Genomic DNA, 115,343 nt, shown 5'->3' on the forward strand with positions numbered 1-115,343 from the left:
TATGTAACGTAATCTTTATTCGTTACTTCGGTACAATTGGAGCTGTTTTAGCAACAGCTGTCGGTTTCTTAGTTTCCGTTTGGTATACGAATAAACAGATTCGAAAACATGCACACTATTCATTCGGTGTCGTATATAAGAGAACTTTCCAAATTGCAGTATTAACGCTTGTGATGGTAGTTGTAGTAAAACTATCACAAGGACTACTATCCTTTGTAATTTCGCCTGATGGTCGTTTTGGCGCACTCATTACAGTTGCGGTTTGTGCAGGGATTGGCGGCCTTACTTACGGAATTTTAGCAATTCGCACAGGTGTACTTGAAAGAGTATTTGGCGGAGAAGCTGTAGAGAAGATTCAGCGTAAGCTTGGTAGTAAGCTGAAAATAAAGATAAAATCAAAAGGGGCGTAATAGACGTCCCCTTTTCTATGATAAATACAAGAAGGTGAAAGAATGAGATTAGATAAATTATTAGCAAATATGGGATACGGAAGTAGAAAAGAAGTAAAGAAATTATTAAAGGACGGCGTTGTGAAAATTGATGGGGCGCCAGTCAAAGATGCAAAGTTTCATGTGAATGTAGAAGAACAAGAGGTTACGATTCACGGTGAAATTGTTGAATATAAGGAATTTGTATATTTAATGATGCATAAACCACAAGGTGTCATTTCGGCAACAGAAGATGATAATCATGAAACAGTTGTTGATTTATTAGAATTAGAAGATGCGATTTTCGATCCGTTTCCAGTTGGAAGACTAGATATTGATACGGAAGGGTTCCTATTGTTAACAAATGACGGGAAGCTTGCTCATCAGCTATTATCTCCGAAAAAACACGTGCCGAAAAAATATTATGCACACGTAGCTGGAGTTGTAACAGAAAAAGATGTAGAAGAATTTGCAAAAGGTGTAATTTTAGATGATGGCTATGAAACGAAGCCAGGTGAACTTACAATTTTGAAAAGCGACGATGTGTCTGAAATTGAGCTTGTCATTACAGAAGGAAAATTCCATCAAGTAAAGCGCATGTTTGAAGCGGTAGGGAAAAAAGTTGTTTACTTAAAGAGAACAGAGATGGGACCTTTAGTATTAGATGCAGAATTAGAACTTGGTCAGTACCGCGAATTAACAGATGAAGAAGTAGACATGTTAAAAACATATCAAGTTCAAACAGAGAATCAAGATTGAGACCGATTCCAAAAAATAGAAAGAACCCCTTTCTGATTTCACAGAAAGGGGTATGTATTATATTTTAGATACAATTGTTTTCGTTATGAGGTCATTCTCACTTTCTTTCCTGTTGTTGTCCACTTGCCGCGGCAAGGGCTATACACGAGCTCATTAAACTGCAACACATTCAGATCACGTTGTATTGTTCGCGGTGTGATCCCGAACTCATCTACAAGGTCTTTCGTCGTTACCGTACCATTCTCATTGATGTACATATAAATTGATTTAATGCGTGTTAGCATACGAGTAGTTGTAGGTTTCAAGAGAAAACCACTCCTCTACTAGTTTTTTTGACCCCATTCAGGAAAGAAGGTCTTTACTACCATTGTACTCCACATGACAAATTTCATGCTTTAACCTAGTTAAATTTTACAAAAGTTTAACAAATAATAAAATAGAAAAATATTGGTAGTTGACATTCTATGTCTCTTCTATCAACTACCACATAAATTTCTACGTAAACCGTCAAATTCCTGCAAATTTTTTTAGAAAAACAAAAGAAAAACTAATATGAAATGTCTGAAATATTGAAATTGTTCGTTACTTGGTGTTCTCCTGTTGGCATATCGGATTTTCGTTTGCTATGATAAAAGAGAGAACATAGAAGAGGTGAATGAGTTATGTCAGCAATTAATTGGACAGAAGAAGTTGAGAAAAGAAAAGAAGAATTAATTCATGACGCGCAACAATTTCTGCAAATTAAAAGCGTATGGGAAGAAGAAACAGCAGAAGAAGGGGCACCGTTTGGAGAAGGTGTAGCGAAAGCACTTTCGTTCATGCTACATAAAGGGGAAGTAGAAGGATTTACTTCTAAAAATTTAGAAGGGTATGCAGGGCATCTTGAAATGGGACAAGGAGAAGAATTAGTGGGTATTCTTTGTCACGTTGACGTTGTACCAGAAGGAGATGGCTGGACAACACCTGCATACAGCGCTGATATTCGTGATGGAAAGATTTTTGCACGTGGTGCAATTGATGATAAAGGGCCGACAATGGCAGCTTATTATGCGATGAAAATTGTAAAAGAATTAGGATTACCACTTTCAAAACGCGTACGTATGATTTTAGGAACGGATGAAGAAAGTAACTGGAAATGTGTTGATCACTATTTTAAGAATGAAGAAATGCCAACAATGGGGTTTGCGCCAGATGCTGATTTTCCTATTATTAATGCGGAAAAAGGGATCTCTGATATACAAGTTGTGCAAAAGAGTAGTGAAACAAAAAGCGGAGAATATGAGCTTGTTTCATTTTCTTCAGGTCGCCGTTTAAATATGGTTCCTGATTTCGCAGAAGCAGTGGTTACGACTGAAAAAGCAGCGACGATTAAAGATACTTACGAACAATACTTAAAAGATGAGAAGAAAACAGGGACAGCAAATGTAGAAGGGAATACTGTGACGTTACAAGTAGAGGGAGTTTCTGCTCACGGTTCTACTCCTGAAAAAGGTGAAAATGCTGGTCTCTTGTTAGCGAACTTTTTAACAACAATTGCTCTTGACTGTAAAGGTGCTTCATTTGCGGCATTTGTTGCAGAAACATTTACGAACGATACGCTTGGAGAAAAAGCAGGGATCGCTTATAAAGATGAAATTAGCGGACCGTTAACAGTGAATGTGGGTCGCCTTTCTTATACGAAAGAAGAAGGCGGAAACTTAGGATTAAATGTACGCTACCCAGTAACAACAAATTTTGAAGAAACAGTGCAGAAACTAAAAGACTATGCCAGCAAGAACGACTTCCAAGTAGCCGATTACTCTAACTCACGTCCACATCATGTTAATAAAGATCATGTTTTAATTCGTACATTGCAACGTGTATATGAAGAACAAACAGGAGAAAAAGCAGAGTTATTAGCAATCGGCGGTGGTACATATGCTCGTTCATTAAAAGCTGGTGTCGCATTCGGACCGCTATTCCCTGGTAAAGAAGAGCTTGCCCATCAAAAGGATGAGTATATTGAAATAGAAGATTTACTAAAAGCGACAGCAATTTATGCACAAGCAATTTATGAATTAGCGAAATAGGTTGATTGTATGCTGAAATATGACCGCTCTCTATTTGGAGGGCGGGTTTCTTTATATTGTTGGAATGAGATGCAAAAGAAAAGCAACAATAATAAAAAGGAGAAGATATAAATGGTACCACATTATTTTTTAGCAGTTACCCTGCCAAATCATATAAAAGAAAGGCTTGCGAGTTATAAAGAGGAAATGAAAGACAAGTTACCATTTCGCTCATGGGTACATAAAGAAGACTATCATATTACACTCGCCTTTTTAGGGAGTGCAACGCAGGAACAACTGCAAGGAATAGAGAAAGGATTACAACTCCTTGTGAATACACCAGAGTTAAATCTCACGCTGCAAAACTTTTCTACATTCGGCCTAGTAGAGAGCCCGCGTATATTTTGGGCTGGATTGCAAGAAAATCAAGCGTTATTTGATTTGCAAAAACAGGTGCATGCGATTTGTGAGAGAAATGGTTTTTCACTTGAAACACGTCCGTATCATCCGCATATTACTGTTGCCCGTAAGTGGATGGGAGAAGAAAAATTTAATCCTACAACCCTGAAACCAATGGATGCGGTATTGTTTCAGGCTAACACCATTACATTGTACGAGTCTCACGTCCATCAAACTCCGAAGTATAGATCAATTTGTGAAATAAAGTTACAGAACTTTAAAGTGTAAAAAACGTTTCTTATGAATGTGAATATACTATAGAAAATGGTAAGTTTGTGTGTAGCGTGCGATTCATCTTTAGGAGTACCTATTTGTAAAAGGGAGTTTCATTTTAATTTCGAGAATGATGGTGATTTTTTATGCTGAAAGTAAAGCGTCCATTTGAAGCCTATTTAGATGAAATGAATAAAATTACAATCTTGCTCCCGCATACGTATGGAACAAGCCGGACATTTTTTATACAGGAAGGAAATCATGTATGGGAGCTTAAGATTGCTCAAATCATATCTCTTCCAGATGTAACAAAGTATGAATGTTATATAGAATATCCACTCGATGTGGGAAAGTATTATACAGTGCGAGATGAGCGAAATGAAGAAACAGATTTACAAATTGGAGCGGTTATTCGAACAGCTGTATTTGATGAAAAATATTATTATGATGGTAGCGATTTAGGAGTTTGTTATGGAAAGGAAAAAACAACTTTTAAGATGTGGGCACCAACTGCAAGACTTGCGAAAGTAAGAATTTATAAAAACGATAAAGAGTATATGGATTATGAGATGAAAAGAGAAGAGAATGGTGTTTGGTCCCATGTTTTACAAGGAGATTTTGAGGGGGCGCAGTACACATTTCTCGTTTGTATTAATTTGATATGGAATGAAGCTGTAGATCCATATGCAAAATCCGTATCAGTTAATGGTAAGTATGGAATTGTGGTTGATCTTGAGAAGACATATATAAAGAAGCAAAATGCGTTGCCGAAACTAGATTCTTTTACCGATGCAATTCTTTATGAAGTCCATATTCGTGATGCTACTATGCATCCAAATAGTGGTGTGGCAAAAAAGGGGACGTATGTGGGATTAACAGAAGAGAATACGAAGGGGAAACTTGGGACAGAGACGGCCTTTTCTTATATAAAAGGATTAGGGGTTACACATGTTGAAATTTTACCTCTTCATCATTTTGCTGGAGTAGATGAAATGCGTCCTTTTGCAGCGTATAACTGGGGCTATAACCCATTATATTACAACGTCCCAACAGGTGTGTATGCAAGTGATCCTACCGATCCTTATAATCGAATCAAGGATTGTAAACAACTTATTGAGAAGTTTCATGAACGTGGACTCCGCGTGATTTTGGATGTTGTATACAACCATGTATATGAAAGAGAAACGTCATCTTTTGAAAAGCTTGTACCAGGATATTATTTCAGACATGATGAAAATGGCATGCCATCAAATGGAACGGGAGTTGGGAATGATATAGCATCAGAACGAAAAATGATGCGGAAATTTATTATTGATTCTGTTCTATATTGGCTTACTGAATATAACGTTGATGGTTTTCGCTTTGATTTAATGGGAGTTTTAGATGTGGAAACGATGAATGAATTAGAAAAGGAAGTCAGGAAAATAAAAAAGGATACACTGTTGTTGGGGGAAGGATGGGAGCTGCAAACACCGCTTCCACTAGAGGAGAAAGCGACGCTTAACAATGCAAACAAAATGCCACGAATTGCACAGTTCAACGATCAATTCCGTGATGCGATAAAAGGTAGTACGTTTGATGTAAGTAAGCGTGGTTTTGCGTTTGGAGGAAGTGTAGACCCCGCTCATTTACAATATGTGCTAACAGGAAGTCTTGTAAATGAAAAAGGAGACGGGTTATTTTTAGAGCCCATTCAAAGTGTTAACTATGTGGAATGTCATGACAATATGACGATGTGGGATAAACTCGTGCGTAGCAATCAGGAAACGGAAGAAGTACAAAAAAGGCGCCATCGTTTAGCGACAGCGATGACATTGCTCTCACAAGGAATCCCGTTTTTACATGCAGGACAAGAGTTTTATCGTTCTAAGAAAGGAAATGAAAATAGTTATAATGCGCTTGATGAAATTAATCAGCTTGATTGGGATCAAAAAGAGAAGGAAATGGAAACAACTTCTTATATAGAAGGTTTGATTGCGATTCGTAAGGCGCATAGAGCGTTTCGCTTGCCGGCGGCTCATCTTATAAAGAAGCATATGACATTTTTACAAGCGCCTCCTACTGTTGTTGCGTATCATTTACAAAATGTAGGAGAGTTCGGTCCATGGAAAGAAATCGTTGTTTTATTTCATAATGGTGTGCAATTAGAAACGATTTCGTTGCCAAAACATGACATGTGGTACGTATTAGCCGATGATACAAAAGCAAAAATACAGCCAATTTCTTCATTTCAAGGAAGTGAATTTCAAGTGGCCCCGATTAGCTCGTATATATTGGCGATAATGTGACAAATCGCTACTTGACGATGAGAATGTAATAAATGTAGAATTGACAAAGGTGACGATTTTGATAAAATGTCATTCTAATATTGGTTTTGTACAATAAAGTAAAAGGATGGGCGGTTCGTTTGTCCTCATCTCTTGGCTTATGCCAAGTTTTCTTTCATTTAATTACAGTAAAAAAATATATGAATCCACAACATGTTCAAAAGGTGTTGCGGTTTTTCTTTTCATAACTATAAAAGATAAGGATTTGTTAACGGGTAATGAATATGGAATGGTTGGAACAATTATTAGGAGAAGAGTGGAGTCTTATACCAGCTGGTGGGGCAACAGGCGATGCGTATATTGCGCAAAATGGACAACAAAAGCTATTTTTAAAGCGGAATACATCGCCTTTTTTAGCGGTATTGTCGGCAGAAGGAATTGTTCCAAAATTACTTTGGACAAGAAGAGTGACAAACGGCGATGTAATTTCGGCTCAAAAGTGGCTTCCAGGGAAAAAGTTAGAGCCAGAGGATATGAAACTAGAGCGTGTTGCGAAGCTTTTAAAAAAAATACATTCATCTAAAGCACTTGTGCAAATGATACAAAGGCTTGGAAAGCAGCCGCTGCATGCACAGGAGTTATTAGAACAATTGTATTTTATTTTAAGAGGAGACATAAGAACGGATGAAACAATTCAGACAGGGCTGGAGTATTTAAAAGCTACACTGAAGGATATTGAATATGATGAATTTGTTGTATGTCACTGTGACGTGAATCATAACAATTGGTTATTATCGAATGAAGATGAATTATTTTTAATTGATTGGGACGGAGCTGTTATTGCAGATCCTGCCCTCGATCTTGGCATGTTATTACATTGGTATGTTCCGCGGCACGAATGGGACGAGTGGTTAGCGTATTATGGAATTGAAATGAATGAATCATTGATTCGTCGTATGAAGTGGTATGTAGTAGCACAAACTATTTTATCTGTTCAATGGCATACAACAAAAAAACAGCAAGCAGAAGCTGAATATTGGCATCAATATTTACAGCAACTACTTGCTTCAGAGTAAAGAATTAAGAGAAATTGTCCATTCCAGAAATCCATTGCGTGAGTTGCTCTTGATTACTAGAAATATGATTGTCTAAATCAGGAGAATATTTACCCGATTGACTATAGTAATATACATCGTTTAGCATTGCTTTTACGTCGCTGTTCACGTTATCGTTTGCAAGCAATGATTGTATGAGCCGTTCTAATTGTTCGCACTCAGAAACCGTTCCACAGCAATCACTTTGGTGATTGATTAAAATATCTTTTAAAACTTCTAATTGATGTTGTTGATTAATCGGCATGACTGGATCATCCTTTCGATTGTTGTTCAATGTGAACAAGTAAGAGAAATTTTCTGTTTCGTCATGGAGTAGCTAATCAGTGGCTAACGAAACCTTTCTACAGAAATGAAAGTTTCGTTCTATGCTCTTTGTAGTTTGTATCAAAATGGTACACCTTATACTTGAAAGAAACGGACCGAGTGCTCGTACGTACTTGGTTTTTTGTTTGATAGATTGATTAAAAAGAAAGAAGGAATGAACCTTCAAAAAATAGTTTGGTAAAGAGAGGGAGACATATATGCGTTTAAGACATAAACCATATGCAATGGATCGAATCAATGAGTACTCACAGTTTGTAATTGGAAATCCAGAGGAGCGTCGTGGCAATTGGCAAGAAGTGTTTGGAAATGACAATCCAATTCATATTGAAGTAGGAACAGGTCGTGGCCGTTTCGTTTATGAGATGGCAAAAGCAAACCCACATATTAATTATATCGGAATTGAAAAATTCACAAGTGTTATCGTAGATGCGCTTGATAAGTTAATTGAAGAAGAAGTACCAAATTTAAAATTAATGAATAAAGATGCTGAAGATTTAACAGTGTTCTTTGCAAAAGGAGAAATTGACCGTGTGTATTTAAATTTCTCAGATCCATGGCCAAAAAACCGTCACGCAAAGCGTCGTTTAACGTATAAAACGTTTTTACGTAATTATGAAGAAGTGTTAGCAACGGGCGGAGAAATTCATTTTAAAACGGATAACCAAGGTTTATTTGAATACTCTCTTATGAGTATGGCTGAATATGGTATGCTACTCACATTCCTTAGCTTAGATCTTCATAATAGTGATTTTAAAGGTAACATTATGACGGAATACGAAGAGAAGTTTTCTAGTAAAGGACATCGTATTTATCGTGTTGAAGCGAAATATCGTACAGAACCTGCGCAGTAATGCACAGGTTTTTTTATGTGGAAAAATAATCTGAATTTTATGTTAAAATTGAAGTGAAAAAGGGGGAATATGGAATGGAATCTTTAAACATTGGAGAAATCAAAGTCACATGGCTCTGCGGTGGGAATACTCACTTAGATGGGGGAGCAATGTTTGGAGTTGTACCGAAAGTTTTATGGTCACGCAAATATAAACATAATGATACAAATCATATTTATTTACGGACAGACCCATTGCTTGTGCAAACAAAAGATGGGAACATGCTTATCGATTCAGGCATTGGTAATGATAAAATGAATGAAAAGATGAAGAGAAATCAAGGTGTGACGGCAGAATCGTCAGTTGAAATTTCTCTAGCGGAGCGTGGTTTAAAGCCGGAAGATATTCATTACGTATTAATGACGCACCTTCATTTTGATCATGCATCAGGATTAACGAAATGGGAAGGAAGTAAGCTTGTTCCAACGTTTCCAAATGCAAAAGTATATGTGTCAGAAACAGAATGGAATGAAATGAGAAATCCTAATATTCGGTCTCGTAATACATACTTGAAAGAAAATTGGGAGCCAATTGTAGAGCAAATTGTTACCTTCAAAGAAGAAATACAAATTTCAGATGAAGTAAGAATGGTGCATACAGGCGGACATAGCGATGGTCATGCTGTGATTGTTCTTGAAAGCAAGGGGGAAACGATGCTGCATTTGGCAGATTTATTACCAACGCATGCACATCAAAATGTATTATGGGTTATGGCTTATGATGATTACCCAATGACATCTATTGAACATAAGCAGAAGTGGATGAAGTACGGAGTGGAGAAAAAGGCATGGTTTACATTTTACCATGATGCGTATTACCGCGCTGTGAAGTGGGATGAGGAAGGGAATATGATAGAGAGAGTAGAACGAAAAAAGACAAATGTACCAAGTGAAGTGTAAGAAAGTTAGAAGAGTTGTGAAGTGGAGGGGTGACCCTCCACTAAAAAAGTAAGATTTTTATGTTCTCCTTTAATTGTAAGTCAATTAGTTGTCAGGATTTGTCGAAAGAATAAACTTTAAAATATTCTGAAAATTGCTATAATATCTCTGAGTTACTACATTATTACACGCTCTATATGAGAAGCGTTTTATCCCGCATTAACGGGCAGTAAGCCCCTCACCTCAAGATTCAGAGGGAAACGGGGAAGATAGGTGGGGGGTGAAGAAAACCCCCACTGATTAAAGTTTCACTTTATTCGAAAAGGGGGAAATATATTGTATATAACGATTGGAAAATTGCTTGAGTTGACTACTGAAAGTTATCCAAATAAAGAAGCGATTGTTGAGCCGAAGAAAAATATTCGCTGGACGTATACAGAATGGAATGAACAGGTAAATAAGCTAGCTCACGCTCTTCAAAAAAGTGGTATACAAAAAGGTGACCGCGTTTCGACATTTCTCTTTAATAGTAGTGAACTAGCAACTACATGTTTTGCTTGTGCAAAAATTGGCGCCGTGTTTAACCCAATTAATTTTAGATTAAAACCACAAGAACTCAGTTATATATTAGAAGATGCCTCTCCAAAAATCGTACTTTTTGAACAGCAATTATCCTCTCAAGTACAAAGCATTCATAAACAATTTCCTCATATTCAGTTCTGGTACATTGATCAAAATCATCCGTCGTTTTCTATTTCATATGAAGAAAAACTATCCAATGCATTACCACAATTTGAAGCAGTAGAAGTAAAAGAAGATGATATTTGTTCCATTATGTATACAAGTGGAACAACCGGTTATCCAAAGGGAGTGCTTCACCGTCACCGAGAAATTATTGATCAAAGTTTGCTGGGAATCGCATATTTACATTACACCGAAGATAGTCGTGGCCTTGTAACAGCGCCGATGTTTCATTGTGCAGAGCTGCATTGTTGCTTCATTCCAAGGGTACATAGCGGTGGTGCGAATATTATTCTACACCATTTCGATACAAAGAATGTTCTTGAAACAATTGAAAAAGAGAAGGTTACTGTTATGTTTGCGGCACCTACAATGTGGAATATGATGTTGCAGGAAGATTTAATGCAGTATGATTTATCTTCTCTTCGGTACGGTTTATATGGAGCAGCTTCAATGGCACCGGCACTTGTAAAAGCTTGTGATGAAAAATTGAATGTTTCATTAGTACAAGCTTATGGTATGACGGAAATGGGACCGGCAGTTACTTTTTTACGAGAGAATGAGCAACTTACAAAAGTAGGTTCTGCAGGAAAAGCTGCCTATAATCATGAAATTCGTATTGTCCGTCCAAATGAAGAAGGCCCATCTGAGCCAAATGATATAGTAAGGCCGTATGAAATCGGAGAAATTATTATGCGGGGTTCTTGTTTGATGAAAGGGTATTACAACAATGAGAAGGCAACTGCAAAAGCGCTATATAAAGGGTGGTACCATTCAGGGGATTTAGGCTATGTAGATGCAGATGGTTATTTGTATGTTGCAGATCGCGTTGACGATATGGTTGTTAGTGGCGGAGAAAACATTTATCCACGTGAAGTCGAGGATTTTTTGTATACACATGAAAGCATTTTAGATGTTGCGGTGCTTGGAGAGAAAGATGAGCTTTGGGGGGAAAGTGTTCTAGCGTACATCGTTTCAAAAGATCAGTCTCTCACCGCAGAAATATTAGATGAGTACTGTAAAGGAAGTGAGAAGCTTGCGGATTACAAACGTCCGCGTCGCTATGTGTTTGTTGAGCAATTGCCAAGAAATGCGAGCGGTAAAATTCAAAAATTTATTTTACGTAGCCAAGTGACAGAAGAGGAATCTAAGGGGAGGATATGATGAAGCATAAATATTTACAGGAGGAGCATCACATTTTTCGTGATGCTTTTCATAAATTTTTAGAAAAGGAAGCATATCCATACTATGACGAATGGGAAAAAAACAGGATGATTCCTCGTTCATTTTGGACAAGTATGGGAAATAAAGGTTTCCTTTGTCCGATGGTAGAGGAGCAGTATGGCGGAGCAGGTGCTGATTTTGGATATTCGGTTGTCATGAATGAGGAACTTGAGAAGGTTGGATCAAGTTTAATTGGAATCGGTTTGCATAATGATATTGTTGTTCCATACTTTACGCAGTACGGAACAGAAGAACAAAAGAAACGCTGGTTACCAAAATGCGTAAGCGGTGAATATATAACGGCAATTGCGATGACGGAGCCAGGAGCAGGTTCTGACTTGGCAAGTATTCGAACAACAGCAAGGAAAGAAGGTGATTATTATGTAGTGAATGGTGAAAAAACATTGATTACAAATGGTATTCATGCGGATTTAGTCATCGTTGTTTGTAAGACAGACACAAATGTTAAACCAGCTCATAAAGGAATGAGCCTGATCGTTTTAGAAAGAGGAATGGAAGGATTTAAGCGAGGAAAAAAACTTGAAAAAATTGGTTTACATAGTCAAGATACAGCAGAGCTTATTTTTGAAGATGTAAAAGTTCCTGCTTCGAATTTATTAGGGGAAGAAGGGAAAGGCTTTTATTATCTCATGGAAAAGTTGCAGCAAGAACGTCTCATCGTTGCAATTGCTGCTAAAACAGCAGCGGAAGTGATGCTACATTTAACGAAAAACTATGTCCAAGAGCGAAAAGCATTCGGAAAAAGTATAAGTGATTTTCAAACAGTACAGTTTCGATTAGCAGAGATGTATACGGAAATTGAAATCGGTAAAACATTTGTAGATGACTGTATTACCGCTCATATGAACGGTGAGAATATCGTAACAAAAGTATCGATGGCGAAGTGGTGGTTAACAGATCTTGCAAAAAAAGTGTCAACAGAGTGCATACAGTTGCACGGCGGGTATGGCTATATGGAAGAATACGAGATTGCGCGCCGTTATCGCGATATTCCGGTAAGTTCGATTTATGCTGGGACGAATGAAATTATGAAAAATATAATTGCAAAAAGCATGGACTTATGATGCTGTAAGGAATAACAGTTATTGATGTCTCTCATTCTATTATCCAATAATATTCAAAACTACTTTGAAACAAATGCTTTGTTTGAATGCATTACATAGAAAAAATGAAAAGTAATGATAGGAGGAATATGATGATTCAAAATATCGCAGTAATTGGTGTAGGAATTATGGGAAATGGAATTGTCCAAGCGTTAGCGATGGGTGGAAAACATGTGAAAATGTATGACGTATCAGAAGACAGTTTACAAAAAGCTTATGGAACAATCACCAAAAGCTTGAGTCGTTTTGTTAGTGCAGGACGTATGACGGATGAGGAGAAAAATGGAATCTTATCCAATATAACTTCTACAGTTATATTGCAAGAGGCTTGCCAAAATGTAGAGCTTGTTATTGAAGCTGTGCCGGAAATATTACAGTTGAAGAAGGAGATTTTTCAAAAGCTAGATTTGTATACAGCGCAATCTACTATTCTAGCAACAAATGCCTCTGAATTAAGTATAACTGCGATCGCAAGTGCAACGAGTCGTCCCGAAAAAATAGTGGGAATGCATTGGTTTAACCCTGCTCCTGTTATGAAACTCGTTGAAATTGTCCGAGGAGTGGTTACGGCAGAAAGCACAATACAAGCGGTAAGAACAGTATCAGAAGAACTTGGAAAAGAAACGGTAGTTGTGAAAGATATGCAAGGATTTGTGACCACGCGGGCAATTGCTATTCATATGTTAGAGTGCATGCGTATGTATGAGGAAGGCATTACAAGTAAAGAAGAAATTGATAAAGCGATTAAGCTTGGTTTGAACTATCCAATGGGACCATTTGAATTAGCAGATTATGTGGGACTAGATACAATGCTATTTGCGAGCAAAGGACTAACAGAAGCATTTGGTGATAGGTTTAGAGCACCGCAAATACTTGTGAAACTTGTAGAGGCGGGGCATCTTGGAAGAAAGACTGGGAAAGGTTTTTATGATTATTCAAAAGGGAAAGTAGGAGAGAAAATATGAAGCGAGATGTTGTCATTGTTGAGGCTGTACGTACACCAGTTGGTAAAAGAAATGGAGCGTTCCGTTTACTTCATCCAGTACAACTTGCGGCAGTTGCACTAGATGAAGTAACAAAACGGGGAAATATAGAGAAAGGCCTTATAGAAGATATTGTTATGGGCTGTGTAACGCCAATTAACGAACAAGGTTTTAATATTGGAAGACTTTCGGCACTGGAAGCAGGTTTTCCTATAACAGTTCCAGCAGTAACGATTAATCGTCTTTGTGGCTCTGGACAACAGGCTATTCACTTTGCCGCGCAAGAAATTAAATCAGGAGATATGGACATTACAATTGCAGCTGGTGTAGAACATATGACAAAAGTTCCTATTTTAAGTGATGGGAATGAACAGACTATCCCAAGTAGTCTTCATGAAAAGTATCAAATTGTACATCAAGGTGTATCTGCTGAGATGATTGCAGAAAAATACGGTATTACCCGTGAACAGTTAGATACTTATGCACTAGAAAGTCATAGACGAGCACTTCAAGCTATTGAATCTGGACACTTTCAGCGAGAGATTGTACCACTGCGCGGTGTAGATAAAGAAGGAAATGAAATAGTAGTTGAAAATGATGAAGGACCGAGAAGGGATACTTCTTATGAAGCGTTATCCAATTTAAAAACGGTTTTTAAAGAAAATGGAGTAATTACAGCAGGGAATGCAAGCCAAATTAGTGATGGTGCTGCAGCAATCTTGCTGATGGATAGCGAAAAGGCGAAAGAACTAGGGTGTAAAGCACGTGCTCGTATTGTGAATCAAGTGGTTGTTGGTTCTGATCCGACGACAATGCTTGATGGTGTTATCCCTGCAACGAAAAAAGTGTTGCAAAAATCAAATTTAACAATCCAGGATATGGATGTTATAGAGATTAATGAAGCATTTGCATCGGTTGTTTTAGCATGGCAAAAGGAAATGGAAGCAGATTTACAAAAGGTCAATGTTAACGGTGGCGCAATTGCCTTAGGTCATCCGCTTGGGGCAACTGGTGCAAAATTAATGACTTCTCTTCTTCATGAATTAGAAAGAAGGCAAGGAAGGTACGGCCTGTTAACGATTTGTATTGGACATGGGATGTCGACAGCGACGATAATTGAAAGAATGTAAAAAATGCGTGCAGAAATTCATCTGCACGCTGTTATTTCGCTACTGTCTATAAAATTTCACTTTATTTAAACGTATGTTTTCGGATTTTCAGAGTTCCTTTAGGCAGCGTTTACTTCTAAAACTGTACCTGTTTTTGCATCTACTAAAAATTCGAATCGTTCTTGTATATCATTTAAAATCGTTGTAAGACCGCCGCGGTATACTTCGTATGCGACATCATATTTTTCAAATGTCTCTGGAACCATATGTACCCAAGAGCCAGTAACTTCGCCTTTATGACTTAATGCTTGCTTCACCATTTTCAATGCTTTTTCTGAAGAAATATGGGATTGTTCTTGAACTTTGTTTGCAACAAGATAACCAGCTGCAAAACCAACGCCAACACCAGCTAGTAAACCTTTCCAGCTCATATATTCACCTCACTTCTATAAAATAGTGTATCGATAACAATTATAATGCAATTTTAATGAAAAAAGAAGAAACTAGAAACATTTCGAAAATTTCGTTACAATAAAAAGAGGTATTCTACTAAGGTTTGAAAGAAGGGGACTTCGTGAATAAAGAGACATTAGAATTATTTCGCACGTTAACAGAATTACAAGGTACATCAGGATTTGAGCATGATGTGCGCCGTTTTATGAAACAAGAGCTAAGTAAATATGCAGACGAAATCGTCCAAGACGGTTTAGGTAGCGTGTTCGGTCTTAAAAAAGGGGATGAAAGTGGCCCACGTGTACTTGTAGCTGGTCATATGGATGAAGTTGGCTTTATGGTTACGCAAATTACGAAAAACGGTATGATTCGTTTTCAAACGCTAGGGGGCTGGTGGAGTCAAGTACTACTAGCACAACGTGTACAAATTATGACGAAAAACGGACCGGTTGTTGGGATTGTTGGTTCCATTCCACCTCATTTATTAAGTGATGCGCAACGTGCAAAACCAATGGATGTAAAAAATATGTTAATTGATATCGGTGCAGATAGTTATGAAGATGCGCTTGAAATTGGTGTGAAACCAGGACAACAAATTGTTCCAATTTGTCCGTTTACACCGATGGCAAATGAAAAGAAAATCATGGCAAAAGCTTGGGATAACCGTTATGGCTGTGGGCTTGCGATCGAATTATTAAAAGAACTAAAAGATGAAACATTACCAAATACATTATATTCTGGTGCGACTGTACAAGAAGAAGTAGGACTTCGCGGAGCACAAACAGCTGCGAATATGATTCAGCCAGATATTTTCTATGCGCTTGATGCAAGTCCAGCAAATGATGCATCTGGGGATAAAACGCAGTTCGGCCAATTAGGAAAAGGAGCGCTTCTTCGTATTTATGACCGTACAATGGTAACACATAGAGGAATGCGTGAATTTATTTTAGATACAGCAGAAACACATAATATTCCGTACCAATACTTTATTTCACAAGGTGGTACAGATGCTGGTCGTGTACATACAAGTAACTCTGGTATTCCATCAGCAGTAATTGGTGTCTGCGCTCGTTACATTCATACACATGCATCTATTTTACATGTTGATGATTATGCAGCAGCGAAAGAGTTAATTACGAAGCTTGTAAGAGCGACAGATAAAACGACATTGGAAACAATTAAAAATAACGCTTAAAAGGAAGGGCTAAAAACCCTTTCTTTTTTTAGATTGGAGAGAGGACCCAGCCAGGTGTAGAAGCGGTCAGTGCCTATTTTCGTCTTTGGAGTATGAATTTATATAGAGGTGAACGATATGAGAGTTGCAGTTGGATCGAAAAACCAAACAAAAGTAGGAGCCGTACAAGAAGTGTGGAAAGAGGCGAATATTACTTCTGTTTCAGTCCCTTCAGGAGTAGCAGCGCAACCATTTTCTGATGAAGAAACGATGCAAGGCGCAATCAATAGGGCAAAGCGAGCACTAGAAGCAGAGCAAGTTGACATCGGATTTGGATTAGAAGGAGGCGTTATGAAAACAGAGCGCGGCTTGTTTATGTGTAACTGGGGTGCTTTAGCAACAAGTACAGGTAAAATATTTGTTGCAGGCGGGGCGCGTATTAAGTTGCCAGATGATTTTCTTGCTCCTCTTGAAAGTGGGAAAGAGTTAAGTGAAGTTATGGAGGAATTTGTAAAACGGAAAGATATTCGTAGTCATGAAGGGGCAATTGGAATCTTCACAGATCATTATGTGGATCGTACAGAGTTATTTGTACATGTTGTAAAGCTATTAATTGGGCAATATAAGTATGATGAAAAGCAAGCATAAACCTTGCACCGTGCGCGATGTATGGTAGTATAAAAGAAAGATTACACATGAAAAGATACACTTCGTTAGAGGAGGAAATATAGATGAAATCATTAGAAAGCATGGAGCAATTCCAAACGTTAAAAAATGAAGAGAAAGTGATTTTTATGTTCTCGGCAGAATGGTGCCCAGATTGCCGTTTTGTTGATCCGTTTATGCCGGAAGTAGAAGAGAAATATAGTGATTTCTCATTTTATTATGTAGATCGTGATGAGTTTATTGATCTGTGTGTAAAATTAGATGTATTTGGCATTCCTAGCTTTGTAGCGTACAATAAAGGTGAAGAAACTGGACGCTATGTAAACAAAGATCGTAAAACACAAGAACAAATTGAAGAGTTTATTGAAGGGTTAAAGTAAGGCGAGTAGCCAATTAAATTGTAAAAACAACCTCTACCTTCGCGGGGGAGGTTATTTTTTTGGAAGGGAGGCACACGAAATGAAAATGACAAATAAAAAAATGAAAGAAGAGCTAATGAGTAGATTAGCTCGTCCAGAATGGGAATTTCATTATGATAGTGAAAAAGATGTACTTCGCATTGAGCAAAAGGATACGAAAAAAGGTATTAGTGTTTCGCTCCCAGGAGTTGTAGCAAAATGGGAAGTGAAAAAAGAAGCGGCAATTGAAGATGTTGTCTATTACGTGCAAGAGGCACTCCTGGCGATGCATAAAGAAGAAAGCAGTGCAGCAAAAATTCTGCCGGTTATTCGCTCGACTTCTTTCCCGAGACAAGCGGGGGAAGGTAATCCGTTTTTAATGACGGATCACACAGCAGAAACACGTATTTATTATGCATTAGATTCCAATAAAACATATCGATTAATTGATGAACGTTTGTTACAAAAGTTAGGGCTTACAGAGCAGCAAGTACGTGAAATGGCATTGTTTAATGTGCGCTCATTAAGTCATACATTTAAACAAGATGAAGTAGCGGGAAATACATTTTATTTCTTAAACACAAATGATGGATATGATGCAAGTCGTATTTTGAATGAATCGCTATTACAATCAATGCGTGAAAAGATTTCAGGCGATATGGTTGTGGCTGTTCCGCACCAAGATGTTTTAATTATTGCTGATATCGTGAACGAAATCGGTTATGATATTATTGCACAAATGACAATGAAGTTTTTTGCTGAAGGTCATGTTCCGATTACATCACTTTCATTTGTATATGAAGATGGGAACTTTGAGCCGATCTTTATTTTAGCAAAAAATCGGAAGAAGACAGATGAAAAAGAGAAAGGATGAACATAGTGAACGTTTTTTATAACCTTGAAGGAATTGGCGACACATTAATCGTTGCCTTACAAGATATCACATTAGAAAACCGTACATTTGACCGCAAAGGAGATGTTGCTCGCGTTTATGATCGTGAAAGCAATGTAACAGGGGGATTTAACATCTTTAATGCGTCATCGTATGTAGAAGTAAAGGAAACTGGAAACATTACTTTAACAAAAGAGCTTGTTGAAAAAATCAATGAAATTTTAGCGGAGAATGGCTTCGAGGAAAAAGTAGAAGCAGACTTCACGCCAAAATTTGTTGTTGGCTACGTAGCTGAAAAAGAAAAACATCCAAATGCTGATAAATTGAGCATTTGTAAAGTAGAAATTGGTACAGAGACATTGCAAATCGTATGTGGCGCACCAAACGTTGATGCAGGGCAAAAAGTTGTTGTCGCAAAAATCGGTGCTGTAATGCCAAGTGGTATGCTAATTAAACCAGCTGAGCTTCGCGGTACGCCATCTTCTGGTATGCTTTGTTCTGCACGTGAATTAGAGCTTCCAGATGCTCCGCAAGAAAAAGGTATTCTTGTATTAGAAGATAGCTATGAAGTTGGACAAGAATTTAAATTTTAATTCATATGGAAACGTAGCCTCATTATAAAATGAGGCTATTTTTTTTTGCGGAAATGTCCCTAGATTGTAACGTTTTGCTGAAAAAACTATATTGTATTTCAGAAACAAATTAGTTAAAATTTAGAAAAAATAGAAGGGGATAGGAACGTATGAAACAGCACCCAAAAGCAAAAGAGCTTCTAGAGCTTATCGAAGCTTCGAAGAAACATGATATTGAATTACAGTCATTTGAAATATATTTATTTCATGAAAATGAATTGGAAAAGGGACAAATTGGATATCGATATGATAAAAACAAAAATTCACTCATTAGTGGGAAAAAGGGAGACTGGCAAGAGAGCTGGATTGTGATTGGATATGATACTGATATGGGTGATCCTGTCTTTGTTGATATAGAGGATCCGCTTTATCCGATATACACAGTAGAAAAAGGAGCAGGAATATGGGAGCCGGTTTGTATCGCACGTAGTATTGATGAGATTATGAAACAATTTTAAATATAGAAATACAAAGTGAAACGCCTGATAGAAAACCTTTCTCTTAAGGGGGAAGAGAGTGTCGATCCAAGCATAGAAGCGTACCCTATGCGGAATGAAAACAAAGAGAGAGAATAAGAGTTTTCTTCATAGCCGCGATTTATATGCGAAAACCTAAATGAAAATTGAAAACCGGCATGAAATCTTTCTTTTTAGATGGGAGAGAAACAATGAAGTATATAAAAATGATGTGTGTATTTGCATTACTTGGAATATATATGGGCGCATGCTCGAAGGAACAAGAAAAAGAAGCACTATATACTGTTCAAGAAGAGAGTAAAAAGGTTGTAGAAAACACGAAAGAAGCCCCGCCAGAGAAGCAAGAGAAGAAAGTAGAAACTGAAGTACCGGTGGAACAAAGTGGAGAACAAGAGAAAAAAACTGAACAAGAGCCCTCAGCGGAGCAAGATGAAAAACAAGAGCCAAAGGTAGAACAAGTACCACCGGCTGAAGAATCGGTGAAAACCCCTGAAGTAAAAGTGGATGCTGAGCAAAAACAAGGGAAGTTTCTTGTTGTGATTGATCCAGGGCATCAAGAGAAAGCAAATTTAAATTTAGAACCAATTGGCCCGGGTGCAGCTGAGCAGAAATATAAAGTGACTGATGGAACGACTGGGGTTGTGACGAAAAAACGAGAATCTGTTCTCGTATTAGAAGCTGCGATTATGTTAAAAGAGAAGCTCGAAGCAAAAGGTATACAAGTACTTATGACAAGAACGACACATAATGTCGATATAAGTAACAAAGAGAGGGCGACGTTCGCAAATGATCATCAAGCAGATTTGTTTTTACGCCTTCATGCCGATGGCTCAGAAAATCGAGCACAAAAAGGTTTTGCCGTGTTGACGCCAGCAGAAGGAAATACATATACAAAAGGAATTTATGCAGAAAGCTTACAAGTTTCTCAAATAATCGTAAAGAAAATGAAAGAAAACAGCCAAGTAAAAGTAAATGGGATTAAGTTTCGAGATGATCTTTCCGGATTCAATTGGTCAAAGGTTCCAGGCGTTTTACTGGAACTTGGATTTATGTCGAATCCTGAAGAAGATCAGAAACTATCAGACACACAATATTTAGGATCTTTACTGCAAAGTGTGGCGGAGAGCGTAGAAGAATATCGGAGGATTAAGCTCTAAGTGGCAGCCTTATATATGAGGCTGCTTTTTTATATGTAAACAAAAAACAGAAAGTGAAAAAACGATATAAACCCTTTTTTTAGGTGGGAGAGAGGGTCCGTCCATGGATAGAAGCGGTCAGTGCCTTTTTTAGCTCCATGCCAAGTGAAACCAAAAAGAGAAAACGAGTGTAGTTCTCCTTTTATTTTCATAGCCGGAACTTAGGAGTCAGTAAATTAAAACGGATTTACAAAGTGGAAAACTGATAGAAACTCTTTTTTTAAGGCGGGAGAGAGGGTCTTCACATGGATGGATGCTGTCAAATTATCTTCCTGCTTTATACCAAGTAAAACCAAAGAATGAACACGAGAAAAGGTCATCTTTTGTTTTTATGGCACCGATTTATATGTTGGAAAATCAAAATAGATTTGTATGATACTTACTGAAAATTTGAATATGGTGTACAAAATACAAGAACGTAATTTTACCTGCACTTTTTGCCGAATGCTGATACAATAAAGGATGTTACTATTTAGTAGAAAGAGTGGTAAACATGTTAGATTGGATGAAAAAGCTGTTTAACAAAGAGGAACATCAGGAAGAAAAAACAGCGATGAATAAAGAAGTACCGAAGAACACTGAAAGTAAGCCGAAAATTCCTCGTGTAAACCACTACACTGCAGCAAGAGAAGCGCAAATGGCTAGTCGGAATTCAGGTGTGAAATGCCGATTTCCGTTAGTGCCTGATGATGGATTCGATGAGGAGAATGTGGAAGAATCAACACATGTTGAAAAGCAGCCACTGCCGAGAGTAACAAACATGGAGAGGCGCGGACCGAGATATGTAGAAGAACCTATTCATACATTTGTCCCTCAACAAGCTGAACGAGAAATTGAGCCAGAGCCGTTCATACAAAAAAAATCTGTACCAACACAAGAAGGAAATCGAAGACCATTTCGCCCAACCGAAATGATTTCACCGATCTTTGGATATAAACGTCCGTCTATGGAGAAAGAAGAAGTGAAGACGGAAGAAAAAAAGCAGGAAGATCTTGAAATATCGGTTGAAGGAAAATCAGTTGTCGATGCATGGCTAGAGAAAAAAGGATACTCACTTGCCGATTTCTCAGACGAATCCTTTGTTCCTTCTAAGAAGCAGGATGAAAATCTAAATCATCAACAACAAGAAAGTAAAAAAGAGGAAAAATCCGTTGTTGATCAGTGGTTAGAGAAAAACGGTTACGATTCTGAACGTTCACTTACTTCGTTAGAAGAGCAAGACAAGGTAGATATCGCTGCAGACTTGCGTCCATTTGCAACTGATGGCTTGTTACATAAATCAGTTGGACAGGGTAATGAAAAAGAAGAACATAATGCTCAAAACGTACAGGTATTTGGACAAGAGCCGGATGTAGTGGTGTTATCACAAGATGATAACGAAGGAAATGAAGAATCTCTACAAGGTCAATTACGAGACTCTACTGTAGAGAACATCAATACAACGTCAACGGAAGAAATTGAATATAAGAAAGAAACAGAAGAATGTTCAGTAGAGAACATTGTATTGAAAGAAAGTGTTATTGAAGAAGAACTTGAAACAACGCCGAAAGTAGAAGCAGTAGAAGAATCTGAAACAATGCCGGAAGTAGAAGAAGTGGAAGAACCTGAAACAGTGCTGGAAGTTGAAGCAGTAGAAGAACCTGAAACAGCGCCGGAAGTAGAAGAAGTGGAAGAGCCTGAAACAGCACTGGAAGTAGAAGAAGCGGAAGAATCTGAAAGAACGCTGGAAGTAGAAGAAGTGGAAGAATCTGAAACAATGCCGGAAGTAGAAGAAGTGGAAGAATTTGAAACGGCGCCGGAAGTAGAAGAAGCGGAAGAATCTGAAAGAACGCTGGAAGTAGAAGAAGTGGAAGAATCTGAAACAATGCCGGAAGTAGAAGAAGCGGAAGGATCTGAAAGAACGCTGGAAGTAGAAGAAGCGGAAGAATCTGAAACAATGCCGGAAGTAGAAGAAGTGGAAGAAGCTGAAACAATGCCGGAAGTAGAAGAAGTGGAAGAAGCTAAAACAGCACCGGAAGATGAAGTGGTAGAAGAACCTGAAGAAGTATGGGGTGTTAAAGCAGAAGAGACTACTCAAGTAGTAGTGGAAGAAGCTGCTGAACAAGAGAAATTTGTTTCTAAAGTAGAAAACGATAGTTCTGAAATAGCTTTAGCGACGGATGAGCATACGAAAGAAGCGGTTCAAAACTTTGCAAATGTACTAATTGAAGAGACAGAAGGAAAGCAAGAAGTTACTTCGGAGCAGATTATTGCTAAACAAAAAGAAGAGCCGAAGCGCGAGAAAAAGCGCCATGTACCGTTTAATGTTGTGATGTTAAAGCAAGACAGAAGAAAGTTGATGGAGAGACATGCGGTTAGAACGCAAGCACCACAGACTCCTGTAAAACAAGCTGAAGAAACTTCGAAAGTGAACATGCAACCTGTACAACGAGTTGAAGTAGAAGAGAAACCAGTAGAGCAGGTTGTAGTGGAAACTCGAGTAGAAGAGAAACCAGTAGAGCAAGTTGTAGTGGAAACTCGAGTAGAAGAGAAACCAGTGGAGCAAGTTGTAGTGGAAACTCGAGTAGAAGAGAAACCAGTAGAGCAAGTTGTAGTGGAAACTCGAATAGAAGAGAAACCAGTAGAGCAAGCTGCAGTGGAAACTCGAGTAGAAGAGAAACCAGAACAGCAAATGAAAGTAATGGCACCTGTTGCAAATGAAGGAGTACAAGAAAAAGCATACGTTGTAGCAAAAAGAGAGAATGATATGCGTAATGTACTGCAAACACCACCGGAATATACAATGCCACCATTAACATTATTGACGATTCCGGCGCAAGCGGCGTTAGATAATACAGAATGGTTAGACGAACAGAAAGAACTATTAGATACGACGTTTAATAACTTCCATGTTGGGGCTCATGTTATCAATGTTTCACAAGGACCGGCTGTAACCCGCTTTGAAGTACAACCTGATCCAGGTGTGAAAGTAAATAAAATTACAAACTTAAGCGATGATATTAAGCTGAGTTTAGCTGCAAAAGATATTCGAATTGAAGCACCGATTCCAGGGAAAAGCGCAATCGGAATTGAGGTTCCGAATAAAGAGAGTAAGCCGGTATTTCTAAGGGAAATCTTGAGAAGCCCCGTGTTTACGAAGAGTGAATCCCCGCTTACAGTTGCACTTGGACTTGATATTTCTGGAGAACCAATTGTAACGGATATTAGGAAAATGCCACATGGACTGATTGCTGGTGCGACTGGTTCAGGGAAAAGTGTATGCATTAACGCGATTTTAACGAGCATTTTATATAAAGCAAAACCACATGAAGTGAAGCTGATGTTGATTGACCCGAAAATGGTTGAGCTTGCACCATATAATTCTGTTCCACATCTTGTAGCACCTGTTATTACCGATGTAAAAGCAGCTACAGCAGCGTTAAAATGGGCTGTAGAAGAGATGGAACGCCGTTATGAATTGTTTGCGCATGCTGGCGCGCGTGATTTAAATCGTTATAATACAATTGTGAGCGAGCAGGAAGTTCCAGGTGAGACATTACCATATATCGTCATTGTGATTGATGAGTTAGCTGATTTAATGATGGTTGCTCCTGGCGATGTTGAGGAAGCAATTTGTCGTATCGCTCAAAAAGCACGTGCTTGTGGTATTCACTTATTAGTTGCAACGCAGCGTCCATCTGTAGATGTTATTACCGGATTAATTAAATCAAATATTCCAACGCGTATTGCGTTTACAGTATCCTCTCAAGTTGATTCACGTACAATCATTGATATTGGAGGCGCGGAAAAATTACTGGGCCGCGGTGATATGCTATTTTTAGGAAACGGTACGTCAAAACCTGTTCGTGTGCAAGGTGTATACGTATCGGATGATGAGATTGAAAAAACAGTTGACCACGTGAAAAAACAAATGAAGCCAAATTATTTATTTAAGCAAGAGGATTTATTGGCAAAATCAGAGCAGCATGAAGCTGAAGATGAACTGTTTTTTGATGCATGTCAATTTGTTGTAGAACAAGGGGGAGCGTCCACATCTTCTGTACAGAGAAAATTCCGCATCGGTTATAATCGCGCGGCACGTCTTATTGAAGAGATGGAAGCACAAGGGATTATTTCTGAAGCACGGGGAACAAAACCGAGGGATGTCCTTATTTCAGAGGATGAGTTTGCTGCGATGCAGGAAACGAATGTATAGGAAGCGGTTTTGCTGTATACTAAGAGAAAATGTTGGATAGTAAGGTAGGGAGTAAACGACATGAAAGAAATTGAATTAAAATTAAAAGGTGAAATCAATCGACTAACAAATAAAACGTTTAAATTTGATGAACGAGTTGGGGAAGGCTGGTTCTCTGCCGTTTACTTTTTAAAAACTCGTGACATTATTCAAGAATTTCGCCCGAAAAGTGTTGTGACAATGCAATTTTTCCAAAAAGAGCATGCGGTACTTTGCGGAACAGATGAAGTATTAGCATTGTTACAAACATTTGCTGCACATCCTGAAGAACTTGAAATTCATTCTTTAAAGGATGGGGACAATATTAATCCATTTGAAACGGTTTTAACAATTACAGGGCCTTATGAATATTTCGGGTTTTTAGAAGGTGTAATTGATGGGATTTTAGCTCGTCGTACATCTGTTGCAACAAATGTATATAACGTTGTACAAGCTGCTCGTAGCGGTGAAAAAGAAAAACCTGTTATTTTCATGGGAGACCGTGATGATCATTATACACAGCAAGCTGGTGACGGATATGCTGCTTATATTGGTGGCATGAGTGCACAGGCAACGCATGCTATGAATGAATGGTGGGGCAAAAGTGGAATGGGGACGATGCCTCACGCATTAATTCAAATGTTTAATGGAGATGTTGTAGAAGCTGCGAAAGCATATCACAAAAAGTTTCCAGAGGACGATCTCGTTGTACTGATTGACTATAACAATGATGTTATTACAGATGGGCTTCGTGTTGCACGCGAATTCGGTTCAGAATTAAAAGGTGTCCGCATTGATACATCACGTACAATGATTGATCAATATTTCATTCGTCATCCAGAAGTGCTTGGAACATTTGACCCACGTGGCGTCAATCCATCACTTGTTTTTGCTCTTCGTAAAGCGCTTGATGAAGAAGGATTCCAACACGTAGATATTGTTGTAACTGGTGGATTCGATGAAAAACGTATTCGTGAATTTGAAGCACAAAATGTTCCTGTAGATCTATATGGAGTAGGAAGCAGTTTATTAAAGATGAACATTGGTTTTACAGGTGATAATGTAGAATTAAATGGAAAACCAGAAGCGAAGGCTGGACGTAAATATCGTCCAAATCCACGTTTAGAGCGTGTTCAATTAGAAAAAAGAGAAGAGATGTAAAAACTTGAAAAACTGATAGGTGATTGACCCTATCAGTTTTTCTGTTATCATAGTATAACGGATTGTTTTTTGCTATAATAGGTTTGTTATGGACATGAAAGAAGTACGTATGTGTTTATCTCGACTGGTGATAACAGATTAAAGTTTCACCGTATCGGGAAATGTATGATGATTACCAAAATAAGAAAAGATTCATATACTGTCTTATAGATAGGCCGTTATATTAGTTCGAAATGTTGGAGGTTCTTTAAGATGACAGTTTACCATTTTGTAGGAATTAAAGGAACAGGAATGAGTTCATTAGCACAAATTCTTCATGACATGAAGCATACTGTTCAAGGTTCTGATTTTGAAAAGCGTTTCTTTACACAAACAGCATTGGAAAAGCGTGGTATCACCATCCTTTCTTTTGATAAAAACAATGTAAAAGAAGGACAAGTGATTATCGCCGGAAATGCATTCCCTGATACGCATGAAGAAATTGTAGCGGCGAAAGAGTTAAATCTCCCAGTACACCGTTACCATCACTTTTTAGGGGACCTTATGAGTAAGTATACAAGTGTTGCTATAACAGGTGCACACGGAAAAACATCAACAACTGGTTTGTTAGCCCATGTAATGCAAGGTGCACACCCAACATCTTACCTTATTGGAGATGGAACAGGGCATGGGGTAGAAAATAGTAAGTATTTTGTGTTTGAGGCATGTGAGTATCGTCGTCATTTCTTGTCTTACTATCCAGACTATGCAATTATGACAAATATTGATTTTGACCATCCAGACTACTTTACAGACATTAATGATGTGTTTAGTGCATTCCAAGAGATGGCGCTTCAAGTGAAAAAAGGAATTATTGCATGTGGTGATGATGAAGAACTTCAAAAAATTCAAGCGAAAGTACCTGTTATTTTCTATGGATTTGGTGAAGATAATGATTTCCAAGCACGTAACATCCAAAAGAGAACAGATGGTACTGTATTCGATGTATTCGTTCGTAATACGTATTATGAAACGTTCAAAATCACAGGATACGGCAATCATAGCGTCTTAAATGCACTAGCAGTTATTGCGCTTTGTCATTATGAAAATGTTGATGTAGAAGCAGTAAAACATCAATTAACAACGTTTGAAGGTGTAAAACGTCGCTTTAATGAAAAGCCGATGGGAGAACAGGTCATCATTGATGATTATGCACACCATCCGACAGAAATTAACGCAACGATTGAAGCAGCTCGTCAAAAACATCCAGAGCGTGAAATTGTCGCTGTATTCCAGCCGCACACATTCTCACGTACAGAAAAGTTCTTAGATGAGTTTGCAGAAAGCCTAAGCAAGGCTGATCAAGTATATCTATGTGATATTTTTGGATCAGCACGTGAAAACAAAGGTGACTTAACGATTCAAGACCTGCAACAACGTATTGATGGTGCAGAATTAATTACAGATACAACAACGGATGTATTAAAGAAACATAAAAACGGCGTTCTTATTTTTATGGGCGCAGGTGATATCCAAAAATTCGAAGCAGCTTACGTGAAAGAAGTGCAAGTTGCGGAGAAGTAATGAGATGAAAGAGACGTGCAGCGGTGGCTGCACGTCTTTTTTTATTTATGTATTGACCTAGAGTTAACTCTAAGTTGTAAGATGAAAATGTGAAAAAACAAGGGGGAGATAACATGTATAAGATTGGTGAAGTAGCAGAGTTAACAGGGATGAGCATTCATACACTTCGCTATTATGAAAAACTGGGATTATTACCACCACCGACACGGAATAGTGGCATTCGTCAATATACAGAAGTAGATGTACGCTTATTGAAATTTTTGTACTCGTTAAAACAAACAGGAATGTCACTAGAAGAGATAGCAGAGTTTGCAAGTGACGGTTGCATTATAGAAGAAATTAAGCAAAGAAAAGAAGAAGTACCAGCTAAAATAAAAAAACGTATTTCGATTTTAACGGTTCACTTGGAACGATTAAAAGAGCAGCAAGAGCAATTACAACGTGTAATAGAACTAACAGAGAATAAATTAGAGGTTTATTATGGTTTTTTAGAAGGCAAAGCCTTGGAGGAAGACAATGAAAAATAAAGTGTATGTTCAGTTGTTAGGCTTTGCAATATTTACTGGTGGGACATTCAATGCTTCGAAATACGCAGTACAATATTTTTCAGCGGTTCACATTGCGGCATGGCGTTTTGGAGTAGCTGCTCTTGTAATGCTATGTATTTTAAAGATAAGAAAAAAATTTGAGTTAGAAGTATGGAAACAAAATATTGGCTATTATATTTTACTCGGCATAGTTGGGGTATTTGGTTTTAACTTCTTTTTCTTTTTAGGAATGAAAAATACGGAGGCTATAAACGGCTCGCTTATTATGGCGACGAATCCACTTGTTACAACGATATTGGCCAGTATAATTTTGCACGAAAGAATTGTAAAACGCCAAGCTATCGGAATGTCATTTGCATTGCTTGGGGTTATTTTTGTTATTACGCAAGGGTCGTTTTTGGTCATACAAAATTTAGCTTTTTCAAAAGGAGATTTCTACATTTTATTAGGGAATATTTCTTGGGCTTTATACGGTGTGCTAGGAAGAAAGTTTATTAAGGGTGGTACTCCGATACAAACAACCACATATACAATGACTGTTGGAGCACTTGCTTTCATTATGGTCTCTTTCATGCAAAAGAGTGTAGCGCCTATTTCAGAAATTCCTCTACTAGCATGGCTATCAATCTTATTTATGACGGTTGGAATGAGTGTGCTTGGTTATCTTTGGTGGAATAAAGGAGTCGCGAAAATTGGAGCAGCAAAAACATCTTTGTTCTTTAATTTAGTTCCCGTTGTTACGATGTTTATTTCTTTTGTGGAAGGAGTAAATATAACAATCCTGCAATATTTAGGAATGATTTTAGTTATTACGGGTGTTTTATATTCTTCCGGTTTTCTTACTATAAAAACGAAAAAAGAGAGTGTGAATATATAAATCTTAACATTCCCTGATTCGAAGTGTTAGAATAATAAGAAATTAAAAAGGGGGATGGAGAAATGTTCACACTTCACGTTGATGATGAAATCGAACTTCAATTACTAGAAAAACATCATAAAGAAGAGTTATATCAATTAGTAGATCAAAACAGAGAGCATTTAAAAAGATGGCTTCCATGGGTAGATGGCACAAAATCAGCTGATGCATATGACGAAATTCTTCCGATGTGGTTGAAGAAATTTGCGGATGGAAACGGTTTTGAGACAGGTATACGTTACAAAGGAAAGCTCGTTGGAATGGTTGGTATTCACGAGGTGAACTGGGCTAAGAAAGCAACAAGTCTTGGATACTATCTTGCAGAAGAAGCAGGCGGAAAAGGAATTATGACACGAAGTGTAAAAGTGGTACTTCGTTATGCGTTTGAGGATTTAAAATTAAACAAGATTGAAATCCGTTGTGGGGTAGAAAACAAGAAAAGCCGTGTGATTCCAGAGCGACTTGGTTTTAATTTAGATGGTATTTTGCGAGATGAAGAATGGCTATATGATCATTTTCATGATCTTGCGGTGTATAGTTTATTGGCTTCAGAATGGAAGGAGATCCAATGAGCCATATGAGTTGCATTCATTTTAATGGAGGGACCAACAAAGAATATTGCTGAATAAGGCGTTTCATAGTTTGTGAAAGCTGGAGATTAAAGTAGTCTCTAGCTTTTTTATCGTATCAAATGGTATAATTTGGTTGAGAGGTGATAATATGAACTTTCCTATCCAAAGAAGTACACCCATTATGATTTTTGTAAGTGTAATGTTAATTCTTATGGTTGTTTGGCCAATCGGAATGCTCATTATGGACAATGGAAACTGGGGATCAGCACTGATTGGGATGGCAATTTGTCTTATTGTAAATGTACCGCTTGTTTGGGATGTATTTATTAAAAAGCACACCGTAGAAAATGGTGTACTTAAGTACGGGATATTAAATGATGATATTGTCCTATCTGATGTGAGAGTTGTTCGCCAAGTTGGAAAATCCCTCGAACTGACAACGAATCAATATAAAGTGCATATGATTGCCATGCCGCGAAATAAGGAAAAGCTGTTGCTGCTTATTCAAGAAGCAAATCCGTATGTGAAGATAGATATGAAAGCATAAATGGGGTGAGCAATGAAACATTTCAGACTGTTATTTTGTTTTGAATTATTGATGGTACTGGTCGTTTGTGTTAGGGGATATGTTCGCTGGGGATGGCCGTTGTATGTATCGATAGGTGTAGGCATTTTAGCAGTTGTACTTTTGTTTTATTATCATGTTCGTCAGACTCGACCGAAGGAAAAGAGAGTGGAGAAATACAAGAAGAGCCCTCCTATTTAGAAGGAGAGCTCTTCTTTGTTTTATTTTAAATTCTCAGGATTCAACGCTTCTAATTCAGATACAACAAATCGTCCATCTTTACGAATCAATACGTCATCGAAGTAAATTTCGCCGCCGCCGTATTCAGGGCGTTGGATGCATACTAAATCCCAGTGGATGTTAGAGTTGTTGCCGTTCCATGCATCGTCGTAAGCTTGTCCAGGAGTGAAGTGGAAGCTGCCGTCGATTTTTTCATCAAATAGGATGTCGCCCATTGGATGTAAGATATACGGGTTTACACCGATTGCAAACTCACCAACGTAACGTGCGCCTTCGTCTGTATCGAAGATTTTGTTAATGCGTTCTGAATCGTTTGCAGTTGCTTCAACGATTTTTCCATCTTTAAATGTCAGTTGTACATTTTCAAATGTATAGCCGTTATATGGTGATGGTGTGTTGTAAGAAACTGTACCATTAACAGAATCGCAAACTGGTGCAGAGTATACTTCACCATCTGGAATATTTAAATGACCAGAGCACTTAATAGCTGGAATGTCTTTAATAGAGAATGTTAAGTCAGTTCCAGGGCCAACTAGGCGAACTTTATCTGTTTTATTCATGAGTTCAACAAGGTTGTCCATTGCTTTGTCCATTTTACCGTAATCTAAGTTACATACTTCGAAGTAGAAGTCTTCAAATGCTTCCGTGCTCATTTTTGCAAGCTGTGCCATAGATGCATTTGGGTAGCGAAGCACAACCCAGCGTGTTTTTGGAACACGGATGTCTCTATGAACTTTTTTACCAACAGTTTGACCGTGGATTTTCATGCGTTCACTTGGAACATCAGCTTGTTCGTTAATGTTATCGCCAGAGCGTAGACCGATGTAAGCATCCATATCCTTCATTACGCTTGCTTCATACGCAGCGATTTGCTCGAAATGTTCTTCAGTAGCCCCCATCAATAAAGAGCGGTCAACTTGATGATCTTTTAATGAGACGAATGGGAAACCACCAGCTGCATATGCTTCTTTTACAAGTGCAGTTACAAGTTCTTTTTGTAAGCCAAAGTTTTCAATTAATACTTTTTCACCTTTTTGTAAACGAATGGAATAGTTAATTAAATTATGTGCTAAAGTTTCGATACGTGGGTCTTTCATATGTAAAAGCCTCCCTACTAATTATGTATCCTTTTTTATTGTACCCTAATTGGTGGTATTTGTTTAATGATTTATGTTACAGTTGACGAACAAGTATGAAAATTCTTGCGTCCTCATAAGGATTAGAACGAAACGGAAAATGATTGTATAATAGGAGAAAGTATGAAAAAGATAAAGGAAGTGATGAAATGCAAATTCTTTTATACGTAAGTGCAGCTATAGCTGCCATTGCTTTTGTAATTTTAGTGATATATACATGTAGAACATTATTATCATTGCAGAAGACGTTAGAAAATGTTGCAAGTACATTAGAAGGCTTAGAGAAGCAAATGCAAGGGATAAGCGTAGAGACAGAACAATTATTACATAAGACGAATGCATTAGCTGATGATATTCAGCAAAAATCTCAGTCGTTAAATAAAGTAGTAGAAGGCGTAAATGGAATCGGAACAACAATTCATTCTTTAAATACGAAACTGCGCAATGTATCGGATTCTGTAACAAATGAAATCGAAAATAATGCAGACAAAGTAGCGCAAGTCGTACAATGGAGTAGTGCAGCGATTGAAGTGTATAATCATTATCGCACGAGTAGACAAGAGAAAAAGTTAGAAAAGGCCGAGAAGAAATTAGAGAAGACAGAGAAAAAAGAGAAGCGCTCTAGACTTCCGATTCGTATGAGGGGTGAATAACGTGAGCATGACGAAGATTGAAACAATAGAAGAGTTTGACGCATTATTAGAAACGGCGGAACCATATATTCTTTTTAAACATAGTACAACATGCCCAATTAGCCAAGGGGCATACGCAGAGTTTGAAGCGTATTGTCAGGAGGCAAAAGAAGCACCTGCTTATTATTTATACGTGCAAGATGCAAGAGAGGTTTCGAATCGTATTGCAGAGCACTTTGGTATTAAACATGAATCACCGCAAGTGCTATACATAAAAGATGGTATGGCGGTATGGCATACATCGCATTGGAATATTAAGAAGCAAACTTTAGAAGAGAACATTAAATAAAAGAGAGAGTGAACGAAAAGATTTTCTTTAAGTTCACTCTCTTTTTATTTTTCTTATTTTTTGTTTGCTTTATAGTTATTTAAGAATTTTTGTGCTTTGTCTGAATCAGCTTTCAGCTCATTTCCTGTTTTTACAATTGGGCTAACGGTAGAAATAGCTTTAATTTTTTTGTTTTGATAGAAATTTAAGATTTCATCTTGATTGATAGAGTAAAGAATAGCTTTTCGTAAGTCTTCACTTTTTGAAACTTCGCGATTTGCTGTGTTAAATAGTAGATAGCTTACACCATTGCTCTCAATATTTTGTAGTGCTAATTTGTTATCACTTTTGATAAGATCATGTTTTGTTTCTGGAACACCGGAATACAAATAAATCTCGTTGTTGCGTAGCGCAGAAAGTGCACTATCTGTGTCCTTAATGAATCGAAGTGTTACATTTGAAATTTTCGGTTCATGCTTCGTTCCTTTTAAATAATTGGGGTTCTTTTGGAAAATTGCTTCGTAATCATTCTTATATGAAAGAATATATGGACCGCTTGCATACAGCGTGTTATTGTATTTATTTCCATCTGTAACTGTATTTTGATCACCGTAAGGAATGTCTTTATTTACATCAAATGAAGCTACATCATAAGTATTGATACTCTCTACTTGTTTTTTAGAAACAATACCTGCGGATTGGTGAGCTAAATAGTTTAATACTTGTGGAAAAGGTGTTGTAGTTGTAAGTTTCACAACTTGATATTTCCCTTCCTTGTTATTTGCTTGTTTTTTGTCAGTTACGAGCTCTGTAATTTTTGCAGTTAATCCCTTTTCAAGCTCTTCTCTCACTGATTTACTATTACCAGATTGTTTCACTTTATCGAGTGTGCTAAGGTCTGTAACAATTTCTGCATTTTGAATATGTTCATGTAAACTATATGTGCGGTGATCGGGAACAGATTTTTTATCTTTTGCTCGATTCAGTGAGAAAATCACATCATCAGCTCCTACACGTTCACCAGTATCTTCTGCCTTTTTATTCGAGATTTTTGAGAAATTTATATCATCTCTAAGTAGGAAGTAGTATTCTGAATTCCCTTCCGCCATACTGTAGTTATGAGATAAAGAACCCTCTGATGTGATTTTGTCATTATCTGTAAGGTTGATAAGTCGAACATACATATTTGTATTGATCATATTAATAGAGCCATCATTACCTTTAATAGGATCAAGTGATGTTAATGTTGAAGCAGTTTGCGTAAGAACAAGAGGTGCTGTTTCACGTTTACTAGTGTCTTTGAAATCAATTGATTCCCATACGAGAGCACGAGATTTTGCCAATCTTACTGAATCCTTATTTAAAATATCTTTATTGATAGCTTGTGTTTTCAATGATGTGTAAAGCGGTACAATATAGGCTTTATTAAATACAAGACGTTGTTCTAATTGTTTGTACGTATTTACATATTCTTTTGGAGTCTGTGTGCTCGCTTTATCGATTAGTTTATCGATTTCTGTATCAGCTAGTATGCTGTAGTCTCCACCTGTTTTGAATAAGGAACGTACTGCGTAATCAGGATTACCGGTAACTGTAGTCCAACTAGATAACGCGACATCATAGTTACCCGCATTTTGCTGTGCTTTGAAACTTCCATAATCGGGTTGGATGTTTAATTTCACTTTGAATCCATTTTTGGTAAGTTGATCTCGAACAATATTAATGTCAGTTTCACTGCCACTTTGGCCAAGAATTTCGATTTCCACTGGATTTTTATCATCGACTACGTTAGTTTTCTTCTTTTCTTTTTCTGCCACTTCTGATTTTGTATTTAAAGAGCATCCTCCTATTAACAATACAGATGTTAGCAGGAGAGAAGTTAAAACTTTTTTCACAATAAATTCCTCCTCAAAGTATAAGATAGATTTAATCTAATTTTGGATCTAGTGCATCTCTCAAGCCATCTCCTAAAAAGTTGAAGGATAAGACAAGAGCAATGATGGCAAGACCTGGATATATTGCCAAATAGGAATGAGATTCAAGGTATGTGCTTCCGATCTTCAAAATGTTCCCCCACTCTGGTATGTGCGGTTCGACACCTAATCCTAGGTAGCTTAAGCTACTTGTAGCAATGACTGCTCCACCAATTGTAAGGGTCGATTTAACAATCATTGGTGCAAGTGAGTTAGGGACAATATGCTTAAAAATAATAGAAAAATTATTTAATCCGTATGCACGTGCGGAAAGTACATATTCATAATTTGATACCATCATTACATTTGCTCGCATCGTGCGGGCGTATGTTGGGATGGAGCCTATGCTGAGTGCTACAATTAAATTTGTTGTATTAGCCCCAAAAGCAGCGACTATTGCGATCGCTAATAGAATACCTGGAATTGCATATAAGATATCTAGAAGTCTCATAATAATATTGTCTGTACGATGACCGTAATAGCCGGATAGTGCCCCTAAAATACCGCCAATAACTACAGGAATGATTGTAGAGATTAAACCGACAACTAGTGAAATACGAGCCCCAAATACAATTCTGGAAAACAAATCTCTTCCGAAATCATCTGTTCCGAATGGATAAGCAAGACTTGGAGCCTGAAGAATAACATTATAATTATTTTCGACAGCCATACCGTAGTCGAATGTTAAATAGCTACATATAGAAATAGAAAATATAAAAACGATAAAGAAAAGTCCTAGCATAGCTGTCGTATTCTGCGTGATTTTTTTCCAAATACTATCCCATTGCATGATTCTGGATTTATCGCTACTGTAAATTTTCATAATCAAATTTATCCCAAGTAATAGAGCGAAAAGGTTACCTGTTATAGCTGTAAGTAAAAGAGGAATGGCTATGTAGGTGAACCAAGGTGCTAGTTTATTATTTTGTACATATTTTGCTACTAGTAAAAGTGCGATTAGTTGGAATATTAAGACTAAAAGTAGTATAAACATCGATGAAAGAAATGTATCCGCAACATAAGGTTTAAACAGGTTAAGTGCTGATAACACAATAATAAGGAGCTGTGTAAGAAACATGTATACAGCGAATGTATATTCAAGTGTTTTTTCTTTTTTTATTAAATGGAATGCAGCAATAGTAATAAAGATATTACCGACGAAAATACTAAAAAGTTGTATGTAGCCCAGTATCCTCGTCTTATTTTGTACATAGCCTAAATTAAGAAGATCATGCTTAACTTTAAGTGTGATAATAAATTGTAAGCATGTAAATAGAATGTAGGCGATAAACGTACCGAATATATATATATTTAATGTTTGTTGGCTAAAGTCATAGATATTTAGGCCTAGAATAAAAGTGAGTGCGAAAGATAGAATGCCTGCGAAACTAGCTTGTGTGTATTCTGGGAGAGAATGTAGAATTTGTGCCTTTTGATGATTTTTTATTGATTTTATGGTCTTGAGCATGAATACACCTTCTTTAATATTGTTTCATTTTCGAACGGATACGAGGATCAAAGAATGCATACAAGATGTCAATGAATACATTGACTAAGGAAATTGTAATAGCTACATAAATAACCCCGCCCATAATACTTGGAATATCAGGGATAAACTGCTTATCAACAATGTAACTTCCAATACCACTTATGTTGAATACTTTTTCGGTAACCGCAGCGCCGCCAAGCATTCCCCCGAATAGCAGGCCGATGACAGTAATAATTGGAATCATGGCGTTGCCAATAGCGTGTTTCCAAAGAATATAATTTTGACTCAACCCTTTAGCTTTAGCTGTTATAATGTAATCTTCATGAATCACTTCGAGCATTGATGAGCGTGTCATTCTGGCAATAGAGGCTGTAAGTCCAGTTCCTAGCACAATGACTGGCATAATGATAGATAGCCAATTTTCAGGGTTAAATGTTGCTGGTAACCAATGTAATTTAATAGAGAAATTCAAAATAAATATGAGACCTTGCCAAAAATTTGGAATAGATAATCCAATAAGAGCGATGAACATAAAAGTATAGTCGAAAAATGAATTAGGTTTTGTCGCTGAAATAATACCGATTGAGATTGCAATCATGATAGCAATGAGTAATGAGATAACGGCTAGTGTAAGTGTTATAGGAAATTTTTTTGTTATACTTGCAATCACTTCTTCATTACCTGAGAAAGATATACCTAGGTCGAAAGTTGCAATGCCTTTAAGAGTATTCCATAGCTGTTGAAAATATGACTGATCAAGGCCATACAGATGATTAAATGCATGAATCTGTTCTTTTGTTGCTGTTTCACCGAGGATGTTTGATGCTGGATCAAAAGGTGACAAATATAAAATGGTAAACACAAGAATAGAGACTCCAAAAATTACAAACACACTCATAATTAGTCTCTCAAAAATATATTTTAGATAGGAATTACTATAGAGAAGAATGAATATGTACATAAATAAACCTGGGATAAATGATAAAGTTAAAAAATTTGGATATGAGATAAGAGATTGAAAAGTACTTTCAAATGTTATTCTTTGTTTACTTTGTTGTTCAAGGGCTTGATTTGTTTTTTCAATCACAGTTTTGTGAAATTGTTTTTCTGTCCATTTTTCTACCAGTTGGTTAATTTTCTGCATACTTACCTTTTGGCCAAAAAACTCCTGTTTCCGTAGGGCTTGATCTAATAACTCATGTCTTACATTTTCACGGTATCCAGATTCAATCAAAGAGTTCTTTGTTTCTTCCAAAATAGAGAAATAGGAATCGCCCCTTTTTCTATATAGGTAGATAAACAAGACAGCGATATTAACTGGTAAGCCAAGTATAAGGAGTAAATATTTGTATGAGATCCGTAGCTGCATTTTCCCATAAGTACGGCTAATGATATCCGATAGAGGGGATCCTCTATAGCCATTCTGTTCTTTTTTAACTCGAGTTATTTCCAATGGATTGAACCTCCTTCTTAAAAAAGTAAATTTAATTATTCCGATGTGTATAGTATATTTTATTTTAATAGTTTTAAAAAGTCAATATTCTGATTATTTCAAAAAATAAACAATAAAAGGGAGGTTGGAGACTTGGAATCTATTTTGGAAGTTAGAAATTTACGTGTGTCTTTTCAGTCAAGAGATCAAGAATTTGAGGCTGTTCGAGGTGTGGATTTTGAGGTGAAGAAGGGAGAGACATTAGGAATAGTAGGCGAATCAGGAAGTGGTAAAAGTGTAACGGCTCGTTCTATTATGCGCCTTCTTCCACCAACTACTTCTGATATGAAAGAAGGAGAGGTTATCTTTTTAGGAGAAAATCTTGCTTATAAGACAGAGAAGGAAATGGAAAGTATACGTGGTAAGGAAATTGGTATGATTTTTCAAGATCCAATGACTTCTCTTAATCCAACTATTCGAATTGGGAAACAAATATCAGAAACTTTGATGAAACATCAAGATTTGTCTAAAAAAGAGGCTAAGGAACAAGCAATTGAAATGCTTGAACTTGTAGGTATTAGAAGCAGTGAAATACGTTATAATCAATATCCACATGAGTTTTCTGGAGGGATGCGGCAACGTGTTATGATTGCGATGGCACTAGCTTGTCGTCCTACTTTATTAATTGCTGATGAACCGACTACAGCACTTGATGTAACGATTCAAGCGCAAATTTTGAATGTAATGAGAGACATTCAAGGGCGTTTTGGAATTTCAATTATATTGATTACACATGATTTAGGAGTTGTTGCTAGTATGTGTGATCGAGTCGCTGTCATGAAAGATGGAGAGATTGTAGAGACTGGAACGACAGAAGAAGTTTTTGAAAGTGCCAAGCATCCGTATACATTAAAGCTCCTGCATGCATTGCCGCGTCTACATGAAAAAAAGAAAACGAAATTTGTACATAGTAAGCCTTTTGATAAGCCTTTAGTTGAAGTGAGATCGTTAAAGCAATATTTTGATTTAGGAAAAGGGAATGTTTTAAAAGCAGTAGATGATATTAGTTTTCAGATTCGGGAAGGTGAGACCTTAGGATTTGTGGGAGAGTCTGGTTCGGGAAAGTCCACGACAGGACGTGCGATATTACGTCTTCATGAACCAACAGCTGGAGATGTATTATATAAAGGAATGGCAGTGAATCGTTTTTCAAAGAGTGAAATGAAAATGATGCGTCGGCATATGCAGATGATTTTTCAAGATCCTTATGCATCTCTGAATCCTCGTTTTAAAGTTATTGATATTATCGGTGAGGTATTGGATGTGCATCGATTGAGTGGGAGTAAAAAAGAAAGGACAAGAAGAGTTGAAGAATTACTTGATATGGTCGGACTTGATCCTGCATATACAATGCGTTATCCACATGAGTTCTCTGGTGGACAGCGTCAACGTATTGGAATTGCACGTGCACTTGCAGTAGAACCGAAGTTCATCGTATGCGATGAACCATTGTCTGCACTTGATGTATCTATCCAATCCCAAATTGTAAAGTTATTAGAGGAACTGCAGAATCGATTAGGGCTGACGTATTTATTTATTGCGCACGACCTTTCAATGGTGAAGCACATTAGTGATCGAGTGGCTGTGATGTATGCTGGGAAAATTGTGGAGATTGCTGAAAGCGAAGAGCTTTATACGAATCCACAACATGAATATACGAAATCTTTGCTGTCTGCAATACCAATTCCGGATCCTAAAATTGAATCGAAGAAAAAAAGAATGCTAATAGAAGAAACAAATGAAGAGGATAAATATTCTTTACGGAAATCCAAGCTCGTTGAGGTGTCTGAAGGACATTGGGTCGCCCTTCCAATGGAATAGAAAGAATAGTTAATAAGGGGTATGCGCTTCACTTCATTTTCATTAATATGTAAAGTATCAATAACTTTTAGCTTTTTGGGAGCTATAGAGTTTTAACTTGATGGCTATGGATATTTTTTGCTGTTATTGAGTTAAAACTTCATAGTCTTCTTTTTTTTAGTTTTTTTAAGCTGAGTGTATCATGTGACAACCTGAAACCTATCGGATATAATAAATTATCTTAACCATGATAATAAGGTAATCTTTATATATAGCTTGAAAGAGGTGGCTTTCTTATGGCATCACAAGAATTAGATCATTTACGTTCTCAAATCGATCAAATGAACCTGCAAATTTTAGAATTACTAAATGAAAGAGGTCGTCTTGTTCAAGAGGTCGGTAAATTGAAAGAAGTGCAAGGTGTAAAGCGATTTGATCCTGTACGTGAAAGAAGCATGCTTGATTTAATTGCTGAGAATAACGATGGGCCGTTTGAAACATCGACTCTTCAACATATTTTCAAACAAATTTTTAAAACAGGTTTAGAATTACAAGAAGATGATCATCGTAAAGCGCTTCTTGTTTCACGTAAGAAAAAATTAGAAGATACCATTGTTGATATAAAAGGTGAAAAAATTGGTGATGGCAATGCTCACTTTATTATGGGACCGTGTGCGGTAGAAAGTTATGAACAAGTTCGCCAAGTTGCAGAAGCGATGAAAGAACAAAGTTTAAAACTGATGCGCGGCGGTGCGTTTAAACCTCGTACATCACCTTATGATTTCCAAGGTCTTGGCTTAGAAGGCTTGAAGATATTACGCCAAGTGGCAGATGAGTATGATTTAGCGGTTATTAGTGAAATTTTAAATCCGAATGATATTGAAATGGCATTAGATTATGTTGATGTGATTCAAATTGGCGCTCGTAATATGCAAAACTTCGAACTCTTGAAAGCGGCTGGATCGGTGAAAAAACCAGTATTATTAAAACGTGGTTTATCAGCAACGATTGAAGAGTTTATCTATGCAGCAGAATATATTATCGCACAAGGTAACGGGGATATTATTTTATGCGAGCGTGGCATTAGGACGTATGAAAAGGCAACACGTAATACGCTAGATATTTCCGCTGTGCCGATTTTGAAGAAAGAGACACATTTACCTGTTGTAGTCGATGTAACGCACTCTACAGGACGACGTGACCTTCTTTTACCGACTGCAAAAGCAGCGATGGCAATCGGTGCTGATGCGGTTATGGCTGAAGTACATCCAGATCCGGCTGTTGCGTTATCAGATTCAGCACAACAGATGGATATTCCAGAATTCAATGAGTTTATGAAAGAATTAAAAGCATTTCGCGGTAGATAGTTATATATATCCAACTTAATTTTCCAACATATAAATCCATTTTGATTTTCAAGCACCTAAGTCGCGGTTATGAAGACAAAAGAAGATCTCCACTCGCTTTCTCCTTTTGTTCTCACTTGGCATGGGGCTAAAAAAGGTACTGACCGCTTCTATGCATGGCCGGATGCTCTCTCCCATCTAAAAAGAATGGTTTGATGTTCGTTTTTTAATTTGGGTTTATATAGAATGGATTTTAAAGTCTATGCGACACTTGTTGCATAGACTTTTTCGCGGAATTTGACCTTTTTTACATGAAAAATACGAAAATAGGAGAAAAGAAGCGAATTTTTTCGAAACTTTTGCGGGAAAATATTGTATGAGCCTGCATTTTTATCGTATCATTAGTAAAAGGACTCGGGAGTGACATCTTCAAGTAGAGTTGATGTCTTTTTTTCATTTAAGTGAACCGATACATAAAGATAGATAACATAATATAGAAGGAGTGTGCGGAAGAGATGAACGTAACAATCTATGACGTAGCGCGCGAAGCAAACGTTTCAATGGCAACTGTATCACGCGTTGTGAACGGTAATCCGAATGTAAAGCCTACAACAAGAAAGAAAGTATTAGAAGCAATTGATCGATTAGGGTACCGCCCAAATGCGGTAGCACGTGGACTAGCAAGTAAGAAAACAACAACAGTAGGTGTTATTATTCCAGATATCTCTAATACATTTTATGCAGAACTGGCACGTGGAATCGAAGATATCGCAACAATGTACAAATATAACATCATTTTAAGTAACTCTGACCAAAATAGAGAAAAAGAGTTCCATTTATTAAATACAATGCTTGGTAAACAAGTGGACGGTATTGTATTCATGGGTGAAGATATTACAGATACGCATGTAGAAGAGTTTAAAAAGTCTCCAGTACCAATCGTGTTAGCAGCATCATTTGATGAGGAGAATGAAACATCATCAGTAAATATTGATTATACACAAGCGGCTTATGATGCGATGAAACACTTCTTAGAGCAAGGCCATAAACGTATCGGTTTCGTATCAGGTCCTTACATTGACAAAGCTGGAAGCGCAAAGAAATTACAAGGTTATAAAAAAGCTTTAGAAGAAGCTGGTATTGCTTATGATGAAAATCTTGTTATTGATGGAGATTACACATACGATTCAGGTTTAGAAGCATTTGAAAAGCTTTGGGAACTTAATGAAAAACCAACAGCAATCTTTGTTTCTTCAGATGAAATGGCACTAGGCGTTATCCACGCAGCACAAGATGCTGGATTAAATGTACCAGAAGACGTAGAAGTACTTGGCTTTGACAACACACGTCTTGCATTAATGGTACGCCCGCAGCTTTCCACAGTTGTACAACCAATGTATGACATCGGTGCAGTAGCAATGCGTTTACTTACAAAGTATATGAACAAAGAAAAAGTAGAAGATCATACAGTTATCTTACCTCACCGTATCCAATTTAGAGATTCAACGAAGTAAGTAAAATAAAAACTCACAGCAGGGTGCTGTGAGTTTTTTATCTATGCTTTATTTTATAAATGATACTAGCTAAAATAGAGGCTGGTATGTAATAGATGATGCCTTGTTGATGGAGGTGTCTTTGAGATTCTGCATAGGAAATATTTTCATACATTTCCGGCTGAGAAACATTCATTTTTTTCTGTTTTTCTTTTAATTCTTTTCAATAAATGCCCATAACTCATCTTGATTTCGCAAGTTATGATCGATACATAGTTGCGCCGTTATTTTGAATCCTGCTAACAAATCGTCAATTTGTAAAGTGTGATATTTTTCTATATCTCCGTTTACGTTTGTATGGTCTCTCTTTAAATCAAGTGATACATCTAATAATACTTTATTCGTTTTTATATCAATCACTTTAATATAAAAAAATTTGTTTTCTAAATCAATCGTAATATAATCAAACTTTTCTACTTGTTCTAATACGGCATAACTAGTGTAGTCATCTTTCAATAGTAATCCCTCCATATATTTTCAAATCAATTCGTATTTACAAGGGGGTCATGATATATGAAAATTCGATACCTATTTTGGTACTCCTTGTTCATAACTTTTCTCTAACATTTTTTGTTTGAATGTAAAATTCCCTATAACTACGCAATGTCATGTATAATAGAAAGAAAAGGCTTGTGAGGGGGGAAGAGATGATCGTTCTTTGGATAATTACGCTTTGTATGACTGCTTTTTTTGCATATATGACGTTAAAACAAAACGGCTTAAAGCGCTTTGTTCCAGGAAGTATTCTTGCAGGAATTGCCCTTATCACGTATGTAGCTTCTATTTTTATTGAAAGTATTTCAGTAGATGTAAGCGCAAGCTTCGTATTTGTTGCGATTACATTATTTGCAGGTTCTATTATGGTATTAATGGTTGCTGGTATTATTTTATTCATTCATATGAATTCGGAAACGTTATAAGATATAAAGAAAGGCATGTCCCATGCGGGGCATGCCTTTTGTCCGTTCAATTATGCGTTGTCTTTTGAAGTGTTTTGTTGCTTCAATAGGTCGCGAATCTCGCCAAGAAGTACTTCTTCTTTTGTTGGTTCTGGAACTTCCTCTTTTTTCTCTTCTTCTTTTTTGAATGTTAGCCTGTTGAAAACTTTAATAAATGCAAAGATAGCACCTGCGATGATTAAGAAGTCAAAGATAGTTTGAATGAAGTTACCATACGTAATAGCTGTTTTACCAAACGTAATTTTTAAACCTGTAAAGTCGATACCACCCATTAACATACCGATTAATGGTGTGATAATATCTTTTACTAAAGAACTTACGATTTTTCCGAAAGCAGCTCCGATTACAACCCCGATAGCTAAATCAATAACATTTCCTTTTAGGGCGAACTTTTTAAACTCGTTCCACATTTATGATTCCCATCCTTTCCACGATTCAGTATAAGATTTATAATTCCTATCAACATATTCTATAGAAGTTTGTGATAGAAATAAAGGGAAAATGGGAATGAAAGTAAATTCTGAAAAATGTATCCGTTTTAACTTCGATGAAACAAAGATTAAAGTTTTGATATGCCCGAAGTACTTCTTTTCGTACAAGTACTTCGGATTGTCTTATAGCATAAATTGTTTATTTATCCCGCACTAACGGGCAGTAATACTCCCACCTCAACATTCGGCGGGAGCAAAGAAGTTAGGTGGGAGATAAACTGCCCGTAAAGGCCCGATTGGTTCAACTAATAATCAGTGGGGGATGAGGAAAACCCCCACTGATTAAAGTTTCACTTTATAAACATTGGGTTTCTGTGCACCTGCTTGGATTAAAATTTCTTCGATTTCTTTAAAGTTATGAGCACGTGCATGTTGCAGCGGGGTAACACCATCATGATCTGGAATATTTATATTGGCGCCATGTTCAATGAGGAGGCGGATAACTTGTTGCTGTGTTTCGTTACCATCACTTAGTACGATAGCTTCCATTAAAGCAGTCCATCCGAGGTTATTTACATGGTTTACATCAATGTTTGTTCGAGTGAGAAGTTCTTTTATGACGTCGATATAGCCATGTTCTGCGGCTGGAATAAGAGCTGTTCCTCCGTAACGATTTGTAAGTGTTGGGTTGGCGCCGACATCAATTGTTAGTTTTAGAATTTCCAAATAACCTTCAGCACCGGCATATAAAAATGGAGTGTTTTTCATTTTATCTTGGATGTTTACATCCGCCCCAGCTTTAATAAGAGCCCTTGCGGTTTTTATATCATTTACATATGTAGCAACCATAACAGGGGTGCGTCCTTGACTATCTGTTACATTTATATTTGCTCCTTGCTGAATTAATGATAGAACGGTAGCTGTCTCCCTTTGTTCTACAGCTGTAAGTAGTTGTTTCTCCATGCTTTTTATCTCCTTTTTAGGTTCTTGATTTTGTGTGCAACCTTGCAAAAAGAATATACAACATATCATATTTAATGTTCGTTTTAGCATTGAATTTTACCACCTTCTTCTCAGTAAATGTAAGAGTCGTCTTAGAATACAGATGCTTCCCTTTATACTGTAAAATATAAATATTAATTTTTTATAAACTGTGTCTAAAATAACTATAAAATCGCTTGAGTATTCGGAAATATCTTCTTATGCTTATGAATAATAAGAAAGGTTCGTAAAGTGAGGAATGGAGTTATGTCTATTAAAACAAGATTTTTATTATCTTATATTGCTGTGATTTTTGTTTCAATTACTCTGTTATTGGTTACGGGTTTTTTAATTGTTTTTTCTATAACAGGGAATTTAGAATCAGTGAAAAATTTTTATAAGAGTTCTTATATTCAAAATCCACTGACGCCAGAGGAGGAAAATGCTTTTCTTGAATTGAAGGTAGCAGCTAAGCAGAATCAATCGCAACTATTGGATGCAGCAATGATGCCGCTCTTAGAGAAAAAAGGTGTGAAAATAGTTGTAAGAAAAGGAGATGCAATTTCATATGCATCAAAAGCAATTGAAAGTTCTAATTTGAAAGGAGCTCTCCCTAAATTTGAATCAACGAATATTAATAGTCGCGGTACGACGGAACTAAATGATACATTTTATCGGTATGTAAAGTTTGATTTTTATTTTCCTCATCATGAGGAAGGAAGTATATTTGTATTAAATAAGCAAAGCTCATATGTAGACTTAACGCAAAAGTTATTTCCTATTTTATTTGTATCGTTATTGCTTTTAGCTATTTTCATCATTGGATTATTAAGTTATTTTGTTTCAAGAAGTGTGATAACACCCATTCTGATCTTGAAAGATGCGACTGGGAGAATTAAAGACGGAGATTTGCAATTTCAAATTCCAGTTACGTCTCATGATGAAATTGGGCAGTTAAATCAAGCGTTTGAAGAGATGAGGCAGAAATTAAAAGAATCAATTGAAGTGCAAGCGCAATATGAAGAGAATCGAAAAGAGCTCATTTCGAATATCTCACATGACTTAAAAACACCCATTACATCCATTATTGGATATGTAGAAGGAATAAAAGATGGGGTTGCTAATACACCTGAAAAAATGAATAGATACTTAACGACGATTTACACAAAAGCAGCACATATGGATACACTCATCGATGAACTCTTTTTATTTTCAAAGTTAGATTTAAATCGTGTGCCATTTCACTTTGAAACGATAGAATTGTATTTGTTTATGGAAGATGTAATAGAAGAGATACAGATGGATTTAAGTAAAGATGGAATACATTTATCCTTACAATCATTTAATGAATCGCCATTATATGTAACTGCTGATCGAGAGAAAGTAAAGCGGGTTATATCGAATTTAATTCATAATAGTGTGAAATACATGGATAAACCGCAGAAAGAAATTATAGTTACATTACTAGAGGAAGCGGATGAGGTAATCGTGAGAGTGACAGATAATGGATCGGGTATAGCATCCGATACACTTCCCTATATTTTTGAACGTTTTTATCGTGCAGAACAATCACGTAATTCTAGTACAGGTGGAAGTGGTCTTGGCTTGGCTATCGCAAAGCAGATTGTTGAAGAGCACGGCGGAAAGATTTGGGCGGAAAGTAAACTAGGAGAAAGCACAAGTATTTTCTTTTCATTGAAAAAAGTACAGGAATGTGGTGAGTAAATTGAAGCGAGTGTTATTAATTGAAGATGAAGTAAGTATTGCGGAATTACAGCGAGATTATTTAGAGATTCATGATTTTCAAGTTGATGTACAACATTCAGGTGAAACAGGACTGCACTGCGCTTTACAGGAACAATATGATCTAATTATTTTAGATATCATGCTTCCAAAAATAAATGGATTTGAAATTTGTAAACAAATACGTGCGGTGAAAGATATTCCGATTTTACTTGTCTCAGCCAAAAAAGAAGATATCGATAAAATTCGTGGACTTGGGCTCGGGGCTGATGATTATATTACGAAGCCATTCAGCCCAAGTGAATTAGTCGCAAGAGTAAAAGCGCATATCGCGCGTTATGAACGATTATCTGGAAATATAATTAAGCAGCGAGATACGTTATATATCCATGGGATTTCTATTGATCAGCGTGCTAGAAAAGTATTCATAAACAATGAAGAAATTGCTTTTACAACGAAAGAATTTGATTTGCTAACATTTTTTGTGATGAATCCGAATCAAGTGTTAAGTAAGGAACAATTATTTGAACGTATTTGGGGATTAGATTCAGCTGGAGATTTAGCTACAGTTGTTGTTCATGTGCGAAAGTTACGTGAGAAAATTGAAAGAGATCCTGCGCATCCACAATATATTGAAACGGTGTGGGGAGCTGGATATCGTTTTAATGTATAGCGAACCTGTCAAAGTGTTGACGGGTTTTTTTATGTTTAAGGGCAGTGAAATTCACAGAATTAAAAAATATATTACCTTTATTTTATCTTTTTTTAAGAATTTATTTATTGGCAATTTATACTTGCCATCTACTATAGGTATCACAGAAAGAAGGTGAACAGATAAAGTGATTTGAGGAAACTGTTATCTGTTATGTATTAGATGATTGAATCTGAAAGAAAAATAATCATTTGGAGGTTTGATGAGGATGAAAAAAATGAAGTTTTTAGTACCGGCGATGATTGGGTTTACAGTAATGGTAACAGGTTGTGCGCAAGGGGAAACAAAAGCAGAAGTAAAACAGGAGACAAAACAAGAAGCGAAAAAAGAAAAGAAGCAGCAAAAAGCACAGATTACAAAATTACAGTCATTAAACGCAATGACATTACAACTAACATTTTCTAAACCTTTATCAGAAGAAGAGGTAAAGCCAGAAAATTTAGAGGTGATTAAGAAAAATTTTGTATTTGATAATGGCTTAGAAATTGTGAATGTACCACGATTGAAAACGGGAGCTACAAGTACATATATTGTACCTGTTACAGTTCAAAAACCAGGAACAAAATATAAAGTAAGTTATAAAGGTGGAAAAAAAGAAAAATTTGAGGCAAGTACGGAAAAAATTAATGTTCGTCAAGCAAAACAAGTGACGAATGATACGTTTGAAATTGAATCCTTTTTAGAAGATGGTGTGACAGATTATGCAAACATTATTGAAGCGTATAAAGCAGGGAGAGGAAATCAAGCGTTTCAGTTAGACGAAGAAAATAAAGATAAAGAAGGAAAACAATATCAAATTATTTCTTCGCTGCGAGATCGTAAACTAACAATTACATCAAGTTCAGGGGAACAAATTGTAGTAGGATATGTCCCATTTACACAAGCGGCAGATGGCAGACAAGCACCAAAGTTTCGTCTACCTGCTGGTCAAACGTTACAACCAGGTATGACATACACAATCACGTCTGATTGGGCGACGGTTAAAAATCCAACATTTACTGCGGGAACTATTGAGCCACTTACGATTCAAAGTGCTGAAGCGATAGATAATAAATCGATTCAAATCACGTTAGAGAACGATCCAAATATGGAACTGTTTGCTGGACGAAAAGTGGAATTACAAGATGAGGATGGAAATAAAATAGAGGCACAATATCGTTTTACTTCTCGAAAAGGAGCAGTAGGAATCTTTGATTTACAAAATGGTGCAACGTTGCAGTCAGGCAAGAAATATACGGTTGTACCGATGAATGGCTGGGCAACTGCAAATCAGGTTACGTTTGTAACGAAATAAAGAAGTGGTTTACACAAGCAGCAAGCGATCTAGTACTTGCTGCTTTCATGTTGTAATGATTTGTAAAAAGTTTCAATGATCGACATAAAACGATTGCTTTCTTCTAAAAAAGGGTAGTGGTTGCTGTACTCAAATAGGATAAAGATAGAATCCGTTATCTTCTTTTCTATCTCGATAGAATATTGAACTGGGCATTGAACATCATGGTTTCCACAAATAATGAGTGTTCTGGTTGTAATAGATGAGAGGCGATCTCTTAGGTCAAATTGTGAATATTCTTTAGCGAAAGCGTTCATTCGACTTACTGCCATTGTTTTATAAATAGGTTTTGAAAAATATATTTCGTAATTTTCGGGCTTATATAAAGATAATGTTGTTCGCTTAGCCGATAATGCACTTCGCACTTCTGGTGTAAGATGAGGGAGTTTCAATTCTTCGATGATGTCTTGCATATATTGAAATTTTGGGTGAGCAGGATGGTAAATACAATCTGGTGTTGCTGTATAGTTACTAGCAGCAGCACCGACAACAACTAAGGATTGCAAGGAATCAGGATAGGTAATAGCGTACAGAATTCCAAGCATACCACCTGTAGAATGTCCGGCGAAATGCCAGATTGAAAGGTGTAGTGATTCTTTGATTGCTTCTAAATCTTCAACTGTTTCGCTCATGCTTAATTCATGTTCCTTTGTAGCTTTTGCAGAATGACCAGCGTCTCTTAAATTAATAAGAAATACTTGATGAGTAGAAGTAAAGCTTTCAGCAAAATAATCACCGGTTTCGTTAAACTCGGAGTAATGATGTGTAACACATAGTGGTTCACCAAAGCCCTTTGTAAAAATTTCAAAAATACCGCGTTTTGTATGTAAGAATTGTCGTTTCCAGATGATTATTCCCCCTCCATAAAATAAGAATAGGAGAAAACCTCCTATTCTTATTATTTAATATAAAGCTTTTTTTGTATTATTCCGAATGATTTCAAGGCATTTTGCCACTGTTAATGCATTTTTTTCTTCAATTTCTCGTTTTCGAGGGATGGGATTATACATGTTGTTAGAATCTTCCCATGTAAGAGGAAGATCGATAGGTGCTTGTCCTTTCCAAGTTTCAATCCATTCTGGAGGGAGGTAACCTGAGATGTTTTGGCTGTTGTTCATTTCGAGCCAAATGAGTGCCCATGCTCTTGGGACGACACGCCACATATCGTAGCCACCACCGCCAACGGCGATCCAGCGCCCATCGCAGTATTCATTGGCAATTTCATGAGCAAGCTTTGGAATTTCACGATAAATTTGCATCGTTGCACAAAGGTGAGTAAGAGGATCGTAATAATGTGCATCGGCTCCGTTTTGCGTTAAAATAATATCTGGCTTAAAATAAGCTGCCACTTCTTTCACAACGGTTCGATACGATTGTAAAAAAGATTCATCCTCTGTAAAGGCATCGAGTGGAACGTTAAAGGAATAACTATAGCCATTACCTTGTCCACGCTCGTTTACAGCACCGGTTCCAGGAAATAAATAGCGTCCAGTTTCATGCAGTGAGATGGTGCAGACGTTAGGGTCATCATAAAAGGACCATTGTACACCATCGCCGTGATGGGCGTCTGTATCAATATATAAAACACGTAAGCCATATTTTTTCTGCATATATTTGATTGCAATCGAACTGTCGTTGTAAATACAAAAGCCAGATGCTTTACCACGGAATCCGTGATGTAATCCGCCGCCTAAATTTAATGCATGCTTTACTTTACCTGAGAGGACAGCATCTACAGCTGTTAATGTTCCACCAACAAGTAATGCGCTCGCTTCATGCATATTCGGGAACATCGGTGTATCTTCTGTTCCAAGACCGTATGACATAGCAATTGACTGTTCTAACTTTCCTTCCCCAGCACGTTTTACCGCATTTATGTATTCTTCCGTATGAACGAAAGCAATCTCCTCATCAGTCGCCATTCGTGGTGGAATGACTTGAGAAGGATGAATGAACCCACTCTTTACTAGTAAATCATAGGTGAGTGTTACGCGAAGCTGATTAAAGGGATGTTCAGGGCTAAAGGAATAACCCCGAAAATCCTCTGAATAGATGAAGGCACTTGTCATGCCTGCATCCCCATAATATTTGGCCATAAAACATGGTAGCCTTTTTTCTCTAGCGCTTCAATCACTCTTAGAGGATTCATCGTTTGAATGCGGAAAACGAGTACTTTATCATTCTCATCTTTTGCTGGATAGACGAGAACGCTCACAATATTAATGTGTAAGTCACTAAAAATAGCAACTACTTTTCCAAGAATACCAGGTTCATTTTTTACTTGAATTTCAATTTGTGAACTTGGTTGATGGGCACCTGTTAGTTTAACGAGTGTATGTAATACTGTGGATTCCGATATGATTCCAACAAGTTTACCGCTCTTTGTAACAGGAAGGCAGCCGATTTTATTTTCAAAAAATAATGTGGCAATTTCTTCGACGAAATCGAGAGGATGACACGTCATTACTGGTTGTTTCATAATTAATTGAATCGGTTGTTTAAGCATATCCAGTGAAACTTCTTCATCGAGAATTGATGGACTTGCATCACGTACGTCACGGTCAGAAATAATACCGACTACGTTGTTGTTATGCCCAATAATGGGAATATGACGAATTCCATTTGTACGTATTGTACGAATTGCGGTTTCGATTGTGTCATCTGGACGCAGTGTAATTACGTCATGATTCATAATTTCTTCTACAATCATTTTATATGCCTCCCTTCTTAATACATAAAGCGATTTTGAAAGCGTAAGCGATCAAAATCTTGGATGGAATTTGTATCAACGCGCTTGCCGATGCGAACCATTAAACAGTTAGCAGGGTGAGAACAAATTTCTGGATCGTCTGTTGCCATCCATTCTAAACCACCGGCATTCATCATTTTTTCCATTACTTTTCGATATTCCCAAACATTTAAGCCGGTTTGTTTTAAATCCCAGTGCCAATAATACTCAGTTGTTAATATAATATAATCTTCCATATAATCATCCATCATCGAAACTTCTAATAGATTTTTTCCAACAGAGCATCCACGGAATGCGGGGACGACTTCAATTGCCCCGAGTTCAATTAAATTGTCCATTTTTCCTTCTGACCATCGCTCTAGCGGATCAGGATATAAATACGTAACATATCCGACAATTGTTTGGTCTTGTCTCGCAATAATGAGACGAGCTTCTGGTAACTTAGAAATTTCGACAATTGCTTTATATTGTTGATCAGCAGGGCGAAATGCAACTAAGTCTGGGTGAAATTCATACATTTCGAGATTATGTGTAGATACTGGACCTTCAATGATTAAAGTACCTCTTGCCGTTTTTAAATTTCGTGCATTATATATTTTTTTATGAATCAATGTTTTGCTCACCACCTTGAGGGTTTGTGAATCTACAAACTATCGTACTTTATAATATATGCGATGTGAATCGAATTTTGTCAGTAAAAATTTGTCTAAAAATCAACAAATATACTGAAAATTTTAAATAATGTCATTATAATAGATAATAGAATACATAGGAGGGGGATGTAAAGTATGAAAGTAGAAACGCTTCCAGTTATTAAAGGAGAAAATAATTTGTTGAACTATGAAGAAACATATGCAGGTTTTAACTGGGAAGAGGTAAATAAAAACTTTTCTTGGTATGAAACTGGCCGAGTAAATATGGCGTATGAAGCAATTGATAAACATGCGAAATCTGCTCGGAAAAATAAAGTGGCTCTATATTATCAAGATGGAGCGCGCAAAGAGAAATATACCTTTAAAGAAATGAAGGAATTCTCCAATAAAGCGGGAAATGTCCTAAAAAATTATGGTGATGTGGAAAAAGGCGATCGCATTTTTATTTTCATGCCGCGTTCACCAGAATTATATTTTGCACTTCTTGGTGCAGTCAAATTAGGAGCAATTGTTGGACCGCTATTTGAAGCATTTATGGAAGGAGCAGTACGCGATCGCTTAGAAGATAGTGAAGCGAAGGTGTTAATTACAACGCCTGAATTACTAGAACGTGTACCATTAAATGATTTACCAGCATTAAAAACAGTCTTTCTTGTTGGTGATAATGTAGAAGAAGGCGGAAAGCTTGTAGCGTTCAATCCATTATTTGAGCAAGCTTCTAACAAACTGCAAATTGAATGGTTAGATCGCGAAGATGGATTAATTCTTCATTATACATCCGGTTCTACAGGAAAACCAAAAGGAGTCCTTCATGCGCAAAATGCAATGGTGCAGCACTATCAAACAGCAAAATGGGTGCTTGATTTAAAAGAAGACGATGTATATTGGTGCACAGCTGATCCAGGCTGGGTAACAGGAACAGCTTACGGTATTTTTGCACCGTGGTTAGTAGGGGGATCAAATGTCGTTTTAGGAGGACGTTTTAGTCCAGAGGCATGGTACGAAGCATTGCAAGATTACGGTGTAACAGTTTGGTATAGTGCGCCAACAGCATTCCGTATGCTGATGGGAGCGGGTGAAGGAGCGATTAAGAAGTACGACTTATCAGCACTCCGTCACGTACTAAGCGTTGGTGAACCATTAAACCCAGAAGTAATTCGCTGGGGAATGAATGCATTCGGTCTTCGAATCCATGATACATGGTGGATGACAGAAACAGGGGCACAAGTGATTTGTAATTACCCTTGTATGGAAATTCGCCCAGGATCAATGGGAAAACCAATTCCAGGTGTGAAGGCAGCGATTGTTGATAATGAAGGAAATGAAGTGCCACCATATACAATGGGGAACTTAGCGATTGCTAAAGGATGGCCATCTATGATGCGCGCTGTTTGGAACAACCCGCAAAAATATGAATCTTACTTTATGCCAGGCGATTGGTATGTATCAGGTGACTCGGCATATATGGATGAAGATGGCTACTTCTGGTTCCAAGGGCGTATTGATGATGTAATTATGACGTCTGGTGAGCGCGTTGGACCATTTGAAGTAGAAAGTAAATTAATTGAACACTCTGCAGTAGCAGAAGCTGGTGTAATCGGTATTCCAGACCCAGTGCGCGGCGAAATTATTAAAGCGTTTATCGCACTGCGCGCAGGATATGAAGCATCTGATGAATTAAAAGAAGAGATTCGTCAATTTGTGAAAAAAGGCTTAGCAGCTCATGCAGCGCCAAGACAAATTGAATTCCGTGATAAATTACCGAAAACGAGAAGTGGTAAAATTATGCGACGCGTGTTAAAAGCATGGGAGCTAAACTTACCAACTGGTGACTTATCAACAATGGAAGATTAAGAAGGAAAGGTCTGAACGTATATTTCGTTCAGACCTTTCTTTTTGTGCTATTATAATAAGAGTTAACTTATATATACGTGTTGAAGGGGATGCTATTCTGAAAACAGAAAAAGAAAAGATGATCCAAGGTGAAATGTACATACCTGCTGATCCAGTGTTAGTACAAGATAGGGAGCAGGCTCGTATATTAACAAGAAAATTAAATGAAACGCCAGAAGTAAAATTAGAAGAACGTAGTGCGATCGTAAAAGAACTATTCGGGGCGACAGGAGATAATATTCATGTTGAATCTTCTTTCAAATGTGATTACGGTTATAACATTCATGTCGGAGAAAACTTTTACGCAAATTTTGATTGCGTCATTTTAGATGTATGTCCTGTAACGATTGGCGAAAACTGTATGCTAGCTCCAGGGGTTCATATTTATACGGCGACACATCCGCTTGATCCAATTGAACGCATTAGTGGTAAAGAATTTGGTAAACCAGTAACAATTGGGAATAACGTTTGGATTGGCGGGAGAGCTATAATTAATCCAGGGGTTACAATTGGAGATAACGCGGTGATTGCCTCTGGTGCAGTTGTAACGAAGGATGTCCCTGATAATGTTGTAGTTGGTGGGAATCCAGCGAAGATTATTAAAAAAATAAAATAATATTTGAACGAAGTGCCTTCCTCGGCTGTATACATTTATGAAAGAATAGATGGGGGAGGCACTTATATGTTTAATAAATGGATTTTTATGTTTGCTTTAATCGGAATTATAGCCGTATTTTCTTGCGGTATGTTATTACCGATGCCAATTGGATTTAAAGTATCAATGATTACAGCTGGAGTCATAATGATTGTTATGTTTTCAATCATTATTCCGTTTGATAGAAAATATATTGTACGAAAAAAAGGATATAAAATCGATTTTACAAAAACAAAAGTATATTTTCGCTGGAATGTATTCGATACTATTTCGGTCTGTCTTGCAGTGTATGCATGTATATGTGTGCAAGTATTAAATATTTTAGTTTCAATCGGCCATACAATTCAAAACCCTTACGTTCAATTTTTTACGAATCAATCACAAGTGTGGATTATTGTCGCAAGTGTATATTTAATTTCCCGAATTTCATTAACGTTAAAAGGAATAAAGGAGATCAAAAATCATGGCGCAGATTGGGATTGAGGAGGAGCTCATGCTTGCGTACCAAAATGGAGATAAGCAGGCTGGAGAAAAACTCTATGTTTTAATCAAGCCAGCGCTATATACATTTTTGTATCGATTTAACCGTGATGAACAATTGAGTATAGACCTCGTTCAAGATACGTTTTTAACGTTAGAGCGTAAGAAACATATGTATGAGATTGAAAAAGGGAAGATTAAGACGTATTTGTTCCAAATCGGTTATCGGCTTATGATTAATAAATTGAATCGAAGAAAAAAATGGCGTTCTCTTTTGCCGTTTTTAGTGCCGATACAGGAGAAGGAATTTTCTCAAGAAGATAGGCTCACGGTAAGAGAGGCAATCTTGAAAGTTCCTGAAGAGCAGAGAGCCGTCCTTATTCTTTCTTATTATCACGATATGCCGCAAAAGGAAATTGCTGAGGTTTTAGGTATTCCTGTAGGAACAGTGAAATCGAGACTTCATAATGGTATAAAGAAATTGAAACAATTGCTGGAGGTGGATGAAATTGGGTGAAAATCCTTTTAAGAATGAATATAAAATAAAGCAACATTTAGATAGCGATCATGTAGAAATACCGGATTTTCCGAAAACGGTAAGTCGTTTTGATAGAATGCTTGGATTCCTTGCTACTCCAGCGAAAGATCCTGTGGAAGCAACTATTGGAAATGATTTATCGATTGTGTTTCATGTTTCACTATTAGTTGGTGTTCCAATCCTCTCCCTTATTACAATATTCATTGCGACTTTGTAAGGGATTGGTAAGAAAAGAACTCCCACCTCTATTTGACACGCCTATACAAATAATGATATAAAGAAAAGTATATGAATAATTGAGCGTGGAAAGGGAGAAGTAGTGATCATTTCCCTGTTTTAGAGAGCTGATGGTCGGTGAAAATCAGCACATAGATGATCGCGAATTACGCCCCTAGAGCATCTTTTTTCGATTGAATTGTATTCAAAAGGGAAAAGACGGTGCTAAGCCGTTATGTAAATAAAGTGGTAGGCTTTTTTTGCCTGCAACTAGGGTGGTAACGCGATGATCAAAATCGTCCCTTATTTGAAGGGGCGATTTTTTTATGTTTTCAACATTCACGCCAGACTTAACTTAAAGGAGAGTATGTAGGATATGGGTATTTTACAAGATCTTGAATTTCGCGGACTAATTAATCAGCAAACAGATGCTGAAGGTTTAGAGCAGTTATTAGAAAAAGAAAGCGTTAAACTATACTGTGGTTTCGACCCAACAGCGGATAGCTTACACATCGGTCATATGTTACCAGTATTAATGTTGCGTCGTTTCCAATTAGCTGGTCACCAACCAATCGCACTTGTTGGCGGTGGTACGGGTATGATCGGTGACCCAAGTGGTAAAAAAGCAGAGCGTACATTAAATACGAAAGATACAGTTGCTTACTACACGGAAAGCATTAAAAACCAGCTTTCAAACTTCTTGGAGTTTGAAAATGTAGAAAACCCAGCAACAATGGCAAATAACTATGACTGGCTTGGAAATTTAGATGTTATCTCATTCTTACGCGACATCGGTAAAAACTTCGGTTTAAACTACATGTTAGCAAAGGATACAGTAGCATCTCGTTTAGAGACAGGTATTTCCTTTACTGAATTTAGTTACATGATTTTACAATCATATGACTTCTTAAACTTATACCAACAACAAGGCTGCCGTCTACAAATCGGTGGTAGTGACCAATGGGGCAACATTACAGCAGGTCTTGAATTAATTCGTAAATCAGAAGAAGATGCGAAAGCATTCGGTTTAACAATTCCACTTGTTACAAAATCTGATGGTACGAAGTTTGGTAAAACAGAAGGCGGCGCAATTTGGTTAGATCCAGAGAAAACAACGCCTTATGAGTTCTACCAGTTCTGGATCAACACAGATGACCGCGATGTTGTAAAATACTTAAAGTACTTCACATTCTTATCTCATGAAGAAATTATTGAGCTTGAGAAGCAAGTAGCTGAAGCACCAGAAAAACGTGCAGCACAAAAAGCATTAGCTTCTGAAATGACAAAACTTGTTCACGGGGCGGAAGCGTTAGAGCAAGCAATTAAAATTTCTGCGGCATTATTTAGCGGTTCTGTAGCTGAACTAACTGCAAATGAAATCGAGCAAGGTTTCAAAGACGTACCATCTGTAGAACGCACTGCAGAAGATACAGGATTAATTGACTTACTTGTAGAAAGCAAAATTTCACCATCAAAACGTCAAGCGCGTGAAGATGTAACAAATGGTGCAATTTACGTAAATGGTGAGCGTACACAAGCACTAGATTACGTTGTAACAGAAAATGACCGCATTGAAGGTAAATTTACAATTATCCGCCGCGGTAAGAAGAAATATTTCTTAATTCGCTACTAATCAATAGAGAGTTATTAACAGGCTTTGAGGAGATAGATTCCTCAAGGCCTTTTTGTTTTAATCTTCTTTTTATGTTCATACGAAAGTCACAAGGGAGGAGTATGATATATGTATCAGGTGAAAGTGAAAGGAGTGGTAAAACAAAATGTCACTAGAAGCGCTCATCATCTTTTCTTTGCTAAATGCGAGTCAGCTTGCAGAGAATACACAAGGTGAGATACATAAAAGTGCGAAAGATGCTTATGTGTATGTGGAGAAACAAGAAGAAAATAAATAAGTTTATTTATATATAAGAGTGAATTCAAAAAAGAGGATAAAGATAGCTGCTCGCTTTCTTTATCCTCTTTTTTAAACAAGTACCATAAGAACGAAAAAAGCCAATCCAAAAGGAGTGGCTTTTCGTCATTAACGAGAGTAGAACTCTACGATTAATGCTTCGTTGATTTCAGCTGGTAACTCAGCGCGCTCAGCGTGACGAGTGTAAGTAGCTTCTAATTTATCAGCATCGAAAGTTAAGTATTCTGGTACGAAGTTGTTAACTTCGATCGCTTCTTTAACAACAACAAGGTTGTTAGATTTTTCGCGAACGCTGATAGTTTGACCAGGTTTTACGCGGTAAGATGGGATGTCTACGCGAGCGCCATCTACCATGATGTGACCGTGGTTTACTAATTGGCGAGCTGCACGACGAGTGCGAGCTAAGCCCATGCGGTAAACTAGGTTGTCAAGACGAGCTTCAAGAAGGATCATGAAGTTTTCGCCGTGTTTACCTGGCATTTTACCTGCTTGGTCAAATGTGCGACGGAATTGACGCTCAGTCATGCCGTACATGTGACGAAGTTTTTGTTTCTCTTGTAATTGTAAACCGTATTCTGAAAGTTTCTTACGTTGGTTCGGACCGTGAGGACCTGGTGCGTAAGGGCGTTTTTCTAATTCTTTACCTGTGCCGCTTAGAGAGATTCCAAGACGACGAGACAGTTTCCAAGCTGGACCTGTATAACGAGCCATAGTTGACTCCTCCTTTAAGTGTTTTTATTTTCGTAAAATAAAAACAGACGTAATCGATATTTATGCGTATTTTGTTTTCATGTACCTTCGCTCCAGCAGCAGGGAGTTACGAGATACACCTCAAACGTGAGGAACAAAATACAAACGATAAACTCACATTACAAGGCTGCCTTTTTATTTTACACAAACGCTATTATATCTTTTGAATGGAATTTCGTCAAGCGAGTTTCCATTTTGTTTTATACATGTAAAGTTTGGAAATTGCAAGAAGGAATTCGAAACAGTATGAAAGAAAGGATAGCAACAGAGGGAAAACGCTTACATATTATAGAAGCATAAGGGGGATGTTTGTATGAAAAAGAAACAGATAGAAACAGCACTTATTCATCACGGGTATGATTCTAAAATGCATAAAGGGAGTTTAACGCCACCGCTATTTCAAACTTCAACGTATACATTTGAAACAGCGCAGCAAGGGGAAGCAAGTTTCGCTGGGCAGGACCCATCTTACATTTATTCAAGACTTGGAAATCCAACTGTGGAATTGTTCGAAGAGCGTATGGCTGTTTTAGAAGGGGGAGAATCGGCGTTAGCGTTCGGTTCTGGAATGGCCGCAATCTCGGCAACGCTTCTCGCATTTTTACGTGCTGGAGATCATATTATTTGTTCAAACGGTTTGTATGGATGTACGTACGGTTTTTTAGAAGTGTTAGAAGAGAAGTTTATGATTACACATTCATTATGTGATATGGAAACCGAAGAAGAGATTCAGGCAAGTATGCGCTCGAATACAAAGTTGATATTTGTTGAAACGCCCATTAATCCAACAATGAAACTTATCGATTTAGAAAAGGTTATAAAAGTTGCAAAACAAAATGAACTGCTTGTCGTTGTTGATAATACATTTTGTTCCCCTTATTTACAAACGCCTCTTACACTTGGATGTGATGTTGTTCTTCATAGTGCAACAAAATATATTGGTGGACATGGAGATGTTGTTGCGGGTGTGACGGTTTGTAAAACGAAGGAGCTAGCTGAACAAATTCGCCCGATTCGAAAAGATATTGGTGGAATTATGGCACCTTTTGATGCATGGCTCTTGCTCCGCGGCTTAAAGACGTTAGCTGTACGAATGGATCGGCACTGTGATAATGCGGAAAAAGTGGTCGAGTTTTTGAAAAATCAAGAAAGTATTGAAGCGGTATGGTATCCAGAAGGAGAACTAGCATCTCGCCAAATGAAGCGCGGGGGCGGTGTGATTTCATTTACGATTAAAGGCGGAAAAGAAGAAGCACAAGCATTTATGAATGAGTTGAATTTCATTACGATTGCAGTAAGTCTTGGTGATACAGAAACGTTAGTGCAGCATCCGGCAACGATGACACATGCGGTTATTCCAGCAGAAGTACGCCATGAAATGGGTATTTTTGATAATCTAATACGCCTATCTATTGGATTAGAAGCATGGGAGGATATTACCCTAGATTTGGCGGATGCACTGCAGAAGCTATCGGATACATTTTCTCACGTGAACGGAGAATAAGAAATGAGCCATCGATCTATGAGATTGATGGCTCTTATCTTTTACATATGTTTTAGGAGCGTTTCCACAAATTTTTCTAAGTAGTGTTGATCTACTTCATCGAAGCGATTTTTTTCAGGACTATCGATATCTAACACACCAATGACGTTACCTTCCTTTATAATTGGTACAACAATCTCAGAATTAGAGGCGCTATCACAAGCGATATGACCTGGAAATTGATGAACATCTGCAACAAGCTGAGTTGTTTTTGTTTCAGCTGCCACGCCGCAAACACCGCGTCCAAATGGGATGCGAACGCATGCAGGCATTCCTTGAAATGGCCCTAGTACAAGTTGATTATCTTCTGTTACATAAAAGCCAACCCAATTAATACGCTCTAAAAATTGATTTAGTAGTGCTGAGGCATTTGCTAAATTTGCGACTACATTTGATTCTCCCGTTAACAATGCATCAAGTTGTTTGATTACTGTTTCGTACTGCTGTTCACGTGATCCGGCATAACTTTCTTTTGTAAACATGGAAACGTCATCCTTTCTATCGAGAAATGTAAAATCATAGCAAAATACGATATATTTCAAATGACTTTGTCGATAGAAAATTAAAGGAATTTGTCTTAAAAGTCAAGAAATTTAAACTATAGCTGTTCAGGGTGAGAGGAAGTGAGCGCATGAAGCAGACGAAACAAAAGGTAATTGATGCGGCAATTTCATTGTTTAATACGAAAGGGTACGATGGAACATCGGTGCGAGATATTGCAAAGCGGGCGGATGTGAATGTGGCTAATATTTCATATTATTTTGCTGGAAAGCAAGGTTTATTAGAACAGCTTATAACTGATTTTTTAGAAGGGTATATCGGGGTAATTGAGAGGTCATTTGAACAAAGAGAGTATTTGCCAGCTAAAGAAGTGATAAATCAAATTGTACGAGGGATTTTGCGGTATCAGTTTGAACATAGGGAACTGACGCGATTTTTTTACAGGGAGCTTTCACTTGATACAACGTTAATTCGGGAAGTCATGACTATTTATTTTTCTAAAGAAAGATATTATATAGAGCAAATTATTAAACAGGGACAAATGCAGCAGGAGTTTCAGAAGATTTCTTTTACAATGTTTATGACGCAATTAAAGGGCATGATTAATATGCCATATTTATATCCGCAGTATATATCGGAGGTGCTGCATTCGTTTCCATCAGAAACATTCTTTTTGGAAATGTATACGAAAGAAGTAGAGCGATGGATGGAGCAAACATTATGTGTAACACATATGTATTATCCTCTGCCGCGAGCAGTTCATATGTAAAATACCCCGCCATATTTTTGGTGGGGGTATTTTATGACGTATTTTTCAAGAAGTGATTTTTTCTTGTATGCGCTCTTGTTTTCGTTGCCATAAGTTGTTGCATAGTAAAGCGATAATGGTTATGATCGCTCCCATTACTTCAATTCTTTCAACTTGATAGCCGCGAAAAATGGATCCTATCAGTGCGAGCACAGGGACTAAGTTCATAAATAATATGCCGTTAATAGATGAAATAAGGCGATTGCCCATGTTCCAGCAAAAGACTGCAACCACACCAGCAATAATGGACATATACAATAGTTCAAATCGTACTGTAGCGATTGTATGGAATGTAGGTATAGAAATAACTTTCAAATATGTTAGTACAGTAACAGTAAGAACTAACGAAATACTTCCAAATAAACATGTAAGTGTTGTATATCGAAGTGGCGACCAAGTTGGAAAATGAGAGCCGCCGTTTGTGTAAATAACCCAGCAAAAAACGCCAGAGAGCATAAATATGTTTGTTGAGATATGGCTTGCTGCTCCAAATAACATATGAATATTGCCTTTTGAAATAACAAGTAGCACACCTATAAGTGCACAAAACATACAAAGGAATGTATAGTTTTGTGGCTTTTTATTTTGTAAGCCCCATTGCAATAGTAAGGCAAGTAACGGCATAAGAGACTGAATCATGGCTGCGTGAATCGCACCTGAAGGTCCTGCTAATTGTTGTCCATAAAAAACAAGAAATCCGTATCCGGCAAAACCGACTGTACCATAAAATAACAAATACAAAGCTTGTTTTTCTAAATGGAAAGCGTGTTTCCCTTCAATTATGAAGAGAAGAAAGGTAAAGATGAACGCTGCCGATCCGTAACGAAAAGTAGTGAAAAAGAATGGGTCTATAAGTTCCAGAGCGCTGGCCATAACGGGAAACATAAAGCCCCAAGCTGTTACAGCAAGTAAGCATAAGAGAGATCCAAATAGTATTTGTTTTTTATCCAAGAGTATCTTTCTCCTTCTTATTTCGATATAGTAAGTTCATAAAAATAAGCATGGGATGAGTATAACGCTCATTTTTTGCGGACAGGAAATATTGATTTGTTATAGGGGTTATAACTTTTGGTTAGAGGTGTATATGAGATGGATTTGGAAGCGGTACAATCGTTTATTGAAGTGCAACATACGGGAAGTTTATCAAAAGCAAGTAAACGTCTGCATATTTCACAGCCAGCTCTCAGTAAACAAATTCAAAGATTAGAGGCAGGCTTAGAAGTCAAGTTGTTAAAACGGTCCACGCAAGGAGTGGAACTAACAGAGGCTGGTAAACTATTTATAAAACGGATTGAGCCTATTATAGAACAAATAAATAGTGTGAAGAGAGAGATGAAAGAGTACCAAGAAAAGAAAAAGATTTCAATTGGAGTATTGCCCAGTTTAGCTGCTCATTACATATCAAAATGTAAGAATGTATTAGAAACCTATGAAGTAGATTGGAAAATTGAACATACGAAAGTATTAATGGAATTATTTCGAGAACGAAAAATTGATGCGATGTTAATTGATTCGGAAGTGGAAGAGGCCAAATTTGTTAAAGAAATAAAAAGAGAAAATATTGTGTGTGTTGTTTCAAATGAACATGCGTATAAAGATGAACGTACAATTCGAATACAGGATTTACAGTATGAAAAGCTCATTATTTATCCGGAAATTTGTGATATTAGAAACATGATTATGACAACGTTTAAAGGAATGGGAATTCAGCCCACTATTGCAGTAGAAACATCATACGCTGAACCGATGCTTGCCATGGTTCGAGCTGGTCTTGGTGTTACGTTATTGCCAGAAATTGCAGTGAAGCAGGCGGTAAAAGATGGGATTAGCGTTATACAAGTGGAACCAGCGTTAACGAGAGTGATTTATTTTATATCACATAGGGAAGAGATGTCTTTATTACAGGTGTTGCAGTGAATATTTGTAAATACATGAAATAAAGTCCAGAATTTTTTAGGGAGCGATATTACAGATACAACAAAAGAAACATGAAATTTTAAAAAAAACTAGGTCAAAAACATGTCATTACATGGTATGATTAGTACATTGTCAGTTGTTAAATATAGGGGATTTTCCTTTTATACATAATGCCTTCCATTTCATAAACGGAACGGACAAAAAAAGAGATATAAGTAGGAGGCTATTTTGCATGGATTCTATTCTAACGATCGTTATCATTGTAGTGAGCTCTATTCTAGTGCTGCTCATGATAGAGCTCATGATAAGAAATCGTTTATATAAAGATATTGAAGCGGTTGAGCAGTGGAAACAAGAAATAAAAGATAAACCTGTTGCAGATGAATTGAAACGGGTAAAGGATTTGAATATGACTGGACAAACAGAAGAACTGTTTGGAAAGTGGCGTGAAGAATGGGATGAAATTGTTACAAACCTTCTGCCAAAAGCTGATAAAACATTAGAAAGCGCCCAAAAATCAGCCTCACAATTTTCCTTCCGAAAAGCAAAGCGTTTGATGAGTGAATCCATTCGTGATTTAGATGAAGCGGATAACCGCATTACGGAAATGTTAAATGAATTGCAACAATTGCTAGAGAGCTATGAGAAAAATAGTTCGGAAATTGAAGATTTACGTGATACATATCGTAGTATGAAAAAGAGCGTACTCGCTCATCGTCATATGTTTGGACAATCCGAACAGAAAATTGAAGAGTTACTTGATATAGAACAGGCAAAATTCCAAGAATTTGACGAGGCAACAGCGAACGGTGATTATTTAAAGGCGCGTGACATTGTAAAAAGCTTAGAAGATGGATTAGCGAACTTAGAAATTATCATTCATGAAGTTCCTGATTTATTAGTGGAGTGTCAAGCGACATTACCAGTGCAATTAGATGATTTATTACAAGGTCATGATGATATGAAAAGACAAGGATATGTATTAAATCATTTAGAAATCCCTAAAGAAGTACGAGAGATGAACAAACAACTACAAACATGTCTGATTGATTTGGAAGAGCTTCATATAACAGAAGCAAATGAGAAAATAGAAGGCTTAAAAAAGCGTCTAGATACGTTGTATGATCAATTAGAACAAGAAGTACATGCGAAGCATTATGTAGAGAAAAAGTCAGTTAGTGTTTACGAAGATTTAGAGGAAATTCATGAAAAAGCAATTGAAACAAAATCTGAAACGCATTTTGTGAAACAAAGCTATCAATTGCAAGATAAAGACATTGAGTCACAAAAATTGATTGAAAAACAAATGCATATTTTAATGAAACGCTTTGAAGTATTACAAATGCGCATTGCGGAGCAAGATATCGCCTTCTCTGTTATTCGCGAAGAACTGGAAGAGATTTATGAGCAATGTGAAACATTGAAGGTACTTCATGTAGAATATAAAGAGATGCTCCAAACGATGCGTAAGGAAGAGTTTGAAGCACGTGAAAAATTACAAGAAATGCGCCATATGATTGTAGAAGCAAAACGCTTTATGCAAAAGTCTAATTTACCAGGTCTTCCACAAAGCATTATGGAAGATTTACAAAGAGGACAAGAAGCGATGCAAAGTGTTTATGCACAGTTAGAATTAAAACCGCTGAATATGAATGTTGTAAATAGCATGTTAGAAGAAGCGTATACAATCGTAAACGGTGTATTTGAAAAGACGCAGGAGTTAATTGGACAGGCGTACTTAGTAGAAAAGCTAATCCAATATGGTAATCGCTATCGCAGTCATGATGGTGACTTGACGCAAAGCTTAGAAAATGCAGAAAGATTATTCCGTGAATATGAATATGATGCCGCTTTAGAACAAGCCGCTTCTGTTTTAGAACAACTTGAACCTGGCGTTGTACAAAAAATTGCTGAATTTGTTGATAATGAACAAACCCCTTGGTGAAAAAGGGGTTTGTTTTTTTGTGCTGGATTTGTGTAAATTCTCGGATGATGTTGCTATAATGAATAGCGGAATACAGCAGTGTTTTTCGTTTCAAAATATAAAAGTATACTTCTGTATCGAAAAAATAGAAGCTTTGAGTATGTTTAGCGTAATGGCATACATTTGTGATATGATTATATGATGTGACAGCGCTGAAAGGGGAAGAACGATGATCTATTTTGATAATAGTGCGACGACGAAACCATATCCAGAAGTCCTTCAATCTTACGTAACGGTTGCAGGAAAATATTTTGGAAACCCTTCTTCTATTCATTCGCTCGGGGGAGAAGCAGAGCATTTACTAACACAATCAAGAACGATTGCAGCGCAGCTCCTTCATGTTAAGCCTTCCGAGATTATTTTCACATCGGGTGGAACGGAAGGAAATAACCTTGCGATTAAAGGAATAGTGATGAGGAATCGCTCTCGTGGCAAACATATTATTACAACAAATATTGAACACGCGTCTGTGTTTGAAGCATATAAACAATTAGAAGGTCTCGGCTTTGATGTTACTTATTTACCTGTAAACGAACATGGTATTGTATCAGTAGAAAATGTAAAACGAGCACTTCGTGAGGATACAATCCTTGTTTCTATGATCCATGTGAATAATGAAACAGGAGCGATTCAACCTGTTTCTGAAGTAGGAAAATTGTTAGCGAACTATCCGAAAATAAGATTCCATGTAGACCACGTGCAAGGTATCGGAAAAGTGCCACTTGATTTATATGCTTCTCATATTGATCTTTGTTCGATATCTGGACATAAATTTCATAGCGTAAAAGGAACAGGACTTTTATATGTACGTGATGGCGTAAGATTAGATCCGATTTTATCAGGTGGTCAGCAGGAGCTTCGTTATCGTTCTGGTACAGAGAATTTACCTGGTATTGTCGCGATGGTCAAGGCATTACGTATGACAATGGAACATATGATTGAGAAGAGTGACCGCTTACACAAGTTACAAGCAGAACTCGTACGTTTCTTCGAAGGAATGGAAGATGTAACGATTAATACATCGCTTGCATATTCGGCACCGCATATTTTAAATGTGTCATTCGTTGGTTTAAAACCAGAAGTAGTGGTTCATGCTCTAGAAGAACGTGACGTATATGTATCAACAAAATCAGCATGTTCTTCAAAAGCGAATGAAGTAAGTCGTGTGTTAGCATCAATGGGAGTACCGCATGCTGCCGCAGCAAGTGCGATTCGTATTAGTTTAGCACCTGAAAATACGATGGAAGAAGTAACACAGTTTGAAGGAATTATAAAAGAAACATTGCCAAAATTATACGAAGTGATGAGGTAAAGAAACATGATGAAATATGAATATATTTTAGTTCGTTACGGTGAAATGACGACAAAAGGGAAAAACCGTTCTAAGTTTGTAAATACGTTAAAAGATAACGTGAAATTTAAATTGAAGAAATTCCCAAATATCAAAATCGATGCGACACATGACCGCATGTACATCCAGTTAAATGGGGAAGATCATGAGGCGATTGCAGAGAGATTGAAAGATGTATTTGGTATTCATAAGTTCAACTTAGCGATGAAAGTACCATCAGAATTAGAAGAGATTAAAAAAGGTGCGCTTGCTGCTTTCTTACAAGTAAAAGGCGATGTGAAAACATTTAAAATTACAGTGCACCGTTCATATAAACATTTCCCAATGCAAACGATGGAGTTACTTCCGGAGATTGGCGGCTATATTTTAGAAAATACAGAAGACATCACAGTAGATGTTCATAATCCAGATGTGAATGTTCGCGTAGAAATTCGTAGTGGTTATAGCTATATTATGTGTGATGAGCGTATGGGAGCAGGTGGTTTACCAGTCGGCGTTGGCGGAAAAGTAATGGTACTTCTTTCTGGCGGAATCGATAGCCCAGTAGCTGCTTTCTTAACAATGAAGCGCGGTGTATCAGTAGAGGCAGTTCACTTCCATAGTCCGCCATTCACAAGTGAGCGTGCGAAGCAAAAAGTAATTGATTTAGCACAAGAGTTAACGAAGTATTGCAAACGTTTGACGCTTCATCTTGTTCCATTTACTGAAGTGCAAAAAACGATTAATAAAGAAATTCCATCTAGCTACTCTATGACAGTTATGCGCCGTATGATGATGCGTATTACTGAGCGTATTGCAGAAGAGCGTAATGCACTTGCAATCACAACGGGTGAAAGTCTCGGACAAGTAGCGAGCCAAACGTTAGATAGTATGCACACGATTAATGAAGTGACAAACTATCCAGTCATTCGCCCGCTTATTACGATGGACAAACTAGAAATTATTAAAATTGCAAATGAAATTGGAACATATGATATTTCAATTCGTCCATATGAAGACTGCTGTACAGTATTTACACCAGCAAGTCCATCGACAAAACCGAAGCGTGAAAAAGCAAATCGCTTCGAATCAAAATATGACTTTACACCACTTATTGAAGAAGCTGTTGCTGGTACAGAGAAGATGGTACTACAGACAATTGAAGTGGCTGAAGAAGAGCAATTTGAAGATCTTTTCTAAAAGTGCTTGTTCAAAAAGGACGATACGGAGTAGAGTGAACTACATGAGTACCGGACTGGCAACGCAACGAAGAAATGCGACAGTTATCTTTACTGGACTTTTTGAATATCTTTCAAAACCATAAATTACCATCTCTAGATATGTATGAAGTCATATGGTTTATCACACTCTATACTCACAAGGAGGTGATACCATATGCCAAGCACAAATAAATTAGCAGTGTCTGGTGCTCAAGCAGCATTAGATCAAATGAAATACGAAATCGCTCAAGAGTTCGGTGTTCAACTTGGAGCAGATTCAACATCTCGCGCTAACGGATCTGTTGGTGGCGAAATTACAAAGCGTCTAGTTTCACTAGCTGAACAACAATTAGGCGGTTTCCATAAATAATCCCATATAAGATGGCTTAGAAGGAGTGGGTTTTCCCACTCCTTCTTTTTGTCGACATGTAACTGAAAAATTTGTCAAAAGAAGTAGGTTTAAAATTTACTGAAAATTCTTTATTATAGAAGAGAGGCATAGAGAAAAAAGGAGGATGATTATTATGAAGAGGGAAGAATTATTAGCACCGCCGTCTTATAACTTAGTTGCAGAGATAGAGAAATATACACATGACGAGCAGAAGCTTGCTTTAATTTGGCAGGATGATGAAGGAAATAGACGTGAGGTTACATACCGTGAATTGATAAAAGGAGCGAATAAAATTGGAAACGCTTTTATAAAGAGTGGCTTGCAAAAAGGGGACAAGCTTCTTATTATGATGCCACGCTTAGTTGAAGCATATATGACGTATATTGCCGCAATTAAAGCGGGGTTTGTAGTCATTCCAAGTTCAGAAATGCTTCGCAAAAAAGATATTGAATATCGCATTCAGCATGGAGAAGTAAAAGCAATTGTCAGTCATGAACCGTATATTCAGCAATTTGAAGATATAGAGATGATGGAGTCTCTTCAAAAATTCGTATTGAGCGATCAGTCAGTAGATGGCTGGATCAATTTAAAAGACGCACTAGAAATAGAGAGTGACGAATTAGAAATGGCTAAGACAGACCGAGAAGATATGGTCTTCTTATCTTACACATCAGGAACGACAGGAAATCCAAAGGGTGTCGTTCATACACATGCCTGGGGCTACGCGCATTTACGTACAAGCGCTCCAAATTGGCTCGGAATAGAAGAGAATGATGTTGTATGGGCAACGGCTAGTCCAGGCTGGCAAAAATGGATTTGGAGCCCGTTTTTAGCAACGCTTGGTTCAGGAGCGACAGGGTTTGTGTATCACGGTAAATTCGAACCGAAAACATATTTGCAGTTATTAGATGATAATAAGGTGAATGTGCTTTGTTGTACGCCGACAGAATATCGCTTAATGGCAAAAGTAGAGAACCTGCAGCAGTATAATTTAACAGCTTTACATAGTGCTGTATCAGCGGGAGAGCCGTTAAACCGAGAAGTAATAGAAACATTCCAAAATCATTTTAATGTGACAGTTAGAGATGGCTATGGTCAAACAGAAAATACATTACTTGTTGGCGTAATGAAAGGAATGGAGATTAGGCCAGGATCTATGGGAAAACCAACGCCAGGTAATCATGTCGACATTGTAAATGAAGAAGGACAACCTGTATCTGTTGGAGAAGTAGGAGATATTGCTGTTCATATTGAAACACCAGCACTCTTTAAACAATATTATAAAGATGATGAGCGGACAGCGATGCAATTCCGTGGTGATTATTATATTACAGGCGATAAAGCGACAAAGGATGAAGATGGCTATTTTTGGTTTGAGGGCCGCGGTGATGATATTATCATTAGCTCGGGTTACACAATTGGACCATTTGAAGTCGAAGATGCGCTTGTGAAACATCCTTATGTAAGAGAATGTGCGGTTGTTGCAAGTCCTGATGAAATTCGCGGAAGTGTCGTGAAGGCTTTTATCGTATTAAGAGAGAATATACAAGAGAAACAAGAAATATTAATTCCTATACTCCAAGAACACGTCAAAAAACTTACTGCACCATATAAATATCCTCGTAAAATTGAATTTGTAGATGAACTACCAAAAACGATTTCCGGAAAAATTCGCCGTGTTGAACTTAGAAAACAAGAAATGGAATTAGGGTTAAAGTAAAAAAAGAATGAAATTAGATTGTTGCATATGCATGTAAGATTATGATATCATCTAATGGAACGTACGTTCTGTTTTAGGTATGAGATGATTACCGAAAAAATTTAAAAAAAGAGGTGCCTTTTATGATTTTAGGTATTAACCCGTATTTAGTTTTGGATGGTAATGGACAAGAAGCGGTGAAGTTTTATGAACATGCATTAGATGCAAAAGTTGAAATCATGCAAACGTTTGGAGAAATGCCTGAAACTCCAGAGTTCACTGTTCCGGATGAAGTAAAAGACCGCGTTTTACATGCGCATTTAAAAGTTGGGAATACGGATCTTATGATTTCAGATACATTCCCAGGTAAAGAATATGAAATTGGATCGCAAGTAACAATAGCAATCAGATTAAGTGATGCAGAAAAAGCAAAAGAAGTATTTGGAAAATTACAAGACGGCGGTCAAGTCATCATGCCAATTCAAGAAACTTTCTGGAGCTCGGCATATGGACAGGTAAAAGATAAATTTAACGTAGAATGGCAAGTGTCAACAATCTCAGCGAATCAAAATTAATGTTTGGAAAAGCACCATGTGATGTAAAATGGTGCTTTTTTTCTATGCTTCAATTTCGTAGACTAAAAAGAAAAGGGGATGAAAGTATGGGGGGAATTTGGCACGGCGGGCATATTTACACAATGAATGAAGAGAAAGAAAAAGTTGAAGCTATTTATGTAGAAAATGGAATAATTCTCGATACAGGAAACAAAGAGGATTTGGAGAGTCGGTATCAGGCTGAGGAGATCCATCATTTAGAGGGAAGAATAATGATTCCAGGTCTTGTTGATAGTCATATGCACCTCATTGGACATGGGGAACGACTGCTACGTTTAGACTTATCTGCTTGTACGTCTTATAAGAAAATGCTGCAGCTTGTCACGCAGCGAGTAGAGGATGTGCCAGAGGGTACATGGGTGATTGGCGAAGGTTGGAACGAAAATAATTTTACAGATATAAAAAGCGTCCATGTCCGTGATTTAGATGCGATTTCGAAAGAACATCCGATTTTATTAAAACGTGTTTGTCGTCACGTGACATGGGTAAATTCTTATATACTAGAAAAGGCAAATATCACATGGGACATGCCAGATCCAAAAGGTGGAAAGATTGGCCGGGATTCATCAGGTGAACTGACAGGACTTTTATATGAACAAGCGCAAGATTTAATCAAGCACGTTCAGCCGGAAATCAATGAAGCGTATTTACAAAGGGCGCTGCAAACAGCGATTCAAGATTGTTGGAAATATGGCCTAGTAGGAGGACATACAGAAGACTTAAATTATTATGGCGGCTTTCAAAAAACATACAATGCATTTTCACACATAATAAAGGGAATGCCATTTAAAGCACATTTACTTGTTCATCATGAAGTAGCACATGAACGGAAAAATTATGAGAACGAGCATTATATTGAATTTGGTGCAATGAAAATCTTTTCAGATGGTTCGTTTGGTGGACGAACTGCGCTACTAAGTGAGCCATATGAAGATGCGAAGGAAACAAATGGCGTAGCAATCTTTTCTCAGGAAGAACTGGCTGAACTAGTGAGAAAAGCACGTAATTTACATATGCCGGTCGCGATTCATACAATTGGTGACCTGTCTCTTGAATATGTGATTGATGCACTAGAGTTATACCCACCGGCAGAGGGGCTACGCGATCGTATTATTCACTGCCAGCTGGCACGCGAAGAATTAATTGAACGGATGAAGCCCTTGCCGGTCATCATTGATATTCAGCCTGTATTTGTCTCATCTGATTTTCCATCAGTGATTGAAAAGTTAGGAGAGTATCGTCTTCGGTATGCGTATGCTTGGAAAACGTTACTCGATGCTGAATTGCATTGCGCAGGTGGATCAGATGCACCAATTGAACAAGTAAATCCGTTTTTAGGAATATATAGTGCGGTAACGCGGAGAAGCTTTATTGATGGGGCATGTTACATACCTGAAGAGAAGTTATCTATATTTGAAGCTGTCTCTTTATTTACAACTGGAAGCGCCTATACGATTGGAAAAGAAAACAAACGTGGTAAAATTGTAAAAGGATATGAAGCGGATTTTACAATTATAGATCGCGACATATTTGAAGTTGAAGCAGAGGAAATAAAAGATATACAAGCTGTGGCAACTGTAATAGATGGTCAAATTGTATACCAAAAATAATATCAGCGGTTCGCTAATACACGACGTGTGAATCACAAAAAAACGAGTGCCAGAAAATCTTTTGGCACTCGTTTTTTGCTGTTTATAAAAACGTTCTCTTTACTTTTTCCCAGAACGAATTATTTTTTAGTTTTACTGTTTTAATTTGTTTATCGCTTAAACGTACAACGGCTTTTTCAACTTGTTTAATGCTAAGTGCTTCGTTATCCATGCCGATAACAGGATAATCATTACCGTCTGGAGCAAGTTTTAACGTTAATGTACGTTCATGGTTTAAAATAAACGGTGATCCAAGTGTACGGTATGTGTTGTTATTTAAAGAAGCAAGTTCGCTTATTTGGAAGCATGGGATGAGTGGATCGACAACCGCGCCATGCAATGATTTATTATAAGCTGTACTTCCAGTCGGGGTAGAGATAACTAAGCCGTCCCCTCTAAATGTTTCAAAATATAAATTATCAACATGCACATCTACTACAAATGTTTTAATGATGCTAGAGCGTAAAGAAAACTCATTTAAACAATAGAAAGATGTTCCATGATCAACATCTATTTGAATTGTTGGGTATTTACGCACTTCAATTTCATTTTGTGTAATTTCTTGAAGGGCTGTATTGACGTGGTCAATATGGAAATCACAGTAGAAAGAAATTTCATCTTTCGTAGAAACACCTGCATATAAGCAATCTTCTCTAAAGCCTGTTTTACGAACGGCTTGTAGGAAGGTTCCATCATCTCCAACACTGACGATAGCGTTTGCATTTTTTGGGTGACCTAATATGGTAAATCCATTTTCCTCTAAAATACGATATATTGGCTTCATTTTTTCAACAAGCGTTGCTTTGTCATCACCATAAAAGAAAAATAAATTGCGACGATCTGCCATTGTGTATCCCTCCATTGCAGTCAAATTTAGCGTTGTGCCTCAGTAGAAAAAAACTGATGGTATGCTCAAATACTATATTTCGATATAAAATGTCAAAATCCCTCTTTATTTTTAGAAAAATTTTTATATTCAATTTTATCACTTCTTGTTTAATCCTGATTGAACCTGTCGATAATGGATGTGGAGTGAAAGGATGGTACGAATGAAGTGGCTTGTAATTGGAATTGGAATTCTTCTCTTGCTCATTTTACTTATACTATTGTCGAGGCTATCACTTAAAGTGACGTTTTTATATTCAGAAATGGAGAAGCAATGTTTATTTCAAGTGAAAATATGGATGATTCACTATACGTTTGATATTTTAGAAAGAATTGAAAAACAGCAAAAAAAAATCGGACAAAAAATTGAAAAGGCAGAAGAAGATGGAGGGATTGAGAATAAAATTATGGCGCAGCTTGATAGTATCGGGGAACTGATAAAAAAGCTACAAGAGATCCATACTATCATTAAAGATTTTCTTAAAAAAGTGAAAATCAATAGGTGGAAATGGCATTCACAAATTGGAACTGGGGATGCAGCTAGCACCGGAATTGTCACTGGATATGCATGGGGGACAAAAGGAATGGTCGCTGGGGTCTTGGGGCAATATACGCATGTGATTGATATACCCGAGTTTGAAATTACACCTGTGTTTCAAGGGAAAGGATTTGCATCGAAAGGCGAATTAACAGCATCCTTTCGGATATATCGTGCTACAGTGGCAGGAGTAAAAATACTGTGGTTTATGAGAAAACAAAGATCTAGTGCAGTTGAAAAATCTGCACAAGCATAGGGGGATAAAATGGATCATCCAATTCAAGGTTTAATGACAACTGCAATGCAGCATTTAAAGCAAATGACAGATGTAAATACAATTATCGGCGATCCAATTAAAGCAGCGGATGGAAGCGTCATTTTAACAGTTTCTAAAGTGAGCTTTGGATTTGCTGCTGGCGGGAGCGAATTTGGAAGAATAGATAGCTCGGGCCGTCATCCATTTGGTGGAGGGAGTGGTGGAGGAGTTTCCATTAACCCAGTTGCCTTTCTTGTTATAAATGGAGATGGAGTGAAAGTTTTACATTTAGATAAACAAACACATGTGATTGATAAAATCATTGAGTTAGCACCACAAGCTGTTGATAAAGTGAAAGAAATGATGGAGAAGCAAAAAGGTGATGAACCAGAATTTGAAATCTAACAGCGAAAAAGAAGCTAATCGATTGGTTAGCTTCTTTATTTTTTTTTGTAAATAAAGCGATTTTATTTGCATTCTGAATAGGGACAAACTATCATTTACAGTGTACATATTTTGTTTAAATAAGGGAGGATTTTTAAGTGGCAAATGTAACTTTTAAAGGTAACCCAATTACTTTAGTTGGAACAGAAGTTAAAGTTGGCGATCAAGCGCCAAACTTCCAAGTGTTAGCAAACGACTTATCTCCAGTAAGTTTAGAAACATACAAAGGTGAAGTGAAATTAATTAGTGTTGTACCATCTATCGACACAGGTGTATGTGATGCACAAACTCGTCGTTTTAACCAAGATGCAGCTGGTATTGAAAACACAAAAGTATTAACAATTAGTGTGGATCTACCATTTGCTCAAAAACGCTGGTGTGCAGCAAACGGCTTAGAAAACGTAGCAACACTTTCTGACCACCGTGACCTTTCATTCGGTGAAGCTTATGGCGTAGTAATGAAAGAGCTTCGTTTACTTGCTCGTGCGGTATTCGTAGTAGACAGCAACGACAAAGTAGTTTACGTAGAGTACGTAAGCGAAGGTACAAGCCATCCAAATTACGAAGCAGCATTAGAAGCAGCAAAAGCGGCGAAGTAATGTAAATGAAGGCGACCTCTATGTAAGAGGTCGTTTTTTCTCATATGGTGTCGAACACCGATATATTGAAAAAAGCAATGGTATATGAGAAAAAACAGTCGATATATGAGAAAAAACGCCGATATAATCTTCCATCTGAAAAGGGAGCTCTAAAAAAGAGGTCGCTTTTTCTTTTGGCAAAAAATTAGAATGTCCAATTGGTGAGGCTAATAATCAGTAAGGATGAAGAAACCTTCCCACTGATTAAAGTTTCACTTTATGGTATGATATAAGTTATGTGTAATTGACTGAAGGAGGAATATGCGTGAGTCAGACCGTAGAAACATTATTTTCTATTTTTGATTCTTCTACCGTAATTTTACGTAAAGAATTGGATGTAACATATTTAGAAGCGCTTGTGGAAACAGGAGATAATTTGTTTGAAGGAGCGATTCTGCAAGAGGGATTATCTGAATCAACAATTGAACGGTTGAATCGTGAATATAGTAAGTTTAATGAAGAAAAATATAAAGGCGAGGAAATTCGCAAAGCATTTCAACTTGCCATTCTAAAAGGAATGAAAGAGGGCGTGCAAGCCAATCACGAAATGACGCCTGATGCAGTTGGAATGTTTATGAGCTACTTATTCCATAAATTTATGAAAGATCAAAAAGAAATCGTCGTTTTAGATCCTGCTATTGGGACAGGGAACTTAATGACGACAATTTTTAATGGTGCTCAAGAAGGTACAACAATAAGTGGATTTGGTGTAGAAGTGGATGATTTACTTGTTAGACTTGCTTTAGTAAATGCAAATTTACAAAAGCGAGCAATCGAGTTCTTCAATCAAGATGGATTAGCACCGCTTTATATTGACCCAGTAGATGCAGTTGTTTGTGATTTACCAATTGGTTTTTACCCAAACGAAATAGGTGCAAGTGAATATACTTTAAAAGCAGATGAAGGAATGTCTTATGCACATCACTTATTTATTGAACAAAGTGTGAAGCATACTAAAGAAGGTGGCTATTTATTCTTCTTAGTACCAAACTTCATCTTTGAAAGTGATCAAGCTCCAAAGTTACATGCATTTATTAAAGAAACAAGTTTTATTCAAGGGCTATTACAGCTTCCTGTTTCCATGTTTAAAAACGAGAAAAATGCAAAAAGTATATTTGTTCTCCAAAAGAAAGGTCCAAATGTAACGATGCCAAAGCAAGCGTTACTAGTGGAATTACCTAAGTTTTCCAATATGAAAGCTATGGAGAACATTATGGACCAATTAAATAATTGGTTTGCAACACATAAATCATAATGTGTGTAACAGACGTGTATTTAGATATAGTACAGTTTTATATTGTGCGTAATAATTTTTAATATATACAAGATAAAACTGAATTTTTTTGAAATCTGTAATATATATTTTTTCTTGGTGTTACAATTTTTTCACTTGAAATATATGTCGTACGATGTTTAAATTAAACTCGTGAGTATAAAATTTGCTTGGAATGAAACGTTTTCATTTTTAGTGAATTTAATCAGATAAAATCGAGCGGTTTGTGGTTTCATCCACATAACTACCAAGAGAAAAAGGGGCGAAAGACTAGATGTCAAAAATCATCGCGATTAATGCAGGAAGTTCTTCCTTGAAGTTTCAATTATTTGAAATGCCAAGTGAGAAAGTATTAACAAAAGGTTTAGTAGAACGTATCGGTTTAGAAGACAGTATTTTCACAATTACTGTGAACGGTGAGAAACAAAAAGAAGTTACAAATATTCCAGATCACGCAGTAGCAGTTAATATGCTTCTTAATAAATTAACTGAAAATGGAATCGTAAAATCTCTTGATGAAATTAGTGGTATCGGTCACCGCGTTGTACACGGCGGCGAAAAATTTGCTGACTCTGTTTTAATTACAGACCAAGTATTAGCAGATATCGAAGATTTAAGCGATTTAGCACCACTTCATAACCCAGCAAATATTGTTGGTATTAAAGCGTTCCAAGAAGTACTTCCAAACGTACCAGCGGTAGCAGTATTTGATACAGCATTCCACCAAACAATGCCGGAATCTGCGTATCTTTACAGCTTACCATATGAATACTATGAGAAATACGGCATCCGTAAATACGGTTTCCACGGAACTTCTCATAAATATGTAACAGAGCGTGCGGCTGAATTATTAGGTCGTCCACTTGAAAGCTTACGCTTACTTTCTTGTCACTTAGGTAACGGTGCAAGTATCGCAGCTGTAGAAGGCGGAAAATCTATCGATACTTCTATGGGCTTCACTCCACTTGCTGGTGTAACAATGGGTACACGTTCTGGTAACCTTGACCCTGCGTTAATTCCATACATCATGGAAAAAACAGGACAATCTGTAGAAGAAGTTCTGAACGTATTAAACAAGAAAAGTGGTATGCTAGGTCTTTCTGGATTCTCTAGTGACTTACGTGACATCGAACAAGCGGAAGAAGAAGGAAACCACCGTGCAGAAGTAGCGTTAGAGGTATTCGTAGAGCGTATTCATAAATATATTGGTTCTTATGCAGCTCGTATGAAAGGTGTAGACGCAATCATCTTTACAGCTGGTATTGGAGAAAACAGTGCTCTAATTCGTGAGCGTGTATTAGAAGGCCTTGAGTTTATGGGCGTATACTTCGATCCAAAACGTAACGACATTCGTGGCGAAGAAGCATTCATCAGCTTCCCTCACTCTCCAGTAAAAATTATCGTAATTCCAACTGACGAAGAAGTTATGATTGCTCGTGACGTATTACGTCTTGGAGACATTGGTTAATATATGAAGAAAGACGGGATCCTATAGGATTCCGTCTTTTATTTTTACTGAGAGAAAATGAATGAGTCCATTTGGATACTCCAAATGTTTTCGCGCATGGATACACAAACATACCTCCCGTATATTGAATAAATATATGTTTATCCTATCAGATTTACAAAGAAAAACCGGAAATATGTTACAATAGAAAAAAATTGAGCGAGGTGGTTGTTACGATGCGATCAAAGCGAGAACAAGCCATTTTACAAGAGGTTAAAAATTGGGAAGAACAATTGTTAGAACAGGAGTCTACCGATTTCCAAAAAGTATTTGATAAGTGGTTGCATACTTCAATTGCAAAAATTCCAGAGAAAAAGCGAAAGGAATTTTTTGCGAAAGCAGATGGATGGTTATTCCATCTCCATGCATTGATTCAAAGCTCACAATCACAGCTTGATGCGCGAAATCGTATTTTAGGAACAGCGCGGTTATTTGATGAATCGATTGAACAGTTGGAAGAATTGAAAGCATTATCCATTGATCAATTAACATATATAGCAGAGCAACAGACAGCAAAGCATCGGTTATATTCTTTCGTGCAGGGAGGAGCAACTGGGGTAGGTGGTTTGTTATTATTGACTGCCGATTTCCCTGTTATGATTACTTTAAATGTGAAGGCAGTTCAGCTTATTGCAACGTCGTTTGGTCATGACGTGAACAAGCCTTATGAAATGATGCTTGCTTTAAAAGTATTCCATGCGGCCCTGTTGCCAGCAAGACTCCAGCAATATGCTTGGTATAACTTGCTTCAGGAGTTAGAACAAGAAGATGCGTTCTTTTATGAAGGAGAAGAAGAAGTGTTAAAACCAGCTTCTACAGAAGTTGTGTTAAAACAAATTTTGAAAACCTTCTCGATCTATGCGCTTCGTCGCAAATTATTTCAAGGTATTCCTGTGTTAGGGATAGCGATTGGTTCTACGGTGAATTATCGCTTAACGCGGAATGTAACAGAGTTTGCAAACAGGTTCTATCAAGTGCGTTACATATTAGAAAAAGAAAAAAGAGCATAAAGAAAAGCGAGAGGCAAAGGCCTTTCGCTTTTAGTTTGTTGCATGCTTTTTTGACATTGGAATAGATACTGCTTTCTTTTCTGTTTTTGGATAGTAAATTAAATCCAATGTTTTCGCCTGAACGGCAATTGAAAGAATAGTAAAAGCAATTTCTGTCCATGTTAAATAATATAATGAAAGCGCTAGAACAATCGCGTCAAAGACGAAGAAAATTTGCCCAATTGTAAAGCGAGTTTTTTTGCTTAATACAATAGTTAAAATATCGTCTCCACCGGTTGCACCGCCAAATCGCAATATAAAACCGAGTCCAATACCAGCTAGCGCGCCGCCCACTACTGCAGCTATCCATAAATGATTTGATAAATCCACTGTAAATGGAGAATAGTTTTCCATAAGAGAATAAAATACCCCGAATGAAATAGAGCCCATAAATGAATAACCAACCATCTTTTTACCTAAAAATGTAGCACATAATAAAATGACTGGGATATCCATCAATACAGTTGAAATTGACGGTGAAATATCAAAAAAGTACTGGATAAATAGCGCAATCCCTACAAAGCCACCTTCTGTTAAGTGGTTTTGGAAATGAATGTGATACAGTGCTGCTGATAAAATAAATGAACCGATTAAAACCATAAAAATTTCTTTAATAATTTGTCGACTTTGGATGTTCCTCATCGTTATTCCTTCTTTCCGTAGTTAGTAGTCCTTTTTGTGTCGTAAACTAACTACGAGCTCATGTAGCCTTCAGTTAGTTTACGTAAAACTAACTACGCTATATGTCGCTGAAGAAATAACGAATAATCCTCTCGTCCATCAATTCTCCCTACTTTCGTTTTAGTTTAAGTCTAAAAACGACTAAACAAAACTTTGAGTAGGATTTGTTATTTAGCAATCCTGCCCTCTTCTTTGTTTTGTTTAGAAATTACCGATGCGACTTAAACAAAACGCTATGTGTAAGAAGAGTCTTTTCGTTGCCAAATTATCCTTCGGGCAATCATAATTTCCCCACTCTCGTATTTTTTTCGCTAGACTAAAGTATCTGGCTGAAAAAATACGCTACGTGTAAGATTCATCAATTCGATGCCACATGCTCCTTCGAGCGATCATGATATCTAAATCCTTTCTGTAAAAGATTTTATATTATTATATCATACTTTGAAAAAATGTATGTGGATGGAAACCGACAATAACAGAAGAAAAAACTACATAATTTGCAGTTTCATAGCGATTGAATTAGGATTCTTATATATTTTTGTAGAATAGTCTTGTTTGTTCAGGGTTTATAAGTAATAAGTAGGTAGTGCACATGATAGTGACGATTAGTTATGCATAAGGAATAGAGGGTGGAAATAAGGCGGGATTTTGAATTATGGAAAGACAAATTTATTCATTTTGCTGCTTTGTATTGTTTGTATCTGTTTTGTCTTTAAAGAAAGCCTCCCAACTAATGACACTAAGAAAAGTGAGGACAATAATGACAAAAGCTTTCATGACTTTTATGCTCCTTTCAAAATCTATTTTTATTTATTATATGGTATAAATGAGTAAATTTACAAAATAAAAGAGATAAAATGGAATCCATTTTATCTCTTTTTATTTGTGTTTACTACATGCTTAATGCTTTTTTCCCCATGTAATTGTAACTGCTAATAAATTTGCTTTTTGGAATTTTAGCCCCTTTGCCACGTCGAAGAGGGTCATTAATATATACATAATCATTATCATACCCAGTGACTAACACGGCGTGCATATCAAAATCAGCTTGGATAACTTTTCCTGATGAAGTTTTCCAACTTTTTGGAGCTACAGGATGTGAAAAAGATGCTGTAATCCAAGTTACAACCGGTTTGCCTTGTGCTACTAAACGCTCAATTTTAGAAAAATCAGATCCTGTTAAATTGATGCCACTGCTTGTATAACGGTCTAATACTTTTTTTAATGGAGCTGGATCAATTGAATATCCAGGCGATATACCTTTGACATCCCCAACAAATCCAACCGAAGGATCTCCCCATATTAAAATAGATCCAGCACCTCTAACCATAGGTGTAGAATCAACAGGTAATTGATTCGCTAATGTTAGCTTGTCTACATTATATCCATGATATTTTAGCATCATTTTCATTGAAACAACTTCGCATCCATTACGTAGTTCAGGTAGTTGGAAAATCATTGGAGCATCTAAATACACAGACTCTTTTTCATGACTCCATCTGCATATAAGTAATACCATTTTCCATTATCTTGAATCCATCCAGTAGCCATATCACCACCATTATGAAGATAGTACCAGTTAGCACCGTCAAAATACCAACCTGTACGCATGATGCCATCGTGAGCAAGAAGATACCATTTTCCGTTCACTTTCGTCCATCCAGTAGCCATATCACCGCCGCTATGAAGGTAATACCAGTTAGCGCCGTCAAAATACCAACCTGTACGCATGACGCCATCGTGAGCAAGAAGATACCATTTTCCGTTTACTTTCGTCCATCCGGTAGCCATATCACCGTCGCCATGAAGGTAGTACCAGTTAGCGCCGTCAAAATACCAACCTGTACGCATGACGCCATCGTGAGCAAGAAGATACCATTTTCCGTTTACTTTCGTCCACCCGGTAGCCATATCACCGCCGCCATGAAGGTAGTACCAGTTAGCACCGTCAAAATACCAACCTGTACGCATGACGCCATCGTGAGCAAGAAGATACCATTTTCCGTTCACTTTCGTCCATCCAGTAGCCATAGCACCATTGGTATGAAGGTAGTACCAGTTACCTTGATCATTTTTCCATCCTGTTACTTTCGCACTATTTGAGTAATAGTACCAATTATTCCCTTCTTTAATCCAGCCTTCTTTTTGGTTATTCTCTTCTTTGTTTGTCTCTAATTCCGTTTTATTTCCTTGTGTTTGTGCTTTTATAGTAGGAGCTAGATTGTTTTCTTGCGTTTGCTCTTTTTTATCGGTAGTTAGATTGCTTTCTTGAATTTGTCCTTTTTTATCAGGGATTACATTATTTTCTTGAATGCGCTCTTCTGTATCAGAAGTTAGATTGCTTTCTTGAATTTGTCCTTTTTTATCAGGGGTTACATTATTTTCTTGAATGCGTTCTTCTGTATCAGAAGTTAGATTGTTTTCTTGAATTTGTTCTTTTTTATCAGTAGTTACATCATTTTCTTGAATCTGTCCTTTTTTATTTGGATTATTACTGATGCGCTTTCCCCTCAGATACATTTTGAGTAAGACGATACCAAAGCCATAGATCATTAATGATGGAGGCAAGGTTTGCGATTTCAGAATTGAGCATACAGGAGATTTCAAAGTTCTCTTCGTTATTTAAACGATGTTGTTTTTGATTAATATGACATTCAAGTTCTTTTATACGATCAGGAATTTTCCCGCGAATTTGTTCCCATTTTAATAAAATAGCATGTTGCAATTTTTCGGGAATATCTTCCCATTCTTCTTGTAACTCAGGTACTTCTATTCCTAGGTGTTCATCGTATATAAAATATTGTTCCATATAGACACCCCCATTTTCTGTTTCCATTGTATCGAAAAAAAGAGAGAAGTTCGACGAAATTGTTTGAAAAATTTTTGCGAATATCTCTTGATTCATTTTATAAAAGGTGTTAAAGTTTGAATTAATATAAATCATAATGAATATTTATTCTTTAGGAGGATATAAAATGGAGAAGAAAAAAGTTGTGTTAGCATATTCCGGAGGTCTGGATACTTCCGTTGCAATTAAATGGTTACAAGAGAAAAATTACGATGTTATTGCACTTTGCTTAGATTTAGGAGAAGGTAAAGATTTAGAGTTCGTAAAAGAAAAAGCAATTTCAGTAGGAGCTGTTAAATCTTACATGATTGATGTTCAAGAAGAATTTGCGAATGAATATGCATTGATGGCTCTGCAAGGTCATACGTTATACGAAGGGAAATACCCACTTGTTTCTGCATTGTCTCGTCCGTTAATTGCGAAAAAGCTAGTAGAAGTTGCGGAGCAGGAAGGAGCAAGTGCAGTAGCTCATGGTTGTACAGGAAAAGGAAATGACCAAGTTCGTTTTGAAGTTTCTATCCAAGCATTAAATCCGTATTTAGAAGTGATTGCGCCAGTACGTGAATGGAAATGGTCACGTGAAGAAGAAATTGCGTATGCAAAAGAAAATGATGTGCCGATTCCAATCAATTTAGATAGTCCTTTTTCAATTGACCAAAACTTGTGGGGACGTAGCAATGAATGTGGGATTTTAGAAGATCCATGGGCAGCACCACCAGAAGATGCATATGAAATGACATTAGCACTAGAAGATACACCGAATAAACCGGAGTTTGTAGAAATTGGCTTTGAAGCAGGTGTACCAACAACATTAAATGGTACTTCTTATTCGCTTTCTGAACTAATCAAAACGTTAAACACTCTTGCTGGAAAACATGGTGTTGGACGTATCGATCATGTGGAAAATCGTCTTGTTGGGATTAAATCGCGTGAAGTATATGAATGTCCAGCAGCAATGACATTACTTACATCGCATAAAGAGTTAGAAGATTTAACGCTTGTAAAAGAAGTAGCTCATTTTAAACCGATGATTGAACAAAAATTAACGGAACTTATTTATAACGGTTTATGGTTCTCGCCTTTAAAACAAGCACTTGTTGCATTCTTACAAGAAACACAAAAAACAGTAACAGGTACAGTGCGCGTGAAATTGTTTAAAGGTCATGCAATTGTAGAGGGACGTAAATCAGAGTACTCTCTATACGATGAAAAATTAGCAACATATACAGTGGATGATGAGTTTAACCATGATGCAGCAGTTGGCTTTATTTCTTTATTTGGTCTTCCAACAAAAGTATACAGCCAAGTGAATCAGAAGAAGGTGGAAGCGTGAGCAAACTTTGGGGTGGCCGTTTTACAGCAGAAGCAGAAGAATGGGTCGAGGAGTTTGGAGCTTCTATCTCCTTTGACCAAAAATTAGTGGTAGAAGATATAGAAGGAAGTATTGCCCACGTTACAATGCTTGCGAAGCAGGGGATTGTGACAAAAGAAGAAGCAGAAAAAATTAAAGAAGGTTTACAACATTTACTAGAAAAAGCGAAAGCAAATGAATTAACTTTTTCAGTAGATGCTGAGGATATTCATTTAAACATTGAAAAGATGTTAATTGAGCAAATTGGTGAAGTTGGTGGGAAACTTCATACAGGAAGAAGCCGTAATGATCAAGTTGCGACAGATATGCATTTATATTTACGTAATAAAGTGAAAGATATTATAAAGGCAACGAAACAATTGCAATCTGTTCTTGTTCATCAAGCAGAGAAGAATGTTGAAACGATTATGCCAGGATATACACATTTGCAGCGTGCGCAACCAATTTCGTTCGCTCATCATGTGTTTGCATATTTCTGGATGCTAGAGCGTGATGTAAACCGCTATGAAGATTCACTCGGGCGCATTAATATGTCTCCGCTTGGTGCAGGCGCACTTGCGGGAACAACATTTCCGATTGATCGTGCGTATAGCGCAGAGCTTCTCGGTTTTGACGGAATCTATGAAAATAGCTTAGATGCGGTAAGTGACCGTGATTTCATATTAGAGTTTCTTAGCAACTCATCTATATTAATGATGCATTTATCACGTTTTTGTGAAGAACTCATTTTATGGAGCAGTCAGGAGTTTCAATTTATTGAAATGAGCGATCAGTATGCAACAGGAAGCAGCATTATGCCGCAAAAGAAAAATCCTGATATGGCTGAACTTATTCGTGGTAAAACAGGGAGAGTATACGGAAACCTATTTAGTTTATTAACGGTAATGAAAGGTTTACCACTTGCTTATAACAAAGATTTACAAGAAGACAAAGAAGGAATGTTTGATACAGTGAAAACAGTAGAAGGCTGCCTGCATATTATGGCTGGCATGCTAGAAACGATGACTGTAAACAAAGAAAAAATGGGGCAAGCTGTAAAACAGGACTTCTCTAATGCAACAGAAATTGCTGATTACTTGGCAAGCAAAGGACTTCCATTCCGCCAAGCGCATGAAATTGTCGGGAAGCTCGTTCTTCATTGTACACAAAAAGGAATCTATCTATTAGATGTACCGCTAGAAACATATCAAGAAATGAGTCCGTTATTTGAAGAGGATTTATATGAAGTTCTTTCACCGTATGCAGCGGTAAAACGTCGTAATAGTGCAGGTGGGACAGGGTTTGTTCAAATCGAACAAGCGCTGGAAAAAGCGAAGGTGTTAGTAGGAGAGACAGTAAGTTTATAAGGATGTGAAGAGGGTAATATGTTCTGTATAGGAGCATATTACCCTCTTTTTTGTATATATCATATTTTTAAATAGATACTTAGCCTAATATTGAGTTTTCTATATTTTAGGAAATGAATATGGTATCCTTTTATAATATAGAGAAAAAAGTTCAACCTTTTTTGCTGTTGATTATGAAGGATAATTGTACTTGATAGGAGCATGTATGAAAAAGATAATTTTTATTCTTGTACTACTAATTAGTTTAAGTTTTAACGTGAAAATTTTTCTGGTAGATAAATATATGTATGTAGGAGAACGTGAAAAACGAGAAGAAGCAATTATGTTAACAATGTGGCACTTACAGGAAAAAGGATATAAAGAAAGTGATATTTTATCAATAAAACCGGCCTTTTATAGTAAAGAAGGTTCTTATGGTATGAATGTAATGTTTAAAGATGAACCTAATGAGTCGTATACGTATAAAGTTTGGCGGGATTCTAAGACAAATAAACCCTCTGTTCATCAACAAACAAATGCACCAGGTGGTATGGGCGGAAAACACCAAGAGCTTAAATAGTAAAGAAAGTGTTGAGTGGATACTTGAACTTTGAAGTGTAAAATCGGTGTAAATAGAATGATTTCTCATGAACATGAGAGGATACTAAGCTCCATATAGGAGCAAAGTATCCTCTTTTTTATTACGAGAAAAAATAATAAGTGTGTTAAAGGGGAAAGGAGTTTCGTAATCTAAAGTTGAAATTTGGATAGATGGAAAATTTAGTAATGTAAGGAGCGTTCATAATGCCAGCTTATTAAGTAATTTACCTCAAATGAAATTCAAAAAGAATAGGGAGGTAATACTATGTTATCTATAAAAGATATTGAGCTCCAGATCGAAGAACAAGTGCAGAATAAAGCAGTGCCGGGGTTTGAAGATCAGTACTATCCTTGTTTTCCTATCACCGCTTCCGTATTTTACGCAGGAGAATATGGTCTTCTTCGGTTTGCAAAGAATACAAGCGGGTCTCCAGTCTTATCGATTCAAGATGCATGGCATTTGGAATATGTAGGAGAAGAAGTAAAGATAAAGTGAAACTTAAATCAGTGGGGATTTAGCCCTCACTGATTTATTGTTTTTATACTTTTAGACTACGTGCATGCATTATTTTATAGATATTTTCAATGATTAAAAAATGATGTTTCTCATGTATCGCTAAAAGTTGAATAGCTTGAATGAGGTTTAGATACTTAGCGATTGGATCAAAAAATACAATGTGCCCTGCAATGTTTTCTTCTATATTTTGAACGCATACTTTGATTGCATTTGTTTCGTTTACTAGCAATTGTTCTAATTCTTTTCCGTTCATAGCGTAATAGATTTTTTTGGGTGGTACTAAAATCCAAGGTGCTTTCATTCCTCGCCCATGTTTTTCTTTGTACTCTGCATAGATGTCATGTATGTCAGTTGTAAACGGGGCATTTCTTCTTATCTTGGCATAGGGAAGAAGTGTGAAAGAAAACTTAATTGCAACTTTTAGCATTTTTGCAATTAAGTACAGGTGGTAGAGATGTTCTCCAATTGACCATTGCACATTTTTATTTCGATGCCATAGTTCTTCTTGCGGAAGTGATTGTAGTTTAGGGAGAAATCGAGATCTTTGTTGATGTAATGTGCGAAAATGTTTGGATATACTTTCGGATTTCATTTAACGGAACCCCCTATTTAGTTTTCCTAATTATACCATTATTATAATTGTTTTGTATTTTGGAAGGGGAACCTATATTAAAACAACTCTTCATATAGGATAGTACGTTCGAAAATTTAACTTTACTGTATCGCCATCAACGTAAAAAAGGAGAGCGCACTATACGATATATCCTCTTTTTTAGAAAACATGTTCACATAAAGTTGGCTTGTCAATCTGAAAATACTATGGCAGTATATAAGGACCATCCCTATTTTTCGTGAATTTTAAGTTCGTAATTGTTATGGTTACGAAGCTATAAAAAGGGAATTGACAGTAATTTTTATAATGGAGGAAATGAAAGAATATGAAAACTTTACCAAATTGCCCGAAATGTAATTCAGAATATACGTATGAAGATGGAAGTCTTTTTGTTTGCCCAGAGTGTGCACATGAGTGGGCTTTAGAATCAGATACTGAAAATAGTGAAAATAACAAAGTTGTAAAAGATGCAAATGGAAATATTTTAAACGATGGTGATGCTGTAACAGTAATCAAAGACCTTAAAGTAAAAGGGACTTCGTCCGTTATTAAAATAGGTACGAAAGTAAAGAGTATCCGTTTAGTTGATGGAGATCATGATATCGATTGCAAAATTGACGGTTTTGGAGCTATGAAATTAAAATCTGAATTTGTTAAAAAGGCATAAGGATAAAATTATAGATAAGTGATTGGAAAGACGTTCAGTAAAGTAGTGTTGCCGCATAATGAACGTCTTTTTCTTATGAAAAAAGAGGTTATACAATCGTATAACCTCTAAATGAGTGTAATGTTATGACATTTTTCCTTATTCATATTTATGTCTATTTTCTGTAATACGAATATACTCAATATCCATTAAATCACGTAGTAATGCACCGTGGCTTAGCTCAACGCCGTGCTTTTCTTTAAAATGAGAACAGATTGTATCGAGCATTTCAATTTCTTCATCATTTACATCTAAAATAATTCGTTCGTGATCTCCCATTTAGTATTCCTCATTTCGTTTTTTCTTAGCGTAACCGAAACTTACTTATTGTATAACAATATCTGTATTTTATATGTTAATGTTTTATTATTAGGATGCTAAAAGTAAGGGAGAGGTGGAGTTGTTTTATAGGGTTGTCATTATTTTATATACGGCTATTATGCTTAAATATGCTTTTCCTACCATTGTCACTTTACAATATATAAAACCTACGTATATCGCTCTTTTTATTTTTTGTATATTTGTAATGGATTGTTGTATCTCACTCTTGATATATAGAAAAAAGCAGGAACAAAATGAACAAGAGAGGAAACGGTCAAAGCGAAAGAAAATATTTTGGATGATGACATATGTTTTTGTTTTTCCAATAATATTGAGTTTTGTAAGTGAACGTATAGCAGAAAAAGGATTCGATTTAAAGCTGGGAGCGACAATGTTTTTCTACTATTTCTTTTTTCACTTTATTCCTTATATGAGCGAAAAGGCTGGGGAAGATGAGGATCCTTTTGAAAAAGATATAAAAGAACAAGAAGATAAAATGGTAGAAGAAGAAATAGAGCAACTTGCCAAACAAAAATGGTATTTCAATTCAACACTCATTTTCATTCTTTGTTTGGTCACACCACCAATTGGTTATTTATATGTATTTCTTTTACGAAAAAAAATGACATACTATGCGAAAATGAGTTATTTGACACTTGCAACCATTACAATGGGATTATGGGCAATGAAGTTTTTGCCGTCATTCTTATATGCAATTGTCATAGTTTGTATAGCATGCTTTGTATTTATCGGGAAATATGTAAAATAAACAACACCAAGTCCGTATCAGACTTGGTGTTTTCTCTATTTATTAAAGATCACCTTGCTCTTCTTCACCACGAACAACAAGGACATCGCATTTCGCATAGCGAATAATATGTTCAGAGACGCTACCGATTAAGAAGCGTTCTACTGCGTTTAAACCAGTTGCACCGCACATGATTAAGTCTACTTTATGTTTTGGAGCGATTTCTTTTGAAATTTTAGATTTTGGATTACCGAATTCTAATACAAGTTCAACTTTTTCAAGACCAGCTTCAGCTGCAGTTTTTTTGTAGTCTTCTAATAGATCTTCTGCAAAAAGGTTTGCACGCTCAGCAATTGCTCTGCTATATGCTTCTACTGCAGAGTATGCTTTTACATCAACGATATGAGCGATTGTTAATGTTGCGTTGTTACGTTTTGCGACTTGAATTGCTTTTTTAAAGGCTTTTTCTGCTTCTTTGGAACCGTCCACTGCAATTAAAATATTTGTATATGTATTATTCATAGTAGATTCCTCCCAATTCATTTTTATAACCTTTTACAACTTAATTATAAAACAAAATATGGTAACGTGCTTGTGGAAAACGTTACAGAATTTTGAAAAATTTATTTCGATTCTTTTTAGTTGTAATTGCAGGGAGAACTTGTTACATATTGAGTATAGGAATAAAAAGGAGGCTATTTTTGTGAGACACGCGCTCATTACAGCCGGTACGAAAGGTTTAGGAAAGAAAGTAACAGAAAAATTATTGGCTGAAGGATATTCAGTAACTGTAACATATCATAGTGATATGCGTGCTGTAGAAACAATGAAGGAAAAATATAAACATCTAGAAGAACGTTTGCAGTTTGTACAAGCGGATGTCACTAATAAAGAAGATTTACATAAAATAGTAGAAGAAGCAATCGGCCGCTTTGGCAAAATCGATTTTTTAATTAATAATGCGGGTCCTTACGTATTTGAACGTAAAAATTTAATTGAATACGAAGAAGATGAATGGAGTGAAATGATACAAGGAAACCTAACAGCAGTGTTTCGTTTAGTAAAGCTTGTCGTTCCGATTATGAGAAAACATCATTTTGGCCGAATTATTAATTATGGATTTCAAGGAGCAGATAGTGCACCAGGCTGGATGTATCGTTCGGCATTCGCAGCTGCAAAGGTAGGACTTGTTTCGTTAACAAAGACAATTGCTTATGAAGAAGCAGAGTATGGCATTACATCAAATATGGTTTGCCCAGGCGATATCATTGGTGAAATGAAAGAAGCAACGATTCAAGAGGCGCGTAAGATGAAAGACATTAGGACGCCAATTGGTAGATCTGGGACAGGTGAAGATATCGCTCGTACCATTGCATTTTTATGCGAGGAAGATTCCGATATGATTACGGGCACCATTATAGAAGTAACAGGTGCAGTTGACGTCATTCATAGATATCGACAAAAATAGATAAAGTGAAACTTCCATCATTGGGAGCTTTATCCCCAAATGATGGTTAGTTGAACCAATCGGGCATTTATGGACAGTGTATCCCCCACCTAAATTTGGGGCTTTTTCATCTTGAGAGGGGGATATTACTGTCCGTTAATGCGGGGTAAAATCTATCGGAAAATTCGCATTATTTTTTGTCAAATATTGAGATATTATGTTAAAATATAAGAGTGTAGAAAGCGCTTTAAAAAATGATTCAGGGGTCATTTCATAACTCAAGGGGGAATTAATAATGCGTATCGGTATTCCAACAGAAATTAAAAACAATGAAAACCGCGTGGCAATGACGCCAGCTGGTGCTGTACATTTGGTACACAATGGTCATGAAGTTTTTGTTCAAAAAGGCGCAGGTTTAGGATCTGGCTTTACAGATGAAGAATATGTACAAGCTGGAGCAAAACTTGTTGAAACTGCTGAAGAAGCATGGAATCAAGATATGGTTATGAAGGTAAAAGAGCCAATTGCAAGCGAATATGGTTACTTCCGTGAAGGTTTAATTTTATTCACATACTTACACTTAGCTCCAGAACCAGAATTAACAAAAGCTTTAATTGATAACAAAGTAGCATCAATTGCTTATGAAACAGTACAATTAGACAATCGTTCTTTACCACTACTTGCACCTATGAGCGAAGTAGCTGGTCGTATGTCTGCACAAATTGGTGCGCAATTCCTTGAAAAAACAAAAGGCGGAAAAGGTATCTTACTAGCAGGCGTTCCAGGGGTAAAACGCGGTAAAGTAACAATTATCGGCGGTGGTCAAGCTGGTACAAACGCAGCCAAAATTGCAGTTGGTTTAGGTGCTGACGTAACAATTATTGACTTAAGTGCAGAACGTCTTCGTCAATTAGATGACATTTTCGGTAACCAAGTGAAAACTTTAATGTCTAACCCTTACAACATCGCAGAAGCTGTAAAAGAATCTGATCTTGTAATCGGTGCGGTATTAATTCCAGGTGCAAAAGCGCCAAAACTTGTAACAGAAGAAATGATTAAATCAATGGAACCAGGTTCTGTTGTAGTAGATATCGCAATTGACCAAGGTGGTATTTTCGAAACAACTGATCGCATTACAACTCATGATAACCCAACTTACGAAAAACATGGTGTTGTTCATTATGCAGTTGCAAACATGCCAGGTGCGGTTCCACGTACATCAACTCTTGCATTAACAAACGTAACAGTACCATATGCAGTACAAATTGCTAACAAAGGCTACAAACAAGCTTGCCTAGGTAATACTGCATTATTAAAAGGTATTAACACATTAGATGGCTATGTAACATTCGAAGCAGTTGCAGAAGCTCACGGTCTACAATATGCTGATGCGAAAGAGCTGCTAGAAAAAGCTCCTGCTTTATCATAATAAATATGAGACGAAGCCCTCCTTATGATAAGGAGGGCTTTTTTGTTAGTTAAAAATCTATCAAAATGGAATTTTTTTCTTGTTAATACAATTCCTCTTATGATAGTTTGTAATTGTATGCGGAAAATAAGAGAGGGAATGTCATGGGGAGAAAGAGTAGGAAGAAAAAACAGATAAAACGGCAGAAATATATAAAGAAAAAGCAAGAACAGAATATACCATTTCAAAAGAAATTGGCTCTTCGTATAGAGGAAATTGCTAGGTATATTAGTATGGTTTTATATGTGATTTTGTGTATGTATTTGTTAGGTGTATTTTATCAAATAGAGATAAGACCTGAATTTTTGGAAGATATCTTTCAGGGCATTGCTTTTTTTGCACCATTCGGTCTGTTTTTTGTAGTGTTTGATAAAGTATGGCCAAGCCGTGAAAGTAGAAAAGATAAGAAAAGAAAGCAGAAAAAGAAACGCTCTTCCAATTCCTCAAGTGGATTTGTAAACTATAGCGATAATGATTGTAGTAGTGCAAGCGATAGCGGGGGTGGAGATTGCGGAGGTGGCGGAGATTAAAACTGAAAGTAATTTCCTTTGAAGTATTGTATTCTTCAGAATGACGAAAGATAAAAATAGATTTTGAAAAAACAAGAGCACTAGAATGGAATAGGACGTCGCAGGAAGGGGCATAGCAATGAATTTAGCGAAAGAACCAGAAGAAAAAGTACAAGAAAAAAATGAACTGAATGAGATGCAAGATGCAATTATTAAATTAGAAAAAAGTGTACAAGAGTTAAAAGAAGAGGTGAAAAGGGTACGGAAGAAGAAATAGGAAAAAGATATTGATTTTGGAACGATCGGCTTTTGGGTTTGTATGATGATTATTGCACTTGGATGGTTTTGGGGGAAATAGTTAATAACTAGGGGATGAGAGAAGGATGGAGAAAGTAAATCTTTTAGAACTCACAAAAGGTATTACCGAGCAGCATAAAAATTTTGTTGTATCAAATGTGAATAGTCACTGTTTACGAATTGCTGTGTTTACGGGGGAATATGATTGGCACTTTCATTCAAACTCGGATGAGCTATTTATCGTGTTAGAGGGAGAACTATTAATTGATTTTCAAGATAGGGACACAGTTATACTAAAACCGAACGATTCTATTTTAATTCCAGCAGGTACCATTCACCGAACTAGAGCTTTGCAGCGAACGGTTAACCTTTGTTTTGAAAATTTAGATGCGGATACTGTTATTGTGGAGAATGTATGAAAAAGTTAGCACTAGTAGAATATGATACGATTCTTCCAGTTTTAGAAAAGGATAAACGGACAGCTACTTTTGCCTATGCAGTATGTAATCGGATAATAGATGGTGAAATCTTTGTAAATGAGAGGTTAACAGCGGGAATAATTGCGACTGCTAATGGTATTTATTATTTGTTTGGAGATACATATGATCAGGAATTTCAACGTACTTTGTTTTCTTACATTGAAACTGAAATTTTAACACAGAGGAAACGATTTACGCTCTTTACTTCTAGTAAAGAGTGGGAGATGGTTATTGAAAATTATTTCAATGATTCTTTTAGGAACATCACTCGAAAAAAACTGCTATTTCAGAGGAATATCTTTGAAGAGAGAAAAAGAGAATTAGATGATTTTACGTACCAGATTATGCGAATCGATACAAATGTAATAGAAAAAAGTACTGAATTTACAGAGCAGTATTATAAAGAGTATTGGAAATCAAAAGAAGCGTTTTTAAAGCATGGCTTTGGATTTTGTATGATTCAAAGTCAAAAAGTAGTAGCTGAATGTGTTTCGATTCTTAGAGGGCATGACTTTGCTGAAATTGATATTGCAACACATCCAGATTATCAAGGAAAAGGACTTGCTCGGTTAGTCGCAACTTATTTTATAGAACATTGTATACAAAGTGGGATTACGCCGTGCTGGGATTGTAATATGGACAACATTCCTTCACAAAAGTTAGCTAGTAAACTAGGTTTTGGTCATTCGATAGAATATGTTTTATATGTACGAAAAAAGATGGGGGAATAAACATGAACATCGAATTAACAAGATTCAAGGTAAAACAAGGTAAGAGTCATCGCATTGATGAATGGATGAAACTTCTCAATAATCATATGAAAGAAGTGCTTTTGACATTAAACGACGAGAAAATGTATGTAGAGACAATTTTCCGGGAAATAAGAGATGGTGAAGAATACCTATATTGGTATTCTGTCCAAGGAGAAGGCGGGACGGATGTCGAAAGCTCTCAGCATGAAATCGATAAAAAGCATTTAGAGTTTTGGTATGAATGCATTGATGAAGAAGCACCGGCAGTTGATATGAAGACAGAAGTTGTCATGATTCAAGATGTTGTTAAAGAAGCGATGAAGTAATAGAATAGTATTCTTTGTATGTAGTAAGAAAAGCGCATCGAAATAGATGGGCTTTTTTGTCTGCAGAAAGTTTTTTCTGCTTATAAAATAATTTCTATTAGCGCGATGAATATCGTGGTTATTTTGCGTTACTAGTAATCAATAATGTACGATTAAATATAGTTAAAAGGGACATCATATATATAGATGTAAGAGGTGTAACAGTTGAGAAACAAGGATTATCAAAAAGTAATTAGAATAGTTAGAAAATTTATGTTATAATATGGGAAAAGGGGGCTGTTATGAAGCAAATACATGGAGCAATCTACATCTACATAACAATGTTTTTCATTGGAGCGTCTTATGGCTTAGGTCAGTTATACTCGCATCCAATTTTAACTTTTTTGAGTGGTATATGTATGGCTATTGCGATTTGTGTACACCTTTTCTCCGTTTGGATTGTAAAGTTTCAATTGAATATTAGTGAAATGGAAGAAGGCACTTTTTGAGTGGCCTTCTTTTTTAGTAGTACCTGTTTAACTCTTTTAATAATATTTCAATTTGCTTCTCTGTTTCTTTACATATAGATAATGCTCTTAATCTAAAGAATAAGCTTCGTAAAAATGATTTTACATTTCCATATAATGTTTCATAAAGTATGATAGATAATTTTGTTTTTTGAGATTGCATTTGATTTACTAAGGAATGTAAGGATGCGATGAGTTCTTTTTCTTCTAAGCCATTTTGCAACATAGCGACAATCGGATAGACAATTCGTTCATCTTCCTCGTACTTGTAATACAGTGTATGTACATTTATTTTTTCTAATAAGGTTTGCAGTATTTCTTGATAATGTTCAGTTTCAAGCTTCGGGTTTTTAATGAGTTCATCGAATGTATCGGAAACATGAGCGATACTATGAGCCCAGCCTTGACCGTTTACATACCCGCGAAAATCATGTTCTTGCTTCATGTATAAAATTAATTTATCTTTTACTTTTAATATATCAGACTCTGATAAGAAGTTATGTTTTGTATCGGCACTTAAAATTAAAGCAATTAATAATGTTGTAAACGCCCGAGTAAATACAGCGTCCTTATCGTCAATATTTATTTTATAAAATAAATATTGCTCGCTTATACTTTGCGACAATAATTGTTGTAATCGTGTGTTTGGGATATGGTCATTCTTAATGAGATGGAAAAAGGTCGTGTAGATTAATTTATCCCGTAAGTAGCCATTTGGTACACCGATATGTTGGAGCATTGTTGAACTTAAATTATCAATATCTATAGTGGAATCTATGACGTAATGATTAGCCCTTATTTCCTCTAATTGTTTTTGAAGTTGTTGCATGAGATCTCTCCTTTTTTAGAAAATTATGTATTTAAATGTTATGATAGGAATAAAGAATATACAAGAAATAAATATTATATATATGGAAAAGAAAGTATGTATTTTCGTATCGCTCACCGCAAAAATAAGGAGGGAGTATGAGGAAAAAGGCATTTCTCTTTTTATTATTGAACATTCTTTTTTTAGTAGGATGCTCTAATGAATATGTTGTATTTTCTGGAGAAAGCAATCATTGGGATGGGAAATATTCCGTGAATATTGATGGCAATGAGGAATATGGAATTTACACATTTCGTTATAAGAATAGCGACGGAAATACAGAATTTAAAAGTTTAGAAATTGTTATTAATCAGAGTAATGGCCGAACTTCTCGGAAAGAAGAGATCCGGAAAGGAGGAAGGATTGAAATGACTTCGTCTTGTATGGGCTGCGCGGTAATTAATAAAGATGAAGCAATCACAGTTACTATTAAATGGGATAATAAGTATGAGGAAACTTTTACTTTAAAATCAAAAAATGATAATGAAAAAAGGTAGCGCAGTCGCTACCTTTTTCTTATTTTACAAACTGTAATTCTTTCGGGAATTTCGTTAAAATTTCTGATCCATCTTTTGTAATGTAGATATCATCTTCAATACGAACGCCACCTACGTTTGGTACGTAAATACCTGGTTCAATTGTGAAGACCATACCTTCTTTTAATGGTGATTCGTTGCCTGCTTTTACATCTGGATATTCGTGTACGCTAATGCCAAGCCCGTGACCTAAGCGGTGTGGGAAGAATTCTCCGTAACCTGCATCTGCGATAACAGAGCGAGCAGCATTGTCAATTTCGCCAAGTGTAATGCCTGGTTTACAAGCTTCAACCGCTTGTAATTGGCCAGCTAATACAGTGTTGTAAATGCGTGTTTGTTCTTCTGAAATATCGCCAAATGCGACTGTACGTGTAATGTCAGAGCAGTAACCATCAATGATTACGCCTAAGTCAAATAGTACGAAGTCACCGCGTTTCATTTTGTTTGCTCCTGGAATACCGTGTGGCAGGGCAGAGTTTGCGCCTGCTAATACCATTGTGTCAAAGGACATTTTATGGATGCCTTTTTTCTTTAATTCATGCTCGATGATTGCTAACACTTCTAATTCACTGCGATCTTCTTTAATTGCCTCTACACCAATTTCAACAGCGTAATCTGCCATGTAAGCTGCTTGGCGTAAAATAGAAAGTTCTTTTTCATCTTTAATTAAACGAAGTTCGCGTACTTTTTCTTCCGCAGATTTGAAAGCAGCTTTTGGGAATAATTTTGTTAATTCTTCATAGCGCTCTACGTTTAAATGTTCTTTTTCAATTGCTACTGCAGTTGCATCAATGCCGCGATCTTTCATTGCTTGTGCAATCATATCCCATGGCTTGTCTGTATCAGTAAATCCGATAATTTCGTGCGCCCAGCCAGCGTTTCGAGCTTGGCCTTCTTCCATCTTAGGACAGATTAAAATTGGTTCTTTTTCTTGGAAGACAAATAGACCGAGTAGTCTTTCGTGCGGCTCGCAATGGAAGTTTGTCATATAGAAGACGTTTGGTGTAGAAGTTATAAATGCAGCTTCCACGTTTTGTTCTTGTAGCCATTGCATTAAATTTTCTAATCTAGTATTCATAGATTGGCACCTCCGAGATTTCAGTTACATGTATTACTTTACATCGGATGAAAGCGTTATGACAAGCAAATCGCTGTTTGAAAAGACAGGAAATTGTGAAATTATGTAGAATAGAAGGTGTGAATGTAAACAAGGGAGGAATATAATGATGAAAGTATCTTATCACGGGCATTCAGTTGTAAAGATTGAAACGAATGGAAAAGTTATCTTAATTGATCCGTTTTTAACAGGTAATCCGAAAACAGATTTAAAGGCTGAAGATGTCAAGGTAGACGCAATTATTTTATCGCACGGTCATGGTGATCATGTTGGTGATACAGTAGCGCTTGCGAAGAAGAATAATGCAGTGGTTGTGGCGCCGTTTGAACTCGCGACATTTTTAGGATGGCAAGGTGTGAATACACATCCAATGCATATCGGTGGTTCACATGTATTTGATTTTGGAAAAGTGAAGTTTACACAAGCATTTCATGGGTCTAGCTATATTGATGAGGAAAATCAGACCATTACATATACAGGAATGCCAGCTGGAATTTTATTTACGGCAGAAGAGAAAACAGTGTACCATGCAGGAGATACCGCTTTATTTTCGGATATGAAATTAATCGGTTCTCTTAACAACATCGATGTGGCATTTTTACCAATCGGTGATAACTTTACAATGGGACCAGAGGATGCAGTGTTAGCTGCGGAATGGATTGGTGCAAAAACGGTTGTGCCGATGCATTACAATACGTTCCCAGTAATTGAGCAAGATCCGCATCTTTTTGTACAAAAACTAACAAGTAGTACAGGAAAGGTATTAGAAGCTGGAGAAAGTATTACACTATAAGAAAAAAACCCTTCATTTGAAAAGACAAGTGAGGGGTTTTTATGTGTGTAAAATAGGTTGAAAAGTCTGTGCTTGTTTTGGTGTTTCTTTTGTTTCTGGTAATGTTTGTTCTGGTGCCTCATTTAATTCCGTTGCAACCTTTTTACCATCAACGAAAGCTAAAAATACAGCACCTACAACTTCTAAAAATTTTTTCATTTTCATTCGCTCCTTTGTTTGATTTCTTGTCTTTATTGTACATTTGAAATCAGGGACAAACTATCGAATACGGTGACAATAGCATTACACTGTTGTAAGAATGTGACTAATGAAATGTAAGAGTCATTTTTGTTATAAAAAAAATAGTACAGGTACATAAAAGTGCAGTGTAACAGTTTCGGAAATATAGTATACTAAAAATACAGCACATGAAGAATTTAGGGAAAAGAAAGTATGGTGAAACCATTTGGCTACCAAACATAATCAAATTTTAGAACATATTAATAGCCTGCCTATAGGGCATAAAATTTCTGTACGTCAAATTGCAAAAGATTTGAGTGTAAGTGAAGGAACAGCTTATCGTGCGATTAAAGATGCAGAGAATAAAGGATATGTTAGTACAATTGAACGTGTCGGAACAATCCGAATTGAACAAAAGAAAAAGGAAAACATTGAAAAACTAACATATGCCGAAGTAGTCAATATTGTCGATGGCCAAGTGCTTGGCGGAAGAGAAGGGTTACATAAAACATTAAATAAATTCGTGATTGGGGCCATGAAGTTAGAGGCGATGATGCGTTATACAGAAGCGGGGAACTTGTTGATTATCGGTAACCGTACGAATGCGCATCAACTAGCGTTAGAAGCAGGTGCTGCCGTATTAATTACAGGTGGCTTTGATACAGAAGATCATGTGAAAAAATTAGCAGATGAATTAAAGTTGCCGATTATTTCAAGTAGCTATGATACATTCACGGTGGCAACGCTCATTAACCGCGCCATTTATGATCAGCTTATCAAAAAGGAAATTGTACTCGTTGAAGATATTTTAACACCAATTGAAGAAACGTTATATTTAAAACCTACCGATAAAGTAGAGCAATGGCATGCGTATAATGAAGAAACGATGCATGGACGTTATCCAATTGTAGATGAAAATAAAAAAGTATTAGGGATTGTTACTTCAAAAGATATGATTGGCATCGCAAAAGAAACGCCAATTGAAAAAGTAATGACAAAGCAGCCGATTACAGTAAACGGGAAAATGTCTGTTGCAGCGGCAGCGCGTATGATGGTATGGGAAGGGATTGAACTTCTTCCTGTTGTCGATGAAAGCAACCATCTGCAAGGGATTATTAGCCGTCAAGACGTACTGCAAGCACTGCAAATGATTCAACGTCAACCGCAAGTTGGGGAGACGATTGAAGATATCGTCACAAATCAATTTGTGACGCCGAAAGAAGCAAAACACGAACATAGTTATCAATTTTCTGTGACGCCACAAATGACAAGCTCATTTGGGACATTATCATATGGTGTATTTACAACTGTTGTTACAGAAGCAACGAATCGCGCTATCCGTACGCAGAAAAAAAGCGATTCGATTGTTGAGAATTTAACAATCTACTTTGTAAAGCCAGTTCAAATCGACAACGTTGTTTCTGTACATCCGAAGGTGTTAGAAATCGGTCGTAAATTTGGAAAGGTAGATGTGGAAGTGCGGCACGGAGGAGATGTTGTTGGGAAAGCGCTGTTAATGGTGCAACTTATTGATCGATAAGAATGGAAAAGAGCTGAATGAAAAATCCCTTTTTTGGGGAGATTCATTCAGCTTTTTTTATGTATACATAAAAATTGAAATAGAGATATAAAACCACTCTTTTTAGATTAGAAGAGAGGATCCGCCGAAGTGTAGAAGTGGTCAGTGCCTGTTTTAGCGCCGTGCCTAGTGAGGACAGAAGGAGAAAATAAGAGGAGGTCCTCTTTAGTTTTCGAGGCCGTGAAGTAGGCGCTTGAAAATCAGTATATATAAATGAAATGAAGGTATAAACCACTCTTTTTAGGTTGGAAGAGAGGATCCGCCGAGGTGTAGAAGCGGCCAGTGCCTGTTTTAGCACCGTGCCTAGTGAGGACAGAAGGAGAAAATAAGAGGAGGTCCTCTTTAGTTTTCGAGGCCGTGAAGTAGGCGCTTGAAAATCAGTATATATAAATGAAATGAAGGTATAAACCACTCTTTTTACGTTGGAAAAGAGGATCCGCCGAGGTGTAGAAGCGGCCAGTGCCTGTTTTAGCACCGTGCCTAGTGAGGACAGAAGGAGAAAATAAGAGGAGGTCCTCTTTAGTTTTCGAGGCCGTGAAGTAGGTGCTTGAAAATCAGTATATATAAATGAAATGAAGGTATAAACCACTCTTTTTAGGTTGGAAAAGAGGATCCGCCGAGGTGTAGAAGCGGCCAGTGCCTGTTTTAGCACCGTGCCTAGTGAGGACAGAAGGAGAAAATAAGAGGAGGTCTTCTTTAGTTTTCGAGACTGTGAAGTAGGTGCTTGAAAAGCAAAATATATAAATTGAAATAGAGATATAAAACCACTCTTTTTAGATTAGAAGAGAGGATCCGCCGAGGTGTAGAAGCGGCCAGTGCTTTTTTAGCCCCATGCCCAGTGAGGACAGAAGGAGAAAATGAGTGGGAGATCTTTTTTGGTTTCATAGCCGTTACTGATATGTAGGGACATAAAAAAGCGATACATATTCCCTTCATTTGGTAATTAAATTGTAGTATAATTGAATTATCAGATAATTAATATATAAAAAGAAAAAGGATGGTGTTCCATATGTCATCAGAGTTGCTCTTTTTTGGCGGTGTTGCATTATTTTATTTTCTTGCGATGATACCGATCCAGTATCTTTACATTGAAGGTTTAAATGAACAGAGACAAAGAACAAGACGTTCACAACAAGAACTATATAAAAATATGTCTTTTGAGGAAGAACAATTACATTTTCACGTGCAAGGAAACCCTTTTAATATACCACCTGCGCTTGTTGCCTATTTGATTTTAAAAATAAAAAATCGTAAAAAAGCATCAGCATGAATGGCTGATGCTTTTTGCATGATTACATTGTTTCATAGGCCTCTGCTTCCTCTATTGCAAGAGGTGAGAAGTATTTATATTGGCGGAATCCATTAAAAATGCTTGCCCCACCAAATAAGACAAATAAGATACCGACGATGATACGCGCGGTAGAGAGCTCTAAGAAAAACTGATTTGCACCAAATAACGCAACGAATACGCCAAGCGCCATCCCGGATTTTCCAGCAAGCCATCCTTTTTCCATCGGACGATTTGTACGAAAATATTTTGTTTTATAGAAGAGGTACAACATAAATGAGACGATAATACAAAAGACTAATACTGGCATAATACAATCCTCCATTATTTTGTATATAGGTAAATCTCAATAAACCCCCATCTTTTTAGGCGGAAGAGAGGATCCACTCAAGCATAGAAGCGGTCAGTGCCTGCTTTGGCCCCGTGCTAAGAGAAAATAAAGAGACATTATCGAAACTTTCACACTATTATTATAAAGCAATTCTTTCTATGTATAAATTGTTTTACGTTATAATGAAAAATAAAGTGAGATTTTTATAAAAAGGAGACTATACATATGCATGAACAAATTTTAGCAGCAATTAAAGAGTTCGATACGATTATTATTCACCGTCATGTGCGTCCAGACCCAGATGCATTAGGCTCTCAATGTGGTCTTGGAACAATTCTTCAAGAATCGTTTCCAGAGAAAAAGGTTTATATGGTTGGATACAATGAACCTTCGTTATCGTATTTACGAGTAATGGATGAAATTGATGATGAGACTTACGAAAATGCACTTGTTATCGTTTGTGATACAGCGAATCAAGAGAGAGTTTGTGATCAGCGTTACACGAAAGGGAAGATGCTGATTAAAATCGATCATCATCCGAATGAAGACCCATACGGAGATATTACGTGGGTAGATACGACATCAAGTTCTACAAGCGAGCTCATTTATGAGTTTTATACTTACGGAAAAGATAAAGGATTGAAGCTTACAACTGAATCTGCGCGCCTTATTTTGGCTGGAATTGTTGGAGATACAGGGCGTTTCTTATTCCCAAATACATCTGCAAGAACATTACGCTTTGCGGCAGAGCTTGTTGAGATGGGTGTTGAGTTTCCAAATCTATATAATGAAATGTATAAAACGAAAGAGAAAATCGCTCGTTTAAATGGATTTATTTTACAAAACTTTACAATAACAGAAGAAGGTGCAGCGTATATTAAGCTGACAAAAGAAGTATTAGAAGAGTTTGATGTACTTCCTTCAGAGGCATCTGGCGTTGTAGGAGCACTTGGTAATATTGACGGATTAAAAGCTTGGGTTCTCTTTTTAGAAGAGGAAGATGTAATTCGCGTTCGCCTTCGTTCAAAAGGACCTGTTATTAATAAATTAGCAATGCAGTATAACGGCGGAGGACATCCGATGGCTTCTGGTGCGAAAGCATCTTCTTGGGAAGAAGCGGATCGTCTTTTCGCAGACTTACGTGAGATTTGTAAGTAAATATAGCTGTATTAAAAACAAGAAAAGTAGAGCTTAAAGCTTTACTTTTCTTTAGCATGTTGACAAATGTTGATTTAAATTAAGATCGACTTAAACAAAAAAATCCTCTTATATACCCAAAGTACATGCCAATAAAGAATCGTACATTACTTATGTAGGTATGTAACTATTCATCTGAAAGGACTGCATTACGAAATAGTGGTGTGAATTAGGATGCGATGAATAAAAAAGGTGACTAAATTTTTAAGTTTAGTCATCTTTTTGTATTTGGGACAGATGAGCAGGAAGAATTCAAAAAATATCGAATGAGTATAGTTAATAGTACTGTTTGCGTTAGGTGTGAATATTAGTTAAAGATACGTTAATTACATTCCAGTTGGTAAAGAAAAAGTCCATCAAATAACAGAGGGAGCAACCACTTATATGGAAAATACATTAAAGGTATCGTCAAAATCAAGTCCTAATTCAGTCGCGGGTGCAATTGCAGGGGTATTAAGAGCAAATTGTAATGTAGAAATTCAAGTGATTGGAGCCGGGGCTTTAAATCAAGCAATTAAAGCCATTGCTATCGCAAGAGGATTTGTAGCTCCTAGTGGTATTGACTTGGTTCTCATTCCAGCGTTTCAGGATATTTCTATCGATAATCAAGAAAGAACAGCAATCAAATTAATTGTAGGCCCTAGAAAAATTAGATCTTAGCAGCTTGCCAAAATATGAAAAAATAGCTCTTCACCTGAGTAAAAGGGATCAGGTGAAGAGCTACTTTTCTTGTTTTATATTGATGCTGATTTCGAGCACGGTATCAAAAGAAATCATGTCGACTTTAAAGCGATAGTTTCGGTCATAATGCTTATATACTTTATTCTCAATTGCTTTTTTTAGTAGCTCTTTATTTTGCGCAATGCTTTGTATGTTTTTTGTTAAGAGATGTTGTAAATCATTATGAATAGAAGTTGTAATGTTTTCTAAAGTTAGGTTGTCTAAATCGTATTTATCTCCGTTTGCAATTTTAATTTTAATTTCTTGGATTGTTAAGAGTTGTTTGTTTTCTTTATTTAATTTATCGTGGTCTTCAAGGAGAACATGGAGTTTTTCTTCCTGTTGTTTAATAATTTGTTTTTGTTCTGCAATTGTACTTGCTTGCTCTTGTTGAAAAACACCGTATATGTACAAAAAAATAAACCAGCTTAGAATACCGCCAACAGCAGCGCCTGCTAAAAATAAATACCATCGTTTAGCAGTAGAAGCGTTAGGGACCCTCATACATGCTCCTGCGTGAGCCATTTAATAATAATGAGACCGGTTTGCATGCCGCCTGTTGCGAAAAAAATGAGTAAAATTTGTTTTACGATGTCTTTTGTAGCACCTTCAAAGAAAGTTCGTTCAAAGCTATAAAATGTATCAAACGTTCCCCCAATTGCTGCGACGAGTGCCCAAATTCTTAAGTTTTGAGAAAATTGATTAATTGCGGTGAGTGCGGGTTTTCCAACTAAAAAAGCACCGATGCCACCAATTATAGAACCGCCAAGCATAACCCCAAAGGCAATAAAGTAAGTTGTAATAAGTAGAGAGAAAAATCTTTGATCTACATCCATCGTTATTCCCCTTTCTTCTTCATATATATGGACAAAGTATAAGAAGTATGTTTTGATTTCCGCTTTCTTCATCACCTATAATGAAAGTAGTCAAATAGATAAAGAGAGGGTACAACAGTGAAGTTTGTGCATTTACAATGTCAAACCGTTTATAGTTTGTTAAAAAGTGCTTGTAAAATCGATGAGCTAGTCATCCGGGCGAAAGAGCTTGGTTTTTCATCGCTTACGATTACAGATGAAAATGTGATGTACGGGGTGATTCCATTTTATAAAGCATGTAAGAAAAATGGCATACAGCCAATTATTGGGTTAACAGCCTCTGTTTTTAGTGGGGAAGAAGAGGGGACTTATCCGCTTGTATTACTTGCAGAAAATGAAATAGGTTATCAAAACTTATTGAAAATTTCTAGCGCCATCATGACGAAGTCTAAAGACGGAATTCCGAAAAAGTGGCTTGCTCATTATGCAAAAGGGTTAATTGCAATTTCACCAGGAAAAGATGGGGAAATTGAACAGTTATTATTACAAGGAAGAGATGATCTTGCTGAAGATGTAGCTCGTGCATATCAAAATATGTTTGGAAGCTTTTATATGAGTTTGCAGCATCATGCGATTCAAGATGAGCTATTCTTGCAAGAGAACGTACCACAATTCGTAAGTGAGATAGGCATTCCAATCGTTGCGACAAATGATGTCCGCTATGTGAATCAAAGCGATGCGCTTGTGCAGGAATGCTTGTTATCTGTCCAGGGCGGAACGAAGATGACGGATCCAGATAGACCAAGGCTCAAAACAGATCAGTACTATTTAAAGTCATCCGCTGAAATGGAAGCTTTATTTTCTCATGAAGAAGAAGCGCTTCAAAATACAGTTCGTATAGCTGAACGTTGCCACGTAGAAATTCCTTTCCACGTCAATCAATTGCCGAAGTTTCCTGTTCCATCTAACGAAACGTCAGATACTTATTTGCGCCGCATTTGTGATGAGGGTCTAAATAAGCGATATGGAAAGGTTCAAGATATACATCGGAAACGTTTAAATCATGAACTTGAAGTTATCTCTCGTATGGGATTTAGCGATTATTTCCTTATTGTTTGGGATTTTATGAAATACGCTCATGAACATGACATTTTAACAGGACCGGGCCGTGGTTCGGCAGCGGGTTCACTTGTTTCTTATGTGTTAGAAATTACAGATATCGATCCAATTGAGTATGATTTGCTGTTTGAACGATTTCTAAATCCTGAACGTGTTACGCTCCCAGATATTGATATTGATTTTCCGGATATTAGACGTGATGAGCTGATTCGTTATGTAAAAGATAAATATGGTCAGCTTCGTGTTGCTCAAATTGTTACGTTCGGAACGCTTGCTGCAAAAGCAGCGATTCGAGATATCGCCCGCGTAATGGGGCTTCCACCAAGGGATATTGACATATTTTCAAAACTTATTCCGTCAAAGCTTGGAATCACACTAAAAGAAGCATATGAAGAATCCAGATCGCTTCGTGAATTTGTACAAGGGAATCTCTTGCATGAGCGTGTTTTTGAAATTGCGAAGCGTGTCGAAGGTATGCCGCGTCATACATCTATTCATGCGGCAGGAGTCATCATGAGTCAGGAGCCGTTAACAGGAAGTGTTGCGATTCAAGAAGGACATAATGATGTATATGTAACGCAATATCCAGCAGAAGTGTTAGAAGAGCTTGGTTTGTTAAAAATGGATTTTCTAGGTTTACGTAATTTAACGTTACTTGAAAACATCCTTACGTTTATTGTAGGGAAAACCGGGAAACAAATTGATATACGAAATTTACCTCTTCAGGATGAAAAGACATTCCAGCTACTTGGAAGAGGGGATACAACAGGTGTCTTCCAACTTGAATCCGGGGGAATGCGGAGTGTATTACGTAGTTTAAAACCAAATGAGTTTGAAGATATTGTTGCGGTTAACTCTTTATATCGTCCAGGACCGATGGAGCAAATTCCAACCTTTATTGAATCGAAGCATGGAAAACACCAAATTCAATATTTACACCATGATTTGAAACCGATTTTAGAGAGCACATATGGCGTAATTGTTTACCAAGAGCAAATTATGCAGATCGCCTCGAAGTTAGCAGGTTTTTCACTTGGAGAAGCTGACTTACTTCGCCGTGCGGTAAGTAAGAAAAAACGTGAGATTTTAGATCAAGAACGTAAGCATTTTGTACAAGGTTGTTTACGAAATGGATATGATGAAACATCAGCGGAACAAATTTATGACTTAATTGTTAGATTTGCGAATTACGGTTTTAACCGCAGTCATGCTGTAGCGTACAGTATGATTGGATACCAGCTGGCTTATTTAAAAGCGAACTATCCTTTAGAGTTTATGACTGCCCTATTATCCAGTGCGATAGGAAATGAAGATAAGATTGTGCAATATATACGCGAAACGAAGCGCAAAGGTTTTCGGGTTTTACCGCCATCTCTGCATAGAAGTAGTTATAATTTCCGAATAGAAGGAAATGCAATTCGTTATAGTTTGCTTTCGATTCGGAATATCGGGATGGCTACAGTGAGTGCTGTGATTGAGGAGAGGGAAAAAAGTCCATTCCAAGATTTATTTGAATTTTGTCTTCGCATGCCGGCAAAGTTTGTTACGGAGCGCAACTTAGAGGCATTTGTTTGGGCTGGCTGTTTCGACGATTTTCAAGTTTCGCGAACAACTTTGTTTAATAGCATAAAGGGTGCTTTAGAGTATGCAAGCCTTGCGCGTGAATTAGGAGAAGATAGTGTCCCAAAATCTGTATATGTACAAGGAGATGAGCTATCTTTTATTGAACAATTAAATAATGAGAAAGAAGCACTTGGTTTTTATTTATCCAGTTACCCAACGGCGCAGTATGCAAAGCTTGTGAAAGAACTAGAAATTCCGTCGCTTGCGCAAGCGATGAGGCAAAAGCGAAAAGTACAACGTGCCATTGTATATATAACAGGTGTAAAAGTCATTCGGACGAAAAAGTTACAAAAAATGGCGTTCGTCACGTTTTGTGATCAAAATGATGAAATGGAAGCGGTTGTCTTTCCGGAGACATATATTCATTTTTCGGAAAGGTTACAAGAAGGTGAAATTGTTTTAGTGGAAGGGACAATTGAACAGCGAAATCATAAATTGCAATGGATTGTAAACGGTCTTTACTCATTAGAACAAATGGATGTTTACAATGAAATGAAAGAAGCAACAATTTATGTAAAACTACCATCGCAGTACGAAAAGAAGTTGTTAAATCAGGTTACGAAAATATTGTTTAACTATTCAGGTTTTGCGAAAGTACTAATTTATTATGAAAAGGAACATAAAATGGTACAATTATCTCGTAGTTTGTCAATCCATCCAAGTGAAGAATGTTTAGAAGCACTTTGTGAAATAGTCGGTAAGGAAAATGTCGTAGTGAAAATATAATGGACAATTTCCCTATAGTTCGATTATTATAGTAATAGTGTTCGTGGTCAGACCACTTGGAGACAGTGATAATAGCAAGAATAATTTGAGGAGAGTGGATAGTTTGTCAACACTTCGTGAAGAAGCACTTCATATGCATAAAGTGCATCAAGGAAAATTAGAAACTGTATCAAAAGTAAAAGTAGAAAATGCTAAAGATTTAAGTCTTGCGTATTCTCCAGGGGTTGCAGAACCTTGTAAAGAAATTTATGACGATAAAAGTAAGGTATATGAATATACAATGAAGGGAAACATGGTAGCAGTTGTGACAGATGGAACAGCTGTACTTGGTCTTGGTAACATTGGACCAGAAGCATCTCTTCCAGTAATGGAAGGTAAAGCTGTATTATTTAAGAGCTTTGCTGGCGTAGATGCATTCCCAATTGCTTTAAATACAAACGATGTAGATAAAATTGTTGAAACTGTCAAATTAATGGAGCCAACATTTGGCGGTGTAAACTTAGAAGATATTGCAGCACCAAACTGCTTTATCATTGAAGAACGTCTGAAAAAAGAAACGAATATTCCTGTATTCCATGATGATCAACATGGAACAGCTATCGTAACAGTAGCAGGTCTTGTAAACGCACTAAAACTAGTTGGAAAGAAAATGTCTGGCATTAAAGTTGTAGCAAATGGTGCAGGTGCAGCGGGTATTGCAATCATTAAACTTTTATACCGCTATGGTGTACGCGATATTATTATGTGTGACCGAAAAGGCGCAATCTATGAGGGACGCCCTGATGGGATGAATCCGGTGAAAGATGAAGTAGCAAAATATACGAATAAAAATCGTGTAGCAGGTTCATTAGCAGACGTTGTGAAAGATGCAGATGTATTTATCGGTGTATCTGTAGCAGGTGCGTTAACTGAAGAAATGGTTCGTACAATGAATGACGATGCAATTATTTTTGCGATGGCGAATCCGGTTCCAGAAATTATGCCGGAAATTGCAAAAGCAGCAGGCGCAGCTGTTGTGGGAACTGGTCGTTCTGACTTCCCAAACCAAGTAAATAATGTACTAGCATTCCCTGGTATTTTCCGTGGTGCACTTGATGTACATGCTACGCAAATTAATGAAGAAATGAAGATGGCAGCTGTAGAAGCGATTGCTGAGCTTGTAGCAGCAGATGAGTTAAATGCAGACTATATCATTCCAGCGCCGTTTGACGCGCGTGTAGCCCCTCAAGTGGCCGCTTACGTTGCGAAAGCTGCGATGGAGACAGGAGTAGCTCGCCGTCAAGTAGATCCAAATGAAGTTGCTGAGAAAACGAGACAATTAGCGCTGATTGGTAAAGAGTAAGCGAGGAATTTCTATTGACATCATCAAATACAAAAGTATATCTCGAAATTGTAAAGAAAATCCGTTCCATTATGGAAGAGGATGGTTTAGTAGCAGGTGATCGATTGCCATCTGAGCGTGAGTTAAGCGCACGTTTAAATGTTGGACGTTCATCTGTACGAGAAGCATTGCGAGCTTTAGAACTCGTAGGATTAATTGAAACAAGACGCGGAGAAGGGACGTTTATTCGAAACTTCTATGATAACGGTCTTGTTCAATTAATCGCACCATTTTTATTACAAGATGAGAAAACAATTCGTGATTTGTTACAGACGAAACGATTGCTTGAAAAAGATATTCTTCGAATCGTATGTGGTTTACCGAAAGAAACGTTCTCTAATGTGTTAAGTATGTTGCAAAAGGTTCTTAAAAAGGACAAGAGTTCCATTCAGGAGTTTCATCAAACGTTTTTTAAAACACTTATTGAACAAGTGGACAATTATTTACTATATCGAATTTGGAGAATTGTAAATGATTACGTTGCGACTCTTTCTTCTGAAATTTCACTAGAGTCTATAGAAATGTATAGAAAACTTTATGAAGCGCTATACGCGAAAAAAGAAGAAGAGGCGCTAAAAATTTATGATGAATTAATGGAAAATGTACAGTTTCATTCGTAATGTATAAAATTTGTCGAAATGACCATGACACGTTATGACAAACAATCTATCGCATAGCGGTTAAAGTTAAACGTAAAGAGAGAGGTTATTAGACAGGGTTCAAAAAGAAGGCTAACATCAATCTTTGGTGTTAGCCCCATTTTCTTCCTAACCTAACCTTAGCTCTCAACAAAGGGGGTCAAATTGTGCTAAGAGATTTATTCGTAAAAAAGAAAAAGTACGCTGCAATTCCTTCGGAACAAGTACGAAAAGATGTACCGGACGGTGTTATGACAAAATGTCCGAAATGTAAGAAAATCATGTATACAAAAGAGCTTCTAAAAAATTTAAAAGTATGTGTAAACTGTGGTTATCATCATCCTATGAATGCGTGGGAACGCCTTGATAGTGTATTGGACGAAGGATCATTTCGTGAGTATGACAAAGAGATGGTTTCGTTAAATCCACTCCAGTTCCCAAATTATGAAGAAAAATTAGAGAGTGATCGCAAGAAAACAGAATTAAATGAAGCTGTTGTGACAGGTGAAGGAACAATTGATGAAATGCTTGTTGTAGTTGCAGTAATGGATTCTCGCTTTCGAATGGGCAGCATGGGCTCTGTTGTAGGAGAAAAAATTGCACGTGCAGTTGAAAAGGCATACGAATTACAAGTTCCATTTATTATCTTTACTGCATCGGGCGGTGCGCGCATGCAAGAAGGTATTTTAAGTTTAATGCAAATGGCAAAAACGAGCGTAGCTTTGAAAAAGCATAGCAATGCTGGAGGATTATTTATTTCTGTTATGACTCATCCGACGACAGGCGGTGTTTCAGCGAGTTTTGCTTCACTTGGTGACTATAATCTTGCAGAGCCAGGTGCACTTATCGGCTTTGCTGGCAGACGTGTAATTGAACAAACAGTGCGTGAGAAGCTGCCAGAAGACTTTCAAACGGCAGAATTTTTACTAGAGCACGGTCAATTAGATGCGGTTGTGCATCGCGATCATATGAAAGATTCACTCCGTAAGATTTTAGAAGTTCATCAAGGAGGGGAAACGGCGATATGGCAGAACTAGAATTTGAGAAACCAGTTGTGGAGCTAAGAAATAAGATTCGAGAACTGAAAGACTATACGAAAAACAGCCAGATGGATTTCAGTGAGGAGATTCGTATTTTGGAAGATAAGCTAGAAAATTTAGAGGAAGAAATATATGGCAATATGAAAGTATGGGACCGCGTTCAAATTGCTCGTCATGCAGAGAGACCGACAACGCTCGATTATATTAAGCACTTATTTACTGATTTTTTTGAATGTCATGGAGATCGTCTATTTGGCGATGATGCAGCGATTGTCGGCGGCATTGCGAAGTATAAAGGGATGCCTGTAACAGTAATCGGGCACCAGCGCGGGAAAGATACGAAAGAAAATATTCGTCGTAATTTTGGAATGCCTCATCCAGAAGGATATCGAAAAGCGCTACGTTTAATGAAGCAGGCAGAGAAGTTTAATCGTCCAATCGTTTGTTTCATTGATACAAAAGGTGCTTATCCTGGTAAAGCAGCTGAAGAACGTGGCCAAAGTGAAGCGATTGCACGTAATTTATTTGAAATGGCAGGACTTACTGTACCTGTTATTTGTATTGTTATTGGTGAAGGTGGTAGTGGTGGTGCGCTAGGTTTAGGGGTAGGCGATTACATTTACATGCTAGAAAATTCCACTTATTCTGTTATTAGTCCAGAAGGTGCGGCGACAATTCTTTGGAAAGATGCTACGAAAGCAAAAGATGCCGCTGAAGCTTTAAAAATTACAGCAGCAGATTTGAAAGAATTAGGTGTAATTGACGAAATTATTCCAGAAGCGCGCGGCGGTGCACATCGTAATATTTTAAAACAGTCTGAAAATATTGACCTAATGATCGGAAAAACTTTCCAACAATTAAACGGTATTTCGAAAGAGGAATTAATCGAAAAACGTTATGAAAAATATATGAAAATTGGGCAAGTTTCGTTTTCAAACGCTTCCATTTGGATAAAATAAGAAAAGCGTGCGTTCCACTTCGCGAATGCACGTTTTTATTATGAAAAGACACATCTTCTCCATTGTATTTTTATATTTTTTCGTGTTATTTTATTATAAGGTAAATAATCTTTATGAGGTGAGTACAAATGAAACGTATTGGTGTATTAACAAGTGGTGGAGATTCGCCTGGTATGAATGCTGCCATTCGTGCAGTTGTTCGTAAAGCGATCTTTCATGATATAGAAGTATATGGTATTTACCATGGATACGCTGGATTAATTTCTGGTCACATTGAAAAATTAGAACTTGGTTCTGTTGGCGATATTATCCACCGTGGTGGTACAAAATTATATACAGCAAGATGTCCTGAGTTTAAAGACCCAGAAGTAAGGGAAAAAGGAATCGAGCAATTAAATAAACTTGGTATTGAAGGACTTGTTGTTATTGGTGGCGATGGTTCTTACCAAGGTGCTAAAAAGTTAACAGAGCAAGGATTCCCGTGTGTCGGTGTACCAGGTACAATCGATAATGATATTCCTGGAACAGATTTCACAATCGGTTTCGATACAGCGTTAAACACTGTTATCGATGCAATTGATAAAATTCGTGACACAGCTACATCTCATGAACGTACATATGTGATCGAAGTAATGGGACGTCACGCTGGAGATATCGCATTATGGGCTGGTTTAGCTGATGGTGCAGAAACAATCTTAATTCCAGAAGAAGAGCATGATATGGAAGATGTTATTGCTCGTTTAAAACGCGGTAGTGAGCGTGGTAAAAAGCATAGTATCATCGTTGTAGCTGAAGGTGTTGGAAGTGCAATTGACATCGGTAAGCATATCGAAGAAGCAACAAACTTTGATACTCGCGTAACTGTATTAGGTCACGTACAACGTGGTGGATCACCAAGTGCACAAGACCGTGTATTAGCAAGTCGTCTTGGCGCAAGAGCAGTTGAACTGTTGATTGAAGGTAAAGGTGGACGTTGCGTTGGTATCCAAAACAACCAACTTGTTGATCATGACATTATCGAAGCGTTAGCTCAAAAGCATACGATTGATAAAGATATGTATCAATTATCTAAAGAATTATCCATCTAATCGGCTTAATGTCAAATGTTTGGGAACGGTTTCATAATTTTCGGAGGTGCAATATGCGTAAAACTAAAATTGTATGTACTATAGGTCCTGCTAGTGAAAGTATTGAGAAATTAGAGCAATTAATCGAAGCGGGTATGAACGTTGCTCGTTTAAACTTTTCTCATGGTAGTCATGAAGAGCACGGAGCACGTATTAAAAACATTCGTGAAGCTTCAAAGAAAACTGGTAAAACAGTTGCAATCTTACTTGATACAAAAGGTCCAGAAATCCGTACACATGACTTCGTAGACGGACAAGCTGAGCTTGTAACAGGTGCAGAGGTAGTTATCTCTACAGAGCAAGTATTAGGAACTGCAGAGAAGTTCTCTGTATCTTATGCTGGTCTGTATGACGATGTAGACCCAGGTTCTCGCATTCTAATCGATGACGGTCTTATCGAACTAGAAGTAATCGAGAAAGCTGGCGGAAACATCCGTACAAAAGTATTGAACAGCGGAACTGTGAAAAATAAAAAAGGTGTTAACGTACCAAACGTAAGCATTAAGCTTCCTGGTATCACTGAAAAAGACGTAAAAGATATCGTCTTCGGTATCGAGCAAAAAGTTGATTTCATCGCGGCATCTTTCGTTCGTAAAGCAGCTGACGTGTTAGAAATCCGTGAATTGTTAGAAGCGCATAATGCACAATACATTCAAATCGTACCAAAAATTGAAAACCAAGAAGGTATCGATAATATCGATTCTATCTTAGAAGTTTCTGACGGTTTAATGGTAGCTCGTGGTGACATGGGTGTGGAAATTCCACCAGAAGAAGTACCATTAGTACAAAAACGTCTAATTAAAAAATGTAATGTATTAGGTAAACCAGTTATTACTGCAACGCAAATGTTAGATTCTATGCAACGTAACCCACGTCCAACTCGTGCGGAAGCAAGTGACGTAGCGAACGCAATCTTCGATGGTACGGATGCAATCATGCTTTCAGGTGAAACAGCTGCAGGTCAATACCCAGTAGAAGCAGTAACAATGATGGCAAACATCGCAACTCGTGTTGAAAAATCATTACAATATGAAGATATGTTCAAAAAACGTATTAAAGAGTTCACTCCAACAATTACAGATGCAATTAGCCAATCTGTTGCGCACACAGCACTTGCTCTTGGTGTAGCTGCAATCGTAGCTCCAACAGAAAGTGGCTACACTGCGAAAATGATCTCTAAATACCGTCCAAAATCTCCAATCGTAGCTGTAACATCTGACGAGCAAGTGGGCCGTCGTCTTGCACTTGTTTGGGGTGTACAAGCGTTTATGGCTGAAAAACGTGCAACATCTACTGATGAAATGTTAGATACTGCGATTCAAACAGGTATGGATGCAGGTCTAATCGGACTTGGGGATACTGTTGTAATTACTGCAGGTGTTCCGGTTGCTGAAACTGGTACAACAAACCTAATGCAAATCCATGTTGTTGGCGAAGAAATCGCTAAAGGACAAGGGATCGGTCGTAAAGCTGCAAAAGGTAAAGTAGTTGTAGCTAAAACAGCTGAGGAAGCTGTAGCGAACGTAACAGAAGGAGATATTCTTGTTACAACAAGCACTGATAAAGATATGATTCCTGCAATTGAAAAAGCTGCAGCTCTAGTTGTAGAAGAAGGTGGCTTAACAAGCCATGCGGCTGTTGTAGGTGTATCAATCGGTATTCCGGTTATCGTTGGTGTGAATGGTGTAACAGCAACTCTAAAAAATGGCCAAGAAGTAACAGTTGATGCGGCGCGTGGAATTGTTTATAATGGACATGCGGAAGTGCTATAAGAAGTAATGTGAAGAGAAGGATGGGAGTCCTTCTCTTTTTTTTACCTCTAGAGTACAAAGGATATAATATCAGGTTTCGTAGCTGTAGAGATCCTGTTATTAACGTCTAGGAGGCTCTTGGATGGCTGTTTACTTGATTGAGGTTAAATCTTATATAAGAGGGCACCGAAGTGTTATTTTGAGGGTGTGAGGAGATGTGAAGAGGGTTCTTTTTGTGAAAGGAGTGGGAGAATGAAGTGGATGTTGTTTCTTTTTATTTTAATTCCAGCGCTTGAAGTTACGGTGCTAATTGGCTCTAGTCATTTGATTGGTATGTGGCCAACGTTCGCTATGATTGTATGTATCGGTGCCTTAGGTGTCTATTTAGCAAAACGACAAGGATTTATGGTATTGGGGGAGATTCGGTCAAGGTTGAATAGAGGTGAGATGCCGGGTGATGCTGTATTAGATGGTATTTTTGTCCTTGTGGGTGGGGTGCTTCTATTGGTGCCTGGCTATGTAACGGATGTAATGGGAGTTATTTTTATATTTCCGGCAACGAGAAAGTTATGTAAACCTGTAATAATGAAATGGTTAGAGTGGAAATTAAGAAGGAATACAACCGTTATAGTACAAAAATAACACTTAGAACACGAATTGTTCTAAGTGTTATTTTTTTGTCGAAATATAAAATGAATATTTATTCATTTGTAGAAAAAGGAAGAAAAGGGGATAATAAAAATGTATAAAATAGAATAAAAATGTAAAATAAACCTTGAAAGTGTCATTTTGCGTAAAAAACAAGGGAATTATCCATTTATTATGGGTAATTCCCTTGTTCTATTTTTTTGAAGAAAATTTGAATGTAAGAATTGGGTGAGAGTGAAAATTTTATTTTAATGGTGAACCTTTAATAAATTTCCATAAATCATGAAATACATGGGCTTTGTGCAATGTGTTTAATAGTACCAATGTGACTGGACCAATGATTAATCCTAAAAAACCATACAGCTTAAACCCGACGAATAATGCGATAAGTGTTGGTAATGGATCAAGTCCTATATTGGAGGATAACACTTTTGGTTCCATGATTTGCCTTTGAACAATGACAACAATGTATAAAATAAGTAGACCAATTGCGAATGCTGTATCCCCTGTGAAAAATACATATATAACCCAAGGGACAAAAACCGCTCCGGTTCCTAAATAAGGAAGTAAGTCTACAATTCCTGTAATGATTGCGATTGTGATGGCATAGGGTACGCGCAAAATTAATAGTCCAATTAGTACAATGACGGTTGTCATAGATACAAGGGTGAGTTGTGCTTTTACAAATCCGAATAATGCTTTTCGTAAATCGACAAAAATAGTCTTTCCGTATCCGTGTACGCGATTTGGAAGCAATCGTTTTACTTTATTAGCAAGTATATGCCAATCAAAGCTAATAAAGAAAGTTGCTAATAAGATGAAGACAAGGACTGTTAAAGTCGTTGGAAGTGCACTGATGAAGTTTGTTAATCCACTTATAATAGCGGTCAACAATTCTTTCATCTGCTTTGTTGCTTCCGTTCCTAGGTTTTGAATGTTTTGTGTAATTGTATATTGTTGTGATTCACCTAGATGATTAAATTGAGAAATTAAATCATCATATAAAGGCATAATATGATTGAGTGCAAACTGCTGTGCATACTGTACAATTGCTGGAAACTTTTCTGTGACAATTTGCAGCAAGTAAGTTGTGGCGGAAATTGCTTCT

Annotated in this window: 119 protein-coding genes, 1 pseudogene and 1 other annotated feature (2 of these 121 only partly in view); of the genes and pseudogenes, 87 read left to right on the top strand and 33 right to left on the bottom strand. The window is 37.0% G+C overall.

The features are described 5' to 3' along the window. On the top strand, positions 1–410 hold the 3' end of the coding sequence (locus tag LOK41_RS02850; protein WP_241815091.1) for a putative polysaccharide biosynthesis protein. Its footprint begins 1,243 nt before the window's first position; only the last 410 of its 1,653 coding nucleotides appear in the window; its start codon lies off the left edge, out of view; it ends in the stop codon at positions 408–410. Between the two features lie 42 nt (positions 411–452). Continuing rightward, positions 453–1,187, top strand: a complete 735-nt coding sequence (locus tag LOK41_RS02855) for a pseudouridine synthase (protein ID WP_241815092.1) — start codon at positions 453–455, stop codon at positions 1,185–1,187. Positions 1,188–1,270: 83 nt separating this feature from the next. Here the strand turns inward: LOK41_RS02855 and LOK41_RS02860 are convergent, their stop codons facing one another. Next, positions 1,271–1,492: a DeoR family transcriptional regulator gene (locus LOK41_RS02860; protein WP_000805512.1), complete on the bottom strand. Its 222-nt coding sequence runs from the start codon at positions 1,490–1,492 to the stop codon at positions 1,271–1,273. A gap of 357 nt (positions 1,493–1,849) precedes the next feature. On the opposite strand from LOK41_RS02860, the gene pepV reads away from it, so the two are divergent. The 4 genes from pepV to LOK41_RS02880 all read left to right on the top strand — a co-directional run bounded on the left by pepV (position 1,850) and on the right by LOK41_RS02880 (position 7,250). Then, the gene (gene pepV / locus LOK41_RS02865) at positions 1,850–3,256 is read left to right on the top strand and encodes a dipeptidase PepV (RefSeq protein WP_241815095.1); all 1,407 of its coding nucleotides are present in this window, start codon (positions 1,850–1,852) and stop codon (positions 3,254–3,256) included. 111 nt (positions 3,257–3,367) lie between these two features. Further along, positions 3,368–3,922 (top strand): RNA 2',3'-cyclic phosphodiesterase, encoded by a 555-nt coding sequence (thpR, locus tag LOK41_RS02870; RefSeq protein WP_241815096.1) that lies wholly within the window; start codon positions 3,368–3,370, stop codon positions 3,920–3,922. Between the two features lie 131 nt (positions 3,923–4,053). Beyond that, entirely contained in the window at positions 4,054–6,195 is a 2,142-nt protein-coding gene (gene pulA / locus LOK41_RS02875; RefSeq protein WP_241815099.1) for a type I pullulanase, read from the top strand. Positions 6,196–6,452: 257 nt separating this feature from the next. Continuing rightward, on the top strand, positions 6,453–7,250 hold the full coding sequence (locus LOK41_RS02880) for a phosphotransferase family protein (protein WP_241815100.1): 798 nt from the start codon (positions 6,453–6,455) through the stop codon (positions 7,248–7,250). 4 nt (positions 7,251–7,254) lie between these two features. Here the strand turns inward: LOK41_RS02880 and LOK41_RS02885 are convergent, their stop codons facing one another. Then, the gene (locus LOK41_RS02885) at positions 7,255–7,533 is read right to left on the bottom strand and encodes a YtzH-like family protein (RefSeq protein ID WP_174100190.1); all 279 of its coding nucleotides are present in this window, start codon (positions 7,531–7,533) and stop codon (positions 7,255–7,257) included. Positions 7,534–7,810: 277 nt separating this feature from the next. Here LOK41_RS02885 and trmB point away from each other — a divergent pair, with 277 nt between their 5' ends. From trmB to LOK41_RS02915, 6 genes are all read left to right on the top strand, one after another. After that, entirely contained in the window at positions 7,811–8,464 is a 654-nt protein-coding gene (gene trmB / locus LOK41_RS02890; protein ID WP_241815101.1) for a tRNA (guanosine(46)-N7)-methyltransferase TrmB, read from the top strand. Positions 8,465–8,538: 74 nt separating this feature from the next. Next, on the top strand, positions 8,539–9,402 hold the full coding sequence (locus LOK41_RS02895) for a YtnP family quorum-quenching lactonase (RefSeq protein WP_241815102.1): 864 nt from the start codon (positions 8,539–8,541) through the stop codon (positions 9,400–9,402). 315 nt (positions 9,403–9,717) lie between these two features. Then, on the top strand, positions 9,718–11,286 hold the full coding sequence (locus tag LOK41_RS02900; protein WP_241815103.1) for a fatty acid--CoA ligase: 1,569 nt from the start codon (positions 9,718–9,720) through the stop codon (positions 11,284–11,286). After that, positions 11,286–12,431, top strand: coding sequence for an acyl-CoA dehydrogenase family protein (locus LOK41_RS02905; protein WP_241815106.1), 1,146 nt, complete (start codon positions 11,286–11,288; stop codon positions 12,429–12,431). Before LOK41_RS02900 ends, LOK41_RS02905 begins: the two co-directional genes overlap by 1 nt. A 131-nt stretch (positions 12,432–12,562) precedes the next feature. Beyond that, positions 12,563–13,435 carry a 3-hydroxyacyl-CoA dehydrogenase family protein gene (locus LOK41_RS02910; protein WP_241815107.1) on the top strand — a complete coding sequence of 291 codons (873 nt, stop codon included), beginning with the start codon at positions 12,563–12,565 and terminating at the stop codon, positions 13,433–13,435. Then, the gene (locus LOK41_RS02915) at positions 13,432–14,583 is read left to right on the top strand and encodes a thiolase family protein (protein ID WP_241815108.1); all 1,152 of its coding nucleotides are present in this window, start codon (positions 13,432–13,434) and stop codon (positions 14,581–14,583) included. Before LOK41_RS02910 ends, LOK41_RS02915 begins: the two co-directional genes overlap by 4 nt. A gap of 98 nt (positions 14,584–14,681) precedes the next feature. Here LOK41_RS02915 and LOK41_RS02920 read toward each other — a convergent pair whose 3' ends face one another. Next, positions 14,682–14,993 (bottom strand): PepSY domain-containing protein, encoded by a 312-nt coding sequence (locus tag LOK41_RS02920; protein WP_098491931.1) that lies wholly within the window; start codon positions 14,991–14,993, stop codon positions 14,682–14,684. Positions 14,994–15,136: 143 nt separating this feature from the next. Here LOK41_RS02920 and LOK41_RS02925 point away from each other — a divergent pair, with 143 nt between their 5' ends. From LOK41_RS02925 to LOK41_RS02995, 15 genes are all read left to right on the top strand, one after another. Next, positions 15,137–16,210, top strand: a complete 1,074-nt coding sequence (locus tag LOK41_RS02925; RefSeq protein WP_241815109.1) for a M42 family metallopeptidase — start codon at positions 15,137–15,139, stop codon at positions 16,208–16,210. Between the two features lie 117 nt (positions 16,211–16,327). Continuing rightward, a complete protein-coding gene (locus LOK41_RS02930; RefSeq protein WP_241815113.1) occupies positions 16,328–16,837 on the top strand; it encodes a DUF84 family protein in 510 nt (169 codons plus the stop codon). An 83-nt stretch (positions 16,838–16,920) separates the two neighbouring features. Next, entirely contained in the window at positions 16,921–17,235 is a 315-nt protein-coding gene (locus LOK41_RS02935; protein WP_174100199.1) for a thioredoxin family protein, read from the top strand. A gap of 79 nt (positions 17,236–17,314) precedes the next feature. Continuing rightward, on the top strand, positions 17,315–18,127 hold the full coding sequence (locus LOK41_RS02940) for a DUF1444 domain-containing protein (RefSeq protein WP_241815115.1): 813 nt from the start codon (positions 17,315–17,317) through the stop codon (positions 18,125–18,127). Further along, positions 18,124–18,738 carry a YtpR family tRNA-binding protein gene (gene ytpR / locus LOK41_RS02945; RefSeq protein ID WP_241815117.1) on the top strand — a complete coding sequence of 205 codons (615 nt, stop codon included), beginning with the start codon at positions 18,124–18,126 and terminating at the stop codon, positions 18,736–18,738. Before LOK41_RS02940 ends, ytpR begins: the two co-directional genes overlap by 4 nt. A 149-nt stretch (positions 18,739–18,887) precedes the next feature. Continuing rightward, on the top strand, positions 18,888–19,235 hold the full coding sequence (locus LOK41_RS02950) for a thiamine transporter (protein ID WP_241815118.1): 348 nt from the start codon (positions 18,888–18,890) through the stop codon (positions 19,233–19,235). Between the two features lie 209 nt (positions 19,236–19,444). Beyond that, positions 19,445–20,410, top strand: a complete 966-nt coding sequence (locus tag LOK41_RS02955) for an N-acetylmuramoyl-L-alanine amidase (protein WP_241815120.1) — start codon at positions 19,445–19,447, stop codon at positions 20,408–20,410. A gap of 532 nt (positions 20,411–20,942) precedes the next feature. After that, entirely contained in the window at positions 20,943–24,644 is a 3,702-nt protein-coding gene (locus LOK41_RS02960; RefSeq protein WP_241815122.1) for a DNA translocase FtsK, read from the top strand. Positions 24,645–24,704: 60 nt separating this feature from the next. Next, positions 24,705–25,823: a nicotinate phosphoribosyltransferase gene (locus LOK41_RS02965; protein ID WP_174100205.1), complete on the top strand. Its 1,119-nt coding sequence runs from the start codon at positions 24,705–24,707 to the stop codon at positions 25,821–25,823. Between the two features lie 252 nt (positions 25,824–26,075). Beyond that, on the top strand, positions 26,076–27,386 hold the full coding sequence (gene murC / locus LOK41_RS02970) for a UDP-N-acetylmuramate--L-alanine ligase (RefSeq protein WP_241815123.1): 1,311 nt from the start codon (positions 26,076–26,078) through the stop codon (positions 27,384–27,386). Between the two features lie 113 nt (positions 27,387–27,499). Then, the gene (locus LOK41_RS02975; protein WP_241815125.1) at positions 27,500–27,913 is read left to right on the top strand and encodes a MerR family transcriptional regulator; all 414 of its coding nucleotides are present in this window, start codon (positions 27,500–27,502) and stop codon (positions 27,911–27,913) included. Then, complete coding sequence (locus LOK41_RS02980; RefSeq protein WP_241815127.1) at positions 27,903–28,811, top strand: DMT family transporter; 909 nt, start codon at positions 27,903–27,905, stop codon at positions 28,809–28,811. The genes LOK41_RS02975 and LOK41_RS02980 overlap by 11 nt, the downstream gene beginning before the upstream one ends. Before the next feature lie 62 nt (positions 28,812–28,873). Further along, positions 28,874–29,422, top strand: a complete 549-nt coding sequence (locus LOK41_RS02985; RefSeq protein WP_241815129.1) for a GNAT family N-acetyltransferase — start codon at positions 28,874–28,876, stop codon at positions 29,420–29,422. A 148-nt stretch (positions 29,423–29,570) separates the two neighbouring features. Then, positions 29,571–29,969 carry a PH domain-containing protein gene (locus tag LOK41_RS02990; RefSeq protein WP_241815132.1) on the top strand — a complete coding sequence of 133 codons (399 nt, stop codon included), beginning with the start codon at positions 29,571–29,573 and terminating at the stop codon, positions 29,967–29,969. Between the two features lie 12 nt (positions 29,970–29,981). Further along, positions 29,982–30,188: a hypothetical protein gene (locus tag LOK41_RS02995; RefSeq protein ID WP_241815133.1), complete on the top strand. Its 207-nt coding sequence runs from the start codon at positions 29,982–29,984 to the stop codon at positions 30,186–30,188. A gap of 20 nt (positions 30,189–30,208) precedes the next feature. Here the strand turns inward: LOK41_RS02995 and LOK41_RS03000 are convergent, their stop codons facing one another. Further along, positions 30,209–31,324, bottom strand: coding sequence for an aminopeptidase (locus LOK41_RS03000; RefSeq protein WP_241815134.1), 1,116 nt, complete (start codon positions 31,322–31,324; stop codon positions 30,209–30,211). A gap of 143 nt (positions 31,325–31,467) precedes the next feature. On the opposite strand from LOK41_RS03000, the gene LOK41_RS03005 reads away from it, so the two are divergent. Both LOK41_RS03005 and ytxJ read left to right on the top strand, forming a co-directional pair. Next, positions 31,468–32,016 carry a DUF948 domain-containing protein gene (locus LOK41_RS03005; protein ID WP_241815135.1) on the top strand — a complete coding sequence of 183 codons (549 nt, stop codon included), beginning with the start codon at positions 31,468–31,470 and terminating at the stop codon, positions 32,014–32,016. Between the two features lies 1 nt (position 32,017). Beyond that, on the top strand, positions 32,018–32,344 hold the full coding sequence (gene ytxJ, locus LOK41_RS03010; RefSeq protein ID WP_241815139.1) for a bacillithiol system redox-active protein YtxJ: 327 nt from the start codon (positions 32,018–32,020) through the stop codon (positions 32,342–32,344). A 53-nt stretch (positions 32,345–32,397) separates the two neighbouring features. On the opposite strand, the gene LOK41_RS03015 is transcribed toward ytxJ, so the two are convergent. From LOK41_RS03015 to LOK41_RS03025, 3 genes are read right to left on the bottom strand one after another with little or no spacing between them, the layout of a single operon-like run. Then, the gene (locus tag LOK41_RS03015) at positions 32,398–34,218 is read right to left on the bottom strand and encodes an ABC transporter substrate-binding protein (protein ID WP_241815141.1); all 1,821 of its coding nucleotides are present in this window, start codon (positions 34,216–34,218) and stop codon (positions 32,398–32,400) included. A gap of 31 nt (positions 34,219–34,249) precedes the next feature. Then, complete coding sequence (locus tag LOK41_RS03020; RefSeq protein WP_241815142.1) at positions 34,250–35,764, bottom strand: ABC transporter permease; 1,515 nt, start codon at positions 35,762–35,764, stop codon at positions 34,250–34,252. A gap of 13 nt (positions 35,765–35,777) precedes the next feature. After that, complete coding sequence (locus tag LOK41_RS03025) at positions 35,778–37,154, bottom strand: ABC transporter permease (RefSeq protein ID WP_241815285.1); 1,377 nt, start codon at positions 37,152–37,154, stop codon at positions 35,778–35,780. A gap of 216 nt (positions 37,155–37,370) precedes the next feature. On the opposite strand from LOK41_RS03025, the gene LOK41_RS03030 reads away from it, so the two are divergent. From LOK41_RS03030 to ccpA, 3 genes are all read left to right on the top strand, one after another. Then, on the top strand, positions 37,371–39,098 hold the full coding sequence (locus LOK41_RS03030; protein WP_241815144.1) for an ABC transporter ATP-binding protein: 1,728 nt from the start codon (positions 37,371–37,373) through the stop codon (positions 39,096–39,098). A gap of 275 nt (positions 39,099–39,373) precedes the next feature. Continuing rightward, the gene (locus tag LOK41_RS03035; protein ID WP_241815149.1) at positions 39,374–40,444 is read left to right on the top strand and encodes a bifunctional 3-deoxy-7-phosphoheptulonate synthase/chorismate mutase; all 1,071 of its coding nucleotides are present in this window, start codon (positions 39,374–39,376) and stop codon (positions 40,442–40,444) included. A gap of 494 nt (positions 40,445–40,938) precedes the next feature. Further along, the gene (gene ccpA, locus LOK41_RS03040; RefSeq protein ID WP_241815155.1) at positions 40,939–41,937 is read left to right on the top strand and encodes a catabolite control protein A; all 999 of its coding nucleotides are present in this window, start codon (positions 40,939–40,941) and stop codon (positions 41,935–41,937) included. Between the two features lie 37 nt (positions 41,938–41,974). Here the strand turns inward: ccpA and LOK41_RS03045 are convergent. Both LOK41_RS03045 and dhp61 read right to left on the bottom strand, forming a co-directional pair. Further along, a pseudogene (locus LOK41_RS03045) lies at positions 41,975–42,139 on the bottom strand (DUF3949 domain-containing protein); the annotation flags it as partial. Beyond that, positions 42,130–42,432, bottom strand: a complete 303-nt coding sequence (gene dhp61, locus LOK41_RS03050; protein WP_241815156.1) for a protein Dhp61 — start codon at positions 42,430–42,432, stop codon at positions 42,130–42,132. The gene dhp61 and the pseudogene LOK41_RS03045, both read right to left, overlap by 10 nt. Positions 42,433–42,623: 191 nt before the next feature. Between dhp61 and LOK41_RS03055 the strand changes: the two genes are divergently transcribed. Further along, a complete protein-coding gene (locus LOK41_RS03055) occupies positions 42,624–42,896 on the top strand; it encodes a DUF3917 domain-containing protein (RefSeq protein ID WP_241815158.1) in 273 nt (90 codons plus the stop codon). A gap of 50 nt (positions 42,897–42,946) precedes the next feature. Here LOK41_RS03055 and mscL read toward each other — a convergent pair whose 3' ends face one another. Next, a complete protein-coding gene (gene mscL / locus LOK41_RS03060) occupies positions 42,947–43,345 on the bottom strand; it encodes a large conductance mechanosensitive channel protein MscL (RefSeq protein ID WP_241815160.1) in 399 nt (132 codons plus the stop codon). 363 nt (positions 43,346–43,708) lie between these two features. Further along, the gene (locus LOK41_RS03065) at positions 43,709–44,419 is read right to left on the bottom strand and encodes an ankyrin repeat domain-containing protein (RefSeq protein ID WP_241815161.1); all 711 of its coding nucleotides are present in this window, start codon (positions 44,417–44,419) and stop codon (positions 43,709–43,711) included. Between the two features lie 195 nt (positions 44,420–44,614). On the opposite strand from LOK41_RS03065, the gene LOK41_RS03070 reads away from it, so the two are divergent. The 3 genes from LOK41_RS03070 (at position 44,615) to LOK41_RS03080 (ending at position 48,096) form a co-directional block, all read left to right on the top strand. Beyond that, entirely contained in the window at positions 44,615–46,072 is a 1,458-nt protein-coding gene (locus LOK41_RS03070; RefSeq protein ID WP_241815163.1) for a sensor histidine kinase, read from the top strand. A gap of 1 nt (position 46,073) precedes the next feature. Beyond that, positions 46,074–46,763, top strand: coding sequence for a response regulator transcription factor (locus LOK41_RS03075; RefSeq protein ID WP_241815287.1), 690 nt, complete (start codon positions 46,074–46,076; stop codon positions 46,761–46,763). 247 nt (positions 46,764–47,010) lie between these two features. Next, on the top strand, positions 47,011–48,096 hold the full coding sequence (locus LOK41_RS03080; protein WP_241815164.1) for a hypothetical protein: 1,086 nt from the start codon (positions 47,011–47,013) through the stop codon (positions 48,094–48,096). Positions 48,097–48,125: 29 nt separating this feature from the next. Here LOK41_RS03080 and LOK41_RS03085 read toward each other — a convergent pair whose 3' ends face one another. The 4 genes from LOK41_RS03085 to acuA are packed head-to-tail and all read right to left on the bottom strand — an operon-like array spanning position 48,126 to position 51,495. Continuing rightward, positions 48,126–48,983, bottom strand: coding sequence for an alpha/beta fold hydrolase (locus LOK41_RS03085; protein WP_241815288.1), 858 nt, complete (start codon positions 48,981–48,983; stop codon positions 48,126–48,128). Between the two features lie 54 nt (positions 48,984–49,037). Then, complete coding sequence (locus tag LOK41_RS03090; protein WP_241815170.1) at positions 49,038–50,204, bottom strand: acetoin utilization protein AcuC; 1,167 nt, start codon at positions 50,202–50,204, stop codon at positions 49,038–49,040. Continuing rightward, entirely contained in the window at positions 50,201–50,845 is a 645-nt protein-coding gene (locus LOK41_RS03095) for an acetoin utilization AcuB family protein (protein WP_174101767.1), read from the bottom strand. The genes LOK41_RS03090 and LOK41_RS03095 overlap by 4 nt, the downstream gene beginning before the upstream one ends. A 17-nt stretch (positions 50,846–50,862) precedes the next feature. Next, on the bottom strand, positions 50,863–51,495 hold the full coding sequence (gene acuA, locus LOK41_RS03100) for an acetoin utilization protein acetyltransferase AcuA (protein WP_241815174.1): 633 nt from the start codon (positions 51,493–51,495) through the stop codon (positions 50,863–50,865). Positions 51,496–51,672: 177 nt separating this feature from the next. Between acuA and acsA the strand changes: the two genes are divergently transcribed. The 7 genes from acsA (at position 51,673) to LOK41_RS03135 (ending at position 57,229) form a co-directional block, all read left to right on the top strand. Beyond that, positions 51,673–53,391, top strand: coding sequence for an acetate--CoA ligase (gene acsA / locus LOK41_RS03105; protein WP_241815175.1), 1,719 nt, complete (start codon positions 51,673–51,675; stop codon positions 53,389–53,391). Between the two features lie 97 nt (positions 53,392–53,488). Continuing rightward, a complete protein-coding gene (locus tag LOK41_RS03110) occupies positions 53,489–54,046 on the top strand; it encodes a maltose acetyltransferase domain-containing protein (RefSeq protein ID WP_241815289.1) in 558 nt (185 codons plus the stop codon). Between the two features lie 66 nt (positions 54,047–54,112). Beyond that, the gene (locus LOK41_RS03115) at positions 54,113–54,568 is read left to right on the top strand and encodes a hypothetical protein (RefSeq protein ID WP_241815176.1); all 456 of its coding nucleotides are present in this window, start codon (positions 54,113–54,115) and stop codon (positions 54,566–54,568) included. Next, positions 54,549–55,082, top strand: a complete 534-nt coding sequence (locus LOK41_RS03120; RefSeq protein WP_241815177.1) for an RNA polymerase sigma factor — start codon at positions 54,549–54,551, stop codon at positions 55,080–55,082. The genes LOK41_RS03115 and LOK41_RS03120 overlap by 20 nt, the downstream gene beginning before the upstream one ends. Continuing rightward, entirely contained in the window at positions 55,075–55,320 is a 246-nt protein-coding gene (locus tag LOK41_RS03125) for a hypothetical protein (protein WP_241815179.1), read from the top strand. The genes LOK41_RS03120 and LOK41_RS03125 overlap by 8 nt, the downstream gene beginning before the upstream one ends. A 77-nt stretch (positions 55,321–55,397) precedes the next feature. Next, positions 55,398–55,626 (top strand) — a binding site (T-box leader). A gap of 69 nt (positions 55,627–55,695) precedes the next feature. After that, positions 55,696–56,952, top strand: a complete 1,257-nt coding sequence (gene tyrS, locus LOK41_RS03130; RefSeq protein ID WP_241815180.1) for a tyrosine--tRNA ligase — start codon at positions 55,696–55,698, stop codon at positions 56,950–56,952. A gap of 145 nt (positions 56,953–57,097) precedes the next feature. Beyond that, positions 57,098–57,229 carry a transporter gene (locus tag LOK41_RS03135; protein WP_174101759.1) on the top strand — a complete coding sequence of 44 codons (132 nt, stop codon included), beginning with the start codon at positions 57,098–57,100 and terminating at the stop codon, positions 57,227–57,229. Positions 57,230–57,357: 128 nt separating this feature from the next. Here the strand turns inward: LOK41_RS03135 and rpsD are convergent, their stop codons facing one another. After that, entirely contained in the window at positions 57,358–57,960 is a 603-nt protein-coding gene (gene rpsD / locus LOK41_RS03140) for a 30S ribosomal protein S4 (protein ID WP_000135311.1), read from the bottom strand. 352 nt (positions 57,961–58,312) lie between these two features. On the opposite strand from rpsD, the gene megL reads away from it, so the two are divergent. Further along, on the top strand, positions 58,313–59,503 hold the full coding sequence (megL, locus tag LOK41_RS03145) for a methionine gamma-lyase (RefSeq protein WP_174101751.1): 1,191 nt from the start codon (positions 58,313–58,315) through the stop codon (positions 59,501–59,503). Positions 59,504–59,544: 41 nt separating this feature from the next. On the opposite strand, the gene LOK41_RS03150 is transcribed toward megL, so the two are convergent. Then, positions 59,545–60,024 (bottom strand): GAF domain-containing protein, encoded by a 480-nt coding sequence (locus LOK41_RS03150; RefSeq protein ID WP_241815186.1) that lies wholly within the window; start codon positions 60,022–60,024, stop codon positions 59,545–59,547. Positions 60,025–60,173: 149 nt separating this feature from the next. Here LOK41_RS03150 and refZ point away from each other — a divergent pair, with 149 nt between their 5' ends. After that, complete coding sequence (gene refZ, locus LOK41_RS03155) at positions 60,174–60,812, top strand: forespore capture DNA-binding protein RefZ (protein WP_241815192.1); 639 nt, start codon at positions 60,174–60,176, stop codon at positions 60,810–60,812. A gap of 45 nt (positions 60,813–60,857) precedes the next feature. On the opposite strand, the gene LOK41_RS03160 is transcribed toward refZ, so the two are convergent. After that, positions 60,858–61,802, bottom strand: a complete 945-nt coding sequence (locus tag LOK41_RS03160; protein WP_241815193.1) for a DMT family transporter — start codon at positions 61,800–61,802, stop codon at positions 60,858–60,860. A 138-nt stretch (positions 61,803–61,940) separates the two neighbouring features. Here LOK41_RS03160 and LOK41_RS03165 point away from each other — a divergent pair, with 138 nt between their 5' ends. From LOK41_RS03165 to LOK41_RS03200, 8 genes are all read left to right on the top strand, one after another. Further along, positions 61,941–62,768 carry a LysR family transcriptional regulator gene (locus LOK41_RS03165; RefSeq protein ID WP_241815290.1) on the top strand — a complete coding sequence of 276 codons (828 nt, stop codon included), beginning with the start codon at positions 61,941–61,943 and terminating at the stop codon, positions 62,766–62,768. Between the two features lie 232 nt (positions 62,769–63,000). Further along, positions 63,001–64,713, top strand: a complete 1,713-nt coding sequence (gene ezrA, locus LOK41_RS03170; RefSeq protein ID WP_241815195.1) for a septation ring formation regulator EzrA — start codon at positions 63,001–63,003, stop codon at positions 64,711–64,713. Between the two features lie 208 nt (positions 64,714–64,921). Then, positions 64,922–66,064: a cysteine desulfurase family protein gene (locus tag LOK41_RS03175; RefSeq protein ID WP_241815197.1), complete on the top strand. Its 1,143-nt coding sequence runs from the start codon at positions 64,922–64,924 to the stop codon at positions 66,062–66,064. A 6-nt stretch (positions 66,065–66,070) separates the two neighbouring features. Further along, a complete protein-coding gene (gene thiI, locus LOK41_RS03180) occupies positions 66,071–67,282 on the top strand; it encodes a tRNA uracil 4-sulfurtransferase ThiI (RefSeq protein ID WP_174101738.1) in 1,212 nt (403 codons plus the stop codon). 195 nt (positions 67,283–67,477) lie between these two features. After that, entirely contained in the window at positions 67,478–67,672 is a 195-nt protein-coding gene (locus LOK41_RS03185) for an alpha/beta-type small acid-soluble spore protein (protein ID WP_241815200.1), read from the top strand. Positions 67,673–67,826: 154 nt separating this feature from the next. Beyond that, positions 67,827–69,413, top strand: a complete 1,587-nt coding sequence (gene mbcS, locus LOK41_RS03190; RefSeq protein WP_241815201.1) for an acyl-CoA synthetase MbcS — start codon at positions 67,827–67,829, stop codon at positions 69,411–69,413. Positions 69,414–69,535: 122 nt separating this feature from the next. Then, on the top strand, positions 69,536–69,967 hold the full coding sequence (locus LOK41_RS03195; protein WP_241815202.1) for a VOC family protein: 432 nt from the start codon (positions 69,536–69,538) through the stop codon (positions 69,965–69,967). Positions 69,968–70,053: 86 nt separating this feature from the next. Then, a complete protein-coding gene (locus tag LOK41_RS03200; RefSeq protein ID WP_241815203.1) occupies positions 70,054–71,616 on the top strand; it encodes an amidohydrolase in 1,563 nt (520 codons plus the stop codon). Positions 71,617–71,698: 82 nt separating this feature from the next. On the opposite strand, the gene LOK41_RS03205 is transcribed toward LOK41_RS03200, so the two are convergent. Then, a complete protein-coding gene (locus tag LOK41_RS03205; RefSeq protein ID WP_241815204.1) occupies positions 71,699–72,502 on the bottom strand; it encodes an NAD kinase in 804 nt (267 codons plus the stop codon). Positions 72,503–72,695: 193 nt separating this feature from the next. On the opposite strand from LOK41_RS03205, the gene LOK41_RS03210 reads away from it, so the two are divergent. The 6 genes from LOK41_RS03210 to LOK41_RS03235 all read left to right on the top strand — a co-directional run bounded on the left by LOK41_RS03210 (position 72,696) and on the right by LOK41_RS03235 (position 78,206). Further along, on the top strand, positions 72,696–73,334 hold the full coding sequence (locus tag LOK41_RS03210; RefSeq protein ID WP_241815205.1) for a DUF2953 domain-containing protein: 639 nt from the start codon (positions 72,696–72,698) through the stop codon (positions 73,332–73,334). Between the two features lie 9 nt (positions 73,335–73,343). Continuing rightward, positions 73,344–73,739 (top strand): GerW family sporulation protein, encoded by a 396-nt coding sequence (gene ytfJ / locus LOK41_RS03215; RefSeq protein WP_174101726.1) that lies wholly within the window; start codon positions 73,344–73,346, stop codon positions 73,737–73,739. A gap of 137 nt (positions 73,740–73,876) precedes the next feature. Further along, complete coding sequence (tpx, locus tag LOK41_RS03220) at positions 73,877–74,377, top strand: thiol peroxidase (protein ID WP_174101724.1); 501 nt, start codon at positions 73,877–73,879, stop codon at positions 74,375–74,377. A gap of 304 nt (positions 74,378–74,681) precedes the next feature. Then, entirely contained in the window at positions 74,682–75,671 is a 990-nt protein-coding gene (locus LOK41_RS03225) for a class I SAM-dependent methyltransferase (RefSeq protein ID WP_241815206.1), read from the top strand. A gap of 292 nt (positions 75,672–75,963) precedes the next feature. Further along, positions 75,964–77,157, top strand: coding sequence for an acetate kinase (locus LOK41_RS03230; RefSeq protein ID WP_241815207.1), 1,194 nt, complete (start codon positions 75,964–75,966; stop codon positions 77,155–77,157). A 215-nt stretch (positions 77,158–77,372) separates the two neighbouring features. Beyond that, complete coding sequence (locus LOK41_RS03235) at positions 77,373–78,206, top strand: EcsC family protein (protein WP_241815208.1); 834 nt, start codon at positions 77,373–77,375, stop codon at positions 78,204–78,206. A gap of 30 nt (positions 78,207–78,236) precedes the next feature. Here the strand turns inward: LOK41_RS03235 and LOK41_RS03240 are convergent, their stop codons facing one another. The 4 genes from LOK41_RS03240 to LOK41_RS03255 form a co-directional block, all read right to left on the bottom strand. Continuing rightward, positions 78,237–78,887 (bottom strand): YitT family protein, encoded by a 651-nt coding sequence (locus tag LOK41_RS03240; protein ID WP_241815209.1) that lies wholly within the window; start codon positions 78,885–78,887, stop codon positions 78,237–78,239. Positions 78,888–79,818: 931 nt separating this feature from the next. After that, positions 79,819–80,445 carry a C39 family peptidase gene (locus tag LOK41_RS03245; protein WP_241815210.1) on the bottom strand — a complete coding sequence of 209 codons (627 nt, stop codon included), beginning with the start codon at positions 80,443–80,445 and terminating at the stop codon, positions 79,819–79,821. Further along, positions 80,394–81,446, bottom strand: coding sequence for a hypothetical protein (locus LOK41_RS03250; RefSeq protein ID WP_241815211.1), 1,053 nt, complete (start codon positions 81,444–81,446; stop codon positions 80,394–80,396). The genes LOK41_RS03245 and LOK41_RS03250 overlap by 52 nt, the downstream gene beginning before the upstream one ends. Beyond that, positions 81,418–81,735 carry a radical SAM protein gene (locus tag LOK41_RS03255; RefSeq protein WP_241815212.1) on the bottom strand — a complete coding sequence of 106 codons (318 nt, stop codon included), beginning with the start codon at positions 81,733–81,735 and terminating at the stop codon, positions 81,418–81,420. Before LOK41_RS03255 ends, LOK41_RS03250 begins: the two co-directional genes overlap by 29 nt. Before the next feature lie 166 nt (positions 81,736–81,901). Here LOK41_RS03255 and LOK41_RS03260 point away from each other — a divergent pair, with 166 nt between their 5' ends. The 4 genes from LOK41_RS03260 to LOK41_RS03275 all read left to right on the top strand — a co-directional run bounded on the left by LOK41_RS03260 (position 81,902) and on the right by LOK41_RS03275 (position 85,567). After that, a complete protein-coding gene (locus LOK41_RS03260; RefSeq protein WP_241815213.1) occupies positions 81,902–83,107 on the top strand; it encodes an argininosuccinate synthase in 1,206 nt (401 codons plus the stop codon). Further along, entirely contained in the window at positions 83,104–84,492 is a 1,389-nt protein-coding gene (gene argH, locus LOK41_RS03265; RefSeq protein ID WP_241815214.1) for an argininosuccinate lyase, read from the top strand. Before LOK41_RS03260 ends, argH begins: the two co-directional genes overlap by 4 nt. Positions 84,493–84,697: 205 nt before the next feature. Beyond that, on the top strand, positions 84,698–85,051 hold the full coding sequence (locus tag LOK41_RS03270; protein ID WP_241815215.1) for a DUF3139 domain-containing protein: 354 nt from the start codon (positions 84,698–84,700) through the stop codon (positions 85,049–85,051). Positions 85,052–85,336: 285 nt separating this feature from the next. Beyond that, positions 85,337–85,567: a hypothetical protein gene (locus LOK41_RS03275; RefSeq protein ID WP_241815216.1), complete on the top strand. Its 231-nt coding sequence runs from the start codon at positions 85,337–85,339 to the stop codon at positions 85,565–85,567. Between the two features lie 43 nt (positions 85,568–85,610). On the opposite strand, the gene LOK41_RS03280 is transcribed toward LOK41_RS03275, so the two are convergent. After that, positions 85,611–86,180: a DinB family protein gene (locus LOK41_RS03280; protein WP_241815217.1), complete on the bottom strand. Its 570-nt coding sequence runs from the start codon at positions 86,178–86,180 to the stop codon at positions 85,611–85,613. A gap of 346 nt (positions 86,181–86,526) precedes the next feature. Here LOK41_RS03280 and LOK41_RS03285 point away from each other — a divergent pair, with 346 nt between their 5' ends. Then, positions 86,527–86,868, top strand: coding sequence for a zinc ribbon domain-containing protein YjdM (locus LOK41_RS03285; protein WP_241815218.1), 342 nt, complete (start codon positions 86,527–86,529; stop codon positions 86,866–86,868). 138 nt (positions 86,869–87,006) lie between these two features. Here the strand turns inward: LOK41_RS03285 and LOK41_RS03290 are convergent, their stop codons facing one another. Further along, positions 87,007–87,186 carry a ProA domain protein gene (locus LOK41_RS03290; protein WP_241815219.1) on the bottom strand — a complete coding sequence of 60 codons (180 nt, stop codon included), beginning with the start codon at positions 87,184–87,186 and terminating at the stop codon, positions 87,007–87,009. A gap of 115 nt (positions 87,187–87,301) precedes the next feature. On the opposite strand from LOK41_RS03290, the gene LOK41_RS03295 reads away from it, so the two are divergent. Next, entirely contained in the window at positions 87,302–87,997 is a 696-nt protein-coding gene (locus LOK41_RS03295) for a hypothetical protein (protein ID WP_241815220.1), read from the top strand. A gap of 42 nt (positions 87,998–88,039) precedes the next feature. Here LOK41_RS03295 and LOK41_RS03300 read toward each other — a convergent pair whose 3' ends face one another. Then, positions 88,040–88,498, bottom strand: a complete 459-nt coding sequence (locus tag LOK41_RS03300) for a universal stress protein (RefSeq protein WP_241815221.1) — start codon at positions 88,496–88,498, stop codon at positions 88,040–88,042. Between the two features lie 58 nt (positions 88,499–88,556). Between LOK41_RS03300 and LOK41_RS03305 the strand changes: the two genes are divergently transcribed. The 8 genes from LOK41_RS03305 (at position 88,557) to LOK41_RS03340 (ending at position 93,742) form a co-directional block, all read left to right on the top strand. Next, positions 88,557–89,444 (top strand): SDR family oxidoreductase, encoded by an 888-nt coding sequence (locus LOK41_RS03305; protein WP_241815222.1) that lies wholly within the window; start codon positions 88,557–88,559, stop codon positions 89,442–89,444. A 274-nt stretch (positions 89,445–89,718) separates the two neighbouring features. After that, positions 89,719–90,852: an alanine dehydrogenase gene (gene ald / locus LOK41_RS03310; protein WP_241815223.1), complete on the top strand. Its 1,134-nt coding sequence runs from the start codon at positions 89,719–89,721 to the stop codon at positions 90,850–90,852. A 143-nt stretch (positions 90,853–90,995) separates the two neighbouring features. After that, positions 90,996–91,421 (top strand): hypothetical protein, encoded by a 426-nt coding sequence (locus LOK41_RS03315; RefSeq protein ID WP_241815224.1) that lies wholly within the window; start codon positions 90,996–90,998, stop codon positions 91,419–91,421. Between the two features lie 118 nt (positions 91,422–91,539). Continuing rightward, the gene (locus tag LOK41_RS03320; protein WP_241815225.1) at positions 91,540–91,677 is read left to right on the top strand and encodes a hypothetical protein; all 138 of its coding nucleotides are present in this window, start codon (positions 91,540–91,542) and stop codon (positions 91,675–91,677) included. A 106-nt stretch (positions 91,678–91,783) separates the two neighbouring features. Further along, positions 91,784–92,116, top strand: a complete 333-nt coding sequence (locus tag LOK41_RS03325) for a cupin domain-containing protein (RefSeq protein WP_241815226.1) — start codon at positions 91,784–91,786, stop codon at positions 92,114–92,116. Next, positions 92,113–92,907 carry a GNAT family N-acetyltransferase gene (locus LOK41_RS03330; protein WP_241815227.1) on the top strand — a complete coding sequence of 265 codons (795 nt, stop codon included), beginning with the start codon at positions 92,113–92,115 and terminating at the stop codon, positions 92,905–92,907. The genes LOK41_RS03325 and LOK41_RS03330 overlap by 4 nt, the downstream gene beginning before the upstream one ends. Positions 92,908–92,909: 2 nt before the next feature. Further along, the gene (locus LOK41_RS03335; protein ID WP_241815228.1) at positions 92,910–93,254 is read left to right on the top strand and encodes a DUF6176 family protein; all 345 of its coding nucleotides are present in this window, start codon (positions 92,910–92,912) and stop codon (positions 93,252–93,254) included. Positions 93,255–93,535: 281 nt separating this feature from the next. Beyond that, positions 93,536–93,742, top strand: a complete 207-nt coding sequence (locus tag LOK41_RS03340) for a hypothetical protein (RefSeq protein ID WP_241815229.1) — start codon at positions 93,536–93,538, stop codon at positions 93,740–93,742. Positions 93,743–93,755: 13 nt separating this feature from the next. Here the strand turns inward: LOK41_RS03340 and LOK41_RS03345 are convergent, their stop codons facing one another. Continuing rightward, positions 93,756–94,589: a DUF2785 domain-containing protein gene (locus LOK41_RS03345; protein ID WP_241815230.1), complete on the bottom strand. Its 834-nt coding sequence runs from the start codon at positions 94,587–94,589 to the stop codon at positions 93,756–93,758. Positions 94,590–94,726: 137 nt separating this feature from the next. Between LOK41_RS03345 and LOK41_RS03350 the strand changes: the two genes are divergently transcribed. Next, complete coding sequence (locus LOK41_RS03350; RefSeq protein WP_241815231.1) at positions 94,727–95,125, top strand: hypothetical protein; 399 nt, start codon at positions 94,727–94,729, stop codon at positions 95,123–95,125. A gap of 19 nt (positions 95,126–95,144) precedes the next feature. Here LOK41_RS03350 and pepQ read toward each other — a convergent pair whose 3' ends face one another. Next, positions 95,145–96,242, bottom strand: a complete 1,098-nt coding sequence (pepQ, locus tag LOK41_RS03355; protein ID WP_241815232.1) for a Xaa-Pro dipeptidase — start codon at positions 96,240–96,242, stop codon at positions 95,145–95,147. 148 nt (positions 96,243–96,390) lie between these two features. Here pepQ and LOK41_RS03360 point away from each other — a divergent pair, with 148 nt between their 5' ends. Continuing rightward, positions 96,391–97,074 carry a metal-dependent hydrolase gene (locus LOK41_RS03360; RefSeq protein WP_241815291.1) on the top strand — a complete coding sequence of 228 codons (684 nt, stop codon included), beginning with the start codon at positions 96,391–96,393 and terminating at the stop codon, positions 97,072–97,074. 39 nt (positions 97,075–97,113) lie between these two features. Here the strand turns inward: LOK41_RS03360 and LOK41_RS03365 are convergent, their stop codons facing one another. After that, positions 97,114–97,272 (bottom strand): hypothetical protein, encoded by a 159-nt coding sequence (locus tag LOK41_RS03365; protein ID WP_241815233.1) that lies wholly within the window; start codon positions 97,270–97,272, stop codon positions 97,114–97,116. 247 nt (positions 97,273–97,519) lie between these two features. Here LOK41_RS03365 and LOK41_RS03370 point away from each other — a divergent pair, with 247 nt between their 5' ends. Next, positions 97,520–98,833 (top strand): DRTGG domain-containing protein, encoded by a 1,314-nt coding sequence (locus tag LOK41_RS03370; protein ID WP_241815234.1) that lies wholly within the window; start codon positions 97,520–97,522, stop codon positions 98,831–98,833. Between the two features lie 1,048 nt (positions 98,834–99,881). Next, positions 99,882–100,142 carry a DUF3949 domain-containing protein gene (locus LOK41_RS03375; RefSeq protein WP_174101681.1) on the top strand — a complete coding sequence of 87 codons (261 nt, stop codon included), beginning with the start codon at positions 99,882–99,884 and terminating at the stop codon, positions 100,140–100,142. 22 nt (positions 100,143–100,164) lie between these two features. On the opposite strand, the gene LOK41_RS03380 is transcribed toward LOK41_RS03375, so the two are convergent. After that, on the bottom strand, positions 100,165–100,470 hold the full coding sequence (locus tag LOK41_RS03380) for a YtpI family protein (RefSeq protein WP_241815235.1): 306 nt from the start codon (positions 100,468–100,470) through the stop codon (positions 100,165–100,167). Positions 100,471–100,716: 246 nt separating this feature from the next. On the opposite strand from LOK41_RS03380, the gene LOK41_RS03385 reads away from it, so the two are divergent. Both LOK41_RS03385 and LOK41_RS03390 read left to right on the top strand, forming a co-directional pair. Further along, entirely contained in the window at positions 100,717–101,649 is a 933-nt protein-coding gene (locus tag LOK41_RS03385) for a DHH family phosphoesterase (protein ID WP_241815236.1), read from the top strand. A gap of 423 nt (positions 101,650–102,072) precedes the next feature. After that, positions 102,073–102,348, top strand: a complete 276-nt coding sequence (locus LOK41_RS03390) for a stage V sporulation protein S (RefSeq protein WP_241815237.1) — start codon at positions 102,073–102,075, stop codon at positions 102,346–102,348. Positions 102,349–102,408: 60 nt separating this feature from the next. Here the strand turns inward: LOK41_RS03390 and ytrI are convergent, their stop codons facing one another. Then, a complete protein-coding gene (ytrI, locus tag LOK41_RS03395; RefSeq protein ID WP_174101676.1) occupies positions 102,409–102,912 on the bottom strand; it encodes a sporulation membrane protein YtrI in 504 nt (167 codons plus the stop codon). Beyond that, a complete protein-coding gene (ytrH, locus tag LOK41_RS03400) occupies positions 102,909–103,244 on the bottom strand; it encodes a sporulation membrane protein YtrH (RefSeq protein ID WP_174101674.1) in 336 nt (111 codons plus the stop codon). The genes ytrI and ytrH overlap by 4 nt, the downstream gene beginning before the upstream one ends. A gap of 117 nt (positions 103,245–103,361) precedes the next feature. On the opposite strand from ytrH, the gene dnaE reads away from it, so the two are divergent. From dnaE to LOK41_RS03440, 8 genes are all read left to right on the top strand, one after another. Next, positions 103,362–106,691, top strand: a complete 3,330-nt coding sequence (dnaE, locus tag LOK41_RS03405; protein ID WP_241815238.1) for a DNA polymerase III subunit alpha — start codon at positions 103,362–103,364, stop codon at positions 106,689–106,691. Positions 106,692–106,824: 133 nt separating this feature from the next. Then, a complete protein-coding gene (gene ystJ / locus LOK41_RS03410) occupies positions 106,825–108,033 on the top strand; it encodes an NADP-dependent malic enzyme (protein ID WP_241815292.1) in 1,209 nt (402 codons plus the stop codon). Between the two features lie 14 nt (positions 108,034–108,047). Next, positions 108,048–108,692 (top strand): FadR/GntR family transcriptional regulator, encoded by a 645-nt coding sequence (locus LOK41_RS03415; RefSeq protein WP_241815239.1) that lies wholly within the window; start codon positions 108,048–108,050, stop codon positions 108,690–108,692. A 185-nt stretch (positions 108,693–108,877) separates the two neighbouring features. Continuing rightward, a complete protein-coding gene (gene accD, locus LOK41_RS03420; protein ID WP_241815240.1) occupies positions 108,878–109,747 on the top strand; it encodes an acetyl-CoA carboxylase, carboxyltransferase subunit beta in 870 nt (289 codons plus the stop codon). Next, positions 109,735–110,709, top strand: coding sequence for an acetyl-CoA carboxylase carboxyl transferase subunit alpha (gene accA, locus LOK41_RS03425; RefSeq protein WP_174101666.1), 975 nt, complete (start codon positions 109,735–109,737; stop codon positions 110,707–110,709). Before accD ends, accA begins: the two co-directional genes overlap by 13 nt. Before the next feature lie 128 nt (positions 110,710–110,837). Further along, positions 110,838–111,797: a 6-phosphofructokinase gene (gene pfkA / locus LOK41_RS03430; RefSeq protein WP_241815241.1), complete on the top strand. Its 960-nt coding sequence runs from the start codon at positions 110,838–110,840 to the stop codon at positions 111,795–111,797. 53 nt (positions 111,798–111,850) lie between these two features. Continuing rightward, entirely contained in the window at positions 111,851–113,608 is a 1,758-nt protein-coding gene (gene pyk, locus LOK41_RS03435) for a pyruvate kinase (protein ID WP_241815242.1), read from the top strand. Positions 113,609–113,839: 231 nt separating this feature from the next. Then, positions 113,840–114,229 (top strand): FxsA family protein, encoded by a 390-nt coding sequence (locus LOK41_RS03440; protein ID WP_241815243.1) that lies wholly within the window; start codon positions 113,840–113,842, stop codon positions 114,227–114,229. A gap of 249 nt (positions 114,230–114,478) precedes the next feature. On the opposite strand, the gene ytvI is transcribed toward LOK41_RS03440, so the two are convergent. Continuing rightward, positions 114,479–115,343, bottom strand: partial view of a sporulation integral membrane protein YtvI gene (ytvI, locus tag LOK41_RS03445; RefSeq protein ID WP_241815244.1) — the 3' portion only. Its footprint extends 254 nt past the window's final position; the window shows 865 of its 1,119 coding nt (coding positions 255–1,119); its start codon lies off the right edge, out of view; it ends in the stop codon at positions 114,479–114,481.

The organism is Bacillus sp. TL12 (assembly GCF_022625245.1).
Lineage (GTDB): Bacteria > Bacillota > Bacilli > Bacillales > Bacillaceae_G > Bacillus_A.

Bases quoted from the DNA above. Each gene is read 5' to 3' on its own strand.
- LOK41_RS02855 (WP_241815092.1), top strand. From the start codon at position 453: ATGAGATTAGATAAATTATTAGCAAATATGGGATACGGAAGTAGAAAA.
- pepV (WP_241815095.1), top strand. From the start codon at position 1,850: ATGTCAGCAATTAATTGGACAGAAGAAGTTGAGAAAAGAAAAGAAGAA.
- thpR (WP_241815096.1), top strand. From the start codon at position 3,368: ATGGTACCACATTATTTTTTAGCAGTTACCCTGCCAAATCATATAAAA.
- pulA (WP_241815099.1), top strand. From the start codon at position 4,054: ATGCTGAAAGTAAAGCGTCCATTTGAAGCCTATTTAGATGAAATGAAT.
- LOK41_RS02880 (WP_241815100.1), top strand. From the start codon at position 6,453: ATGAATATGGAATGGTTGGAACAATTATTAGGAGAAGAGTGGAGTCTT.
- LOK41_RS02885 (WP_174100190.1), bottom strand. From the start codon at position 7,533: ATGCCGATTAATCAACAACATCAATTAGAAGTTTTAAAAGATATTTTA.
- trmB (WP_241815101.1), top strand. From the start codon at position 7,811: ATGCGTTTAAGACATAAACCATATGCAATGGATCGAATCAATGAGTAC.
- LOK41_RS02895 (WP_241815102.1), top strand. From the start codon at position 8,539: ATGGAATCTTTAAACATTGGAGAAATCAAAGTCACATGGCTCTGCGGT.
- LOK41_RS02905 (WP_241815106.1), top strand. From the start codon at position 11,286: ATGAAGCATAAATATTTACAGGAGGAGCATCACATTTTTCGTGATGCT.
- LOK41_RS02910 (WP_241815107.1), top strand. From the start codon at position 12,563: ATGATTCAAAATATCGCAGTAATTGGTGTAGGAATTATGGGAAATGGA.
- LOK41_RS02915 (WP_241815108.1), top strand. From the start codon at position 13,432: ATGAAGCGAGATGTTGTCATTGTTGAGGCTGTACGTACACCAGTTGGT.
- LOK41_RS02920 (WP_098491931.1), bottom strand. From the start codon at position 14,993: ATGAGCTGGAAAGGTTTACTAGCTGGTGTTGGCGTTGGTTTTGCAGCT.
- LOK41_RS02930 (WP_241815113.1), top strand. From the start codon at position 16,328: ATGAGAGTTGCAGTTGGATCGAAAAACCAAACAAAAGTAGGAGCCGTA.
- LOK41_RS02935 (WP_174100199.1), top strand. From the start codon at position 16,921: ATGAAATCATTAGAAAGCATGGAGCAATTCCAAACGTTAAAAAATGAA.
- LOK41_RS02940 (WP_241815115.1), top strand. From the start codon at position 17,315: ATGAAAATGACAAATAAAAAAATGAAAGAAGAGCTAATGAGTAGATTA.
- ytpR (WP_241815117.1), top strand. From the start codon at position 18,124: ATGAACATAGTGAACGTTTTTTATAACCTTGAAGGAATTGGCGACACA.
- LOK41_RS02950 (WP_241815118.1), top strand. From the start codon at position 18,888: ATGAAACAGCACCCAAAAGCAAAAGAGCTTCTAGAGCTTATCGAAGCT.
- LOK41_RS02955 (WP_241815120.1), top strand. From the start codon at position 19,445: ATGAAGTATATAAAAATGATGTGTGTATTTGCATTACTTGGAATATAT.
- LOK41_RS02960 (WP_241815122.1), top strand. From the start codon at position 20,943: ATGTTAGATTGGATGAAAAAGCTGTTTAACAAAGAGGAACATCAGGAA.
- LOK41_RS02965 (WP_174100205.1), top strand. From the start codon at position 24,705: ATGAAAGAAATTGAATTAAAATTAAAAGGTGAAATCAATCGACTAACA.
- murC (WP_241815123.1), top strand. From the start codon at position 26,076: ATGACAGTTTACCATTTTGTAGGAATTAAAGGAACAGGAATGAGTTCA.
- LOK41_RS02975 (WP_241815125.1), top strand. From the start codon at position 27,500: ATGTATAAGATTGGTGAAGTAGCAGAGTTAACAGGGATGAGCATTCAT.
- LOK41_RS02980 (WP_241815127.1), top strand. From the start codon at position 27,903: ATGAAAAATAAAGTGTATGTTCAGTTGTTAGGCTTTGCAATATTTACT.
- LOK41_RS02985 (WP_241815129.1), top strand. From the start codon at position 28,874: ATGTTCACACTTCACGTTGATGATGAAATCGAACTTCAATTACTAGAA.
- LOK41_RS02990 (WP_241815132.1), top strand. From the start codon at position 29,571: ATGAACTTTCCTATCCAAAGAAGTACACCCATTATGATTTTTGTAAGT.
- LOK41_RS02995 (WP_241815133.1), top strand. From the start codon at position 29,982: ATGAAACATTTCAGACTGTTATTTTGTTTTGAATTATTGATGGTACTG.
- LOK41_RS03000 (WP_241815134.1), bottom strand. From the start codon at position 31,324: ATGAAAGACCCACGTATCGAAACTTTAGCACATAATTTAATTAACTAT.
- LOK41_RS03020 (WP_241815142.1), bottom strand. From the start codon at position 35,764: ATGCTCAAGACCATAAAATCAATAAAAAATCATCAAAAGGCACAAATT.
- LOK41_RS03025 (WP_241815285.1), bottom strand. From the start codon at position 37,154: ATGCAGCTACGGATCTCATACAAATATTTACTCCTTATACTTGGCTTA.
- LOK41_RS03035 (WP_241815149.1), top strand. From the start codon at position 39,374: ATGGCATCACAAGAATTAGATCATTTACGTTCTCAAATCGATCAAATG.
- ccpA (WP_241815155.1), top strand. From the start codon at position 40,939: ATGAACGTAACAATCTATGACGTAGCGCGCGAAGCAAACGTTTCAATG.
- LOK41_RS03055 (WP_241815158.1), top strand. From the start codon at position 42,624: ATGATCGTTCTTTGGATAATTACGCTTTGTATGACTGCTTTTTTTGCA.
- mscL (WP_241815160.1), bottom strand. From the start codon at position 43,345: ATGTGGAACGAGTTTAAAAAGTTCGCCCTAAAAGGAAATGTTATTGAT.
- LOK41_RS03065 (WP_241815161.1), bottom strand. From the start codon at position 44,419: ATGCTAAAACGAACATTAAATATGATATGTTGTATATTCTTTTTGCAA.
- LOK41_RS03070 (WP_241815163.1), top strand. From the start codon at position 44,615: ATGTCTATTAAAACAAGATTTTTATTATCTTATATTGCTGTGATTTTT.
- LOK41_RS03080 (WP_241815164.1), top strand. From the start codon at position 47,011: ATGAAAAAAATGAAGTTTTTAGTACCGGCGATGATTGGGTTTACAGTA.
- LOK41_RS03090 (WP_241815170.1), bottom strand. From the start codon at position 50,204: ATGACAAGTGCCTTCATCTATTCAGAGGATTTTCGGGGTTATTCCTTT.
- LOK41_RS03095 (WP_174101767.1), bottom strand. From the start codon at position 50,845: ATGATTGTAGAAGAAATTATGAATCATGACGTAATTACACTGCGTCCA.
- acsA (WP_241815175.1), top strand. From the start codon at position 51,673: ATGAAAGTAGAAACGCTTCCAGTTATTAAAGGAGAAAATAATTTGTTG.
- LOK41_RS03115 (WP_241815176.1), top strand. From the start codon at position 54,113: ATGTTTAATAAATGGATTTTTATGTTTGCTTTAATCGGAATTATAGCC.
- LOK41_RS03120 (WP_241815177.1), top strand. From the start codon at position 54,549: ATGGCGCAGATTGGGATTGAGGAGGAGCTCATGCTTGCGTACCAAAAT.
- tyrS (WP_241815180.1), top strand. From the start codon at position 55,696: ATGGGTATTTTACAAGATCTTGAATTTCGCGGACTAATTAATCAGCAA.
- LOK41_RS03135 (WP_174101759.1), top strand. From the start codon at position 57,098: ATGTCACTAGAAGCGCTCATCATCTTTTCTTTGCTAAATGCGAGTCAG.
- rpsD (WP_000135311.1), bottom strand. From the start codon at position 57,960: ATGGCTCGTTATACAGGTCCAGCTTGGAAACTGTCTCGTCGTCTTGGA.
- megL (WP_174101751.1), top strand. From the start codon at position 58,313: ATGAAAAAGAAACAGATAGAAACAGCACTTATTCATCACGGGTATGAT.
- LOK41_RS03150 (WP_241815186.1), bottom strand. From the start codon at position 60,024: ATGTTTACAAAAGAAAGTTATGCCGGATCACGTGAACAGCAGTACGAA.
- refZ (WP_241815192.1), top strand. From the start codon at position 60,174: ATGAAGCAGACGAAACAAAAGGTAATTGATGCGGCAATTTCATTGTTT.
- LOK41_RS03165 (WP_241815290.1), top strand. From the start codon at position 61,941: ATGGATTTGGAAGCGGTACAATCGTTTATTGAAGTGCAACATACGGGA.
- ezrA (WP_241815195.1), top strand. From the start codon at position 63,001: ATGGATTCTATTCTAACGATCGTTATCATTGTAGTGAGCTCTATTCTA.
- LOK41_RS03175 (WP_241815197.1), top strand. From the start codon at position 64,922: ATGATCTATTTTGATAATAGTGCGACGACGAAACCATATCCAGAAGTC.
- thiI (WP_174101738.1), top strand. From the start codon at position 66,071: ATGATGAAATATGAATATATTTTAGTTCGTTACGGTGAAATGACGACA.
- LOK41_RS03185 (WP_241815200.1), top strand. From the start codon at position 67,478: ATGCCAAGCACAAATAAATTAGCAGTGTCTGGTGCTCAAGCAGCATTA.
- mbcS (WP_241815201.1), top strand. From the start codon at position 67,827: ATGAAGAGGGAAGAATTATTAGCACCGCCGTCTTATAACTTAGTTGCA.
- LOK41_RS03195 (WP_241815202.1), top strand. From the start codon at position 69,536: ATGATTTTAGGTATTAACCCGTATTTAGTTTTGGATGGTAATGGACAA.
- LOK41_RS03200 (WP_241815203.1), top strand. From the start codon at position 70,054: ATGGGGGGAATTTGGCACGGCGGGCATATTTACACAATGAATGAAGAG.
- LOK41_RS03205 (WP_241815204.1), bottom strand. From the start codon at position 72,502: ATGGCAGATCGTCGCAATTTATTTTTCTTTTATGGTGATGACAAAGCA.
- LOK41_RS03210 (WP_241815205.1), top strand. From the start codon at position 72,696: ATGGTACGAATGAAGTGGCTTGTAATTGGAATTGGAATTCTTCTCTTG.
- ytfJ (WP_174101726.1), top strand. From the start codon at position 73,344: ATGGATCATCCAATTCAAGGTTTAATGACAACTGCAATGCAGCATTTA.
- LOK41_RS03230 (WP_241815207.1), top strand. From the start codon at position 75,964: ATGTCAAAAATCATCGCGATTAATGCAGGAAGTTCTTCCTTGAAGTTT.
- LOK41_RS03235 (WP_241815208.1), top strand. From the start codon at position 77,373: ATGCGATCAAAGCGAGAACAAGCCATTTTACAAGAGGTTAAAAATTGG.
- LOK41_RS03240 (WP_241815209.1), bottom strand. From the start codon at position 78,887: ATGAGGAACATCCAAAGTCGACAAATTATTAAAGAAATTTTTATGGTT.
- LOK41_RS03245 (WP_241815210.1), bottom strand. From the start codon at position 80,445: ATGGTATTACTTATATGCAGATGGAGTCATGAAAAAGAGTCTGTGTAT.
- LOK41_RS03250 (WP_241815211.1), bottom strand. From the start codon at position 81,446: ATGTATCTGAGGGGAAAGCGCATCAGTAATAATCCAAATAAAAAAGGA.
- LOK41_RS03255 (WP_241815212.1), bottom strand. From the start codon at position 81,735: ATGGAACAATATTTTATATACGATGAACACCTAGGAATAGAAGTACCT.
- LOK41_RS03260 (WP_241815213.1), top strand. From the start codon at position 81,902: ATGGAGAAGAAAAAAGTTGTGTTAGCATATTCCGGAGGTCTGGATACT.
- LOK41_RS03270 (WP_241815215.1), top strand. From the start codon at position 84,698: ATGAAAAAGATAATTTTTATTCTTGTACTACTAATTAGTTTAAGTTTT.
- LOK41_RS03275 (WP_241815216.1), top strand. From the start codon at position 85,337: ATGTTATCTATAAAAGATATTGAGCTCCAGATCGAAGAACAAGTGCAG.
- LOK41_RS03280 (WP_241815217.1), bottom strand. From the start codon at position 86,180: ATGAAATCCGAAAGTATATCCAAACATTTTCGCACATTACATCAACAA.
- LOK41_RS03285 (WP_241815218.1), top strand. From the start codon at position 86,527: ATGAAAACTTTACCAAATTGCCCGAAATGTAATTCAGAATATACGTAT.
- LOK41_RS03290 (WP_241815219.1), bottom strand. From the start codon at position 87,186: ATGGGAGATCACGAACGAATTATTTTAGATGTAAATGATGAAGAAATT.
- LOK41_RS03300 (WP_241815221.1), bottom strand. From the start codon at position 88,498: ATGAATAATACATATACAAATATTTTAATTGCAGTGGACGGTTCCAAA.
- LOK41_RS03305 (WP_241815222.1), top strand. From the start codon at position 88,557: ATGGTAACGTGCTTGTGGAAAACGTTACAGAATTTTGAAAAATTTATT.
- ald (WP_241815223.1), top strand. From the start codon at position 89,719: ATGCGTATCGGTATTCCAACAGAAATTAAAAACAATGAAAACCGCGTG.
- LOK41_RS03315 (WP_241815224.1), top strand. From the start codon at position 90,996: ATGGGGAGAAAGAGTAGGAAGAAAAAACAGATAAAACGGCAGAAATAT.
- LOK41_RS03320 (WP_241815225.1), top strand. From the start codon at position 91,540: ATGAATTTAGCGAAAGAACCAGAAGAAAAAGTACAAGAAAAAAATGAA.
- LOK41_RS03325 (WP_241815226.1), top strand. From the start codon at position 91,784: ATGGAGAAAGTAAATCTTTTAGAACTCACAAAAGGTATTACCGAGCAG.
- LOK41_RS03330 (WP_241815227.1), top strand. From the start codon at position 92,113: ATGAAAAAGTTAGCACTAGTAGAATATGATACGATTCTTCCAGTTTTA.
- LOK41_RS03335 (WP_241815228.1), top strand. From the start codon at position 92,910: ATGAACATCGAATTAACAAGATTCAAGGTAAAACAAGGTAAGAGTCAT.
- LOK41_RS03340 (WP_241815229.1), top strand. From the start codon at position 93,536: ATGAAGCAAATACATGGAGCAATCTACATCTACATAACAATGTTTTTC.
- LOK41_RS03345 (WP_241815230.1), bottom strand. From the start codon at position 94,589: ATGCAACAACTTCAAAAACAATTAGAGGAAATAAGGGCTAATCATTAC.
- LOK41_RS03350 (WP_241815231.1), top strand. From the start codon at position 94,727: ATGAGGAAAAAGGCATTTCTCTTTTTATTATTGAACATTCTTTTTTTA.
- pepQ (WP_241815232.1), bottom strand. From the start codon at position 96,242: ATGAATACTAGATTAGAAAATTTAATGCAATGGCTACAAGAACAAAAC.
- LOK41_RS03360 (WP_241815291.1), top strand. From the start codon at position 96,391: ATGAAAGTATCTTATCACGGGCATTCAGTTGTAAAGATTGAAACGAAT.
- LOK41_RS03365 (WP_241815233.1), bottom strand. From the start codon at position 97,272: ATGAAAAAATTTTTAGAAGTTGTAGGTGCTGTATTTTTAGCTTTCGTT.
- LOK41_RS03375 (WP_174101681.1), top strand. From the start codon at position 99,882: ATGTCATCAGAGTTGCTCTTTTTTGGCGGTGTTGCATTATTTTATTTT.
- LOK41_RS03380 (WP_241815235.1), bottom strand. From the start codon at position 100,470: ATGCCAGTATTAGTCTTTTGTATTATCGTCTCATTTATGTTGTACCTC.
- LOK41_RS03385 (WP_241815236.1), top strand. From the start codon at position 100,717: ATGCATGAACAAATTTTAGCAGCAATTAAAGAGTTCGATACGATTATT.
- LOK41_RS03390 (WP_241815237.1), top strand. From the start codon at position 102,073: ATGGAAAATACATTAAAGGTATCGTCAAAATCAAGTCCTAATTCAGTC.
- ytrI (WP_174101676.1), bottom strand. From the start codon at position 102,912: ATGAGGGTCCCTAACGCTTCTACTGCTAAACGATGGTATTTATTTTTA.
- ytrH (WP_174101674.1), bottom strand. From the start codon at position 103,244: ATGGATGTAGATCAAAGATTTTTCTCTCTACTTATTACAACTTACTTT.
- ystJ (WP_241815292.1), top strand. From the start codon at position 106,825: ATGCATAAAGTGCATCAAGGAAAATTAGAAACTGTATCAAAAGTAAAA.
- accA (WP_174101666.1), top strand. From the start codon at position 109,735: ATGGCAGAACTAGAATTTGAGAAACCAGTTGTGGAGCTAAGAAATAAG.
- pfkA (WP_241815241.1), top strand. From the start codon at position 110,838: ATGAAACGTATTGGTGTATTAACAAGTGGTGGAGATTCGCCTGGTATG.
- pyk (WP_241815242.1), top strand. From the start codon at position 111,851: ATGCGTAAAACTAAAATTGTATGTACTATAGGTCCTGCTAGTGAAAGT.
- LOK41_RS03440 (WP_241815243.1), top strand. From the start codon at position 113,840: ATGAAGTGGATGTTGTTTCTTTTTATTTTAATTCCAGCGCTTGAAGTT.